We start from the raw sequence: 112,140 nt of genomic DNA, 5'->3' as shown, positions 1-112,140 counted from the left end.
TCGGCCCGGCGAGCACGACGAGGCGCGAGCGCCGGATCGGCGTGTCACTCACGCCCGGCGAACTCCTTCTCGAGCGCCGCGACCTGCTTGGCACCGAGACCACGGACCCGGCGGCTCTCGGCGATGCCGAGCCGCTCCATCAGCTGACGCGCGCGCACCTTGCCCAGGCCCGGCATCGACTGCAGCAGGTCGACGACCTTCATCTTGCCGATGACCTCGTTGCGCTGGCCCTCCTCGATCACGTCGGAGATCGAGGCGCCGGAGTTCTTGAGCCGGTTCTTCACCTCGGCCCGCTCCCTGCGGGAGGCGGCGGCCTTCTCGAGCGCCGCCTGGCGCTGTTCGGGGGTGAGCGGGGGCAGAGCCACGTGCGGGTCCTTGCTGCTGAGGGTGGACAGTGGGCTCACCCTAGTCAGAGTCGCGTCCACCGCGCCATGCGGGCCGTACGACCACTGCGTCGGTGGGGTCTGGCACACGTCGCGGGGGCTGGGTGGTGGGCCGGCTGGCCGGCGGTGCGTGAGCAACCGTTCTCCGGGCCGAAACGGTTGCCAGCCCACCGCCCACCGAGGCCGGGCCGGGCCGGCGGTGCGTCAGCAACCGTTCTCGAGGCCGAAACGGTTGCCAGCTCACCGCCCACCGGGGCTGGGCCGGGCCGGCGGTGCGTCAGCAACCGTTCTCGAGGCCGAAACGGTTGCCAGCTCACCGCCCACCGGGGCTGGGCCGGGCCGGCGGTGCGTCAGCAACCGTTCTCGAGGCCGAAACGGTTGCCAGCTCACCGCCCACCGGGGCTGGGCCGGGCCGGCGGTGCGTCAGCAACCGTTCTCCAGGCCGAAACGGTTGCCAGCTCACCGCCCACCCTGGCCGGGGCCGGGCCGGGCGGTGCCTCAGCAACCGTTCCCCAGGCCGAAACGGTTGCCAGCACACCGCCCACCGAGGCCGGGTCGCACCGGCGGTGCCTCAGCAACCGTTCCCCAGCCCGAAACGGTTGCCAGCACACCGCCCACCCGGGCCGGGTCGCACCGGCGGTGCCTCAGCAACCGTTCCCCAGCCCGAAACGGTTGCCAGCACACCGCCCACCCGGGCCGGGTCGCACCGGCGGTGCCTCAGCAACCGTTCCCCAGCCCGAAACGGTTGCCAGCACACCGCCCACCCGGGCCGGGCCGGGCCGGCTGACCCGTCAGAGCGTGAGCGGGGTCTTGCACACGTCGCGGGCCTGCTGGTCGAGGTCCTGCAGCGCCCGCAGCGTGGTGCCGCTGCCCAGCTCCTTGGCCGCGGCGTCGATGGCGGCCGCCTGCTCGTCGCTCAGCCCGGCGGGCGGGTCGTCGCGGTCGTACGTCGCCGCATCCACGCCCGCGTCGTCCAGGGCGTCCTGGAGCGCCTCGATGCGGCCGACCAGCTGCTGCCACTCGTCGCTGATGTCGTCGGGCGCCCGGTCCTGCAGCTGCTGGAAGACGTCGAGCGCCTGGAGCAGCGCGTCCGGCTCGCCGCTGCCGACGATGTCGCTCAGCTCCTGCTGGCGGTCGGCGACCGCGTCGCAGTAGTCGTCCTGGTCGGACCCGCACCCCGCGAGCAGCGGGAGCAGGAGAGCCGCGACCAGGACTCGCCTCACGCCCGGAGCTCCTCGTTGGTGCGCCGCACGAAGTCGGCCATCGCCTGCCGGTCGGGGCCGAGGCGGAGCACCTCGCGCGACGAGCTCGGCAGGACCGCGGCGGCCGAGCCGAAGAGGCGGCGTACGTCGTCGATCGTGCCGCCCTGGGCGCCGAAGCCGGGCGCGAGCACCGGGCCGTTGAACGCGAGGTCCTCGTCGGTGGACCCGATCGTCGCGCCGACGACCGCGCCGAACGAGCCGAGCGGCTCGGCGTCGGCATTGAGGCGACGCAGGTGGTCGAGCATCCGGCCGGCGACGGTGCCCTCGTCCACACTCGCGTGCTGGACCTCCGGCCCCTCCTTGTTGGAGGTCAGCGCGAGCACGAACACGCCGCCGCCGTGACGGTGCGCGGTGTCGATGATCGGGTCGAGCGAGCCGAACCCGAGGAACGGACTGACCGTGATCGCGTCGGACGCGAGCGGCGAGGTCGGGTCGAGGTACGCGTCGGCGTACGCCTGGCTGGTCGAGCCGATGTCGCCGCGCTTGACGTCGAGCAGCACCAGCGCGCCGGCGGCGCGGGACTCCGCGATCACCCGCTCCAGCACCGCGATCCCCCGGCTGCCGAAGCGCTCGTAGAACGCCGACTGCGGCTTGATCACCGAGACGTACGGCGCCACCGCCTCGACGGTCGTCAGCGCGAACCGCTCCAGTCCGGCGACGTCGTCGTCGAGTCCCCACTCCTGGAGCAGCGCGGCGTGCGGGTCGACGCCGACACAGAACGGGCCGCGGTCCTCGATGGCCGCGTGGAGGCGAGCACCGAAGGCCTTCGTGGGGGAAGGTGTCATTCCTGCACTCCCTTGACGATCCGCCGGGGCCACAGCGGGCCCTCGTAGATGAACGCGGTGTATCCCTGGAGCAGCGTCGCGCCCGCGTCCAGCCTCGCCTGCGCGTCGGCGACCGTGGTGATGCCACCGACACCGATCAGCGTGAGGTCCGGCCCGACCCGGCCGCGCAGCAGCCGGACCACGTCGCAGGAGCGGTCGGTGAGCGGGCGCCCGGACAGGCCGCCGGCGCCGATCTGCTCCACCCGCTCCGCGCAGGTGCGCAGACCCGCCCTCGAGATCGTGGTGTTCGTCGCGATGATGCCGTCCAGGCCGATCGCGAGCGCGAGGTCGGCGACGCCGAGCACGTCGTCGTCGGCGAGGTCCGGCGCGATCTTGACCAGGAGCGGCACGCGCCGGTCACCCTGGGCGGCGATCGCCTGCACCGCGGTCAGGATCGGCTCGAGCTTCTCGACCGCCTGGAGGTTGCGCAGCCCCGGCGTGTTCGGCGAGCTGACGTTGACGACCAGGTAGTCCGCGTGCGGCGCGAGCAGCCGCGCGGACTTCTCGTAGTCGCGGACCGCCTCGTCCTCCGGGACGACCTTGGACTTGCCGATGTTGACCCCGAGGACCGGGCCAGTTCTCGATACGCCCGCTCGACCACCGAAGGACTCGGCGCGGGCCGCGAGACGAGCGGCCACCACCTCGGCGCCGTCGTTGTTGAAGCCCATCCGGTTGACCACCGCGCGGTCGTCGGGCAGCCGGAACAGCCGCGGCTGCGGGTTCCCCGGCTGCGCCTCGCCGGTGACCGTGCCGATCTCCACGTGGCCGAAGCCCAGCGCGCCGAGGCCGTCGATGCCGACCGCGTTCTTGTCGAAGCCGGCGGCCAGCCCCAGCACGTTGGGGAACGTCAGCCCCAGCGCCGCGACCGGGTTCCCGGGCGTACCGCGCAGGCCGGTCACCGGACGCGCCGCGCGGATCGCCCGGAACGCCGTGTGGTGCGCCTTCTCCGGGTCCGTCCGCGTCAGGACCTTGTCGAACAGGAGTCGGTAGGTCACCGGGTCGCCCAGTCCTGCAGCGACCGCACGCCGATCTCGCCCCGCCGGATCGCCTCGATGCCCTGCACCGCGGCGCCGAGCCCCTGCACGGTCGTGATGCACGGGATGTTCGCGACCACCGAGGCCGTGCGGATCTCGTAGCCGTCGGCGCGGGTGGAGCCGCCGCTGGCCGAGCCGTTCGGGGTGTTGATCACCAGGTCGATCTCGCCGTCCAGGATCATCTGCACCGTCGTCGGCTCACCGGCCGGGCCGGAGCCCTCGTAGTGCTTGCGCACGACCGTGGTCTCCACGCCGTTGCGGCGCAGCACCTCGGCGGTGCCCTGGGTCGCGAGGATCTCGAAGCCGTGCTCGGCCAGCACCTTGATCGGGAAGATCATGTGCCGCTTGTCGCGGTTGGCCATGCTCACGAACACCTTGCCGCTGGTGGGCAGCGGGCCGAACGCGCCGGCCTGCGCCTTCGCGAAGGCGGTGCCGAAGTCGGCGTCGAAGCCCATCACCTCGCCGGTCGACTTCATCTCCGGCCCGAGCACCGTGTCGACCTGCTTGCCGTCGGGGGTGCGGAACCGGTTGAACGGCATCACCGCCTCCTTGACCGCGATCGGCTGGTCGGCCGGCAGCAGGCCACCGTCCCCGGTCGCGGGCAGCAGGCCGGCCGCTCGCAGCTCGGCAATCGACTCCCCCATCATCACGCGGGCCGCGGCCTTCGCAAGCGGGGTCGCGGTCGCCTTCGACACGAACGGCACCGTGCGGCTGGCGCGCGGGTTGGCCTCGAGGACGTAGAGCACGTCGGAGCCCAGCGCGAACTGGATGTTCAGCAGGCCGCGCACCCCGACACCGCGGGCGATCGACTCGGTCGCCGTACGGATCCGGGCGATCTCGGCCGCGCCGAGGGTGATCGGGGGCAGCGCGCACGACGAGTCGCCGGAGTGGATGCCGGCCTCCTCGATGTGCTCCATGACGCCGCCGAGGAAGAGCTCCTCGCCGTCGTACAGCGCGTCCACGTCGATCTCGACCGCGTCGTCGATGAACCGGTCGACGAGGACCGGGTGCGACGGGCCGATCTCGGTCGAGCGCGCGATGTAGGACTCCAGCGAGGCGTCGTCGTACACGATCTCCATGCCCCGACCGCCGAGGACGTACGACGGGCGCACCATGACCGGGTAGCCGATCTGGCCGGCGATCCGCTGCGCGTCCGGGTAGCTGGTCGCCATGCCGTACTTCGGCGCCGGCAGCCCGGCGTCGGCGAGCACCGCGCCGAACGCGCCGCGCTCCTCGGCCAGGTGGATCGCCTCGGGCGAGGTGCCGACGACCGTGACGCCGTTGTCCTTGAGCCCCTGCGCGAGCCCCAGCGGGGTCTGCCCACCGAGCTGGCAGATGACCCCTGCGACCGGTCCGGCCTGCTCCTCCGCGTGCACGATCTCGAGCACGTCCTCGAGCGTCAGCGGCTCGAAGTAGAGGCGGTCGGAGGTGTCGTAGTCGGTCGACACGGTCTCCGGGTTGCAGTTGACCATGATCGTCTCGTAGCCGGCCTCGGACAGCGTCAGCGAGGCGTGCACGCACGAGTAGTCGAACTCGATGCCCTGCCCGATCCGGTTCGGCCCGGAGCCGAGGATGATCACCGCGGTCTTCTCGCGGGGCGCGACCTCGGTCTCCTCGTCGTACGACGAGTAGTGGTACGGCGTGGCCGCCGCGAACTCGGCGGCGCACGTGTCGACGGTCTTGAAGACCGGCCGGATCCCCAGCGCGTGCCGGACGCCGCGCACGACGTCGGCGGTCATGCCGCGGATCTTGCCGATCTGCACGTCGGAGAAGCCGTGCCGCTTGGCCTTGCGCAGCAGCTCGGGCGTGAGCTCGGGCGCGGCGGTGACCTCGGCGGCGATCTCGTTGATCAGCATCAGCTGGTCGACGAACCACGGGTCGATGCCGGTCGCGTCGAAGACCTCCTCCGGCGTCGCGCCGGCCCGGATCGCGTCCATGACCTTCTTGAGGCGCCCGTCGTGCGGCGTGCGGATCGCCTCGAGCAGGGCGGGCTTGTCGAGCTCGACCCACTCCTGGTGCCAGTCGAACAGCGCGTCCTTGGACTCCAGCGAGCGCAACGCCTTCTGCAGCGCCTCGGTGAAGTTGCGGCCGATCGCCATCGCCTCGCCGACCGACTTCATGTGGGTGGTCAGCGTCGGGTCGGCGCCCGGGAACTTCTCGAACGCGAAGCGCGGCACCTTCACGACCACGTAGTCGAGCGTGGGCTCGAACGCCGCGGGCGTGCTGGAGCCGTCGGCGCGCATCGTGATGTCGTTGGGGATCTCGTCGAGCGTGTAGCCGATCGCGACCTTGGCCGCGATCTTCGCGATCGGGAAGCCGGTCGCCTTGCTCGCGAGGGCGGAGGACCGGGACACCCGCGGGTTCATCTCGATCACGATGACCCGGCCGTCGACCGGGTTCACGGCGTACTGGATGTTGCAGCCGCCGGTGTCGACGCCGACCTCGCGGATGATGTCGATCGCCAGGTCGCGCAGGTGTTGGTACTCGCGGTCGGTCAGCGTCATCGCCGGCGCGACCGTGATCGAGTCGCCGGTGTGCACGCCCATCGGGTCGAAGTTCTCGATCGAGCAGATGATCACGACGTTGTCGGCCTTGTCGCGCATCACCTCCAGCTCGTACTCCTTCCACCCGATGATCGACTCCTCGATCAGCACCTCGGTGGTCGGGCTCGCGGCCAGGCCGGCGCCGGCGATCCGGGCCAGGTCCGCCTCGTCGTACGCGATGCCGGAGCCGGTGCCGCCCATCGTGAACGAGGGGCGCACGACGACCGGGTAGCCGAGCTCGACGGTGGCCTTCTCGCAGTCCTCGAGCGTGTGGCACACGAAGCTGCGAGCGACCTCGCCGCCGACCTTGTGCACGATCGCGTTGAAGAGCTCGCGGTTCTCGCCACGGTGGATGGCGTCGAAGCTGGCGCCGATCATCTCGACGCCGTACTTCTCGAGCACGCCGTTCTCGTGCAGCGCGATCGCGGCGTTGAGCGCGGTCTGGCCGCCCAGCGTCGGCAGCAGCGCGTCGGGGCGCTCCTTGGCGATCACCTTCTCGACGAAGTCCGGGGTGATCGGCTCGACGTACGTCGCGTCCGCGAACTCCGGGTCGGTCATGATCGTGGCCGGGTTGGAGTTCACCAGGATCACCCGGAGGCCCTCGGCCTTGAGCACGCGGCAGGCCTGGGTGCCGGAGTAGTCGAACTCGCAGGCCTGACCGATGATGATCGGCCCGGAGCCGATCACCATCACGGACTTGATGTCATCACGCTTCGGCATTCATCAGCTCCACAAAACGGTCGAAGAGGTAGGCGGCGTCGTGCGGGCCGGCCGCGGCCTCGGGGTGGTACTGGACGGAGAAGCCCTTGAGCCTGCCGGCGGCGTCGCGCAGCTCGAGGCCCTCGACCACGTCGTCGTTCAGGCACACGTGGCTGACGCTCGCCTCGCCGTACGGCGTGGTGGTGCTGCCCTCGAGGGGCGCGTCGACGGCGAAGCCGTGGTTGTGCGCGGTCACCTCGGTCTTGCCGGTGGTGCGGTCCATCACCGGCTGGTTGATGCCGCGGTGGCCGTACTTCAGCTTGTAGGTGCCGAAGCCGAGCGCGCGGCCGAACAGCTGGTTGCCGAAGCAGATGCCGAAGTACGGGATCTCGTCGGCGAGCGCTCCCTGCAGCACCTCGACCTGGTGCGTGGTCGCGGCGGGGTCGCCCGGGCCGTTCGAGTAGAACAACCCGTCCGGGGCGACCGCCTTGACCTCCTCGAGCGTCGCGGTCGCGGGCAGCACGTGCACCTCGATGCCGCGCTCGGCCATCCGGTGCGGCGTCATCCCCTTGATGCCGAGGTCGAGCGCGGCGACGGTGTACTTCTTCTCGCCGATCGCCGGGACGACGTACGCCTCCTGCGTCGAGACCTCGGACGCGAGCTCGGAGCCGGCCATCTCGCCGGACGCCTTCACCCGCTCCAGCAGCGCAGCCGGGTCGGTCTCGGTCGAGGAGATGCCGACGCGCATCGCGCCACGCTCGCGCAGGTGCCGGGTCAGCGCCCGGGTGTCGATGCCGGAGATGCCGACGACGCCCTGCGCGACCAGCTCCTCGTCGAGGCTGCGCCGCGAGCGCCAGCTCGACGCGCGGCGGGCGGGGTCGCGCACGACGTACCCGGCGACCCAGATCCTGCTGCTCTCCGGGTCCTCGTCGTTGACGCCCGTGTTGCCGATGTGGGGCGCGGTCATCACGACGACCTGACGGTGGTACGACGGGTCGGTGAGTGTCTCCTGGTAGCCGGTCATGCCGGTGTTGAAGACCGCCTCGCCGAACGTCTCGCCCTTCGCGCCGTACGACTCGCCGTGGAAGGTGCGCCCGTCCTCGAGCACCAGGATCGCCATCAGAGGACCTTCCCGTCGAGCACGGTCGCCTTGCCGCGCAGGAACGTCGCGACCACCCGGCCCGGCAGCTCCATGCCGCGGTACGGCGTGTTGCGGCTCAGGCTCGCGGACTCGGCCGGGTCGACGGTGCGGGTCGCGCGGGGGTCGTAGAGCACGACGTTGGCCGGCTCCCCCACCTCCACCGGGCGGCCGTGCTGGTCGGAGATCCGGCCGATCCGCGCCGGGTTGTAGGACATCCGCTCGGCGACACCGGCCCAGTCGAGCAGGCCGGTGTCGACCATCGTCTGCTGCACGATCGAGAGCGCGGTCTCGAGGCCGAGCATGCCGAACGCGGCGGCCGCCCACTCGCAGTCCTTGTCCTCGTGCGGGTGCGGCGCGTGGTCGGTGGCGACGATGTCGATGGTGCCGTCGGCCAGGCCGGCCTTGACCGCCTCCACGTCGGCGGCCGAGCGCAGCGGTGGGTTGACCTTGTAGATCGGGTCGTACGTCGCCGCGAGCTCGTCGGTCAGCAGCAGGTGGTGGGGGCAGGCCTCCGCGGTGACGTCGACGCCCTTCGCCTTGGCCCAGCGCACGATCTCGACCGAGCCGGCGGTGCTCAGGTGGCACACGTGCAGGCGCGAGCCGACGTGCTCGGCGAGCAGCACGTCGCGGGCGATGATCGCCTCCTCGGCGACCGCCGGCCAGCCGGCCAGCCCGAGGCGGCCGGACAGCTCGCCCTCGTTCATCTGCGCGCCCTCGGTGAGCCGCGGCTCCTGGGCGTGCTGGGCGACGACGCCGTCGAACGCCTTGACGTACTCCAGCGCCCGGCGCATCAGCACCGGGTCGTGCACGCACTTGCCGTCGTCCGAGAACACGCGGACCCGCGCAGCGGAGTCGGCCATCGCGCCGAGCTCGGCGAGCTGGGTGCCCTGCAGGCCGACGGTGACGGCACCGACCGGGAAGACGTCGCAGTGGCCGGCCTCGCGGCCGAGCCGCCAGACCTGCTCGACGACGCCCGCGGTGTCCGCGACCGGCTCGGTGTTCGCCATCGCGTGAACGGCGGTGAAGCCGCCGAGCGCGGCGGCCCGGGTGCCGGACTCGACGGTCTCGGCGTCCTCACGGCCCGGTTCGCGCAGGTGCGTGTGCAGGTCGACCAGACCGGGCAGCGCGATCAGCCCGGTCCCGTCGATGACCTCGGCGTCGTCCGGGGCGTCCGCCCCGTCGGCGATCACGCCGTCCTGCAGCAGCAGGTCGGTCGGCGTACCGCCCAGGACCGAGACGTTCTTGATCAGGTAGTTGGTGCTCACTCTTCTCCTCCGACGGCGGGCTCGGAGCCGCCCAGCAGCAGGTACAGGACGGCCATCCGCACGGCGACGCCGTTGGTGACCTGCTCGACGATGACGGACCGGTCGCTGTCGGCGACGTCCGCGGTGATCTCCATGCCGCGGACCATCGGGCCGGGGTGCATGACGATGGTGTGGTCCTGGAGGCTCGCCATCCGGCGGCCGTCGAGACCGTAGCGGCGGGAGTACTCGCGCGCGGTCGGGAAGAACCCGCCGTGCATCCGCTCCCGCTGGACCCGCAGCATCATCACGGCGTCCGCCTTCGGCAGCGCCGAGTCCAGGTCGTACGACGTCTCGACGGGCCAGTTCTCGATGCCGACCGGCAGCAGCGTCGGCGGCGCGACCAGCGTCACCTCGGCGCCCAGCGTGTGCAGCAGCAGCGCGTTCGAGCGGGCGACCCGGCTGTGCAGCACGTCGCCGACGATGACGATCCTGCGTCCGTCGAGCGCGCCGAGGTGGCGCGTCATCGTGAACGCGTCCAGCAGCGCCTGGGTCGGGTGCTCGTGGGTGCCGTCGCCGGCGTTCACGACGTTCGACCGGACCCAGCCGGAGTGCGCCAGCCGGTGCGGGGCACCGCTGGCGCCGTGCCGGACGACGACCGCGTCCGCGCCCATCGCCTCGAGCGTCAGCGCGGTGTCCTTGAGGCTCTCGCCCTTGGAGAGGCTCGAGCCCTTGGCCGCGAAGTTGATGACGTCGGCGCTCAGCCGCTTGGCCGCCGCCTCGAAGCTGATCCGGGTGCGGGTGGAGTCCTCGAAGAACAGGTTGACGACCGTGCGGCCGCGCAGCGCGGGCAGCTTCTTGATCGGCCGGTCCGCCAGCGAGCGCATCTCCTCGGCGGTCGACAGGACCAGCTCGGCGTCGTCGCGGCTCAGGTCGGCCGCGCTCAGCAGGTGCCGCTTCACTGGACAACTCCCTGGATCGTGACGGCGTCGGCGTCGTCGATGCCGGCGAGGGTCACCTTCACCCGCTCGACCAGCGAGGTGGGCAGGTTCTTGCCGACGAAGTCGGCGCGGATCGGCAGCTCGCGGTGGCCCCGGTCGACGAGGACCGCGAGCCGGACCGCCTTCGGGCGGCCGATGTCGTTGAGCGCGTCCAGCGCGGCGCGGATGGTGCGGCCGGAGAACAGCACGTCGTCGACGAGGACGACGACCTTGCCGTCGATGCCGCCGGCCGGGATCTCGGTGTGCAGCAGCGCGCGGGCCGGCTTCAGCCGCAGGTCGTCGCGGTACATCGTCACGTCGAGCGAGCCGACCGGTACGTCGTACCCCTCCACGGAGGCGATCCGCTCGGCGATCCGCTGCGCGAGCGGTACGCCGCGGCTGGGGATCCCGAGGAGGACGAGGTCGTCGGCGCCCTTGTTGCGCTCGAGGATCTCGTGCGAGATGCGGGTCAGAGCCCGGACGATGTCGCGGTCGTCGAGGACCACGCGAGCCCCGTCGGACTCAGGTTGAGGGTGCGTAGGCAACAGCCTCGGACCTCCTTCTCCGCCTCTCAGGACGGCTCGTTAAAGGATGTCGATCGAGGTGAACCCTACCCCGCTCCGGGGGTCGCGACCGAACCGGGAGCGGCTGCTTCCCACTGCGTGGGACGGGTCGTCCGCCTCACCCGGGTCCAGAGGCAGCCGAGGGGCGGACGACCCGCTGCGAGCGGCTGCGGACGGACCGACGTGGACAACCGGCGCTACCTGTGGTCGGCTGCGGGTGCAGGTGCGCTCATCCACCAGGAGGATGAATGTTCTTCGATGACCATCCTGAGTTCAAGGAGACCAGCAACACGGCGAGCACGACCGTGCGGCTGAACTGGCGCCACCACGCGATGATCGAGAGCAACAGCGACCTCCTCGTGGGTGCTCGGGTGCTCGACATCGCGAGTCACGACGGTCGGTGGAGCATGGCCGCGCTCGAGGCCGGCGCCGAGCAGGTGGTCGGGGTCGAGGGACGTCCGGAGTTCGTCGAGCGGGCGTACGAGAACCTCCGGAAGAACGGTGTTCCGGACGACCGGTACCGGTTCATCGGCGGAGACATCTTCGACGTCCTCGCTGGACCCGACGAGCACGAGCTGGGCCGGTTCGACGTCGTCCTGTGCCTCGGGTTCGTCTACCACACGCTGCGGTACTCCGAGCTGCTCGGCGGCATCCGAGGGCTCGGGCCGCGGCACGTCGTCGTCGACACCAAGGTCACCGTCACCGACTCGAAGGTCATCTTCCTCGGCGTCGACCGGGTGGACGTCGAGGGACAGGCGGTGGAGAGCGACCAGGCGTACAACAACCTCATGCTCGTGGGACATCCCTCACCGAGTGCGCTGGCGACGATGTTGGACGTCTACGACTTCGACGTCGTCCGCAGGTTCCCGTGGGCGACGCTCATCGAGGAGCACCCGAGCCTCAAGCGCCGCCGCGCCATGGGCGCCTACCGGAGTGGAGGCCGCGTCACCTGGGTGGCCGAGAACAGGAACGTCGACGGGACCAGCCCCCAGGACCCGGCCGTCATCCGCGCGCGTCGGCGGCGGCACCTGCGTCGCATCCGGGCGGCGGAGGAACCGGCCGCCCCGTGACGGTCGCCACCGCTCAGCGCTGGCGACCGCGGAGTCCCACCCACGCCAGCCCGGCGCCGATGAGGACCACGACCGGCCCGACGATCGCCCAGGTCGTCGAGCCGCTCATCGCGCTGCCCTCGATCACGTCGAACCCCTGCAGGGTCCACACCAGGCCCATCAGCACGAGCACCGCGCCCGCCACGACCCACATCGGCTTCGTCATGGCGCACACTCAACCACTCCGCGTCGGCGCGTGGTTGAGTGAGCTCATGCCTGAGATGCCGTTCCCCGACGACCTCCGCGACCTGCTGGCGAAGCCGAACCCGGCTGTGGTCGCCACCCTACGCACCGACGGCGCACCCGTGTCGGTCGCGACCTGGTACCTGCTCGACGGCGACCGGATCCTGCTGAACATGGACGACACCCGGGTCCGGCTCGGACACCTGCGACGGGATCCGCGGGTCAGCCTGACCGTGCTCGACGACGAGAGCTGGTACACCCATGTGTCACTCGTCGGCCGGATCACGGAGATGTACGCCGACGAGGAGCTCGCCGACATCGATCGGCTGAGCGTGCTGTACTCCGGCAAGGAGTACCCGAACCGGGAGAGCCCGCGCACGAGCGCGTGGATGGAGGTCGAGCGCTGGCACGGATGGGGCGCCGCCCGGAGCTGAGCCGGAGCTGAGCCGGAGCTGAGCCGGAGCTGAGCCGGAGCTGAGCCGAGGCGCTAGCCGGCCAGCGACAGCCCACCGCGATCCGCGGTGAGCGCCTGGGCGGCTGTCTGCTCCCCCATCTCGATCAACGTGGCGGTGTGGCTGAAGTCGAAGACCGGGCCGCAGTCGTAGCGCTCGTCGAGCTTGAGGTGCACCACCTCGACACCGGCCGGCACCGCCATGGTCGGGCGGTTGGTGATCGAGCCCGCCAGGGCCGCCACCACCACGTCGACCGGGGTGCGCAGCCGGCGCAGCTCGCGGGGGCACTTGGTGACGTCGAGGATCCAGACCCGGTCACCCGGAGCGGCCAGTCCCTCGACGCCCGACACCGGCACGTTCTCCGCGACGCCGGCGTCCACGTGCGCACGGCCGCCCCGGAGCCGGACCGGCGGGAGCAGGCCGGGCAGGGCCGCGGAGGCGCACAGCACGTCGGGCAGGTAGCCCGTGTCGTGGTGCGCCGGGAGGCCGGTCAGCAGGTCGGTCGTCGCGATCCGCACCGGGACGGCGAGGTCCTCGAGGCGGTGGCTGGGGACCAGCCGAGCGATCAGCTCCCGCAGCGCCCGGTTCGAGAAGAGGTACGGACGCATCGTGGCCAGGTTCGCCACCATCGACCGACGCGGCCCGGTGAGCGTGGAGGCCCGCATCGAGGCCCAGACCCCGGCGAGCCGCTCGACCTGCGCGGGCGTCGGGTCGGCGGCCAGGTAGCAGCCGTTCAGCGAGCCGACCGAGCCGGCGACGACCTGGTCAGGGACGACACCGGCGGCCAGCAGCGCGCGCAGCATCCCGACCTGTCCGGCGCCACGGGACCCGCCGCCGGACAGCACGAAGATGTCGCGTCGCGTCATGGCAGCCTCCTCGGTCGGTCCGATGTGTCACAGATCGCATCGGCCGGTTCGGCGGCTGCTGAAGGAACCGCGGGTTAAGAGCGCGGGAACCGGCGCTGACCCGGCCCCCGCGCTCCTCGATGGGCGAGGGTCAGCCGGTGAAGGTGGACCTGCTCCACCCGGCCGACTGCCAGTCGAGCTCGTAGTAGGAGTCGTCGAGGTAGACCTCGTCGATCGACACGTAGTCCTGGCGGCCGCCCGGATCGGAGATCGTGACCGAGGTCGAGCAGGTCTTGACCTGTCGTTCCTTCGCGTGGCAGAAGCTGGTGCGGGTCTCCGCCTGGCCGGAGCCCTTCGCGGGGTGCAGGGTGACCCCGTTCTGGATCCCGTAGTACGCGCTGTCGCACCTCGTCGTCCAGGTGACCTTGACGGTCGTGGAGCTCGGCTTGGACCACTTGGCGGTGACGGCGCAGTCACCGCTGGGGCCGTCGATGACGGTCGCGTGGGCGGCGGGTACGACGCCCAGCGCAGCCACCGCAGCGCCCGCACTGAGAAGAGCGGCGAGTTTGATCATGGTGTCCTCCGGAGATTCGGATCCGCCCGAGGGCGGGTGCGGCACGCGCCGCTCCCCTCCAACGACCACCGAGCAGCCGGGATACGCAGCTCACAGGTTCCTGCAGCGATCGACCGCTGCAGGAAGGTTCGCCCGACGCTGACCGGTCAGGGCGGACCGCTCAGAGGGCCGCGGCCATCCCCGCGCACGCCTGGAGCCACTGCCGCCGGGTGTTGGCGGAGAGCTGGGCGTACGGCACCACCGAGCCCGCCACGAGGGCCGGGTCGTAGGGCACCCGGAACACGTCGCGGGTCCGCTGCTGGTAGACGTCGACCAGGTCGTTGGCGAGCTTGGTGTCGACGTTGGCCGACGGGTCGGACAGCACCGTGACCGCCTTGTGCTTGAGGTTCTGGTAGCCGGCGTCCTGCAGCGCGTCGAGCATCCACAGCCCGCTGTAGCCGGTGTCCTCGCGGACCGTGCTGGTCACCACCAGCAGGTCGGCGGCGCCGGCGGCGGCCAGCCAGTTCTCAGCACGCATGTTGTTGCCGGTGTCGATCAGGATCACCCGGTAGAACCGCTCGAGCAGCTTGTGCACGGCGTCGAAGTCCTGCGCCCGGATCGTCCCGGTGACGTCGGGCCGCTCGTCGGAGGCGAGCACGTCGAAGTGGGCGTCGCCCTGGGAGCGCACGAACGCACCGAGGTCGCCGATCCGCGACTGGTAGACGTCGGTGAAGCGCTCGAGGTCCTCCAGCAGCTCGCGGGTGGTGTTGCGGTGGGTGCTCCGGGTGCCGCGGATCCCGAGGGTGCCGCGGGTCTCGTTGTTGTCCCACGCGACCACGCCGCCACCACGGACGGTGCCGAAGGTGTACCCGGCCGCGAGCACGCCGGTGGTCTTGGCCGCCCCGCCCTTGGGGTTGATGAACGCGATCGTCCGCGGCCCGTCGAAGTCGCGCTGGATGGTGCGGCGGTCCTCCTCGTAGCTGCGCTCAGCAGGACCCATCTTCGGCGAGATCAGGCCACCGCTCCAGCGGCGTACCGACCCGCGCCAGCCCCACGTGGCGGGGCCGTGCTCCTGCGAGGCGTCGCGGCGGTCGAGGAAGTCGGTCGCGGTCATGAACCGCCGGACCTCCCCCTCCTCGGTGGCGGGCGCGGGAGAGGCAGGGGGTGCGGCCGGCGCCGACGCCTCGGGCGCGAGCGTGGGTGGCGGTCCGGCGGGCGGCGGGGTAGTCGGGGTGTACGACGGCGGTGGGCCGAGCGGCGCCGCGCTCGGGCGGTACGGCGCGTCCGCCTCGGCCGGTGCGCTGGAGTCGCGGTGGGACGCGGCGTACACCGCCAGCTCATCGGTCGAGTACAGCCGGTCGCTCGTGTCGTCGTGGTCGTGTCGCGAGCCGGCCGAGCTCCATGCTTCCTGCGACATCGATGTCCTCCCTCGGGTGCCGGTGCTGCTGCTGGCTGGGGTCCTTCCCCGAAAGTGCGGGGACCACACACGCGAGTCCTGCCAACATGGGCAGATGCCGCAGTCGACACGACGTGCCCTGATCGGAGCCGGCCTCGCAGGAGGCGCCGCACTCGTCGTCGGCTGCGACGACGCCACGGAGCCGGAGGCCGCACCGACTCCGACGCCGACGCCGACCTCGAGCGCCCCTCCCGAGCTCGATCCCGCCGACTGGGCCTCGGTGCGCGCGCAGTTCCCGCTGGACACCTCGATGGCGCAGTTCGCGGCGTTCGTGCTCTCGCCGCACACCGTCCCGGTCGACGCGGCGATCGACCGCTACCGGTCGCTGCTCGGCGCGGACACCGAGCAGGCGCTCCTCGACGGGTACGACCTCGAGGACAAGGTGCGCGCGGCGGCTGCGCAGTTCGCGGGCGGCGCGGCCGGGCAGTACGCGCTCACCGACAGCACCACGATGGGACTCGGGATCATCTACGGCGGGCTCGCGCTGACGCCACGCGACGAGGTGCTGTCCACGACCCACGACTTCGTGTCGACCGAGGACTCGCTGCGGCTGCTCACGCTGCGCACCGGCGCGAAGGTACGCCGGGTGACGCTGTACGACGACCCCGCGTCGGCGACCGTCGACGAGATGGTCGACCGGCTGGTCGCGGGCGTCACGCCGCGGACCCGGGTCGTGGCGATCACATGGGTGCACTCCAGCACCGGCGTCCGCACGCCGGTGCGCGAGATCGCCGACGCGCTCCCCGACGGTGTGCTGCTGTGCGTCGACGGGGTCCACGGGTTCGCGGCCGTCGACGTCGACCTGCCCGATCTCGGCTGCGACTTCCTGTCCACCGGCACCCACAAGTGGCTGTTCGGTCCGCGCGGGACCGGCATCGTGTGGGGAGCGAACTGGGGTCCGCTGACCGAGATCATCCCCTCGTTCTCGCCCCAGAGCCCGGCCGGCCGGATGACGCCGGGCGGCTACCACTCCTTCGAGCACCGCTGGGCGCTCGCCGACGGCTTCGCCTTCCAGCAGAGCATCGGCCGCTCCGCCGTCGTCGGGCGCACCGTCGAGCAGGCGTCGCGGCTCAAGGAGGGCCTCGCGGGCACCGCGGTCACGGTGATCACCCCGGCCGACCCCGCGGTCTCGGCCGGCATCGTGTGCGTCGACGTACCGGGGATGCCGCCGGCGAACGCCGTGCTCACCCTGCGCGAGCAGGGCATCGTGACCAGCGCGACGCCGTACGCGACGTCCTACCTGCGGCTCGGGCCGAGCATCGTCACGAACCCCGACGAGGTCGACGCCGCCGTCGAGGCGGTCAGATCACTGGTCCAGGTCTGACAGGGCGGTCTCGATCGCGCGGTGGAAGGTCGGGTAGGCGAAGATCATCGACCGCAGGGTCGCGACCGGGACCTCCGCGTGCACGGCGACCGCGAGGAAGCCGAGGATCTCCCCGCCAGCGGGTCCCACGGCGGTCGCGCCGACGAGCACCCCGCGGTCGGCGTCCTCGACGACCTTGATCAGCCCCTGCGCACCGGGCCCGTGCGTGAAGCCGCGCGAGGACTCGGCGAGGTTCGCGGAGCCGGTGCGGACCTTCAGCCCGGCATCGCGTGCCTGCTGCTCGCTCATCCCGACCCCCGCCACCTCCGGATCCGTGAACGTCGCGTGCGGTACGGCGTGGTAGCGCGCCGGCTCGCCGCCCTGCTCGAGGATGTCGCGGAGCGCGACGGCGTTCTGGTACATCGAGACGTGGGTGAAGGCGCCGTGACCGGTGATGTCGCCGATCGCCCAGAGCTTCTCCCCCGCCCGCAGCCACTCGTCGACCTCGACGGTCCGCGCGGCCGGGTCGAGCCCGACCGTCTCCAGTCCGAGGTCGTCGAGGTTGGGCGTGCGCCCGGCGGCGACCAGCAGCTTGTCGGCGGTCAGCTCCTCGCCGGAGTCGAGCGCAAGGGTGAAGCCGCCGTCGGCGTACGACACCCGCGTGAGCTCGACGCCGGTGAGCACCCGGATGCCCTCCTCGGTGAACACCTGCGCGAGGAGCTCCGCGGCCTCCGGCTCGTTGGCGGGAAGGAGCCGGTCGCCGTGCTGGACCACCGTGACGCGCACGCCGAAGCGCGCGAACACCTGGGCGAGCTCGCACCCGATCGGGCCGCCGCCGACCACGACCAGGGAGCCGGGCAGCTCAGTGACCTGGACGGCGTCGCGGTTCGTCCAGTACGGCGTGTCCGCGAGACCCTCGACCGGCGGGACGGCCGGCCTGGTGCCGGTGTTGAGCACCACGCCGCGGCGGGCGGTGTAGCGGTGCTCGTCGACCTCCACCTGTCCGACGCCGGTCAGCCGGGCGACGCCGTGGTGCACGGTGGCGCCGGCGTCCTTCAGGCGGTCGACCGCGATGGTGTCGTCCCAGTGGGTGGTGGCGTCCTCGTCGATGCGCCGGGCGACCGGCGCCCACGACGGCACGATCGACGCGTCGCCCGCGAGGCCGGACGCGCGGCGTACCTCCGCGACGGCGTCACTGGCGCGGACCATCATCTTGGTCGGGATGCACCCGTAGTACGGGCACTCGCCGCCCACGAGGTGCCGGTCGACGACCACCACCTCGAGGCCGGCCTTCGCGGCCCCGCTGGCGAGCGCCTCGCCTCCGGGCCCCGCGCCGATGACGACCAGGTCCACCTCACGCTGAGTCATGGGACCCAGCCTAGGGACTCAGACCAGCGTCGCCTTGTTGCGTTCCACCGCGCCGAGCACGCCGTTGACGAACTGCGGCGACTCGTCGGTCGACAGCTCGGTCACCAGCGCCATCGCCTCGCTGATCGCGACGGCGTCGGGGACGTCCTCGGTCCACAGCAGCTCCCACACCCCGAGCCGCAGCACGTTGCGGTCGACGGCGGGCATCCGCTGCAGGGTCCAGCCCTCGGCGAACTCGGTCAGCACCTCGTCGATGCGGGTCCGGTGCTCCTCCACGCCGCGCACGAGCACGACCGTGTAGTCGTTGGTCGGAGCCTCGCCCTCGGCGATGGCACGGTCCAGCGCCTCGGTCGCCGACTCGCCGCGGAGCTCCGCGGCGAAGAGGACGTCCAGCGCGCGCTTGCGCGCCTTGGTGCGAGCCGACATCAGGACTTGACGCGGCCCATGTAGGAGGAGTCGCGGGTGTCGACCTTGACCTTCTCGCCCTGGTTGATGAACAGCGGGACCTGGATCTCGTGACCGGTCTCGAGGGTCGCCGGCTTGGTGCGGCCGGTGGCGGAGTCGCCGGCCAGGCCGGGCTCGGTGAAGGTGATCTCGAGCTCGACCGAGGCCGGGAGCTCGATGAACAGGACGCGGCCCTCGTTGGTGGCCACGACGGCCTCCTGGTTCTCCAGGAGGAAGTTGGCGGCGTTGCCGACGATCTCCGGGGAGATCTCGATCTGCTCGTAGTCGGTGACGTCCATGAAGACGTACGACGCGCCGTCGTTGTAGAGGTACTGCATCGAGCGACGGTCGACCGTGGCGGTCTCGACCTTGGTGCCGGCGTTGAAGGTCTTGTCGACGGTCTTGTTGGACTCGACGTTCTTCAGCTTGGTGCGCACGAAGGCCGGGCCCTTGCCGGGCTTGACGTGCTGGAACTCCACGACGGCCCAGAGCTGACCGTCGATGTTGAGAACCATGCCGTTCTTGAGGTCGTTCGTGGTTGCCATGCGCGCGTGTCAGCCTTCGTACGTCGGGATCGGAGTGGCTCCTCGGACGGGCCGGGCGCCAGCGCACGAGTCTATCGGCTGGGACGCGCCGACCTGAAAACGCTAGCCGGCCAGCGCCCAGACCACCTGCACCGTCACGGTCCCGGTCTCCTTGCCCGCCCGGATCGGCACGGTCGCCACCGCCTCGTCGCGCGCGAGGTACCCGGCACGGGCGTACGTCGCGGTCGGCACGGGCTTCACCCGCACCTCGCGCAGGGTGAGGACGTCGCCGAGGGCCTGGCCGGAGGCGGCGGCGTACTCCTCGGCCTTCGCGGTCGCCTCGGCCACCGCTGCCTCCCGGGCCCGCTTCATGACCGCGTCGGTGTCACCCACGAGGAGCTTGATGTCGCCGACCCGCACGTCGTTGCCACCGGCGCCGACCGCGGCGGTCACAGCGGCGCCACCTCGCTTCAGGTCGCGGACGATCACGGTCGCGTGCTGAGCGACGCGGTAGCCGGTGATCGTGGGCGGGTCGTACTGGTGGTACTGGTACACCGGGCTCATCGACAGCCCGGTCGTCTGGACGTCGCCCTTCGCGACCTCCTGGTCGGCCAGGGTCGCGAGGACCCGGTCCATGGTGGTGCTGGCGGCAGCCAGCGCGGCCTCGAGATCGTCCCGGACCACGGTCACGCCGAGGTCGAACGACAGCTGGTCAGGTACGGCGCTCGCGTCCCCGCTGCCCGTCATCGTCAGGATCCGCGGCTGCTCGGCGTCCGGCTGGTCGCCGTCGTCGGCCTGCGCCGGAGTGCCACCACCGCCCGCGCCGCCGAGGAGGAAGGCGACCAGCAGCGCCAGGACCACCACGACCGTCACCAGGATGCTGCGCACACTCACCGTCATCTTCGCGTCCATAGGTGCTACGACGCGGGCACGGCCCAGGCGGTTCCCAGGTGCCGGATCAGCCGCGCGCGACGACCTCGAGGGCCATCCGGTAGCCGTCGATGCCGTGCCCGGCGATCACCTCGACGGCGTACGGCGTCACCACGGACGTGTGGCGGAACTCCTCGGGGCGCTGGTGGGGGTCGGAGATGTGGACCTCCACCAGCGGGGCGGTCAGCTGCGCGCAGGCGTCGAAGATCGCGTACGAGTAGTGCGTCCACGCGGCGGCGTTGAGGACGACCGGGTTCGCGTCGTCGGCGGCGGCGTTCAGCCAGTCGAGCATCTCGCCCTCGTGGTTGGTCTGCCGCACCTCGACGTCGAGGCCGAGTGCCCGGCCCCAGTCGACACAGAGCTGCGCGAGCTGGTCGTGCGTCGTGGAGCCGTAGATCTCGGGCTGGCGCCGGCCCAGCCGGCCGAGGTTCGGGCCGTTGAGCACCAGCACCGTGCTCATGCGCGGCCGCCGATCGCGGCGTAGGCGTCACGCAGGTCGGCGAGTGACGGCCCGGCCAGCACGGTCGGGGTCGCGATGTCGGACAGCACGACGAACCGCAGCTGCGAGCCCCGGGACTTCTTGTCGACCTTCATCGCGGCGTGGAGGTCGTCGAAGGACGCCTTCGAGTACGTCGTCGGCAGCCCGACGCGGGAGAACACCTCGTGGTGCCGGTCGACGACGTCGCTGTCGAGGGTGCCGGCCCGCGCGGCCAGCTCGGCGACGTAGACGCAGCCGATCGAGACGGCCTCGCCGTGGCGGATCCGGTAGTTCTCGGTGCGCTCGATGGCGTGGGCCATGGTGTGGCCGTAGTTGAGGACCTCGCGGCCGGGGTGGCCCTTGGCGCCCCCGGTCTCCTTGAGGTCGGCGGCGACGACCTCGGCCTTGACCGCGACGGCCCGCTCGACCAGCTCGCGGAGGACCGCGGAGTCGGGGGTGATCGCACCGGGGTCGTTGCTCTCGACCAGGTCCAGGATCACGGGGTCGGCGATGAAGCCGCACTTGATGACCTCGCCGAGGCCGGCGACCAGCTCGGCGCGCGGCAGCCCGCGCAGCGTGGACAGGTCGCACAGCACGCCGGCCGGCTCGTGGAACGAGCCGACGAGGTTCTTGCCGCTGCGCGTGTTGATGCCGGTCTTGCCGCCGACCGCCGCGTCGACCATGCCGAGCAGCGTGGTCGGGACGTGCACGACCTTGACGCCGCGCAGCCAGGTCGCGGCCACGAAGCCGCCCAGGTCGGTGGTCGCGCCGCCGCCGAAGGTCACCAGCGCGTCGGAGCGGGTGAACCCGGCCTCGCCGAGCGCCTCCCAGCACGACACGGCGACCGCGGCCTTCTTGGCGCGCTCGCCGTCGGGGATCGGCAGGACCATGACGTCGTACGCCGCCGCGAGGGAGTCGAGCACCGGCCGGACGAGCTCGGAGAGGGCGTCGGAGAACACCACGGCGACCCGCTGCACGCCGACTCCCAGCATCTGCGGGAGCCGCTCGGCCAGGTCGTGCCCGATCACCACGTCGTACGGCGACTGCCCGCCGACGCGCAGCACGGTGTCCTTCTTCTTCTTCATCCCGCCCCTCACGACCGATTCCGAGTCAACGTCGCGTCGATCTCGCGGGCGACATCCTCCGGGGTGCGGCCGTCGGTGTCCACGACCAGCGTCGCGACGGCCTCGTAGATCGGGGTGCGCTCGTCGAGCAGCGTCTTGATCTGGCCGCGCACGTTGCCGAGCAGCAGCGGGCGCGCGGTGCCGAGGCCGACCCGCTTCACGGCGTCGGAGAGCCCGACGCGCAGGAACACGACCTCGTGACCGGCCAGCAGCTCGCGGGTCTCGGGGGCGAGCACCGCTCCCCCGCCCAGCGCCAGCACGCCGTCGTGGCCGGCGAGCGCCGTGGCGACCGCCGCGCGCTCGAGGCGCCGGAACTCGGACTCGCCGGAGTCGACGAAGATGTCGGAGATCGTGCGGCCCTCGGACGCCTCGACGTCCTGGTCGGTGTCACGGACCTCGACGCCCCAGGTCTCGGCCAGGATGCCCGCGACCGTGGTCTTGCCGGCTCCCATCGGGCCGACGAGCACCACTCTTGGTCCACGGTGATCGAGGCCGTCGAGGCTCACTTGAACCTCAGGGTGTCCAGGTAGGTCTCGGCGTTGCGGCGCGTCTCGGCCACGGAGTCGCCGCCGAACTTCTCGAGGACGGCGTCGGCGAGCACGAGCGCCACCATCGCCTCGGCGACGATACCGGCGGCGGGTACGGCGCACACGTCGGAGCGCTGGTGGTGCGCGACCGCCTCCTCGCCGGTGGCGACGTCGACGGTGCGCAGCGCGCGCGGGACGGTCGCGATCGGCTTCATCGCGGCGCGGACCCGCAGGATCTCGCCGGTGGTCATGCCGCCCTCGGTGCCGCCGGAGCGGCCGCTGACGCGCCGGATGCCGTCGGCGGTGGGGACGATCTCGTCGTGCGCCAGGGAGCCGGGGGTCGCGGCGAGCTCGAAGCCGTCGCCGACCTCGACGCCCTTGATCGCCTGGATGCCCATCAGGGCGCCGGCCAGCCGCGAGTCGAGGCGGCGGTCCCAGTGCACGTGGGAGCCGAGGCCCGGCGGGAGACCGTGCACGACGACCTCGACGACGCCGCCGAGCGTGTCGCCGTCCTTGTGGGCCTGGTCGATCGCGGCGACCATCTGCTTCGACGCGTCGCCGTCGAGGCAACGGACCTCGTCGGCGTCGAGGCGGCCGACGTCGCCGGGCTCGGGCCACAGGCCGGCCGGGGCACGGACGCCGCCGAGCTCGATCACGTGCGACACGATCCGGGCACCGACGGACTGCTCCAGGAAGTTCGAGGCCACGCGGCCGAGCGCGACCCGCGCCGCGGTCTCACGCGCGGAGGCGCGCTCGAGGATCGGGCGGGCCTCCTCGAAGTCGTACTTCTGCATGCCGGCGAGGTCGGCGTGGCCGGGCCGGGGCCGGGTCAGCGGCGCGTTGCGTGCCAGCGCGTCCAGCTCCTCCTGGGGAACCGGGTCCGCGGACATCACCCGCTCCCACTTCGGCCACTCGGTGTTGCCGACCTGGATGGCGACCGGGCCACCCTGGGTCTCGCCGTGGCGGACGCCGCCGACGAGGGTCACCTCGTCCTGCTCGAACTTCATCCGCGCGCCGCGGCCGTAGCCGAGGCGGCGCCGGGCGAGTGAGTCGGCGATGTCGTCCGACGTCACCTGGACGTGGGCCGGCAGCCCCTCGAGGATCGCGACCAGGGAGGGGCCGTGGGACTCGCCCGCGGTGAGCCAACGCAGCATGGCCCAAGTGTTTCACGGCCGTTCGCCCGTCCGCCGACGGTCACCCGGAGACGAGATAGGACCAGGTCTCGGCGCCGACGGCGATCCCCGCGAGCGCGCCGACCAGCAGGAACGGCCCGAACGGGTACGACGCCTTGAGCGCCTGGCGGTCCCGGCGCACCAGCGCGAGCAGGAAGCCGGACACCGCGAACACCAGGAACGCTCCGTAGATCCCGATCATCAGCTCGCCCCAGCCCAGGTAGCCGAGCGCGAAGCCCAGGACGGCCGACAGCCGGACGTCGCCGTACCCCATGCCGGCGGGCTGGATCCACCAGAGCGCGTGGAACACCAGGAACACGGCGGCCGAGCCGATCCCGGCGCGCACGAGCGCATCCGGGTCGTCGTCGAGCAGCGCGCTCACGGTCGCCAGGGCGAGCACTCCCCCGAACGTCGGCCAGATGATCGCGGTCGGGAGCAGGTGGGTGCGCGCGTCGATCAGCCCGAGCGCGACCCCGACGGGCACCAGCGGCAGCAGGTACAGCAACGGCCAGGCGGCTCCCACCGAGGCGCCGATGACCGCGCCGGCGGCCGCGGCGAGCGGGACGGCGTAGGGCTCGTGCGGGCGGACGGCGGCTGGGACACGGGCGACCAGGAGCGGCACGGCCAGGCCGCCCGCCGCGCAGGCGGTCCCGCTGAGCAGGACCGCCGCCAGCGTCACGCAGTGGCCCGGCGCGCCGCCAGGACCTCCTCGCCGGCCGCGCGCATGGCGTCCAGCGGACCGGGGACTCCGGTGAACAGCTCGAACTGCAGGACCGCCTGGTGCACGAGCAGGTCGAGCCCGCCGACCAGGACCCGGCCCGCGGCGGCGGCCGCGAGCGGCGTCGGCCACGGGTCGTAGACCACCTCGAACACCACGGGTACGTCGGCACAGCGCGCGACCAGGTCGTCGTCCTGGGCCTCGGCCGGGATCGTCGAGACCACGACCTCGCCGACCACGTCGGCGTCGGCGAGTGACAGCACCTCGACACGCGGCTGGCTGGGGTGCTGGGCGATCGCGTGCGCGGTCGCCTCCGCGCGCTCCGGCGTCCGGGCCAGCACGCGGACCGTCCCCGCACCGAGCTCGCACAGCGCCAGCCCGGTCGAGGCCGCGGTCGCGCCGCCGCCCAGCACCGTGCCGGCGGTCACCTGTCCGTCGTACCGCTCACGGATTGCGGCGACGGCACCGGGCAGGTCCGTGTTGTCGGCGAGCAACCCGGCGTCGGTGAAGACCAGCGTGTTGACCCCGCCGGCCAACCGCGCGCGGTCGGTGACGGTGCCGTGCGTGAACGACATCGCGTTCCGCTTGTGGGGCATCGTCAGCGACAGCCCGCGCCACTCGGGCCCGCAGCCGAGCACGAAGCCGGGGAGCTCCTCGGTCGTCACCCGGATGGCGTCGTACTGCCAGTCCAGACCGGCCGCGGCGTACCCCGCCCGGTGCAGCGTCGGCGACAGCGAGTGGGCGATCGGGTCGCCCAGGACGGCACACCTCATCGCGCGGCGATCAGCACCGGTCGGACTCGGTCGCGCAGTACTCGTCCAGCTCGGCCTTGAACTGGAGGAACTCGTCGTAGGACTCGGTGAACTTCGTCTCGCCGGTCTTGAGGTTGACCGTGACGTAGAACAGCCAGTCGCCGTCCGCCGGGTTCGCCGCCGCCTGGATGGCGGCGTCGCCGGGTGCCTCGATCGGGCCCGGCGGGAGACCCACCTGGGTGTAGGTGTTGTACGGCGAGTCGGCGACCGAGTCGATCTCCTCCTGCGTCAGGCGGGTGATCCCCGACCGTCCGAGCGCGTAGTTCACGGCGGCGTCGATCTGGAGCTTGCCGTTGGTGACGCCGTTGTCCGGGTTCTCGATCCGGTTGTAGATCACCCGGGCGATGTTCGGCATGTCGTCGCCGCGCCCCTCGGCCTCGACGAGGCTGGCGATCGTCATCAGCTCGTGCGGGGTGTAGCCCAGCTCGGCGGCGCGCGCCTCGAGGTCGGCGTCCTCGGCCGCCTGCTTCCAGCGGTCGACCATCGCGGTGAGCATCTGCTTCGGGTCGTCGTTCGGGCCGAAGTCGTACGTCGCCGGGAACAGGTACCCCTCCGGGTTGCCCTCGGCGTAGTCCGGCAGCCCGAGCTGGCCCGGGTTCGCCAGGACCTTCTCGAAGTCCTTGGCCTTGTACTCGGTGCCCTTGTCGAGCGCCTGGACGATCTGGTCGACCGAGAGGCCCTCCGGGATCGCGACGGTGTTCTTCACCTGGTTCGCGGGGTCGACGAGGATCGCGACGACGTCGTCGGCGGCCATCTCCTTCTGGAGCTGGTAGAAGCCGAACTGGATCTGGTTGGAGTCCGGGTTGGCGATCGCGGCGTTGGTGAACGCGTCCACCGACTCCACGACGCCCGCGGCCTTGAGGTTGCGGCCCATCTCGGCGACGGTGTCGCCCTGCTCGACCTCGAACATCACCTTGCCGTGGGCATCCGCGCCCGAGTAGTCGGGGGCCGACTCGAACTGGTCGCGCACGGTGTCGATGCCCCACGACACGACGAAGTAGAAGCCGCCGACGATGACGGCCAGCGCGACCAGCACGGCGATGCATCCCGGCACGCTGCGGCGCTTGCGACCGCGGCGGCGACCGCCCGGGTCGTAGGTCTCGTCGTCCGCGTCATCGACCTCGGCGCCGAGCAGGCCGTCGTCCTCCTGGGTGACGTCGTGCTGGTGCTGCTCGTCGGTCATCTACGTCTCCTCGACGATCTCGCCAGGCGCGGCACCCGTCGCGCGTTCCGTGTCCAGTGCTTGCTGCAGGATGAGGACGGCAGCCGCTTGATCCACCACGGCGCGCCGCTTGCCCCCCTTGCGGCCCTGGTCGCGCAGCATAGCCTCCGCGGAAACCGTGGTCATGCGCTCGTCAACGAGCCGCACCGGGACGGGTGACACCCGTCTCGCCAGCGCGGCGGCGAACTCGCGCACCTTCGCGGCTGCCGGTCCCTCACCACCGGAGAGCGACCGCGGCAGGCCCATCACGACCTCGACGGCCTCCTCCTCGGCGAGGATCTTCGCGATCCGGGCCAGGTCGCCCTTGCCGCGGCGTACGGTCTCGACCGGCGTCGCGAGGAACCCGGTCGGGTCGCTGCGCGCGACCCCGATCCGGGCGTCCCCGGGGTCGATGCCGAGGCGTACGCCGTGGCGCATCAGGCGGAGGCCACCCGCCCGACCTCGGCCGAGACCAACGCCACGGCCTCGTCGATGCGCGAGGAGTCGGTGCCGCCGCCCTGGGCGACGTCGGCCTTGCCGCCGCCCTTGCCGCCGACCAGCGGGCCGACCACGCGGACCAGGTCGTTGGCGCTCAGGCCGCGGGCCTGCGCCTCGTCGTTCAGCGCCGCCACGACCGAGACCTTGCCGTCCGCCGCACCGATCACCACGACGACACCGGGCTCGCCCTGGGGCAGCCGGCCGCGGACGTCGAGCGCGAGCGTGCGCACGTCGCCACCGGACGCGCCGTCGGCGCGGTGCGCCACGACGTTGACCGGACCGACCTTGGCCGCACCGGCGGCGAGCTCGCCGCCGGCGGCGAGCAGCTGGCCGACGCGGACCTTCTCGATCTCCTTCTCGGCGGCACGCAGCTTCTCGACGATGTCGTTGACGCGCTCGGGCAGCTGCTCGGGGCGCACCTTGAGCGCCTCGGACAGCTGGTTGACCAGCACGTGCTCGCGGGCGAGGAAGCGGTAGGCGTCGCTGCCGACCAGCGCCTCGACGCGTCGTACGCCGGAGCCGATCGACGACTCGTGGAGCAGCTTGATCACGCCCAGCTTGCCGGAGCTGCCGGCGTGGGTGCCGCCGCAGAGCTCGCGGGCCCAGTCGCCGACGGACACGACGCGCACGCGGTCGCCGTACTTCTCGCCGAACAGCGCCATCGCGCCCGACTTCACGGCCTCCGCCTGGCTCATGATCTCGGCCTCGACGGCGAGGTCGTCGAGCACGATCGCGTTGACGCGCGCCTCGACGTCGTCCATCACCGACGCGGGGACGGCGCCGGTCGCGGAGAAGTCGAAGCGGAAGCGGCCCGGCGCGTTCTCGGAGCCCGCCTGGGTCGCGGTCTCCCCCAGCGCCTCGCGGAACGCCTTGTGCACCATGTGCGTCGCGGTGTGGGCGCGCGAGATCGACCGGCGGCGCTCCAGGTCGACCGCAGCGTGCGCGCCGAGGCCGGTGGTGACCTCGCCGTCGAGGACCTTGACCTTGTGCACGACAAGGCCGGTGACGGGCGACTGCACGTCGTACACCTCGACGCGGGCGCCGTTCGCGAGCTCGATCACGCCCTGGTCGGCGAGCTGACCGCCGCCCTCGGCGTAGAACGGGGTGCGGTCGAGGACCAGCTCGACCTCGTCGCCCGGCCCGGCGGACTGGACGACGCCGCCCGCGGCGACGATGCCGCGCACCGTGCCCTCGTCGGTAGTCACGTCGTAGCCGGTGAACTCGACCGCGCGACCCATCGAGTCGGCGACCTCGCGGTACGCCGACGCGTCGCGGTGCTGGCCCTTCTTGGAGCGGGCGTCGTCCTTGGCGCGCTGGCGCTGCTCGTTCATGAGCCGGCGGAAGCCGTCCTCGTCGACCGAGAGCCCCTGCTCGGCGGCCATCTCGAGGGTGATGTCGATCGGGAAGCCGTAGGTGTCGTGCAGGGCGAACGCCTTGTCGCCCGGCAGCTGCGTGCCGCCGGACTCCTTGAGCTCGGTGGTCGCCAGGTCGAAGATCGACGTGCCCGCGCGGAGCGTCTGGCGGAACGCCTGCTCCTCGGCGTAGGCGACCGTGGAGATGCGCTCCCAGTCCTGGTGCAGCGCGGTGTAGGTCTCGCCCATCTTGTCGCGGCTGATCGGCATCAACTCCGGCAGCGCCGGGTCCTCGTAGCCGAGCAGGCGCATCGAGCGCACCGCGCGGCGCAGCAGCCGGCGCAGCACGTAGCCGCGCGCCTCGTTGCCGGGCGTGACGCCGTCGGAGATCAGCATCATCGAGCTGCGGACGTGGTCGGCGACCACGCGGAAGCGCACGTCGTCGTCGTGGTTCGCGCCGTACCGCTTGCCGGAGAGCTGCTCGGCCATCTGGATGACCGGGAACATCACGTCGATCTCGTACATGTTCTCGACGCCCTGGGTCAGGAACGCGACCCGCTCCAGGCCCATGCCGGTGTCGATGTTCTTCTTGGGCAGCGAGCCCGCGATGTCGAAGTCCTCCTTGGACCGAACCGCGCTGAGCTCGTCCTGCATGAAGACGAGGTTCCAGAACTCGAGGTAGCGGTCCTCGGCGGAGAAGTCGCCGTCGGCGCCGTACGCCGGGCCTCGGTCGATCAGGATCTCGGAGCACGGGCCGCCCGGGCCGGGCACGCCCATCGACCAGTAGTTCTCCTTCTTGCCCAGCCGCGCGATCCGGTCGTCCGGCAGGCCGGTGATCCGCTTCCAGAGCTCGACGGCCTCGTGGTCGTCGACGTACACGCTCGGGTAGAGCTTGGCCTCGTCGAAGCCCCAGCCACCGTCGGCCTGCGACTTGGTGACCAGGTCCCACGCGAGCTCGATCGCGTGCTCCTTGAAGTAGTCACCGAAGGAGAAGTTGCCGCACATCTCGAAGAACGTGCCGTGCCGGCTGGTCTTGCCGACGTCCTCGATGTCGGGCGTGCGCACGCACTTCTGGACGCTGGCCGCGCGGGTGTACGGCGGGGTCTCCTGGCCGAGGAAGTACGGCTTGAACGGCACCATGCCGGCGTTGACGAACAGCAGGTTCGGGTCGTCGAGCAGCAGTGATGCGGACGGCACGGGGGTGTGACCGTCGCGCTCGAAGTGAGCGACGAACCTCCGTCGAATCTCCGCGGTGTCCATCAGTTGCTGCCTTCCTGCTTCTCGGTGGTGGGGATCGCCTTGTGGCGGCCCCCGGTGAGCTCGGGAGTTCCATGAGGCACGAGACCGAGCTTCTCTCGCAACTCCGATTCCTTGGTGGCCTGCCCCTGGGCGACCTCGTCGCGGAACATCCGCGCGCCGACCTCCAGGGCGCCGAGCCGGTCCTTGAGACCGTCGATCGTCAGCACCTCGGCGGCACGCCGGCCCCGCACCATCGCATAGACGGCGGTGCCGGCTCCGGCGGCGAACCAGAGCCCGCGCCTCATGCTGCTCCGCGCCCGACGGGGCCCTCATCGGCGCGCTGCCGGGCCTGCCACTCGCGGCGCGCCTGCCGGGTGTCCACCCGGCGCTGCTTGCGGGCCCGCTTCACCTCGCGGCCCATCTCGTAGCGGATCCGGTGGCGGGTCTCCGGATCGAGCGCCCGACGCAGCCCGTGGGCGAGCGACGCCGCCTTCACGACCGTCTCCCGGAGCACGATGTCGGCGAACAGCGTGTTGTCGATCTTGGGTACCGGCTCCGGGTCCGCCGCGGGCTCGCCGAGGTTCGTGATCACGAACTCCGCCTCGGGCGTGGTACGCGGCTCGGGGCGGCTGAGCCGGGCCTCGAGCGCCTCCAGCTGCGCCTTGATCTCGGCGGTCTCGGCCCGCGCCGCGCCCAGCTCGCGGTCGGTGCGGGACCGGGCGCGCAGCAGCGCGACACCGAGCGCGAGCGCGACCAGCGCCAGCACCCCCGCGACCGCGGCTCCGATCCAGTCCTGCATGGTGACCGACCCTATCGCGGGACCTTCCGAGCCGACGCCTGGCGGCCTCCCGGCGCGGCCCAGCGGCGCGACCCGGCGCGCGGAATGGTCACCAACCGCAGATCCAGAGCGCTCCCACGCGCGGAATGTGACCATTCCGTGCGCAGGCCCCCCGACATCATGCGAGCTGCGCGCGCCGGCCGCCACGTTGTACGAACTCGCGGCGAGCGGTCACGACATCGGCACCCCCGAGGTCCAGCGGCGCGACCCGGCGCGCGGAATGGTCACCAACCGCAGATTCAGAGCGCTCCCACGCGCGGAATGTGACCATTCCGCGCGCGGACCCCGCGGGCGTCATCCGAGCTGGTCGCGCCAGCCGCCACCACCCGGGACAGGAAAAGCGCGCCGCCGAGGTCTGGCGGCAGCGGGACCTGGGCGGCAGTGGAGGTCTTCCGGCATCGGACGCCGGAGAAGCCTCACTGTGGCCCGACCCAGCTGGCTCCGACCGCAGGTCGGCGATCTTCCGGCACCAGATCGTCCGGAGCCGGCACGGTCAAGGGCGGCGAAGCCGCCGAAGGGAGCCCTTGGGACTGTCGGCGGAGGACGAACGATGGCGGCGCCGGAAGGACGCCTACTCGCCGTGGATGATGCGGCGTACCCGCTCCCAGCGCTCCTTGATCGCGGCCTCGGCGCCGAGGGTGGTCGGCTGGTAGTACGCCGCGTCGCCGATGGCGTCGGGGGCGTACTGCTGCTCCGCGATGCCGAAGGGTTCGTCGTGGCTGTACTTGTACGTCGAGCCGTGGCCGATCTTCTTCGCGCCGGCGTAGTGCGCGTCGCGCAGGTGCGAGGGCACCTGGCCGATCTTGCCGGCGCGTACGTCGGCGAGCGCGGCGCCGATCGCGGTGGTGACGGCGTTCGACTTCGGGGCGACCGCGAGGGCGATCGTGGCGTGCGCGAGGGTCAGCTGGGCCTCGGGCATCCCGATCAGCTGGACCACCTGGGCGGCGGCGACCGCGGTCTGGATGGCCGTGGGGTCGGCGAGGCCGATGTCCTCCGAGGCCAGGATCATCAGCCGCCGGGTGATGAAGCGCGGGTCCTCCCCCGCCTCGATCATCCGGGCCAGGTAGTGCAGGGCGGCGTCGGCGTCGGAGCCGCGGATGGACTTGATGAACGCGCTCACCACGTCGTAGTGCTGGTCGCCCTGGCGGTCGTAGCGCACCGCCGCCCGGTCGACCGCCGTCTCGGCGGTCGCAAGGTCCACCGTGCCGAGCCCCTGGGCGGTGGCGGCTCCGGCGGCCGCCTCGAGGTAGGTCAGCGACCGGCGGGCGTCGCCGCCGGCGAGCCGGACCAGGTGCTCGAGCGCGTCCTCGTCGACCTCCACCTGACCGCCCAGGCCCCGCTCGTCGACGATCGCCTGGTCGAGCACCGCCCGCACGTCGTCGTCGGTCAGCGACTCCAGGCGCAGCAGCAGGCTGCGCGAGAGCAGCGGCGAGATCACGCTGAAGAACGGGTTCTCGGTGGTCGCCGCGATCAGCGTCACCCAGCGGTTCTCCACCCCGGGCAGCAGCGCGTCCTGCTGCGCCTTGCTGAACCGGTGCACCTCGTCGACGAACAGCACGGTCTCCCGGCCCCCGGCGACCAGCTCGGAGCGCGCCGCGTCGATCGCCGCGCGCACCTCCTTCACGCCCGCCGACACCGCGGAGACCTCGACGAAGCGCCGGTCGGTCTGCTGGCTCACGATCGCGGCGATCGTGGTCTTGCCGGTGCCCGGAGGACCCCACAGCAGCAGCGACATCGACTGGTCACCCTCGACCAGGCGGCGCAGCGGCGACCCGGGAGCGCGCAGCTGCTCCTGGCCGACCAGCTCCTCCAGGGTGCGCGGCCGCATGCGTACGGCGAGCGGCGCCGACGCGTGCGTGTTGGCGTTCAACGAGCCGCCCCCGGTCCGCGAGGCGGAACCGGGGGCGTCGAAGAGTCCTTCTTCGTCCACGCTCAGAGACTAGGCCTCACGCCGAAGCCATCGTCCTGCGCTCGAGGTCGAACCAGGTGTCGGCGAAGCCGGGCTCGTTGCCGACGTCCACGCTCGGGCTGGCGCCCGGGTCCGGCGTACCGGAGTCGTCGACGCCGAGCAGACCCGCGGTCACCGGCTTGTCCGGGTGCTTGCCGAGCTCGCCCGCGAAGTGGCAGGCGACCTTGTGCCGCTTGCCGATCTGCAGCAGCGGCGGCTCCACGCGAGCGCAGATCTCCTGCGCCAGCGGGCAGCGGGTGCGGAACCGGCAGCCCGACGGCGGGTTGATCGGGCTCGGCACGTCGCCCTCGAGGCGGATCCGCTCCCGGCGGCCGCCGATGGCGGCCTGCTTCACGTCCGGGACCGCGGAGAGCAGCGCCTGCGTGTAGGGGTGGTTCGGCCGGTTGTAGAGCGTCTCGCGGTCGGCGATCTCGACGATCTTGCCGAGGTACATGACCGCGACCTCCGGGCAGAAGTGCCGGACGACGGCGAGGTCGTGCGCCACGAAGAGGAACGCGATCCCGAACTCGTCCTGGAGGTCCTGGAGCAGGTTGATGACCTGCGCCTGGATCGACACGTCGAGCGCCGAGACCGGCTCGTCGGCCACCAGCAGCTTCGGCTGCAGCGTGAGCGCCCGGGCGATGCCGATGCGCTGGCGCTGACCGCCGGAGAACTCGTGCGGGTACCGGTTGTAGTGCTCGGGGTTGAGTCCCACGATCTCGAGCAGCTCCTGGACCCGCGGGAGGATCTGCTTCTTCGGCAGGATGTTGTGGATCTCCAGCGGCGCTCCGATGATCGAGCCGACGCTGTGTCGCGGGTTCAGCGAGGTGTACGGGTCCTGGAAGATCATCTGGATCTCGCGGCGCAGCGGCTTGAGCCCGCGCGCCGAGGTCTTCGAGATGTCCTGGCCGTCGAAGTTGATCGTGCCGGCGGTGGGCTCGTAGAGCCGGGTGATCAGGCGCCCGGTCGTCGACTTGCCGCAGCCGGACTCACCCACGAGACCGAGCGAGCCGCCGGCCGGGACCTGGAACGACACGCCGTCGACGGCCTGCACGTGGCCGATGGTGCGCCGGATGATGCCCGAGGACTTCACCGGGAAGTACATCTTGAGGTCCTTGACCTCGAGGATCGCCTTCGCGTTGGGGTCGCCCATCGTCGCCGCGTGCCGGCTGACCGGGGCGATGTACGACGCAGCGTCGTCCGGCGCGTTCTCCGCGCCGCTCAGCACGTCCTCGTTGGGCATGGCCATGCCCGCGGGAACCTGCTCGTGGCTGGTCTTCGGGTCGTGGCTGCTCATCGTTCCTCCACCAGATCCGGCGCGATCTCCGGCAGGATCTCTCGTTCGTACACAACGTCGGGGTTCGTCAGGTGGCAGCGCTTGAGGTGGCCCTCGGTGCGCGTCCCCGGCAGCAGCTCCGGAAGCACCGTCGTGCACAGGTCCCCGGGGACCTTGTCCCGGTGCGTGCACCGGGGGTGGAACGCACAACCCGACGGCGGGTTGAGCAGGCTGGGCGGGTTGCCCGGGATCGGGATCAGCTGGGCGGAGGTGTCACCGCTGACGTCCGGGATGCTGGAGATCAGGCCCCAGGTGTACGGCATCTCCGGGTGGGTGAGGATCTCCTTGCAGGAGCCGTACTCCACCGCGCGGCCGGCGTACATCACCAGCACGTCGTCGGTCATCTCGGCCACGACTCCCAGGTCGTGGGTGATGATGATGACCGCGGCGTCGAAGTCGCGCTGCAGGTCCTGGAGCAGGTCGAGGATCTGCGCCTGGACGGTCACGTCGAGGGCGGTCGTCGGCTCGTCGGCGATGAGCAGGCTGGGGTTGTTGATCAGCCCCATCGCGATCATCGCGCGCTGGCGCATGCCGCCCGAGAACTGGTGCGGGTAGTCGTCGACGCGCCGGTCGGGCTGCGGGATGCCGACCCGGTCGAGCATCTCGATCGCCCGGGCGCGGGCGACCTTCTTGCTCACGTCGTGGTGGACCCGGTAGGCCTCGCCGATCTGGTTGCCGACCGTGTAGTACGGGTGCATCGCGGACAGCGGGTCCTGGAAGATCATCGCGACGTCCTTGCCGCGGCGGCGACGCATGTCCTCGTCGCTGAGCTTCAGCAGGTCGACGCCGTCGAGCATGATCTCGCCGCTGACCTGGGCGCTGGTGCGCCGGTGCAGGCCGAGGATCGCCGAGCTCGAGACGGACTTGCCGGAGCCGGACTCGCCCACGATGCCGAGGGTCTTGCCGCGCTCCAGGTCGAACGAGAGCCCGTCGGTCGCCTTGACGATGCCGTCGACGGTCGGGAAGTGGACCTTCAGGTCACGGACCGAAAGAAAGCTGGACACAGGTCTCCCCCTCAGCCGACGCGGACGCGCGGGTCAATGACGGCGTACAGCACGTCGACGATGATGTTGGCCACGATCACGAACGTACCCAGCAGGAGCACGAGACCGATGATCGTCGGCAGGTCGTACGTGACTGTCGCGTCGACCGCGAGCTTGCCGAGGCCGTTGTAGTTGAAGACCGTCTCGGTGATGATCGCGCCACCCATGAGGCCGGCGAAGTCGAGACCGATCATCGTGACCAACGGGGTGAGCGCGGCGCGCATGCTGTGCTTGGTCAGCACCTTGCGCGACTTGAGGCCCTTGGCCCGGGCGGTGCGGACGTAGTCCTCCGACATCGACTCGAGCACGAAGGCCCGGGTCATGCGGACGTAGCCGGCCATGTAGAGCAGCGCCAGGGTCAGGCCGGGCAGGAACAACCCCTGCAGCCACAGACCCAGTCCACCCTCGGCGATCGGGGTGTACACGGGAACCGGCACGATCTCCCACTTGATCGCCACGAATTTCAGGAGGAACAGGCCGATGAAGAACGCGGGGAACGCGTAGAAGATCAGGGAGAGCGCGACGATGCCGCGGTCCACGATCGTCCCCTTGCGCACCGCGGCTATCACGCCGAAGAGGACGCCGCCGGTGACCCACATGAGGAGGGCGGCGAGGGCCAGCGACAGCGAGAGCGGGAAGCGCTCCTTGAGCTCTTCGTTGACGGTCACGCTGTTGACGACGGAGTAGCCCAGGCACGGGGCCGGGCACTCCACGACCAGCTGGGGTGCCGCTGCGCGCAGCGCGGGGTCGTCGGGGTACTCACGACCGACGACGACTCCCTTGAGGAAGTCCGTCCACTGCTCGATGACCGGCTTGTCGTAGCCGAGGGCCTTGTTCGTCTGCTCGATCTGCGCCGGCGAGCAGTTCTTGCCGCAGGCGTAGCGGCCCGGGTCGACCGGGGACGCGAAGAAGAGGACGAACGTCACCAGGCTCATCACGATCAGCAGGATCACGCCGATGAAGACGCGGCGGATGACGTACGCGAACATGGGTCGAAACCACCTTGGGAGTGACGGAGACGGCTCGGGGTGTGAGCCGGCACTGGGTCCAGCATGCACCCTGGACGGCGGTGAGGGTGAGGGCCCCTCGACGAGGCCCTCACCCCCGGAGCCGGGCGGCCGCTGTGAGCGGCCGCCCGGCCAGGTGTAGCTGTGTTGCCTGTGTTTCAGGTGAAGCTGTGCTCAGAAGAGCAGGTCAGCTCTCCACACCGATCGCACCGAGGTCCGGGTAACCGTTGGACGCCGGGGTGGTGGTGTAGTTGGTGACCTTCGAGCCGTACAGCATGTAGAACTTCGTGGTGGTCAGCGGGATGTACGCGACATCCTCACCGAGCAGCACGTCGGCCTGCTGCAGAGCGGCGGTCTGAGCGTCGAGGTCGGACGCGTTCTGCGCCTCGTCGACCAGGGCGTTGAACTCGTCGCTGTCGTAGGCGCCGTAGTCCTGACCGTCGGAGTTCTTGGTCAGGTTCGGGCGGCTGTCGAACAGCGGCGCGGTCACGGTGATGGCGGACGGCCAGTCGGCGCCCCAACCACCCCAGATGACGTCCGACTCCTTGGTCGGCTTCTGGATGACGTCGTAGTACGTGTCACCCAGGCCGTCGAGGGTCACCTCGAAACCAGACTGGTCCCAGGTGTCCTTCAGGGCGGCGGCAGCCTTGTCGTTGGTCTCGCTGCTCGGGTAGGTGTAGGTGATCTTCACCGGCATCGAGACACCGGCGTCCTCGAGGATCTGCTTGGCAGCCTCGGGGTCACCCGCGTTGGAGCCCGCGAACGCGGGGTTCTCCTGGTAGCCGACAACGGCCGGGTTCACGATCGACTCCGCAACGCCCGCGGCCTTGTCGCCACCGATGGCGGCGACGTAGGCGTCAGCGTTGGTGGAGACGGCGAGCGCCTGGCGGACAGCCGGGTTCGACATGGCCTCGGTCCGGAAGTGCGGGACCAGGTAGTACGTGTACGGCGAGTCGATGTTGACCGAGCGGTCAGCGACCGGGCCCTCGATCTGGTTGTAGTACGGCGGCGGAACCGACTGGCTCGTGACCGACGTCTGCGCGTCGCCGCTGTCCTGGATCATCTGGTCGTAGATCGTCTCGGTGGTCTGACCGATGTTGAACACGATGCTGTCCGGGAGGGCACGACGCAGGTCCGGCGAGTCGGTGGACTCGTCGTAGTTGTCGTTGCGGACGAACGTGCCGCCGCTGGCCTTGTCCCAGGCGCCGTCGAGCTTGTACGGGCCGTTGGAGAAGATCTGGAAGTTCGACTTGTCGCCGTTGTCCTTGTCCTCGCGGTACGGGTCCATCATGTGGAGACCCGCGATGGCGAGCGGGAAGTCCGGCCACGGCTTGTTGAAGTGGTACGTGATGGTGTTGCCGTCGCAGGTCACAGCCTTGTCGAACAGCTCCTGGCCCTCACCCGTGTAGGGACCCTTGTACGCCGGCAGGCCGGAGTCGTCGGTGGGGATGTCGAGGTAGCTCAGGATGTAGTTCGGACCACCGGTGATGACGTCGGTCGCGAAGGCACGCGAGGCGCCGTACTTGAAGTCCTCACAGGTGACGGGCTCGCCGTCCTCCCACTTGACGCCGTCCTTGACGGTGAAGGACCACGTCTTGCCGCCGTCCTCGTTCGTGCCGGTGTCGGTCGCGAGGTCCGGAACCGGGGTGTTGGCGACCTCCGGGTCGTCCGAGATCGGGAACGCCACCAGGGTCCGGTACACGGTCCGGCTCAGGTTGGTGATGTCACGACCCACGTACACACGCTGCGGGTCGAGGTGCTCGATCGGGGCGAAGATGAGGTAGTTGAGCGTGCCGCCCTTCTCGTCGGAGGTCGGCGCACCGGATGTGCCGTCGCCGTCCGAGGAGTCGCTGCTACCGCCACAGGCGGCAAGGGATGCCGCAAGCGCGACCGCGGCCGAGACCGCGAACACCCGCTTTCGATACTTGAACATTACTTCTCCTTGAGTGTGTGACGCGCCAGGAGCGGCGGCACATTCGGCGACTTTCTGTCGCCGAAGATCGGGGTCAACGCGCGGCCTTCGGGTCGAGCGCGTCGCGGATGCCATCGCCGAGCAGGTTGAAGCTGACGACGATGACCATGATCAGGAACGCCGGCGCGAAGAAGAACAGGAAGTCCGCGCTGGAGTAGAGGATCGAGCTGCGCAAGACGTTGCCCAGCGTCGGCGTCGGCGGCTTGATGCCGACGTTGAGGTAGCTCAGGGCCGCCTCGGCCGAGACGTAGATCGGCATGGTCAGCGTGAACGTGACCAGCAGCGGGGCCCAGAGGTTCGGCAGGATCTCCTTGAAGTAGATCCGCCGCTTGGGAGCACCGATCAGCAGGGCCGCGTCGACGAACTCGCGCTCGCGCACCGAGAGGACCTGGCCGCGCATGAGCCGGGCGATGCCGGGCCAGCCGAACAGTCCGAGGACCACGATCACGTAGAACGCGTTCGCGACGTCACCGGCCGGGATGTGCAGGTCGTCGGTGATGAACTCGATCGCGAGGCTGGAGAGCGCCAGCAGCATCAGGGTCTGCGGGAACGACAGCGTCAGGTCGATGCCCCGGCCGATCAGCGAGTCGAGCCAACCGCCGGAGAAGCCGGCGACGATGCCGAGCACCGTGCCGAGCACGATCGCGATCGCGGTCGCGGAGAGCGCGATGATCAGCGAGAAGGTGATGCCGTACCAGATCCGCGACAGCAGGTCGCGACCCGTGCCGGGCTCGACGCCGAGCGGGTGGTCCCAGCTGATGCCGCCGAACCTGCCGATGGGCAGACCACCGGTGTTCGGGTCGATCAGGTCGTTGTTGAAGCTGAACGGGTCGAGCACGCCGAACTTCACCAGAAAGGGAGCCGCGATCGCCGCGAGCATGTAGCTGCAGACGACGGCGAACGAGATCATCGAGAGCCGGTCCTTGCGGAACCGTCCGATCGCCAGGCGAGTCGGGGACTGGCCGGCGACCTTGCTGAGGTCTCCCTCCGGCGCACCGGTGGGGTCGGGCAGGTGTTCACTCTCCAGGTTGGAAGCCTGAACCGTCATGGCACCTCTGTCTTCTCGGATCTGTTGCTCGTCGTCGGGGGCGGATCGCCCGGATTGCGGGCGGCGCGGGGGCCGGCGACCGCAGTGACTCTATGTGACGCCAGCGCAACATCGGGTCTTGGACGTGTAACGATCTGGTCTCGACGCGTTCACCGACGCGTCCGCCGGATCAGCTCTCCGGCGGGAGGCTCTGCGTCGGCTTCGCGTCCACACCGGCCTCCTTGCGCTGCTCGGCCGTGATCGCCGCAGGTGCTGCGGTGAGCGGGTCGTAACCGCCGCCCGACTTCGGGAACGCGATCACGTCACGGATCGACTCGGTGCGGGCCAGCAGGGAGACGATCCGGTCCCAGCCGAACGCGATCCCGCCGTGCGGCGGCGCGCCGTACTTGAACGCCTCGAGGAGGAAGCCGAACTTCTCGTCGGCCTCCTCCTCGGAGATGCCCATGGTCGCGAACACGCGCTTCTGGATGTCCCCGCGGTGGATACGGATCGACCCGCCGCCGATCTCGTTGCCGTTGCAGACGATGTCGTAGGCCCACGCCAGGGCGTTGCCCGGGTCCTGGTCGAAGCTCTCGAGGTCCTGGGGCGAGGTGAACGCGTGGTGCACCGCGGTCCAGGCGCCGCTGCCGACCGCGACGTCACCGGCGGCCGTCGCGTCGTCGGCGGGCTCGAAGAGCGGGGCGTCGACCACCCAGAGGAAGCTCCACTCGTTCTCGTCGATCAGGCCGCAGCGGCGGCCGATCTCGAGGCGGGCGGCGCCGAGCAGCGCCCGGCTGGGCTTCACCAGGCCGGCGGCGAAGAAGACGCAGTCCCCCGGCTTCGCGCCGACGTGCGCGGCCAGGCCGGCCTTCTCCTCCTCGGAGATGTTCTTCGAGACCGGGCCGGTCAGCTCGCCGTCCTCCTGGACCAGGACGTACGCGAGGCCCTTGGCGCCGCGCTGCTTGGCCCACTCCTGCCAGGCGTCGAGCTGCTTGCGGGGCTGGCTCGCTCCCCCTGGCATCACGACCGCGCCGACGTACTGCGACTGGAAGACGCGGAACGGCGTGTCCTGGAAGTACTCGGTGCAGTCGACGAGCTCCTGACCCATCCGCAGGTCCGGCTTGTCGGAGCCGTAGCGGGCCATCGCGTCGGCGTAGGTCATCCGGGTCAGCGGGGTCGGCACGTCGTGGCCGATCAGCTTCCAGAGCGCGACCAGGATCTCCTCGGCGATCGCGATGACGTCGTCCTGCTCGACGAAGCTCATCTCGATGTCGAGCTGGGTGAACTCCGGCTGCCGGTCGGCGCGGAAGTCCTCGTCGCGGTAGCAGCGCGCGATCTGGAAGTAGCGCTCCATGCCGGCGACCATCAGCAGCTGCTTGAACAGCTGCGGGCTCTGCGGCAGGGCGTACCAGCTGCCGGGGCGCAGCCGCGCCGGCACCAGGAAGTCGCGCGCGCCCTCGGGCGTCGAACGGGTCAGCGTCGGCGTCTCGATCTCGACGAAGTCGTGCTGGTCGAGGACGTCGCGCGCGGCCTTGTTCACCTTGCTGCGCAGGCGGATCGCCTCGTTGGGGGCGGTACGGCGCAGGTCGAGGTAGCGGTGCTTGAGCCGGGCCTCCTCACCGACGTCGATGTGGTCGCTGATCGGGAACGGCAGCGGCGCGGCGGCGCTGAGCACCTCGACCTCGCTCGCGACGAGCTCGATCGCGCCGGTCGCGAGGTTGGGGTTCTCGTTGCCCTCCTTGCGCGCGGTCACCTCACCGGTGACCTTGAGGCAGTACTCGGCGCGCAGGTGGTGGGCGACGGCCTCGTCACGGATGACGACCTGGACGACGCCACTCGCCTCGCGGAGGTCGATGAAGGCGACGCCGCCGTGATCGCGACGGTTGGCCACCCACCCGGCGAGGGTCACGGTCTGGCCGACGTGCTCGGCGCGCAGGGCGCCCGCGTCATGGGTGCGGATCACGTTAAATCTCCTCGGTGGTCGAGCTTGTCGAGACCGTCAGTACCTGCGGTCGCAGGTCCTCGTTGGGTGGGGTCCAGGTCGCCGGGTCCGCGGCCACCTGCTCCCCCGATCGGATGTCCTTGACCTCATGGCCGCCGTCGGCGTTGGTGAACCAGACGAACGGGATGCCCCGGCGCTCCGCGTAGCGGATCTGCTTGCCGAACTTCTGGGCGCTGACCGCGACCTCACACGAGATGCCCCGGCTGCGCAGCGCGCTCGCGATCGCATCGCTCTCGGGACGGCTCTCCTCGTCGACCAGCGCGACCAGCACCGTGCTCGGCACCTTGCGGTCGGCGGCCAGCAGGCCGCGGCTCATCAGCGGCACCAGCGTGCGGGAGATGCCGAAGGAGATGCCGACGCCGGGGTACGTCGACCGCCCGTCGGACGCGAGGGCGTCGTACCGCCCGCCGCCGCCGACGGACTTCAGGAACTCGTAGCCGACCATGTAGATCTCGAAGACCGTGCCGGTGTAGTAGTCGAGCCCGCGGGCGAGGCTGAGGCTGGCCTCGACCTCGAACCGGTCGCTGCGGACCGCGCTACACCCGTCGATGACCGCGGCGAGCTCCTGGAGACCGGTGTCGAGCAGCTCGTGCTGGACGCCCAGCGCGCGCACCCGCTCGACGAACGTGGTGTCCGACGTCGTGATGGTCGCGAGCTGCAGGCACTGCGCGGCCTGCTGCTCGCTCAGGCCGGCGTCGCTGACGAGCAGCGCGGCGACCTGCTCCTCGGGCAGCTTGTCGAGCTTGTCGATGATCGTGATGACGGTCTGGGGGTCGGCGGCGCCGATGCCCCGGTAGAAGCCCTCGATCAGCTTGCGGTTGTTGACCCGCAGCCGCAGCGGCGGCAGCGGCAGTCCGGACAGGCCCTCGGCCATGACCCGCGCGACCTCGACGTCGAAGTGGAAGGGCAGCTCGTCCTTCATCACCACGTCGATGTCGGCCTGGGTGAACTCGCGATAGCGGCCCTCCTGGGGCCGCTCGCCGCGCCACGCCTTCTGGATCTGGTAGCGCCGGAAGGGGAACTCGAGCTTGCCGGCGTTCTCGACGACGTAGCGCGCGAACGGCACGGTGAGGTCGAAGTGCAGCCCGATCCCGGCGTGGCCCTCGGCGGACTCCTCCTGCAGACGGCGCAGGACGTAGACCTCCTTGGAGGTCTCCCCCTTGCGCAGCAGCTGGTCCATCGGCTCGACCGCGCGGGTCTCGATGCCGGCGAAGCCGTGCAGCTCGAAGGTGCGCCGCAGCGTGTCGATCACCTGCTGCTCGACGAACCGCTGCTCGGGCAGGAGCTCAGGGAACCCGCTCAGCGGGGTGGGCTTGGCCATGTCACAGATCCTGCAGGAAGGGGTTGGTGGCGCGCTCGCGGCCGATCGACGTCTGCTCGCCGTGCCCGGGCAGCACCACGATGTCGTCGGCCAGCGGCAGCACCTTGGAGGCGAGGCTGCGCAACATCGTCGGATGGTCGCCGCCGGGCAGGTCGGTGCGGCCGATCGAGCCCGCGAAGAGCAGGTCGCCGGAGAACATGACCTCGGAGATGTCCTCGCGGTCGTACGGCGAGCGGAACGTCACCGAGCCCGCGGTGTGGCCGGGCGTGTGGTCCACGACGAAGCGCAGGCCCGCGAGCTCCAGCTCCTGCAGGTCCTTGAGCTCCTGCACGTCGTCGGGCTCGGCGAACCGGTAGTCCCCGCCCAGGAGCATCTGGCTGGTCTCGCGCGACATCCCGGACATCGGGTCCGCGAGCAGGTGCCGGTCGTCGGGGTGGATCCACGCGGTGGCGTCGTACGTCCCGGCGACCGGGGCGACGGACCACATGTGGTCGATGTGGCCGTGGGTGACGAGCACGGCGACCGGCTTGAGCCGGTGCTCGCGGACGACCTCCGCGACGCCGTCCGCCGCGTCCTTGCCGGGGTCGATGACCACGCACTCGCTCCCGGGGCCGGTGGCGGCGACGTAGCAGTTCGTGCCCCACGGACCTGCGGGGAAACCGGCGATCAACACCCCGGCAGCCTATCGAGCGCAGCCGGGCAGCGCCGCACCGGTGCGACGCTGCCCGACCTCCCCAGCCCCCTGGGACTTCAGCCCGACGGCATCGTCCACCGTCGTCAGGTCTTCGGGGAGCGCTCGCGGCGACCGCTCACGTCGATCGTGCAGGCGGCAGGCGGACACGCGGTATGACCTGCAGGGGTGGTCGGAATGGCAGGTAAAGGCGTTCCGACCGGTGCAACGTCTCGGCGGGCGACCCGCCTCCGTGACTAGCATGGGCACCGCAACGACCTGAGCGAGCGGAGCGCATCCAGTGACAAGCCACGATTGGGGCCGCGTCGACGACGACGGCACCGTCTACGTACGAACCGGTGACGGCGAGCGATCCGTCGGGCAGTACCCCGAGGGCACACCCGAGGAAGCACTGCGCTTCTTCACCGAGCGGTACGACGCGCTCGCCTTCGAGGTCGACCTGCTGGAGCAGCGGATCAAGTCCGGCGTGATGTCGCCCGAGGAGGCCGGCGCATCGGTCCGCACGGTGCGCACCCAGGTGGCCGAGGCCAACGCCGTCGGCGACCTGGCGTCGCTGGTCGCCCGGCTGGACGCGCTGACGCCCGTCCTCGACGAGCAGCGCGAGGCCCGCAAGGCCGAGCGGGCGCAGCGCTCCGCGGAGTCGCGCGAAGGCAAGGAGAAGATCGTCGCCGAGGCGGAGAAGCTCGCCGAGGGCTCCGACTGGCGGCACGGCGCGAACCGGATGCGCGAGCTGCTCGACGAGTGGAAGGCGCTCCCTCGCATCGATCGCGCGTCCGACGACGCGCTGTGGCGCCGGTTCTCGACCGCGCGCACCTCGTACACCCGCCGCCGCAAGGCGCACTTCTCCGAGCAGCACGAGAAGCGCGACGCGGCCCGCGGCGTGAAGGAGCGGCTCGCGACCGAGGCCGAGGAGCTCGCCGGCTCGACCGACTGGGGTCCGACGGCGGCGCGCTACCGCGAGCTGATGCGGCAGTGGAAGGCCGCCGGCCCCGCGCCGCGCGAGGTCGACGACGCGCTCTGGAAGCGCTTCCGCGGCGCGCAGGACACGTTCTTCGGCGCCCGCGAGGCCGCGGCCGCCGAGCAGGACCAGGAGTTCGCCGCGAACGCCGAGGTCAAGGAGAAGCTCCTCGTCGAGGCCGAGGCGCTGCTCCCGGTGACCGACCTCGACGCCGCCAAGCGCGCGTTCCGCGACATCGCCGACCGCTGGGACGCGGCCGGCAAGGTGCCGCGCGACCGGATGAAGGACCTCGAGGGCCGCATCCGCAAGGTCGAGCAGGAGATCCGCGGCCTCGAGGACGAGCAGTGGCGCCGGTCCGACCCGGAGAAGTCGGCGCGCGCCGACGACATGGTCTCGAAGCTCGAGGCCGCGATCGCCCAGGTCGAGGCCGACCTGGAGAAGGCGCGCACAGCTGGGAACGAGAAGAAGGTCAAGGAGCTGGAGGAGAACCTCGCCTCGCGCCAGTCCTTCCTGGAGATGGCGAAGCGGGCCAGCGCGGACTTCTCTTCGTAGTCCGTGGCGAAGGTCGCGCTAGACGCGTCGGGACCGGCTGACCCGCTCCGTCGGCTCTCCCTACTGGACCAGCTGCTGGACCAGCCCCCGCACGTCCTTGCGCACCCGCTTCTCCGAGCAGTCGCAGAGCGGGAACTCGATCACGGGCAGCGTCTCCGCCTCCGACCAGTCCGCCGTGGATCCGGCCAGCTTGTAGACCTGCACCTGGACCCGAGCCGGGATCTGGCAGTCGGCGCCCTCCGAGATCGGGCCGTCGACACACGGGTCTGCACCCAGGGTGATCAGCTGGGGATCGAGCGTGAGTGGTGAGCCGGGCTGCACCGTGACCGAGAACGTCGCGTTGCACATGACGATCAGGTTGATGCAGGAGCGGCTGAGGACGTCCGTGTCGACGCGAACGACGCCTGGGCCCTCTTCCGAGCCCTCGACGAGCGTGATCGGAGTGCCCAGCGTCAGCAGCCCGAGTGAACCGAACAGCCCCTCGAGGTCCGGGCTCTCCACGTCGACGTCGGGGATGGTGCCACCCGCGCGCATCGTCACCACGTAGTTGCCCGGCTCGGTGACGGTGATCGGGGCGTCCCGACCGAGCAGCTCGGCGATCGGGAGCATGCCGTCCGCGAAGACCACGTCGCCGTCGAAGTAGTCCCAGGCGACCAGGCTTCCGCCGGTGGCGTCGTCACCCGGAAGGCCTCGTGGGCCCTGCGAGCCGGCCGGACCAGCGGGACCGGCGGGACCTGCGGGACCGGCCGGCCCGGTGGCTCCCGGCGGCCCTGCGGCGCCGGCCTGGGCCAGACCCTCGATGAGGTCCTTGGTGGCTTGGTCGAGCGACTTCTCCCAGGACACGGCGCCGGCCTGGATGTCCTTGTTGCGAATGGTGTCGTTCTTGATGTCGCGGGACTTGATCGTGTTGTCCTTGATGTCCTTCGACGTGATCAGCGCGCCTGCCACGGCACCGGAGGTCGCGACGACCACGAGGGTCAGCGCGATGGCTCCAGCGGCGAGGACGGCCTTCCCAGAGGGGCGAATCTTCCGCACCCGGGCACGCTAGGGCGGTTGCGACGAGTCCGCAGGAAACCCGCGATGAGGTCCAGACAGGCGTGCAGGGGCGACGAAGTAGCGCTACGAGTGCGCCGGCAACACCGCGGACGCCCGGGAGCGCTACTGGGTCACGCGGTAGGCGTCGAAGACGCCGGGAACACCTCGGACGGCCTTGAGGACGCTGTCGAGGTGCTTGGCCTCGGCCATCTCGAACGTGAAGCGGCTCTTCGCGACCCGGTCGCGAGTGGTGGAGAGGTTCGCGCTGAGGATGTCGACGTGGGCGTCGGAGAGCGCCATCGTGATGTCGGAGAGCAGCCGGGCCCGGTCGAGCGCCTCGACCTGGATGTTCACCAGGAAGCTGGACTGGCCGGTCGGCGCCCACTCGACGTCGAGCAGCCGCTCGGACTGCGCCTGCAGGCTCTTGGCGTTGGTGCAGTTCTGCCGGTGCACCGACACTCCCCCGCCCTTGGTCACGAAACCGAGGATCGGGTCGGGCGGCACCGGCGTACAACACTTGGCGAGCTTCACCCACACGTCGGGCGCGCCCTTGACGATCACGCCCGAGTCGCCGCCGGACTGCACCTTGGAGCGGGTACGACGACTGGTGATCGTCACGCCCTCGGCGAGGTCCTCGGCCGCACCGTCGTCGCCGCCGTGCACGTCGATGACCCGGCGCACGACGGCCTGCGCGGACAGGTTGCCCTCACCGACCGCGGCGTACAGGGCCGAGACGTCGGCGAGCTTGAAGTGGACCGCCGCCAGCATCAGCGACTCGTGGGACATGAGCCGCTTGAGCGGCAGCCCCTCCTTGCGCATCAGCTTGGCGATCTGCTCCTTGCCCTGGTCGATCGCCTCCTCGCGCCGCTCCTTGGTGAACCACTGGCGGATCTTGGAGCGGGCGCGCGGCGACTTCACGAAGCCGAGCCAGTCGCGCGACGGGCCGGCGTTGGGGCCCTTGGACGTGAAGACCTCGACGACGTCGCCGTTCTCGAGCGCCGACTCCAGCGGCACGAGGCGGCCGTTGACGCGGGCGCCGATGGTGCGGTGGCCGACCTCGGTGTGCACGGCGTAGGCGAAGTCGACGGGGGTCGCGCCCGTCGGCAGCGCGATCACGTCGCCGCGCGGGGTGAACACGTAGACCTCGGCGCGGTTGATCTCGAAGCGCAGCGACTCCAGGAACTCGCCCGGGTCCTCGAAGTCGTTCTGCCAGTCCAGGAGCTGGCGGACCCACGTCATGTCGTCGAGGTCGCCGGGGCGGTCGGTGTCGACGCCGGCGCGGCCGTCCTCCTTGTACTTCCAGTGCGCGGCAACGCCGTACTCGGCGCGGCGGTGCATGGCGAAGGTCCGGATCTGCAGCTCGACCGGCTTGCCCTGCGGCCCGATCACCGTCGTGTGCAGCGACTGGTACATGTTGAACTTCGGCATCGCGACGTAGTCCTTGAACCGCCCGAGCACCGGGTTCCACCGCGAGTGCAGGACGCCGAGGACGGTGTAGCAGTCGCGGTCGTCGGTGACGAGCACGCGGATGCCGACCAGGTCGTAGATGTCGGAGAACTCCCGGCCGCCGACGATCATCTTCTGGTAGATCGAGTAGTAGTGCTTCGGCCGCCCGGTCACCGACGCCTTGACCTTCGCCTCGCGCAGGTCGGCCTCGACCTGGGCGATCACCTCGGCCAGGAACTGGTCGCGCGACGGCGCCCGCTCGGCCACCATCCGCACGATCTCGTCGTAGATCTTGGGGTGCAGGGTCGCGAACGCGAGGTCCTCGAGCTCCCACTTGATGGTGTTCATGCCGAGCCGGTGGGCCAGCGGCGCGTAGATGTCGAGGGTCTCGCGGGCGACCCGCTCCTGGGTCTCCTGCCGGACGTAGCGCAGCGTCCGCATGTTGTGGAGCCGGTCGGCGAGCTTGATGACCAGCACCCGGATGTCGCGCGACATCGCGACGATCATCTTGCGGATGGTCTCGGCCTGCGCGGAGTCGCCGTACTTGACCTTGTCGAGCTTGGTCACGCCGTCGACGAGCTGGGCGACCTCGTCGCCGAAGTCCTGCCGGACCTGCTCGAGCGTGTACGGCGTGTCCTCGACCGTGTCGTGCAGCAGCGCTGCGGCCAGGGTCGGCTCGGTCATGCCGATGTCGGCGAGGATCGTGGTGACCGCCAGCGGGTGGGTGATGTACGGGTCACCGCTCTTGCGGGTCTGGGTGCCGTGCATCTTCTCGGCGGTCAGGTACGCCCGCTCGAGCAGCGCGAGGTCCGCCTTGGGGTGGTTCGCGCGCACCGACCGGAACAGCGGCTCGAGGACCGGGTTCGTCGTGGACTGCCCGCGAGCGCCCATCCGCGCCAGCCGGGCCCGCATGCTGCGGGTCGACGGCGGCGGCTCCGAGGGAGTCCGGGGCGCGAGCTGCTCCTCCTCGACGGGGGTGGCGGCTCGTTCCTCGGTCACGCTTGCAGTCTAGAGGGGAACGCGAGCCGTCAGACCGTGAGGAGGCAGGTCAGGGGTACGTCGCCGATGGCGTCGCGGCCCGGCAGGAAGCCGAGCTCCATGAGCATCGCCACCGCATGCACCGAACCGCCGCACTGCCCGACCAGGTCCATCGTGGCCCGAGCGGTACCCCCGGTGGCCAGCACGTCGTCGACGAGCAGCACCCGGTCGCCGGGCTGGAGCGCATCCTGGTGCACCTCGAGCGTCGCCTCGCCGTACTCCAGCGCGTAGGAGACGGCGTACGTCGCCCGCGGCAGCTTGCCGGCCTTGCGGACCGGCACGAAGCCCACGCCGAGCGCGAGCGCCACCGGTGCGCCGAGGATGAAGCCGCGCGACTCCATGCCGAGGACCTTGTCGACCACTGGCCGGCCGGAGTCGTCACGACCCGCCGCGGCGAGGGCGTCGATCACCGCCGTCAGCGCCGTGTGGTCGGCGAGCAGCGGGGTGATGTCCTTGAAGAGGATCCCGGGCTCGGGGAAGTCGGGTACGTCGGCGATGAGCGCCAGCGCGCCGTCGAGCCCCGGCCCGGGGTCGCTCACTTCTTGTCCCGCTTCGACTTCGACTGGCGGGTCGGCTGCTGACGCCCGGACGACGGGCTGTCCTTCACCGGACCCCGCGCCTGCGGGGCGATCCGCCCGCTGCCGGCGGCCGGCGGCGGCGTGGTGCTCCGGGTCGTCGTGACCGTGCGCGCGACGGGTGCGTCGTCGGTCGACTCGCCCTCCTCGCCCACCTCGTCGTGGATCGGCATGTCCTCGGTGAACGCCGGGACCGACGCATAGCGGTCGGCGTCGTGCTTGACCCGGGTCTGCGCGCGCCGGTCGGCGATGATGATGTCCGCCTCGCGCGACTTCAGGTGCACCAGGATGCGCGGCGCGATGAACACCGACGAGAAGACGCCGGCGGCCATGCCGACGAACTGTGCGAGCGCCAGGTCCTTCAGCGAGCTCGAGCCGAGCTGCACGGCGCTGACGTACAGGATCGCGCCGATCGGGATGAGCGCCACGATCGAGGTGTTGATCGAGCGGACCAGGGTCTGGTTGACCGCGAGGTTGGTCGCCTGCGCGTAGGTCTGGCGGCCGGTCTTGAGCTCGTGGGTGTTCTCGCGGATCTTGTCGAACACCACGACGGTGTCGTACATCGAGAACCCGAGGATCGCGAGCAGACCGGTGACCGCGGCCGGCGTCACGGGGAAGCCCGAGAGCGCGTAGACGCCGATCGTCAGCAGGATGTCGTGCGCCAGCGCGGCCACGGCGGCGACCGACATCTTCCACTCGCGGAAGTAGCCCCAGATGAACAGGACCACGAGCAGCAGGAAGATGCAGACGCCGAGGATCGCGCGCTTGGCGACCTCCTGGCCCCAGCTCGCGCCGATCTGGGTCTGGGAGATCTGGTCGGAGTCGCTCGGGACGCCAGTGACGTCCTCGATGATCTGGCGCGCCTGGATGTTCTGCGCCTGCGACAGGTCCTCGGTCTGGATCACGATGCTGGTGTCGCCCGCGGTCGTCACGATCGGCTCGGACGTCATGCCGTCCACGCCGGTGCCGATCTCGTCGCGCAGCTCGTCGACGGTGTCCTGGGTGGCGACCTCGGACGACAGGTCACTGACGGTGTACTGGTTACCGCCGGTGAACTCGATGCCGAAGTTCAGTCCCTTGACCAGGATCACCAGGACGGCGAGGCCGACCAGGGTGCCTGAGATCGCGTACCAGAGTGCGCGGCGGCCGACGAAGTCGTAGGACTTGCGGCCCTGGTAGAGGTCGTTGCCGAGCCTCGAGAACTTGCCCATCAGGCCTTGCCTCCCGCCGGAACGTGGTCGATGCCCAGCGTCGAGGCGCTCAGGCCCGACAGCTCACCGCCACCGTTGAAGAACTTGAAGCGCGCCAGCGTCGACACGAGCGGCTTCGTGAACCAGAACAGGATCGCGAGGTCGATCAGCGTGGAGAGACCCAGCGCGAAACCGAAGCCCTTCACGACGCCGGTGGCGAACAGGTAGAGGACCGCCGCGGAGAGCAGCGAGACCACGTTGGCCGCGAGGCGGGTCTTGCGAGCCCGCTTCCAGCCGGTCTCGACGGCGACGCGCATCGACTTGCCTTCGCGCATCTCGTCTCGGATGCGTTCGAAGAAGATGATGAAGGAGTCCGCTGTGACACCCACGCCGATGATCAGACCGGCGATACCGGGCAGCGTCAGCGTGAAGCCGGCCGTGTTGGCCAGCAGCAGCACCATCGCGTAGGTCACTGCGGCCGCCACCAGGAGCGACAGCAGCACGACGAGACCGAGGCCGCGGTAGTAGACGAGGCAGTAGAGCATCACGAGCACCAGGCCGAGCACCGCGGCCGTGAGGCCCGCCTGGAGCTGGTCACCGGCCAGCGACGGGCCGACGTCCTCCGTGGTCGGGTCGTCCTGGAAGTCGACCGGGAGCGCACCGAACTTGAGGCTGGTCGCGAGGCTCGTGGCGCTGGCCTCGTTGAAGCCACCGCTGATCTGGGCGTCGCCGTTCGTGATCACGCCGCTGAACCCGGGCGAGGAGATGACCTGGCCGTCGAGGACCACCGCGAACTGCTGGTCGGTGTTGACCATGTTCTGCGAGAGCTCCTTGAAGACGTCCTTGCCCTCGCCACCGATGCTCAGGTTGACCTGCCAGGCCACCTGACCGGCGGGGACGCCGGCCGTCGCGTCGGTCAGCTCGGTGCCCTCGATCGCGGCCGGCGAGAGGAGGTACTTCACGCCCGCCTCCTCGTCGACACCACAGGTGACCAGCGGCTTGGCCGGGTCGTCGACGACCGGCTCGGTCGACGGGCAGGTGTACGCGTTGTAGGCGTCGATCGAGGCCTGGTCCGGCGCGGCCATGAACTTCAGCGCCTGGCCGGCCCGGTCGTTGGCGTCCACAGGCGCCGCGGTCGGCGAGTCCGACGGGGCCGGGGTCTCCGACGGAGAGGCGGTCGGCGACTCCGAGGGCGAGGCCGAGGGCGACTGCGACGGCTTGCTCGCCGGCTTGTCGCCCTTCTCGTCGTTCTTCTTCTTGTCGGCCACGAGGCCGTACGCCGGGCGGTTCTTCGGGCTCGGCTTGTCCGAGGCCTTCTCCGACGGCTTCGACGACGGCGACTCCGAGGGCTGCTCGGACGGCTGCTCGGTCGGCTGCTGCGTCGCGTCGGGAGCCAGCGGGTCGTTCGTCTCGGGGGCGGTGGCCGTGCCGCACGGGCCGGGAGCGACGCTGCTGCAGGCCACGGTGCGGAAGCGCAGCTGCGCCGTACGCGACACCGTGTCGACCAGGTCACTGCGGTTCTTGCCGGGGATCTCGACCACGATGAAGCGGTCGCCCTGGACCGTCACCTCGGCCTCGCTGACGCCCTTGCCGTTGACGCGCTGGTCGATGATCTTCTGGGCCTCGTCCATCGACTCCTTGTCGGGGTCACCCTCGGCGATCAGCGTGATCCGGGTGCCGCCCTGGAGGTCGAGGCCGAGAGCCGGCTTCCAGTTGCCCCCGATCGCGACCAAGCCGTAGAGGATCGCCACCCCGAGAAGGAAGACGATGAGGACGCGCCCGGGACGGGCCGACCTGCCTGCCATGTCAGTTCTCCTCCGTGCCGGCGGTCTCGCCGGGCTGGTCCTGGTCCTGCTCGACCTCGTCGGGCCGGTCCGTCCTGGTGACGATCGTGCCCACCGCTCCGCGGGCGACCTTGATGGTCACGCCCTCGGCGATCTCGACGAGGACGCTGTCGTCCTCCACCTGCTGCACGGTCGCGAAGACGCCCGACGTCAGCATGATCTCGTCACCGGTGCTCAACGAGGACTGCATGCCACGAAGTTCCTTCTGGCGCCGCTGCTGCGGCCGGATGATGAAGAGCCAGAAGAGCAGCGCGATGCCGATGAGCGGCAAGAACTCCACGACGAAACCTCTCGAACGATATGCAGGGCGCGGCACAGCCCAGACCGGGCGGCCGACGCGCAAGTGTAACCAGCGGGGTGGTCTGGCTCACCAATCGGCAGGCCCCACCGGGTGGGCCGGCCGGGTGGCCGGCGGGCGGGTCAGTCCTCGAAGAGCGTGGCGTCCCCGGTGGCGTTCACCGGCGGAGCGCTCAGCCCGAGGTGCTCCCAGGCCGCCGGGGTCGCGATCCGGCCGCGCGGCGTGCGCGCGAGGAAGCCGTTGCGGACCAGGAACGGCTCCGCGACCTCCTCGACCGTCTCGCGCTCCTCGCCGACCGCGACGGCGAGGGTGGAGATGCCGACCGGTCCCCCGCCGAAGCGGCGGCAGAGCGCGTCGATGACCGCGCGGTCGAGCCGGTCGAGCCCGAGCTCGTCGACCTCGTAGAGGTCCAGCGCCGCCCGCGCGACCGGGAGCGTGACCACCCCCTCGGCGCGGACCTGAGCATAGTCGCGGACCCGACGCAGCAGCCGGTTCGCGATCCGCGGCGTACCGCGCGAGCGCGAGGCGATCTCCGCGGTGCCGTCGGCCTCGACGTCGACGTCGAGCAGCCGCGCCGAGCGCTGCACGATCTGGTCGAGCTCGTCGGGCTCGTAGAACTCCAGGTGGGCGGTGAAGCCGAACCGGTCGCGCAGCGGCCCGGGCAGCAGCCCCGCGCGCGTTGTGGCGCCCACCAGCGTGAACGGCGGGATCTCGAGCGGGATCGCGGTGGCGCCCGGACCCTTGCCGATGACGACGTCGACCCGGAAGTCCTCCATCGCCATGTAGAGCATCTCCTCGGCCGGCCGCGACATCCGGTGGATCTCGTCGACGAAGAGGACGTCGCCCTCGTTCATGCCCGAGAGGATCGCGGCGAGGTCCCCCGCGTGCGTGATCGCCGGGCCACTGGTCAGCCGCAGCGGCGCCTGCATCTCGGCGGCGATGATCATCGAGAGCGTCGTCTTGCCCAGACCGGGCGGACCGGAGAGCAGCACGTGGTCGGGCGCACGACCGCGGCGGCGGGCCGCCTCGAGCACCAGCCCGAGCTGGTCGCGGACCCGGACCTGGCCGACGACCTCCTCCAACGTGCGCGGGCGCAGCGCCGCCTCGACGGCGCGCTCGTCGCCCTCGGCCTCCGCCGCGGTCAGCGAGCGGAAGTGGGTGGTCTCCGCCTCGTCCAGCTCGTCCTCGTGGAATGGCACTGGCTCACGCCCTGCTCAGGGTGCGGAGCGCGGCGCGCAGCAGCGCCGCCACGTCGGGCGCGTCACCGGCCTCGGGCTCGACCGCGTCGAGGGCCTTCTCGGCGTCCTTCACCGACCAGCCCAGGCCGACGAGTCCCTGCTGGACCTGGTCGCGCCACGGCGCGGCCGCAGCCGGCACCGACGCCGACCGGCCGCCGACGGGGGCGCCGATGCGGTCCTTGAGCTCGAGGATGATCCGCTGGGCGCCCTTCTGGCCGATGCCGGGCACCTTGGTGAGCGTCTTGACGTCGTCGCCGGCGATCGCGCGGCGCAGGTCGTCGGGGCTGAGCACCGCCACCATCGCCTGGGCGACCTTCGGCCCGACCCCGGACGCGGTCTGCACGAGCTCGAACGTCTGCTTCTCGTCGTCGTCGACGAACCCGAAGAGGGTCAGCGAGTCCTCGCGCACCACCATCGACGTGGCGAGCGTGGCCTTGGTCCCCGGCCGCAGCGTGGCCAGGGTCCCGGGGGTACACATCAGCTCGAGACCGACTCCCCCGACCTCCAGCACGGCGCTGGAGAGCGTCAGGGCGGCGACCTCGCCACGGACGAACGCGATCACTGCTTTCTCCCTGCCGCGGCCAGCGCCGCATCGATCCGGGCCTGGGCGCCACCGCGCCAGATGTGGGTGATGGCCAGCGCGAGCGCGTCAGCGGCGTCGGCCGGCTTCGGCATCGCGTCGAGACGGAGGATCCGGGTGACCATCGCGCCGACCTGGGCCTTGTCGGCGCGGCCGTTGCCGGACACCGCTGCCTTGACCTCGCTCGGCGTGTGCAGCGCGATCGGCAGGCCGCGCCGCGCCGCGCACACCATCGCGATGCCGCTGGCCTGAGCGGTGCCCATCACGGTGCTGACGTCGGAGCGGGCGAACACCCGCTCCACCGCCACCGCGTCGGGGTGGTACTCGTCGATCCAGGCGTCGATGCCCTTCTCGATGGTCACCAGCCGCTGCGGAACCGGCAGGTCGCTCGACGTACGCAGCACGTTGACGTCGACCAGGGTCAGCGGCCGGCCGACCGTGCCCTCGACCACGCCCATGCCGCAGCGGGTCAGCCCGGGGTCGATCCCCAGCACGCGCATCCGATGCCCTTCTGTCCGAACAGGTGTTCGGAGGTCACGCTATCCAGCCGCTCCCCCGGATGCCCGGAGGACACGCCCGAGGGGGTAGTCCCTGACCTTTCGGGCCACACAACCCGCTCGAGACCCCGGAAACGTCAGGGACTATCCCAAATCAGGCGTCGATCGCCTCGAGGACCTCGTCGGGGATGTCGGCGTTGCTGAAGACGTTCTGCACGTCGTCGCAGTCGTCGACGGCGTCGACCAGGCGGAACACCTTGCCGGCCACCTCGACCTCACCGACCGGGATGTCCATCGTCGCGACGAACTGGACCTCGGCCGACTCGTAGTCGATGCCGGCGGCCTGCAGCGCCGTACGCACGGCGACGACGTCGCCGGCCTCGGACTGGATCTCGAAGCTGTCACCGAGGTCGTTGACGTCCTCGGCGCCGGCGTCGAGGGTCGCCTCGAGGACGTCGTCCTCGGTGACCTCCCACGGCTGACCGCCGCGCTCCTGGCTCTTCTCGATCACCACGACGCCCTTGCGGGTGAACAGGCGCGAGACCGAGCCGGGGTCGGCCATCGTGCCGCCGTTGCGGGTGACCGCGGTCCGGACCTCCATCGCTGCCCGGTTGCGGTTGTCGGTCAGGCACTCGACCAGCAGGGCCACGCCCTGCGGGCCGTAGACCTCGTACATGATCGTCTCGTAGTTGACGCCGCCGCCGTCGAGGCCGCCGCCGCGCTTGACCGCGGAGTCGATGTTCTTGTTCGGCACCGACTGCTTCTTCGCCTTCTGGATGGCGTCGTACAGCGTCGGGTTGCCGGAGGGGTCGGGGCCACCCATCTTCGCCGCGATCTCGATGTTCTTGATCAGCTTGGCGAACAGCTTGCCGCGCTTGGCGTCGATCGCGGCCTTCTTGTGCTTCGTGGTCGCCCACTTGGAGTGGCCAGACATGCGTCCCTCTTCTTCTCAGCTCCGAACCAGGTCCACGAACAAGCGGTGGACCCGGGCGTCGCCACCCACCTCGGGATGGAACGACGTCGCCATCAGCGAACCCTGACGGACCGCGACGATCCTACCCGCGGCCTCAGCGTGCTCGACACGAGCGAGCACCTCCACCGTGTCCCCCACCGACTCGACCCACGGCGCGCGGATGAAGATCGCGTGCACCTTCTCGTCGAGCCCGGCGAAGTCGACGTCGTCCTCGAACGAGTCGACCTGCCGGCCGAACGCGTTGCGCCGGACCGTGATGTCCAGGCCCCCGAGCGTCTCCTGGTCGCGGGTGCCGCCCTCGATCCGGTCGGCGAGCATGATCATCCCGGCGCAGGTCCCGAACGCCGGCATGCCCTCCTTGAGCCGCTGTCGGATCGGCTCGAACAGGTCGAAGGTGCGGGCCAGCTTGGCCATCGTCGTGGACTCGCCCCCGGGGATCACGAGCCCGTCGCACGCCTCCAGCTCGGAGGTACGACGCACGCGCAGCGCCGAGACTCCGAGCGCCTCGATCGCGCTGACGTGCTCGCGCACGTCGCCCTGGACGGCGAGGACGCCGATCGTCGTGGTCACGACGGTTCATCCTAGGGACCGCTCCCGACTTATCCTCATCGGCGTGAGAGCAGCACTCGTCGCCGCCGCCCTGAGCGTGCTGCTCGCCGTCCCCGCGGCCGCGAACACCGCTGCGACCAGCGCCTCGCAGCGCCGGATCGACGGCTGGCAGACGACCACGCCGGCGAAGGCCGGGTTCCGCGCGGCCCGCCTCGACGAGATCGCGGCCGACGCGAAGGCGAAGGACAGCACCTGCCTCGCGGTGGTCCGCGACGACCGGCTGGTGGCCGACTGGAACTGGGGCACCCGGCGCACCACCCCGCGCGAGGTCTTCTCGGTGACGAAGTCGATCACGAGCGCGCTGGTCGGGATCGCGTTGCGCGACGGCGACCTGGCGCTCGCCGACCCGGTCGCCCGCTACGTCCCCTCCTGGCGGGGCACGGACTCGGCGTCGGTCACGGTCCGCAACCTGCTCAGCAACGACAGCGGCCGGTTCTGGTCGCTCGACAGCGACTACGTCCAGCTCACCCAGGCGGCCGACCGGACGGCGTTCGCCGTCGGGCTGGGCCAGCAGTTCGCGCCCGGGACGGCGTGGGCGTACAACAACGCCGCCATCCAGGTCCTCGACCGCGTGCTGCGGAAGGCGACCGGCGTCCCGACGCACGAGTACGCCGCCGACCGGCTCTTCGGTCCGCTCGGCATGACCCACACCCGGATGACCACGAGCGCCACCGGCACGTCGACCAACACCTACTTCGGCGCCCAGACCACCTGCCTCGACCTCGCCCGGTTCGCCCAGCTCTACCTCCGCCACGGCAAGGCCGGCGGCACGCGGATCCTCGACCGGTCGTACGTCGCCGCCTCCACCGGCCGGTCGTCCACGGAGCTGAACGCCGGCTACGGCTACCTGTGGTGGGTCAACCGGTCCGGGCTGCTGCGCGGCGCGACGGATGCGGTCGACGCCCAGGGCCAGCCGCTCGAGCCGCACGTCGGCCAGCTCGTGCCCGACGCGGACCCGACGCTCTTCTCCGCCATCGGCCTCGGCGGCCAGGTCGCGATGGTCGACCGCACGTCCGGCACGATCGTCGTCCGGATCGGCGCCTGGAAGACCGAGGGCGCGGCGTTCGGCCTGCGCGACGCCGCCCGGGTCGTCACCTGGGCCCTCAGCTGAGCGTGAAGGCGATCGCGGTGGTCGTGACGTTCTGCCAGCTGTCGGTCACGGTGACCGTGAGCGTGTAGGAGCCGACGCCGGAGTTCGGGTAGACGGTCCCCGTCGTCGCAGAGGAGTAGAAGGTCAGCTGGTTGTTGTAGACCGTGGACTGCGCCGGGATCTGGTTGCAGGTCGCGACCCAGTTCGAGCCGTTGAAGCAGGTCACCGTGGCGCCCTGGGTGCGCCGGAGCACGTAGGTGACGCTGGAGATCGTGGAGGCGTCCTCGATCGTCCCGCAGAACGACACGTCGGCGGTGCAACCGGACGCTCCGACGATGTAGGCGCGCTGCGCGGTTGGTGTGCGGGTCACCCCGTCCGGGGCGTGGATGTCGACCACGGCGGGCGTCGCGTCGCCGCAGACCGGCTGAGCGGCCGCGCTGGCTCCCGTGCGGAACTTCCAGGTCGTGCTCGGGCCGGTCCAGGTCGCGGCGGCCTGGAGTCGCGGAGCCGCGGTGACCGTCACGACCTTGTTCTGGTTCGCGGGCGTGCTGGGGTTGTAGCGGACCCGCAGCTCCCAGGTCGTGCCGAGGTCGACGGCGCTCGAGGTCGCGCCGCTCAGGTTGGTCGAGGCGGTGTAGACGAGCCGGGGCAGGTTCGTCGCGTTGTCCGGCCAGGTGAGGTTCACGCCGCGCGAGGAGTTGGTGCCCGGCGAGAGCACGGCGCAGGTGTTGCCGTTGGGTGCCGGCACCGTGTACGCCGCCTGCGTGGTGCCCGAGACGGTCGCCGGGTCGGTGAACGCCGCCAGCGTCGGCTCCGCGGAGCCGGCCACCCAGCCGCCGGCGACGACCGTGGCCGCCGTGATCGGCAGCGCGAGCGCCGGCCGCGTGGACCGGGCACGGCGGGGCGCGGTCTTCCTCCGCCGCCCGCCCGTGCTCCGCGAGGGCACCAGGGCTCGCGCGAGCACGAGGACCGGCGAGCGCCGGCTCCGGCGACGCGGCCCGCCCACGCGGTGCCGGCCGACGACCACCGGGGTGGTCGTCTCCCGGCGGCGCGCGCCCGCGACCCGGTGCCCGGCGGTGGCCGGGCGACGCACGAGGATCGACAGCAGGGCGGCGGCGTACAACCCCAGCGAGAAGAGCCCGAGCGGGCTGGCCAGCCAGCTGAGGACGTACCCGACCTCCGGGACCGAGAACAGGACGACGTCGGCGCCCTCCACGCGGTACGGCGACGCATCGACCGCCTGGTTCGCGTCGCCCTTGAGGAGCAGCGTCGCGGACCCCTGGTCCTGCTGGACCGAGACGATGCGGTGGGTGACCCGTTGGCCGGCCGGGGTCGGCACGGAGACGATGTCCCCGACGCCCAGGTCGGCGGCCGGGACCGTGCGCGCGATCGCGAGCGCCCCGGTGTCGATCGTCGGACTCATCGAGCCCGACAGGAACACCAGCGGCCGGACCCCGAAGGCGAACCCGGCGAGCATGACGGCGAGGCAGAGCACGCCCGCGACGGCGCCGAGCGTGAGGGCGAGCTGTTTCAGGAGCGCAGTGACGCGCCGTGGCCGCTTCCTCACGCGAGCTCCGAGGTCGCGTTGAAGGTGATGACGACGTCGGTCGTGGCGCCTTGGAGCGAGGTCGAGGCGGCGGCGTCCAGGGTGATCTGGACGCAGATCGACTCGCTCGCACCGGCGGCCAGGAGCCGGCCGGTGGAGAGCAGCGACCCGTTGAGCGCGGTCGCGGAGCCCGTGAGGGGCGTACCCCCGCACGTCATCGCGGGCGCGGAGCCGGTCGCGGTCGCCGCCCCGGTGACCTTGACGACCAGGCTGCCGCGCAGGTTCTTGCCGTCGGCGTTGGTGGCGGTCGTGACCGCGGTGTACTTCAGCGGCGCGGTGCCGCCGTTCTTGATGGTGAGCACCCCGGCCATCGAGCTGCCCGGGACCATGGTGGAGAGGTTGAGCGTGGTGTAGCCGGTGACCGTGTCGAGGTTGTTGGCCTTCAGGTCGATCGTCCCGGCCGTGAACTTCGCGCCACTCACCGCGACGGCGTCTGACCAGTAGGCGAAGGTGCCCGAGACGAAGGCGGTGAGCACGACCCCGAGCCCGAGCGCGGCCCGCACGCGGGCGGACGCCAGCCCCCGCCGCAGCCGTGGCTGCAGCGAGCGGCGACGCTGCCCGCGTCGAGTACCCGTGCTCGTCATCGTCTCTACGCCTTCCTCCGGCCTCCGCCGGTGGTGCCGACCGGATGGGTCCGTCGGCGTCGGTCACGCAACGCGCTGCCGAACTGGGTGAGCGCGTAGCTGATCAGCCCCAGCGCCAGCGCGCCGTAGATGAGTCCCCGCTGCTGCTGGCTGACGACCGCGGAGACGTGTCCCAGCATCGGGACGCCGTACCAGAGCCGGCCACGCAGCTGGGCGGGCTGGACCCACAGCTTGTCGGCCGTGGGGTTCGCATCGCCCTGCGTCTGCCAGCGCACCTGGCCGTCGCCGTCGTAGCCGACCGCGACCACCCGGTGCGTCACCACCGTCGGGTCACCCGAGCGCAGCTGGTAGGTGATCACGTCACCGACCCTGACCGCGTTCGCGTCGACCGGCTGGATGGCGACCATCGTGCCCGGGGGCAGGTGCGGCCGCATCGACCCTGTCTCGATCACGTACGTCAAGGCTCCCGCCGCGCGGGGGACGATCAGCGACGCCATCAGCATCGCGCCGATCCCGAACATCACGAACCAGGACACGACCTTCCCCATCCAGGACAGTAAGCCGCGTCGGCGACGGGGCGGCCTGCCCTGGACCGGGGACTCGATCTCAGGGGCGAGAACAGCCAACGGACTACGCGTTGTCGTGGGTCTGCGTGGCGGTCACGACGATGTCGTCGAGGATCGCCTGGAGCGCCGGACCGCCCAGCGGGCTGTTCGAGTCGTTGTCCGTGCCCGTGCCGTACGGGAAGTCCACGCTGATCGCGGCCCGGATGACGTAGGTGCCCGCGGCGGTGATCGGCGCGTAGGCCTGGCCGTCGACGAGGAAGTCCACGTCCGGGACGAGCTCCTCGGTCAGGCCGGTGGCGGAGCCGGCACCCCACTCGGCCGTCTCGAACGCCAGCGTGGCGCCGATGTGGCTGCCGACGAGGTTGAGCGTGATGTCGCAGACCTTGGTGAGCGTGTCGCCCGGGACGACGGTGTCGCTGGCGGGGTTGAAGGTGGCGTTGGTGCCGTCGAACTGCCAGCCGTGCGTGCCCGCGACGACGTCGTCGGCGCAGTCGGGGACGCTCATGTCGAGCGTTCCGGACTCGATGCTGTCGCCGGTGACGGTCGAGTCACCGGTCCAGTACGCGAGCGAGCCGGCGCCACCGAACAGCAGCGACCCACCGGCAACGGCGGCAAGCGCGCCCTTGGTGGTCTTCTTCATGACGATTCCTTCAAGTTCTCAACTGGGGGAAGGCCCACGAAGGGGCCAATTGGGAGAACTCGTCGGCCGCATAGACGAAAACCGAAGGAAATACCGGACGACTCGCCGACGTCCCGCCCATTTGGACGGCAATTGGACGAGAGGTCTAGACAGAAATCGGGTGGACATCCGCCATTCCTGGCGGTTATCCACCCGATCTCGGGAGGTGCGGTTAGCGGCGGTTCACCAGCCGCGCTCGGAGAGGCGGTGCGGCTGCGGGATCTCGTCGACATTGATGCCGACCATCGCCTCGCCCAGGCCGCGGGAGACCTTTGCGACCACGTCGGGGTCGTCGTAGAAAGTCGTCGCCTTCACAATGGCCTCGGCCCGCTGCGCGGGATTTCCGGACTTGAAGATTCCGGAACCCACGAAAACACCTTCCGCGCCCAGCTGCATCATCATCGCGGCGTCCGCAGGGGTGGCAATACCGCCCGCGGTGAACAGCACCACGGGGAGCTTGCCGCGCTCGGCGACCTCCTTGACCAGGTCGTACGGCGCCTGCAGCTCCTTCGCGGCGACGTACAGCTCGTCCCCCTCCAGCGCCCCGAGTCGGCGGATCTCGCGGCGGATCGTGCGCATGTGGGTCACGGCGTTCGACACGTCGCCGGTGCCGGCCTCGCCCTTCGAGCGGATCATCGCCGCACCCTCGGTGATGCGGCGCAGCGCCTCACCCAGGTTGGTCGCACCGCACACGAACGGGACCGTGAAGGCCCACTTGTCGATGTGGTTGGCGTAGTCGGCCGGGGTCAGCACCTCGGACTCGTCGATGTAGTCCACCCCGAGCGACTGCAGCACCTGCGCCTCGGCGAAGTGGCCGATCCGGGCCTTGGCCATCACCGGGATCGAGACCGCCTCGATGATGCCGTCGATCATGTCCGGGTCGCTCATCCGCGACACGCCGCCCTGGGCCCGGATGTCGGCGGGCACCCGCTCCAGCGCCATCACCGCGACCGCCCCGGCGTCCTCGGCGATCTTGGCCTGCTCGGCGTTGACGACGTCCATGATCACGCCGCCCTTGAGCATCTCGGCCATCCCGCGCTTCACGCGGGTGGTGCCGGTGCTGGTCTCGGCGTTCTCGGGGGTCTCGGGGGTGCTGTGCGACATGCTCAGATCGTAGTCCGAGCCTCTGCCAGGGCTTGCTTCCGGACCACCCAAACGCGCTGCCCCACGGTGATCGTGGAGGCGATCGCGAGCGCCCAGAGGGTGATGTAGAGCAGGATCGGGAGGTCCAGGACGTCGCTGAAGAACGTCATCACCAGGATCGCGACCAGCCGGTCGGCCCGCTCGGCGATGCCGACCTTCACGTCGAACCCGAGGGTCTCGCCGCGGGAGCGGGCGTACGACGTCACCGCGCCCATGAGCAGGCAGACCAGCGTCAGCACCAGGTAGAGCTTGCTGGGCTCCTCCCACGCGAAGTACAGCGCCAGGCCGATGAAGATCGCACCGTCTCCGATCCGGTCCAGCGTGGAGTCCCAGAAGGCGCCGAACTTGCTCACCCGGCCGCTGGTGCGGGCCATGTAGCCGTCGAGGAGGTCGCTGAACACGAACGCGGTGATCACGAGGACACCGATCCACAGCTCTCCCTGCGGGAAGAACACCAGGGCGCCGGCAGACACGCCGAGCGTGCCGACGAGCGTGACGGCGTCCGGGCTGACGCCGAGGCGGAGCAGCAGGTGGGCGATCGGCGAGATGACCTTCGTGAAGAAGGCGCGGAAACGTTCCATCATGGCGGCAGCAGAGTACCGGTCAGACCGGCTGCGGGACGGCCTGCGGGTGCTCCAGCACCGGCGCGAACGCCAGCTCGGCGGCCCCGATCAGCGGTGAGTCGCCGCCGAGGCCGGCCGAGCGGATCACGACGTCCTCGCGGGGCGACATCATCGGCCCGCTGTCGATGGCGGCGTCCACGCGCTCCTCCGCGGCCCGCCAGACCTGCGCGAGAGTGCCGCCGAGCACCACGATCTCGGGGTTGAAGAGGTTCACGATGGCGCGGATCCCGACCCCGCACCACTCGGCGACGTCGTTGACCGCCGCCTCGGCGCGGGCCTCCCCCGCCTTGGCCGCGCTGATCACCTCGGCGACCGCCGGGGGTCCGCCGCCTGCCAACCGGCCGGCGTGCCGCAGGAGCACGTTCTCGCCGACCTTGGTCTCCCAGCAGCCGACCGCGCCGCAGCGGCAGACCGGCCCGGCGCTGTCGACGGGCATGTGGCCGACCTCGCCGGCGTACCCGCTCGCGCCGCCCAGCGGGCGGCCGCCGAGCAGGAAGCCGCCGCCGATACCGACGCTGGCGTTGAGGTAGGCGACGTCGGCGTACCCGACCGCCACGCCCCGCAGGTGCTCGGCGAGCACGCCGAGGTTGGCGTCGTTCCCGGTCACGACCGGCCGTCCGAGCCGCTGCGCAAGGAGGTCCGTGAACGGCTCGTCGACCCACCCGAGGTTCGGGGCGAACCTGACCACCCCGTCGCTCGCCCGAACCGCGCCCGGCACGGCCACCCCGATGCCGAGGCACCGGACCCCGGGAGCGGCGCCGAGCACGTCCTCGACCATCTGGGCCACGGCGTCGACCACGTGGGCGACGTCGTGCTCCCCGCGCTGGTGGCCGCGGGTACGCCGGGCGAGGACCTCGCCGCCGAGGCCCACCAGGGCCACGGCGATCCGGTCCACGCCGACGTCCGCGGCCACCACCACGTTGTCCTCGCGAGGGACCACGAGGTGGGAAGGGCGCCCGGAGCGCCCTGCCACCGCCGCGGTCTGCTCGGAGACCAGCGCGAGGCTCTGCAGCTCACCGGTGAGCGCACCGATGGTGCTCCGGTTGAGTCCGAGCTGCTTGGTGAGCACCGCGCGGGTGGTCGGGCCGTGCGTGTGCACCGTCTGGAGGATGGCGCGCAGGTTCGCGCGCCGGAGCTCCTCGGTGCCGACGCCGGTCGGGGTGGGCATGTCTGCTCCTGTCAGATCCGCCCGCTTGCAGCGGCTCGGCGACGGCTGATGGCGTCGACGCTGGCCGCCACGAGCAGCACCAGACCGGTCACGATGTACTTCCGGCTGTCGGGCTGGTTCATCAGGCCCATGCCGTTGGCGATGACCGCGATGACGGTGCCACCGATGACGGCGTCGACGACGCGCCCCTTGCCACCGAAGAGGCTCGTGCCACCGATGACGGCCGCGCCGACGGCGTAGAGCAGGGTCGGGCCGCCACCGGAGACGTTGTTCACGCCACCGCTGAAGCTCGCGAGCATCAGTCCGCCCACCGCCGCGACGGTGGAGCAGATCATGAAGCAGCTGAGCTGGACGAACTTGACGTTGATGCCGGCGCGGCGCGCCGCCTCCATGTTGCCGCCGACGGCGTAGACGTGGCTACCCCACCGGGTGCGGCCCAGCAGCACGCTGAGCACGATCGCGAGACCGATGATGATGATGAGCGCGATCGGCACACCTGAGATCGACCTGATCTGCGGGTTCGGGCTGCGCTCGATCGACAGGTAGAACACCACCAGGAAGGCCACGACTGCGAGGCTTCCCGACTTCAGCGCCCAGAGCAGGTCCGGCTCGCTCGTCAGTCCGTTGGCCCGACGCCGCCTGTTGCTCACGAACGTCAGCACCGCGTAGGCGCCGACGAGCACCGCCGCGATGACCCAGCCGAGCCAGACCGGGAGGGTGTCGCTGTTGAGCTTCGCGATGAAGTCGCCCGAGTTGACCGATCCCCGCTCGCCGACGAGCGTCAGCACGACGCCCTGCAGCGCGAGGAACGTGGACAGGGTCACGATGAACGACGGGATCCCGAGCCGGGAGACGATCACGCCATGGAAGGCCCCCACCGCCGTGCCGGCGAGGAGTCCCGCCACGATGGCCAAGGCGGTGTTCCAGTCGTGGTTGGTGAGCAGGACGGACGTCACGGCCGCGGCCATGCCGGCGGTGACCCCGGCCGCGAGGTCGATCTCGCCGAGCAGGAGCACGAAGACGAGCCCCATCGCGATGATCGTGACGCCGGCCGACTGCTGGATCAGGTTCTCGAAGTTGAAGGCCGTGGTGAAGCTCTCGGGTCGCAGGATCGAGAAGCCGGCGACGAGCGCGACCAGCCCGAGGATCGCGGGCAGCGAACCGACGTCGCCACCCCGGATCTTGGCGACGTAGTCCTTCCAGAGGGTGCTCGCGGAGTCCTCAGGACTCACGTCATGGATGTCGTCGGTGGTGGTGACACTCATGCCGCGTCCCCCCTGTTCAGCTCACCGGTCGTGATCGCGGTGACGATCCGGTCCCGGGTGGTGGAGGCGACCTCGATCTGGGCGACCATCTGGCCGAGGTAGAGGACCGCGACGTCGTCGGCGACCTCGAAGACGTCGTTGAGGTTGTGACTGATCAGCACGACCCCGAGGCCGCGATCCGCGAGGCGACGGACCAGCTTCAGGACCTGCTCGGTCTGGGCGACGCCCAGGGCCGCGGTCGGCTCGTCGAGGATGACGATCTTGGAGTTCCAGAGAACGGCGCGCGCGATGGCGACCGTCTGCCGCTGGCCACCCGAGAGCGAGGCGACGCGCGTCCGCACCGACTTCAGCGTGCGAACCGAGAGGCCGTCGAGCGTCTCGCGGGCCTTGGCCTCCATGGCGTCCTCGTCCACGAAGCCGTTCTTCGTGATCTCACGGCCGAGGTACATGTTGTGGACGACGTCCAGGTTGTCGCACAGCGCGAGGTCCTGGTAGACGACCTCGATGCCCAGCCCGTTGGAGTCGCGGGGGCTCTTCACGTGGACGGCGCTGCCCTCGAACGTGTAGTCGCCGTCGTCGAACGGGTGGATGCCGGCGATCCCCTTGATCAGGGTGCTCTTCCCCGCTCCGTTGTCGCCGACCAGCGCGGTCACGCGACCGGGCCGGACGGTCAGGTCGACGCCGCGCAGCACGTGCACGGCGCCGAAGGTCTTATGCACGCCGCGCAGCTCCAGCAGCGGCTCTTCACTCGACATTTTGCATAGCCCTTCTGGGTCTGGAAGGTGAGAGCGGGGGCCCGCCCAGAAGGACGGGCCCCCGCTCGTGAAGCTGTCAGGCAACCGCTAACGGTCAGCCGACACCGTACTCAGAGCACAGGTCCTCGATGCCCTTGCAGATCTCGGCAGCGTCGGCCTGGCCGGCGTCGACGACGGACTGCACCGAGTCGGCCGTGACCCAGACCGGGTCGGCGAGCACCGACGGGACGTCGACGCCGAGCTCCGAGTCGTTGACCGAGCCGGTCGCGATCGACGAGGTGTCGTCCCCGTTGATGATCGCGATGGCGAGGTCGGCGGCGGCCTTCGCCTCGACCGAGGTGTCCTTGAAGACCGTGCCGCACTGGTAGCCCTGCAGGACGTTGGCCAGACCCTCGGCCGTCGCGTCCTGACCGGTCACCGGGATCTCACCCTCGACGCCGGCGGCCTTCTGACGAGCGATCACACCGCCCGCCATGCCGTCGTTCGCCGTGACCAGACCGACGAGGTCCGGGTTGGCGGAGTACATCTGGTCGAAGACCTGACCTGCGACGTTCGGGTCCCACTCGCCGGTCTGGTCGGCGACGACCGTGAAGCTGCCGTCGTCGGTGATGACCTGCTCGTAGCCCTGCTTGAAGAGCGTCGCGTTGTTGTCGGTCGCGGCGCCGTTGATGAAGGCGATGTTCCCGCTCGTGACGTCCTTGGCGTTGAGGCAGTCGATCAGACCCTGGCCCTGGAGCTCGCCGACCACCACGTTGTCGAACGACACGTAGTAGTCCGCGCCGCCACCCAGCGTGAGCCGGTCGTAGTCGATGACTGCGACGCCGGCGTCCTTGGCCTTGTCGATGCACGCCTTCCCCGAGTCCGGGTCGAGGTTGGTCGCGATGAGGACGTTGACGCCCTCGGTGATCATCTGGTCGCAGAGCTGACCGTACGTGTCGGGCGAAGCCTCCGCGTTCTGGATGATCGACTCGAGCCCGGCGGCCTCGAACGCGGCCTCCAGGTTCGGGCGGTCCTGCGTCTCCCAGCGGACCGAGCTCTTCGAGTCGGGCAGGATCACGCCGACCTTGCCCGTGGTCTCGCTGCTGCCGTCGCCGCTGCTGCCCTCACTGCCCTCGCTGCCGCCGTCGCTGTCGCTCCCGCACGCCGTCAGCGCACCGAAAGCGAGAACACCCGCTGCGACCAGGGACGCGTACCGCGCACCCTTGTTCCTGACCATTCCCTCGACCTCCATGGCTCGGACCGGTGAGCGGCTCGTCATTTCGAAAAGGACCGAGACTTCTTGTGACGGCCATCACCGGATATGTTGTGGCGGACAACTTACTGAGGGTGACTCAGCGCGGCAAGCAGTTCTGGATGCGTGTTTTGTTGCACGTTCCAACCAAGCGTGCGTCCGCCTGAGCGTGACCAAATCGTGATGAGATCGAGGACCCGATGAGTGCCGACGACCGCTACACCCCCACCCGTGACGACCGCTTCTCCTTCGGCCTGTGGACCGTCGGCTGGCAGGGCGTCGACGTCTTCGGCGGCGCGGTCCGCCCCGAGCTGGACCCGGCGGAGGCGATCCACCGCCTGAGCGACCTCGGCGCCTACGGCATCACGTTCCACGACAACGACGTGTTCCCGTTCGACGCCACCGCCGCCGAGAAGGAGCAGCACCTGGCGCCGTTCCGCAAGGCGCTCGAGGAGACCGGCCTGGTGGTGCCGATGGTGACCACCAACCTGTTCTCCCACCCGGTCTTCCGCGACGGCGGCTTCACGAACAACGACCGCGACGTACGCCGCTTCGCGATCCGCAAGGCCGCCGAGCAGATCGACCTGGCCGCCGAGCTGGGCGCGGAGATCTTCGTCGCGTGGGGCGGGCGCGAGGGCGCAGAGTCGGGCGCCGCGAAGGACATCAAGGACGCGCTGGCGCGCTACAAGGAGGCGTTCGACGTCCTCGGCGCCTACTCCGAGGAGCAGGGCTACGGCCTGCGGTTCGCCATCGAGCCGAAGCCGAACGAGCCGCGCGGCGACATCCTGCTGCCGACCGTCGGGCACGCGCTGGCGTTCATCAACGAGCTCGAGAACCCCGACCTCGTCGGCCTCAACCCCGAGGTCGGCCACGAGGAGATGGCCTCGCTCAACTATGCGCACGGCCTCGCCCAGGCGCTCTGGCACGGCAAGCTCTTCCACATCGACCTCAACGGCCAGACCGGCCCCCGCTACGACCAGGACCTGCGCTTCGGCGCCGGCAACGCGCGCGGCGCGTTCTGGACCGTCGACATCGTCGAGAACGGCGGGTACGAGGGTCCGCGGCACTTCGACTACAAGCCCCCGCGCACCGAGGACATGGACGGCGTGTGGGAGTCCGCGCGCGGCTGCATGCGCAACTACCTGATCCTGCGCGACAAGGTGCGGGCCTTCCGCGCCGACCCCGAGGTCCAGGAGGCGCTGAAGGCGGCGCGCGTCGACCAGCTCGCCGTACCGTCCCTGGCCGCCGGTGAGACGGTCGCCGACCTGCGAGCCGAGACGTTCGACCCCGACGCCGCCGCCGCGCGCGGCATGGGCTTCGAGCGCCTCGACCAGCTCGCGCTGGAGCACCTCTACGGGGTGCGCTGACGTGTAGTCCCTGACGTTCGGGTCGCCAGGAGGGGTCAAACCCGACCCGGACGTCAGGGACTACGCCCATCTCCGGGGCGCCTCGGGGCGCCTTTCGGGCCCATTCCCGCCCGGGGCACCCCCACCACTGTGGATACTGAGGGCACCGACGAGGACCGGGAGGGCCCTGGGTGGAGCGGCACGTCGACGAGCGGCAGCTGCTCGACGCCCTGAGCCTGTCCGTGCTCGCCACCGACGAGTCGAGCCTCGTCGTCTTCGCCAACGGCGCGGCCACCGAGCTGTTCCGGACGAGTACGGCGGACCTGGTCGGCCGTCGGCTCGGCAGCCTGATCGAGCCCGAGCAGGTCGCCGCGGAGCAGGCGCTGAGTGACGTGCTCAGCGGGAGCCGCTGGCAGGGCGACCTCACGATCCTCCGCAGCGACGGCGAGACGGTGCTCGCGGCCGTCACGATCACCCCGATCCCCGGACCCGGCGGCGGCGTGGTCGGGTCGATCATCGCCCTCGAGGACATCACCGAGGTCCGGCAGGCGGCCGCCGAGGCCGCGGAGAGCGAGCAACGGCTGCGGCTGGCCCACGCGGCCGCCGAGCTCGGGACCTGGCACTGGAACGCCGCGGACGGCTCCAACGTCTGGGACGCCCAGATGTACCGCATCTACGGCCTCGCCCCGGGTGGGTTCGACGGCACCTGGGAGGCGTGGGTCAACAGCATCCACCCCGACGACCGGGCCGAGACGATCGCGACGGTCGCCGCGGCCATGGAAGCGTGCTCGCCCTACGTCCTGCGGCACCGGATCGTCCGGCCGGACGGCAAGCCGAGCTGGATCGAGGCGCACGGCAAGGTGCTCGTCGGTCCCGACGGCAGCGCCTCGGGCACCATCGGCTGCGTCCAGGACGTCACCGAGCGGATCCTGCTGCAGCAGCTCCGGGAGGACGCCGCCGCGCGGGCGCTGCTGCTCCAGGAGGTGACCGCGGACTTCTCGCGGGCCACGACCCCCGACCAGGTCGCCGCCGTGTACGAGGCGGGCCTGGAGCGGGTGCGCGCGATCGTCGGCGCCGACCAGCCCCCGACCGAGCTGGACGAGCAGCTCCTGAGCACGCTCACGCTCCAGCGGGCGATCGCCGACGAGCGCGCCGAGCTGTTCCGCCACACCACCGCGATCTCCGAGGAGCTCCAGCGCAGCCTGGCGGCGAGCCCGCTGCCTCAGCTCGAGCGGTTCGAGATCGAGGCCTACTACGCCCCGGGCGGCGACGACCTGGAGCACGTAGGCGGTGACTGGTACGACGTCGTCAGCACCTGGGGCGGCGGGCTGGCCCTGGTGGTCGGCGACGTGATGGGCCGCGGGGTCCGGGCCGCGACCGGGATGATCCACGTCCGGGCCGGCATCCGCGGGCTGCTGACGATCGAGCCGGACCCGGCCGCGCTGCTCGAGGCGGCCGACGAGCTGATCGCCCGCGACGCCCCGGAGCAGTTCGTGACCGCGGCCGCGGTCCTGATCGACCCGGACGGCGGCACGCTCGCCGTGTGCAACGCCGGCCACGTGCCGCTGGTGCTGGTCCGGCCCGACGGCACCGCCGAGCTGATCGAGGTCGGCTCCGCGGCGCCCCTGGGCGTGCTGACGCGGCTGCACCGGGAGGCCGAGCACTTCGCGATCGAGCCGGGCTGCGTGGTCGTCCTGGTCACCGACGGGGTCGTCGAGTCCCGCGACCACGACATCGACGAGGGCGTCGAGCGGCTCCGCAGCCGGATGGCCGAGCTCGCCGGCCGTCCGCTCACCGAGCTGGTCGCCGCGGCCGCGGCACTGGCCGACGACCGGCACGCCGACGACGTCACCGTCGTCGCAGCGCGCCTTCGGTGAGCGCGGCGCACGCCTCGTCGACAGCCGTCGGCGCTCCCCCGACGTACCACTCGACGCCGGCGGCGCGGACCCGGCGGGTCGCTCCCCCGGCGCCGCAGATGATCGCCGCGCCGGGCAGCGCGTCCCACGACGGCACCGAGTGCTGGCCGAGCACGTGCAGGCGCCCCTCAGCGACGGCGGTCGCGTCCATCGAGCCCGAGCCCAGCATCCGCATCGTCGCCGCGCGGCCGGCCATCCGGCCGAACGCCGCGCCGATCTCGTGGTCGAGGAACGGCGGGTGCAGGTAGGTCGCGAGGCACGACTCGGCCAGCGGCCGGTCGGCGATCGGATCGAGGGGTACGCCGTTCACGGTGCTCGGCAGGTCCGGGCCACCCACGAACGTGCGGCCGGTCGCCGGGTGGTGGATCGCCCCGAGCACGAGCTCGTCGCCGTCGGTCAGCGCGATGGCCGAGCACCACCAGTCCAGCCCGGCGAGGAAGTTGTAGGTGCCGTCGACGGGGTCGATGACCCAGATCCGGCCGCTGGTGCCGGCGCGGTTCGCGCCCTCCTCGCCGAGCACGCCGTCCTCGGCACGCTCGACCGCGAGCGTGTCGATGACCTGCTTCTCGGCGGCGTGGTCGGCCGCGGTGACGACGTCCGAGATCGAGGTCTTCGCCCGGGCCTCGAGCCCCTCCGCCCGCATCCGTCCCGCGAGCGTCCCCGCCTCGCGCACGAGGCGGACGGCGAGCTCGGCGTCGCTCATGCCCGCCATGCGTCCGCGAGCAGCCGTCGGGTGTCGGAGAGCAGCTGCGGGAGGGTCATGGTCCCGGCCAGCACGGTGATGAAGTTGGCGTCGCCGGACCAGCGGGGCACGACGTGCTGGTGGAGGTGCTGCGACAGCGACCCGCCGGCCACGCCACCGAGGTTCAGCCCGATGTTGAACGCGTGCGGTCCGCTGACCTCCCGGATCACGCGCACCGCCTGCTGCGTCGTCGCCATCAGCTCGGTCGCCTCCTCCGTGGTGAGGTCCTCGAGCTCGGCGACGTGCCGGTGCGGGAGCACCATCAGGTGGCCGGGGTTGTAGGGGTGCAGGTTCAGCACCGTGAAGCAGGTCTCGCCCCGGTGCACGACTAGGCTCTCCTCCGGCGAGAGGTGCTCCATGGCGCAGAACGGGCACCCGTCGCCCGCGGGCTGGGGCGGCGCGACGTACGCCATCCGGTGAGGTGTCCAGAGGCGGTCGAACCCCTCGAAGCCGTCGCGCTCCTGTCCCACGGGGTCGCTCATGGAGGTAACCCTAAAGTGAGGCCCATGACGCTGCGCCCGGCACGCCCGGAGGACATGGCGACCGTCGCGGACATCTGGCACCGCGCGTGGCACGTCGCCCACCCCGGCCACGTTCCGGACGGGCTCACCGCGGGCCGCACGCGGGCGGCGTTCCACGAGCGCACGCCGGCCCGGGTCGCCGACACGACGGTCGCCGAGGTCGACGGCCGGGTCGTCGGCTTCACGATGGTCGACGGCGACGAGCTCGAGCAGCTGTTCGTCGACCCGGACCTGCACGGCGGTGGCGTCGCGGCGCCGCTGCTCGCCGCCGGCGAACGGCGGATCGCCGCCGCCGGGCACCACGTGGCGTGGCTGGCCGTCGTGGTGGGCAACGCCCGGGCTCGGCGGTTCTACGAGAAGCACGGCTGGTACGACGCCGGCGACCTACCCTACGAGGTCACCGCGGGCGGCGCGACGTACATCTCGCCGTGCCGTCGCTACGAGAAGCAGCTGTCGTAGATGCGCTCACCGGGTCTCGACACGCCGGTCGCCTCGCTCGACCACCATCAGCGGGTCCGCTGACGCGGCCCCGCTAGACCTGCTCGCGCGACGCGACCGCGTCCAGGACCCGCTGGATCGCCTCCTCGATCGGCACGCCGTTGTCCTGGCGGCCGTCGCGGTAGCGGAACGACACGGCGTTCGCCGCCACGTCGTCCGCGCCGGCGATCATCATGAACGGGACCTTCTGCAGCTGCGCGTTGCGGATCTTCTTCTGCATCCGGTCGTCGGAGTCGTCGACCTCGACGCGCAGCCCCTGCGCCTGCATCTTCCGGGCGACGTCGTAGAGGTAGTCGGCGAAGGTGTCGGCGACCGGGATCGCCTGGACCTGGACCGGGGCGAGCCACGGAGGGAACGCACCGGCGTAGTGCTCGACCAGCACGCCGAAGAACCGCTCCAGCGAGCCGAACTTCGCCGAGTGGATCATCACCGGCTGGTGCTTGGCGCCGTCGGAGCCGACGTATTCGAGCTCGAAGCCCTTGGGCTGGTTGAAGTCGTACTGGATCGTCGACATCTGCCAGGTCCGGCCGATCGCGTCCTTGGCCTGGACCGAGATCTTGGGGCCGTAGAACGCCGCGCCGCCCGGGTCGGCCACCAGCTCGAGGCCGGACTCGACCGCGACGTCCTCGAGCACCTTGGTCGCGACCGCCCAGTCCTCGTCCGACCCGACGAACTTGTCGGGCTTGGAGTCGTCGCGGGTGGACAGCTCGAGGTAGAAGTCGTCGATCCCGAAGTCGCGCAGCAGGCCGAGCACGAAGTTCAGCAGGTGCTTGATCTCGCCGGGCGCCTGCTCGGGGGTGACGTACGAGTGCGAGTCGTCCTGGGTCAGCCCGCGGACGCGGGTGAGGCCGTGGATGACGCCCGACTTCTCGTAGCGGTAGACCGAGCCGAACTCGAACAGCCGCAGCGGGAGCTCACGGTACGACCGACCGCGCGAGCGGTAGATCAGGTTGTGCATCGGGCAGTTCATCGGCTTGATCATGTAGTTCGATCCCTCGAACTCCATGGGCGGGAACATCGTGTCCGCGTAGTACGGCAGGTGCCCCGAGGTGAAGAAGAGCTGGTCCTTGGTGATGTGCGGGGTGCCGACGTAGGAGAAGCCCTCCTCGATGTGCCGCCGGCGGACGTAGTCCTCCATCTCGCGCTTGATCACACCGCCCTTGGGATGGAAGACCGCGAGGCCCGAGCCGATCTCGTCGGGGAAGCTGAACAGGTCGAGGTCGCGCCCGAGCTTGCGGTGGTCGCGGCGCTCGGCCTCCTCGATCCGGTGCAGGTGCTCGTCGAGCGCCTCCTTCGACTCCCAGGCGGTGCCGTAGATGCGCTGCAGCATCTTGTTCTTCTCGTCGCCACGCCAGTACGCCGCCGCGGAGCGCATCAGCTTGAACGCCGGGATCCGCTTGGTGGTGGGCAGGTGCGGGCCGCGGCACAGGTCGCTCCAGGCGACCTCGCCCTTGCGGTTCACGTTGTCGTAGATCGTCAGCTCGCCGGCGCCGACCTCGACGCTCGCGCCCTCGGCGGCGTCCTCGGACTTGCCCGATCCCTTGAGGCCGATCAGCTCGATCTTGTACGGCTCGTCCTGGAGCTCGTGGATCGCGTCGTGGTCGGTGGTCACCCGGCGCTCGAAGCGCTGGCCCTCCTTGATGATCTTCCGCATCGCGGTCTCGATCTTCGCGAGGTCCTCGGGGACGAACGGGGTCTCGACGTCGAAGTCGTAGTAGAAGCCGTTCTCGACCGGCGGGCCGATGCCGAGCCTGGCCTCCGGGAACAGCTGCTGCACCGCCTGCGCCATCACGTGCGCGGTGGAGTGCCGCAGGATGTCGCGACCGTCCTTGCTGTCGATCGCGACCCCCTCGACGACGTCGCCGTCGGCCAGGACGTACGCGAGGTCCTTGAGCTCGTCGTTGACCCGGGCCGCGATCACCGAGGCGTCCTCGGCGTACAGCTCCCACGCCTTGGTGCCCGTCGTGACCGTCCGGTCCTCACGCGCGTCGGCGTGGGCGAGGACGATCTTCAAGTCGGACACGATGGCTCCTTGCGATGGGGAACGGACCGGTCGATCGTATCGACCGGTCCGTCCGCGTCGCGCGGCGGTTTCGCCGTCGTCACATGTCGCGGTAGCGCTTCGCCTTCCCGAGCTGCTCGACGAGGAACGCCTCGTCGACCCGGCGGTGCTGCTGCGGCGGCCACGTGCCCGGCGGGTCGGCGCTGTAGAGCTGGGCGTACGCCGGGAGGTCGCGCTGGTACCGCCAGCCCTCGCTCAGCGGGCCGACGTCGTAGGCGTCGTAGCCGAGGTCGTCGTACACCTGCGCGACCGTCGCCTTGGCGTCGGCGTCGTCACCGGCCAGGGCGAGGACGCTGCGCTCGGGGTCGCCGTGCGGTCGGGCGAGCTCGCGCAGCGCGCCGTAGTTGATGTTGTTGAAGCCCTTCACGACCTTCGACTCCGGCAGGTGCGCCTGCAGCAGCTCCGCGGTGGTCGTGGACTCGTCGTCCAGCGCGGCGATCTGGCCGTCGCGCTGCGGGTAGTAGTTGTTGGTGTCGATGACGACCTTGCCGCGCAGCGGCTCGACCGGCACCTGGTCGATGGCCTTCAACGGGATGGTCACGACCACCACGTCGCCGGCCTCCGCGGCCTCCTGCGGGGTCGCGGCCCGAGCGCGGTCGCCGAGCTCGTCGACGAGGTCGGCCAGCGTCTCGGGTCCCCGACTGTTGCTCAGCACGACGTCGTAGCCCGCCTCCACAGCGAGACGCGCGACGGTGCTGCCGATGTTGCCTGCTCCGATGAGTCCGATCGTTGTCATGCCGGCGCAACGGTCTGGAGCCTCGCGGCATTCCAGGCGTCACTTCGCGTCGATGCGCACCTTCCCGATGCGGCCGATGGGCGAGGCGCAGGCCGCGCCCCACGTCGGGACCACGCCGCCGTTGCACGCGCGGAAGCCGGTCTCGTAGGCGCTGCCGCCGTTGAACTTCAGGTAGCAGTCGTCCTCGCAGGTCAGCCCGGTGACCTTGAAGACGCCGCGCCGGTTCGTGACGTCGCTGCCCTCGATCGCGGAGATGTCCGTGGAGCTGCGACTGGTCACCTTCACGCCCGGCACCGGGTCGTGGGTGACGCTGTCGATCAGCACACCGCGGATGAACGCCGGGTTCGCCCGGATCGTGCCGATGTGGGCATCCGCGGACCAGGTGAGCGCCCCTCCGGCGGTCGGCTGGACGAAGCGCGGCGTACCGCCGCCGACGTACCCGCCCTGGTACTCGCCCGGCACGACCTGGACGTAGTACTCGTCCTCGGGGCTCGGTCCGGCGTCGAGCGCGAAGCTGCCGGCACTGCTGGTCGTGTCGGTGTCGACGATCGCGCCGGGGCCGGAGCCGGTGACCAGGCGCAGCCGCACCGTCGCGCCGGCGACCGGCGGATGCGTGCCGGTCGCGTCGACGAGCTTGCCGGTGAGCGGGCCCGCGGCGTGTGCGGTCGGCACGAGGGACAGTCCGAAGAGGGCGAGGCCGACGCAGATCAGGAGGGCCAGGAGACGTCGCATGACTCAGGTTAGGCACGGCTCGCCACATCGCAAGACCCGTCCGCAATCTCCGTACGGCGGTGGCGAACGGCTGCGACCATCGTCGGCATGAGCGATGCGGCCACCGAGCAGAAGCTGGAACTCCTCACCGACCCGGTCACCGGCAAGATCGCGCCGAAGGTGCTGTGGCGGCCGCTGCGGCGCCTGGCGGGCAGCGTGGACCGCGTGACGTCGGCGGTCGCCACCTGCCTCCAGGACGGTGACCGCACCGAGTGGGCGGTCGTCCTGGTCACGAACAGGGCGCTGGTCCACGGGCGAGCGTCCAAGGCCCTCCCGGGTGAGATCTGGTCCTCGGAGTCCGCCGACCAGTCCTGTGACGACGTCAGCGTGTGGTCCCGCGGGCTCGACCACATCCAGAGCATCGACACCGCGCAGCTGGCGGTGCAGCACCACCGCCCCGGGAGCGGCGACGAGAGCCTGACGTGGACCGAGGCGTACCAGGTCGGCTTCCTCGACGGGACCGTCCTCGACCTGCCGCTCTTCAACAGCCAGGCCGGCGGTGGCGAGGTGGCGAAGCCCGCGCTCGCGGTCCTCGACACGCTCGTGGCGCAGCTCGACGCCCGTTCGACGGGGGGCTGAGGGAAAGCAGAGAGCCGCACGCTGATGCGTGCGGCTCTTGGCTGTTTCCGGTGGGCGATACTGGGTTCGAACCAGTGACCTCTTCGGTGTGAACGAAGCGCGCTACCACTGCGCCAATCGCCCGGGAACTGCGGTCGCAGACTCTAGCCTACGAGCTCGGCGAGATCACATTCGAGGGTCGCGTCACGGAACGCCTGCTCGTCCGTCTCCACCACGTGAACCAGCAGCCGAAGGCCCACGTCCTGTCCCAGGAGCTCGTGCTCCAGTGCCTGGACGCGCGTGGGCGCAGCGTGGACCTCCCCGCGTCGTTCGGGTACGACCCGGCCGACCCGTGGGCGGTGTGCATCACCTTCCGCGGCCCCAAGGAGGAGGTCAGCTGGCTGGTCGCGCGCGAGCTGCTGGTCCGCGGTCTCACCGACCCGGCCGGCGAGGGCGACATCCAGCTGTGGCCGAGCATCGACGACGGCGGCCGGGCCGCGGTCGTGATGGAGCTGCGCTCCCCCGACGGCCACCTGGTCACCGAGCTGCGCACCCACGAGCTCTACCGGTTCCTCACCCGCACGCAGGCGCTGGTGCCGTCCGGGACCGAGGCCATGGACCTCGACCAGCTGGTCGAGGCGATCACGCGGCAGTCAGAGCCCCAGTAGCTCCGGCTCACGACGCCGCCACACGTCCTGCACCTCCGCGGTCACCGGGCCGGGCACGGGCAGCTCCCGGTCGTCCCAGCGCGAGACCGGCTGCACGTCGCGTGTCGTCGACGCCAGGAACACCTCGCTGGCCCGTTCGACGACCTCGATCGGCTCGTCGACCTCGCGACCGCCGTACCACTCCAGGATCAGCGCCCGGGTGACACCGGCGAGGCAGCCGCTGGCGAGGGTCGGGGTCCGCAGCTCCCCGTCGACGACGTAGAACACGTTCGAGCCGGTGCCCTCGCAGAGGTGCCCGGCGAGGTTCGCGAAGATCGCCTCGGTCGCCCCGCGCGACTTCGCCTCGGCGAGCGCGACGACGTTCTCGGCGTACGACGTGGTCTTCAGCCCGGCCAGCGCTCCACGCTCGTTGCGGGGCCACGGGACGGTCGCGACCGGGGTGGAGTCGGCCCACGGCTGCATCACGTCCGCGACCACGATCAGCGTCGGCGCCGCGTCGCCGCGACCCGACCCCAGGGGTGCGGGACCGCCCGTGAACGTGATCCGGATCCGCCCGAGCTCCAGCGGCTCGCCATCGAGCACCGCGGCCAGCCCACGTCGTACGGCGTCCTCGTCGACCTCCGGCAGGCCGAGGCCGGCCGCCGAGCGGCTGAGCCGCGCCAGGTGCCGGTCGAGGGCGAACGGCAGACCGTCGACGACCTTGATCGCCTCGAACACCCCGTCCCCCACCGTGAGGCCGTGGTCGGTCACCGGGACCGCCGCAGCACTCGCATCGGACAGGAGCTCTCCGTTGATCCACGCACGCATGCGGTCACTCTAGAAGTGCGCTGGGAGGCGGGGCGACGCGCCTTCCGGGGGTCGATTTTGCATGGTCTGGGGCATCGGCTACTGTTCTCACGCACGCCGACCGGGACACCGGACGGAGCGCAGGCGGACATAGCTCAGTTGGTAGAGCGCAACCTTGCCAAGGTTGAGGTCGCGAGTTCGAGTCTCGTTGTCCGCTCGGAGAGGTCTCTCCCTGGTTTGGCCTCCGTTGGTGGGTTGGCCGAGAGGCGAGGCAACGGACTGCAAATCCGTGTACACGGGTTCAAATCCCGTACCCACCTCTCAATAAATCAAGACCCGGGCGATTGGCGCAGTGGTAGCGCGCTTCCTTGACACGGAAGAGGTCACTGGTTCAAACCCAGTATCGCCCACCAGCATCTGCAACAAGACAGAGCCGCTCTCCTCCGGAGGGCGGCTCTTTCGCTTGCTACCACCGTGACAGCGCGGCTCTGCCTTCGCACGGAAGTGGTCGCAGGTTCACACCCAGTATCGCCCACCAGCAGAGCCGCTCTCCTCCGGAGGGCGGCTCTTTGGCTTGCTACCACCGTGGCAGCGCGGCTCTGCCCTCGCACGGACGAGGTCACTGGTTCACCCCCAGGATCGCCCACCAGCATCTGCAACAAGACGGGGCCGCCCTCTCCCGGAGGGCGGCTCCTCCAGTCGCGTCAGGGCCGACGAGCGATCACCCGGCACAGGACCGGGTCCTCGTCGCCCCACGGCGCCAGGCCGGCCGACTCGACGTCGTAGTCGATCTCCCAGCCTCGCCCGCGCAGATCGGCCAGGAACTCGGCGGCGTTCTGGTACCGGCGGAAGTGCTGGGGGTGCGCCTTCACCAGCTCCTCGTCCTTGTCGGTGCGGAACTCGGCGACGAACAGGTCGCCGGACCGCACCTGAGCGCCGATCGAGTCCAGGAGCGCGTCCTGGGTCCGCGCGTCGATGGCGTGCAGCACGAAGCGGCTGTAGAAGACCCGGGGACGCCCGTCGTCCTCGCTGAGCACCGCGGCGAGCCTGGCCCCGTCGGAGAGGTCGCACACCTCGAAACGCGCCTGGGCGAGGTCCGCCTGATCCGCCTTCTCGCGGGCGTGCTCGATCGCGACGCCCGCACGGTCCAGGCCCAGGACCTGCCGCCCGCGCGTCGCGAAGAAGATCGAGTCCCGACCGTCGCCACAACCGATGTCGACCACGGTGACCGAGTCCGGGCCCAGGCGGTCGTGCACGAAGTGCGCGAACGACGACGCCTCGGCGTGGCCGTGGTGAGCGTAGTAGTCGGCCCAGTAGACGTCGGTGATCCGCGGCGGGGTCATCACGCCGGTCCGGTCGTTGCCGCGCTTCTCGACGTTCCACTGGAAGCCCGTCTTCGGTCGACGCCAGTCGTCGCCGTAGAAGGTGGCCAGCAGCTCTTCTGCGCAGACCGGTACCAACGCCGTACGCCCCACGAACTCGATCTCGCGCGTGCCCTTCCAGTCCGCGGTGGTGATCTGCGACTCACCGGCATAGCCGAACGGGTGCTGCAGCACGCCGTCGGCGTCGAAGTAGACGTGGAAGATGTCGATGCGATGGTCGGGCCGAGCCGGGTCGACCACGTGCAGCCCGCCGCCCATCGCTCCCACGCGGTACCCCTCGGCGATCAGCATCTTCGCGATCTTCACCAGCTCGTCGGCTGCCTCGGGCCCGGTGGTCGCCGAGCTCACGAAGCTCGCGTCGTAGTCGTTGTCGTGCGCGAGGAAGCCGCCTTCGCGAACCGCTCCCAACAAGGTCCCGTAGGTGATGAACAGGTCGTAGCCGAACGTGTCGGCGAGCAGGGCACGTGTCGACTCGTAGAGCGAGCCGACCGCGGACTGCCACTCCTCGTCGAGGCCCTTGGAGACCTGCACGAGGCCCGTGCGCCCCAGGAGATGACCCTCGTCGAAGCGCTTCTGCAGGTCCTGTGGCGTCTGGCTCCCGGACCTGGGGGCTCGCAGGAACATGCCGTGCCCGTGGATGGGGAGGACCTGCGAGTCGGTCACGACCCGCAGCGGCGTCCCCTTGGGTGCGTAGTCCCACAGCTGGGAGATCACGAAGGTGAACGTACGGATCTGCTGCCTGCTGTGTCTCCGGTCCCCCTTCGGCGGCGGCAACGAGGGCGTCGGTGAGCCCTTGGCCTTCCCGCTGGCAGACATGGCGCCATCCGGAGTCGCCGTCGTCGTGCTCACGGTCATCGAGCCCAACCGCAGCTCGACCTCGGTGGGCGGGCTGTCGGCCGGGACCGACACCCACCCGCGTACGTCGTGCTCGGTGAACGCCTCGACCATCCCGCTGACGCGGACCCGGGGCGAGGGTCCGGTCCGAGGTGACCTGCGACGACGAGCTCGACTGAACAATCTCTACTCCCGAATCAGAGGAACCTGGTGGCCATGTCAGCGCAACGCTGGGGACACCCGGCATTCACCGGACAGCACACCCCAGCAAACCCCGAGGGGCAAGCGAGCGCTCGGCGAGCCGCACCGCCAATCGCTCCGGCGACCCGAGCCAGGGCGGCTCCTGTGCTTGTATCCCTTCATGGCGCGCGCGGCCGGACTCGTTCTCGTCCTGGCTCTCCTCGCGCCCACGACCCCGGCCGCGGCGAGTGATCCTGCGCCGGTCGGCAGCCTCACGCTCCACCGGTGCGACCTGGCACCGCGCGCCCTGTGCGGGTCGATCCGCCGCGAGTGGGAGCCGGGTCGCCCCGAGGAGGGGACGGTCAAGGTCGGGTTCGTGCTCGTACCGCCGCGCGACGCGGATCGGCCGGCGCTGGGCACGCTGGTCCCGCACGAGGGCGGGCCGGGTTACAGCACGACCGGGTCGGTGGACTACTTCATGGGGATGTACGGCGGCCTCCTCGACCGGCGCAACCTGCTGCTGGTCGACCAGCGCGGGACCGGGCGCTCGCAGCCGATCGACTGCCCGGCGCTGCAGGACCTGCGGACCGAGTACCACCGCGCGGCCGGCCGGTGCGGACGCAGCCTCGGCGAGCGAGCCGACGACTACACGACCGCGCTCTCGGCGGACGACCTCGCGGCGGTCGCCGAGGCGCTCGAGCTCGGTCCGCTGGACGTGTACGGCGACTCCTACGGCACGTTCTTCCAGCAGGTCTTCGTCGGACGACACCCGGGCCTGGTCCGCAGCGTGGTGCTCGACGGCGCGTACCCGACGTACGGCGAGGACGGGTGGTACGCGACCCAGGGGCCGGCGATGCGGCACGCGTTCACGGTCGTGTGCGAGCGCTCGCCGCAGTGCCGCGACGCGGGCGCGCCGTGGCGGGCGACGATCCGGCGCGTGCTGGACCGGGTCCGGGAGCGACCCTGGGGAGGCACGTCGTACGACGCCGACGGCCGCCGGACGCGGGTCGCGGTCGACGCCGAGAGCCTGGCGGCGGTCGCCTTCGGCGCGACGTACGGCCCGGCGTTCTACCGGGAGATGACGGCCGCGCTCCGCTCCGGGTTGCGCGGGGACCGCGCTCCCCTGCTCCGCCTGGTCGCGGAGGCGCTCGGCGGCGGCACCGACGCCGGCAGCCCGCGCGCCTACAGCGAGGGGCTCGACGCCGCGGTCGCGTGCCACGACTACCCGCAGCTCTACGACATGACCGCAGTCCCCCGGGATCGCGAGCAGGAGTACGCCGCCGCCCTGGCCCGCCGCACTCGCACCCACCCCGGCACCTACGCGCCGTTCACGGTCCGTGAGTACGCCGCCTCCGACTGGCAGATGCTGGACTGGTGCACCCGCTGGCCGGTGGCTCCGGACGACAACCCGGCCGGCCCGGTGCTCCCGCCCGGCGGCTCGTACCCCGACGTGCCCGTGCTGGTGCTCAGTGGCGAGCTGGACTCGATCACGACACCGGCGGAGGGCGCGCTGATCGTGGGGCAGTTCCCGGACGCCGAGCAGGTCGTGGTGCCGAACAGCTTCCACGTGACCGCGCTCGGCGACACCGACGGCTGCGCCAGTGAGCTGGTACGCCGGTTCGTCCGTCATCCCGCGCAGGACGCGGGCACCTGCGCGGGCCGGGTTCCTCCGGTCGCTGCGCTGGGCGTGTTCCCGCGGCGGGTCGCCGACCTGGGCCGAGCCAGGACCGTCGAGGCCACCGTCGCCGACGTGATCGACCGCTGGTGGAACAACTACTCCGGCCACGGTGTCGGCCTGCGCGGCGGGACCTGGCGCTACTCCGGCGGCGACGTGGTGCGGTTCCGGCTGCGCGACGTACGACTGGTGGACGACCTCGCGGTCAGCGGCCGGGTCGTCTGGGACCGCTACGCCGGGACCGTGACCAGCCACGTCACGAGCCGCTAGCCTCACAGGATGGATGCGGAAGTCCTGCCGCCGTTCCCGCCCGACGCCTTCCAGCGCGTGCTGTGCGTGGTCGCCCATCCGGACGACGTCGAGTACGGCACGTCGTCGGCCGTCGCGGCGTGGACGAGCCAGGGCGTCGAGGTGGCCTACCTGCTGCTGACGCACGGCGAGGCCGGGATGGACGCCCTCTCCCCCGCGGAGACCGCGGAGCTGCGGGTGCGCGAGCAGGTCGCGGGGTCGCACGCGGTCGGGGTGTCGCAGGTGGACTTCCTCGACCACCCCGACGGCGTGCTCGTCTACTCGCTCGAGATGCGGCGCGACATCGCCCGGGCGATCCGCCGGTTCCGGCCGGACGCCGTGGTGGTGGGGTCGTGGGAGGTCGAGTTCGTCGCGGGCCTGAACCAGGCCGACCACCGGGCCGCGGGTATCGCGGCGGTGGACGCGGTTCGCGACGCCGGCAACCGGTGGGTGTTCACCGAGCTGCTCGAGGAGGGGCTGGACCCCTGGTCGCCGCGGTGGCTGCTGGTCGGCGGCGACGACCGGCCGACCCACGGCGTGGACGTGACCGGCGAGCCGCTCCAGCGCGGCATCGCGTCCCTGGAGGCGCACCGCGAGTACCTCGCCGGGATCCCGGGACACCCGCCGCCGCGGATGATGATCACCGGCATCACGGCGCTCAACGGCCGGCGGATGGGCGTGCAGCACGCCGTGCTCTTCCGGGCGTTCGACTTCCACGCGCCGCCCGCGATCGCGATGGAGGCCATGCAGGCGGCCGCCCAGGTCCTGGCCGCCGACGAATAAGGACGTTGGTCCTCCGAATACAGGACGCAACACCCTGGGCGCCGGAGGCGCCGCCGCCGATGCTGGAGGCATGCTCGTCCACGACCTGATGACACCCGCTCCCGCCACGCTGCACCCGGGGACCCATCTCGACGACGCGCTCTCCGCGCTCGCGCGCCTCGGCGTCACGTCGATGCCCGTGGTCGACGACCAGGGCTGGCTCCTGGGGATCGTCAGCGAGGTCGACCTGATCCGCGGCGCCGTGGCCCACGACCCTGACGACCAGCACCCCGGCGTGGTGATCGACCCGCAGTTCCAGTCGCGCATCGTCGGCGACGTCTACACGCGCGACGCGGTCTGCGCCCGCGCCTGCGACGACATCGCGACCGCGGTCGAGGCGATGGTCGCCGCCTCCGCGACCTGCCTGCCCGTGTTGAACGAGGTGGGTCAGCTCGTCGGCGTGATCAGCCGCCGCGACGTCGTGAAGGCCCTGGTCAAGCAGGACGAGGCGATGGCCTCCGAGCTCGACGGCCTGATCGGCGAGGAGTGCCTGTCAGCCCGCAAGTCCTGAGACCCGCGCGGCCATAGCCTCGACGTCGGCCGGCCCGGTGCCGCAGCAGCCGCCGACGAGGCGCGCTCCGGCCGAGACCCAGCCGTCGACCAGGTCGAGGTCGACCGGGTCGCCGTACGCCCAGGCCTTCGCGTCGGCGTCCCAGCTGCCACCCCGGTTCGGGTACGCGACGGCGGGGCGGCCGGTGGCGGCGACGGCGGCGGTCACCGCGCCGAGCACGTCGTCCTGCTCCGAGCAGTTCACGCCGGCCGCGACGACCGTCCGGGAGCCGGCGAGCACGGCGTAGGCGTCCGCGAGCGGCTGCCCGGCACAGGTGGTGTCACCACGGACGGAGTAGCTGAGCCAGGCGGGCACGCCGAGGTCGTCGAGCAGCCCGACGAGCACCTCGGCCTCCTCGGCGTCCGGGATCGTCTCCACCGCGAGCAGGTCCGGGCCGGCGGCGGCGAGCAGCTCGAGGCGCGGGGCGTGGAAGTCGCGCAGCCGGGAGCCAGGGACGCCGTAGCGGCCGCGGTACTCCGACCCGTCGGCCAGGAACGCGCCGTACGGTCCGACCGAGGCCGCCACGAGCAGCGCCGGGTCGTCGAACGAGTCGCGGACCTCCCGGGCGATCGCGACGCTGCGCGTGATGAGGCCGGCGGGGTCGGCGTGCGCGGCGAAGCCCTCCAGGCTGGCCTGGTAGCTCGCGGTCGTCGCCACCTGGGCCCCGGCGCGGTAGTAGGCGCGGTGAGCAGCCGCGATCCGCTCGGGCTCGTCGGCGAGGAGCCGCGCGGTCCAGAGCTCGCCGGAGAGATCGGCGCCCTGCTGCTCGAGCGCGGTCGAGAGCCCGCCGTCGAGGAGGATCGGTCGGGTCAGCGCTGCGAGGTCCACGGAGCCATCATGGCGTCCGCATGGTGCGGCGAGGACAGGGAGGGCCCGAGGGCAGCGACGACCTCGGGCCACCTCCCCGTCAACGTTACGTCCCCCGGGTTTCCGTGGTCCCGGAGAAGAACCGCGCCGGGGTTCTCAGGCTCCCGACGTGGTCTACCACGACTGTAAGCACGAGACGGCTCGCGCGGGTCGGGTTGCAAGAAACTGCAGGAAGCGCACTAAATCGCGATCCCGCACGACGCCGAGTGGTGCCCGGCGGCCGCATCATCGTCCCGGCCCCCGTGGACGGGGCGGACGCGGCCGCTCGGGCATTGCCAGCGTGCGCTCCGGGCAGCGCGACGGGGCTCACCCTTTGGGATGAGCACCGGCGTGCGCGGCGACCTGCGCGGCGGCTTCGTCGTACGCCGGCAGCGTGAACTCGAACAGCGTGCCGCGGCCCGCGGGGTTGGCCCGGGCGACGATCGTGCCGTCGTGACGGGTGACGATCCGGCGCACGATCGACAGCCCGAGGCCACTGCCCTCGTAGTCGCGGTAGTGCGCCCGGTGGAACTCGTCGAAGACCCGCTCGCGCTCTGTGGCCGGGATCCCGATCCCGTTGTCGGCGACGTGGATCGTGACGAGGCGAGAGCCGGACCGCCGGCCGCGCACCGAGATCTCGGGCACCACGTCCGGGGCGACGTACTTCAGGGCGTTGCCGATCAGGTTGTCGACGACCTGCCGGATCAGCACCGGGTCGGCGAGCACTGCCGGGACCGGCCCGCAGGTGATGCGGTCCTCGGCGTGCCGGGCCGCGGCGATCTCGGCGACGAGGGCACCGACGTCGACGGGACGGACGTCGAGGTCGCGCGAGCCGCTGGTGGCATGGGCGAGCAGGTCGCGGATCAGCTCGCGCATCCGGCGCGATGACGACCGCACCCGGGACACGAACTCGCGGGCGGTCTGCGGGTCCAGCTCCCCCGCGTCGAGCTCGTCGGCGATCATCTCGGTCCAGCCGTCGATCGCGGCGAGCGGGTTGCGCAGGTCGTGGGCGACGACGCCGGCGAAGGACGCCAGCTCCTTGCGGTGGGCGTGCTCCTCGGTCACGTCACGGAAGATCATCAGCGCGCGGGCCCGGCGCCGGATCTCGTCGCGCGGCAGCGGGATGCCCGAGATGCTCAGCACCCGCTCCGGCAGGCCCTCGACCCTGATCACGACCTCGGCGCCGTGGACCGTCTCGCCGCGCAGCGCCCGCGCCGTCGGGCGCTGGCTCTCGTCGAGCTCGGCGCCGTCGACCGACCAGCTGCTCATCACCAGCCGGGACTCGGTGGTCAGCGGGGCGGCGCCGTCGCCGAGCAGGGCGCTCGCGGCGCCGTTCTGGATCAGCAGCTCGCCGGTCTCGTCGACGACGATCAGGCCCTCGGTGATCGAGCCGATCACCGCGTCGCGGACGCTGGCCTCGTACAGCGCGTCCTCCTGGCTGCGGCGCAGCTGGGCGGACAACGCCTGCCGCTCGTCGCGGCCGGTCGCGAGGATCAGCCCGGTGACCGAGATCGCCACCACGTAGAACTGCGCGACCAGGTAGCCGAGGTCCGCCCGCTCGACGACCGCGAACGGACCGACGCCGTTCGCCGTCAGCGACAGCGTGGCGAGGCCGATCACGAAGGAGTGCAGCGCGCTGAGCAGGGTCGAGAAGCGCAGCCCGAACCACACCGTGGCAGCCAGCAGCACGAACGCCAGCGGCACGTCCTCGAGGGTGAAGGCGACGCCGTACGACGCGACCGTGAAGACGGTCGCCGCGAGGAGCTCCAGCACCCCGGCGTCACCCAGCAGGCGCGGGCGCGGCCGGGGCGCGGACAGCCGCTGGCCCAGGAGCAGCCCGACCGTGACCAGGATGAGCCCGCTGCACAGGTTGCGACCGAACCAGAGCAGTCCCTCGGGCGCCAGGTGCCCGCCCTCGATCGCGGTGACCCCGACGGTCGCGAGGACGGCGCCCGCTCCGAGCGCCAGCGTCAGGGCGGCGACGTACGGCGCCAGCGCGCGCGGCCGGTCCAGCGGCCGGGTGCCGCCGCAGCCCCACACCGCGGGACACCAGCGGCGCAGGAGCACCACCGCGAGGACGGACTGCACGACGTTGGTCGCGGTGAGCAGCGCCGCGATCTCGGGGTCGGCTCCGGTGACGCTGTTGGCGGCGTACGCCACCACGGTGAGCAGCACGGTGTCGATCCCGACGATGCCGGGCTGGCGCAGCAGCAGCCAGAGGACGGCGATCCCGCCGGCCGGGCGCGCGACCGAGTCGAAGCCCGCTCCAGGTGCCTCACGGCTCAGCAGGGCGAACGCGAGATAGAGCGCGGCGAAGCCCACCGTCGCGGCTGGATGCAGCCGCCCACGCATTGCTGCCCGGTCTCCCGGCATCCCCAACTCCGTTCAGGCCCCCACCCGATGGCAGCAGGCTAGTGCCCGACCGGCCCGCAGCCGCGCAACACGGCCGCTACGCGTCGTCGGTCGACAGCTGCTCGTCGTGGGTGCCGGGGCGCGGTGCCCACGGCAGCTCCTTGGCGGGGCGTACGACGATCAGCCGGTCGCCGCGCGCGAGCTGGGTGACCACCGGGTCGAAGTAGCGGTACACGCGCTCGTCGCGCACCACCGCGATCACCTGGTCGGGCAGCGTCTGGGGCTGCTTGCCCACCTCGGTGACCAGCAGGTCGCGCTCGGCCACCTCGAGGCCCTCGCCGTACGTCAGCAGGTCCTCCATCACCGACCCGAGCGTCGGCGAGAGCGACGACAGGCCGAGCAGCCGGCCGACGGCGTCGGAGGAGGTGATCACGGAGTTCGCGCCGGACTGGCGCATCAGCGCGACGTTCTCCTGCTCGCGGACCGCGGCGACGATCCAGACGTCGGGGTTGAGCTGGCGCACGGTCAGCGTCGCGAGCACGTTCGTGTCGTCGCGGTCGGTGGTGATGATGACCTGGCGCGCATCGGCGACCCCGGCGCGGCGGAGCACGTCACGACGGGTCGCGTCGCCGGTGACGACCGCCAGCCCGTCGGCGTGCGCCTCCTGGAGCGCCGAGCCGCCGGGGTCGACGACGACGATGTGCTCCCGGTCGTGCCCGTTGTTGACGAGGGTGTCGACGGCGGCACGGCCCTTGGTGCCGTAGCCGATGACGACCACGTGGGATGTCATGTTCTTCCTCCATCGGGCGTTCCGGAACATCTCGCGGCCCTGCGAGGCGAGTACCTCGAGGGTGGTGCCGATCAGGAGCACCAGGAACGCGATGCGCAGCGGCGTGATGATGAACGCGTTGATCATGCGGGCGTGCGCCTCGACGGGCGCGATGTCGCCGTAGCCGGTCGTGCTCAGCGTGACCGTCGTGTAGTAGATCGAGTCGATCAGCCCCACCTGGCCGGTGGGGTCGTTGTTGTCGGCGTACGCGTCGCGGTCGAGGAAGACGATCATGACGGTCGCCGCCAGGATGCCGAACGCGAGCAGCAGGCGACGGCCGAGCTGCCACCATGGCGAGACGGTGCTCTCCGGCAGTGCGAGCTGCCCACGCACCTGCCTCTGGCTGAGGTCGCTCGACTGGTCCGGCACGGTGGTGAATCTAGTGGTTGTCCGGGCGGACGCCGATGCGACGCAGCCGCTGCACGAGCTCGAGTCTTGCCAGCATGGTCCGCTGCTGCGGGAACACCGTGTCGAACGCGGCGTTCACGGCGGCGCCGATCAGCACCGCGATCGAGACGAGATAGAGCCACAGCAGCACCGCGATCGGCGCGGCGAGCGGCCCGTAGATCGAGCGCGAGTCGGTCGAGGTGACGGTGAGGAACCACCGGAGGACGTACGACCCGACGATCCAGCAGAAGAGGGAGAACGTCGCGCCCGGGAGGTTGAAGCTCCAGTTCGTCTTCACCGGCACCGACACGTGGTAGAGCGTCGCGAGGAAGCAGATGCAGACCGCGACGACGATCGGCCAGTAGAACGCCATCAGGAAGTCGAGCCGCTCGGGCAGCCAGTCCTCGACGAGGCTCGGTCCGGCGACCACGAGCGGCACCGAGATCACGCCGCACACCATCGCCAGGAGGTAGAGCGAGAACGACAGGGCCCGCGTCTTGACGATCCCGCGGTGCCCGCCGAGCCCGTGCATGATCGTGATGGTGTCGACGAAGACGTTGAGCGCCCGGGAGCCCGACCACAGGGCCAGGACGAAACCGAGCGAGACGATGTCGAAGCGGCCGCCCTCGAGCACGTCGTCGATCGTCGGCGTGATGATCCGGTTGACGGCGTTCTCGGTCAGGGCGCGGCCGGACAGGTCGATCACCGCGGTCCGGACGTCCTCGACCTGGGCGGCGGAGAACTGGTCGGAGACGTAGCCGATCGCGCCGGCCATCGCGAAGATCAGCGGCGGCACCGAGAGCACCGCGAAGAACGCCGCCTCGGCGGCGAGGCCGGTGACGCGGTACTTCAGGCAGGAGCCGACGGTCGTGACGATCAGCCGCCAGATCAGCTCGCGCGCGTTGCGCAGCCAGGCGACGAACGGGGAGTCGGAGGACTCGTGCGCCCTCTCCACTCCGTCCGCCTCGGCCATGGATCTACCGTAGGCGCATGGGTTCAGACATCCGGGTAGCCACGAACCAGGCACCGCTCCTCGTTGGTCACAACATCGTCACGGGCGACCGGGCGCTGGTCGAGGCCGTGACCCGGCACGCGTCGGAGTCGGTGGTCGAGGACCTGGCCGGCATCGGCGCCGAGGCCGGCAGCGCGGAGGCCCGTGAGCACGGGATGCTCGCCAACGAGCACCACCCGCGCCTGGTGAGCTACGACCGGTACGGCAACCGCGTCGACGAGGTCGAGTTCCACCCCTCGTGGCACTGGCTGATGCAGCGCGCCGTCGGGCACGGCCTCGCCGCGGCGCCGTGGGAGTCGGACGCCGCGCACGCGCACGTACGCCGCGCCGCGGGCTTCATGGCCTGGTCGCACACCGAGCCGGGGCACGGCTGCCCGATCTCGATGACGTACGCCGCGGTGCCCGCGCTGCGCGTCGACGACGCGCTGGCCAAGGAGTGGACGCCGCTGCTCGCCTCGACGACGTACGACCCGGGACTGCGGGTCGCCTCCGGCAAGCTCGGCGCGCTCGCCGGGATGGGCATGACCGAGAAGCAGGGCGGCTCCGACGTCCGCGCCAACGTCACCGAGGCGCGGCCGACCTCCGTCGACGGCGAGTACACGCTGCACGGGCACAAGTGGTTCACGTCGGCGCCGATGAACGACGTCTTCCTGGTGCTGGCCCAGGCCGCGGGCGGGGTGACCTGCTTCGTGGTGCCGCGGGTGCTCCCCGACGGCAGCCGCAACCGGCTCGACGTCGTCCGCCTCAAGGACAAGCTCGGCAACCGGTCCAACGCGTCGTCGGAGCTCGAGTTCGACGGCACCGTCGCGCACCGGCTCGGCGACGAGGGCCGCGGCGTGCGCACGATCATCGAGATGGTCGCCGCGACCCGGCTCGACTGCGTGCTCGGCTCGACCTCGCTGATGCGGCGCGCGGTCAACGAGGCGACCTGGCACACCGCCCACCGCTCCGCGTTCGGCTCCCTGCTCGCCGACAAGCCGCTGATGCAGAACGTGCTGGCCGACCTCGCCGTCGAGGCCGAGGCCGCGACCGCCCTCGCGATCCGGCTCGCCGCCGCCGTCGACAACAGCACGGACCCCCACGAGGCCGCGCTGCGCCGGATCGCGCTGCCGCTGGCGAAGTTCTGGGTGTGCAAGCGGACGCCGGGCCACGTGGCCGAGGCGCTCGAGTGCCTCGGCGGCAACGGCTACGTCGAGGAGTCCGGCATGCCGCTGCTCTACCGCGAGGCGCCGCTGAACTCGGTGTGGGAGGGCTCGGGCAACGTCAACGCGCTCGACGTGCTGCGTGCGCTCGGCCGCGAGCCGGAGGTGCTGGACGCCTGGATCACCGAGGTCGGCCAGGCGCGCGGCGGCGACGTACGCCTCGACCGCGCGATCGAGGACACCCTCGGGCTGATCGGGTCGCTGCTGGGCGACCCGGCCGCGATGGAGGTCAACGCCCGGCGGCTGGCCGGCCGGATGGCCGCGTGCCTCCAGGGCTCGCTGCTGGTCCGCTTCGGCCCGCCCGAGGTGGCCGACGTCTTCTGCGCCTCCCGGCTCGGCACGTCGTACGACGGCGTGTACGGCGCCCTCGACGGCGGCGACCTCCACGCGATCGTCGAGCGCGCCACCCCCGTCGTCGCCTGACGGGTCGTCCGCCTCTCAACTGGCAATACGCAGCCCTCAGGCGGACGACCCGTCTCCTAGGGTCGTCGCGTGACCGGAACACGTGAGTGGGACGCCGCGTCGTACGACGCCCTGAAGCTCCCCCATGTCGAGTGGGGCCGACGAGTGCTGGACCGGATGGGGCTGAGCGGCGACGAGCTGGTGCTCGACGCGGGCTGCGGCACCGGCCGGGACGCCGCCGCGCTGCTCGAGCGGTGGCCCGGTGTGCGGATGATCGGCATCGACGGGTCGCAGCAGATGCTCGACCAGGCGCGTGACCGGCTCGGCGACCGCGCGACCCTGCTCCACGCCGACCTCCTGCGGCCGCTGCCGGTCCCGGAGCCGGTCGACGCGGTGATGAGCGTGGCGGCGTTCCACTGGATCCAGGACCACACGCTCCTGTTCTCGAACCTGCGCGCCGCGATGAAGCCCGGTGCGACGCTCACCACCGACTGCGGCGGCCGGGGCAACGTCGCGATCGTGAACGACGCGCTCGCCCGCGTGAGCGGCAACGAGCACGACGGCTGGGAGTTCGCGGACGAGGACGACACCCGCGCGCGGCTCGAGGCCACCGGCTTCGAGGTGCGCTCGGTCGTGCTCCGTGACGACCCGTTCCGCCCCGAGGACGACGCGGTTCTGGAGCGCTACCTCGCGACGGTGGTCCTCGGCTCGAAGCTGGACGCCATGCCCGAGGCCGACCGCGGCGCCTTCGTCACCGAGGTGCGGCTCGCCATGACCGAGCCGGTGGTCGACTACGTGCGGCTGGAGATCGACGCCGTCGCGCTCTGAGGCTCCTCCACCGGCTCGCCGGCGGGCTCGTCGAGCATCGTGGTCTCGTCGAACGGCAGGTCGCCGGCGAGCACCTTGTCCATCCGCTCCCGGTCGACACCGTCGGTCCAGGTGCCGATGAGGACGGTGGCGACGGAGTTGCCGGCGAAGTTGGTGAGAGCACGCGCCTCTGACATGAACCGGTCGATTCCGACGATCAGGCCGACGCCGTCGACCAGCTCGGGGCGGTGCGACTGCAGGCCGCCGGCGAGGGTGGCCAGGCCGGCACCGGTGACGCCGGCCGCGCCCTTGGACGCGATCACCATGAACACCAGCAGCGAGATCTGCGAGCCGATCGAGAGCGGGTCGCCCATCGCCTCGGCGATGAACAGCGTGGCCATCGTCAGGTAGATCGCGGTGCCGTCGAGGTTGAACGAGTAGCCGGTCGGTACGACGATCCCGACGGTCGTCCGGTCCACGCCGGCGTGCTCCATCTTGGCGATCAGCCGCGGCAGCGCGGACTCCGACGACGAGGTCGCGAGGATCAGCAGGAACTCGCGAGCGAGGTAGCGGAACAGCGCGAAGATGTTGATGCCGGTGAACACGCGCAGCACCGTGCCGAGCACGACGAACACGAACAGCGCACAGGTGATGTAGAAGGCCAGCATCAGCATCGCCAGGCTCTGCAGGGCGTCCACCCCGGTCTCCCCCACGACTGCCGAGATGGCGCCGAAGGCCCCGATCGGCGCGACCCACATGATCATCGCGAGGACGCGGAACACCAGCCGCTGCGCGTACTCCACCACCGTGAGGATCGGCTTCCCGGACGCCCCCATCTGCTGGAGCGCGAAGCCGATCAGCAGCGCGACCAGCAGGGTCTGCAGGACGTCTCCGGAGGTCAGCGACGAGAACAGCGAGTCCGGGATGATCCCGAGCAGGAAGTCCGTGGTGCTGGCGTGGCCCTCCTCTGCCTGTGCCGCCCCGGCGGCCGTGACCTCGTCACTGAGCTCGAGACCCTCACCCGGCTTCACGATGTTGCCGACGACGAGCCCGATCGTCAGCGCGAAGGTCGACATCACCAGGAAGTAGATCAGCGCGCCGAGCCCGACCTTGCCGACCTTGGCCGCGCTCGTCACCGACCCGACGCCCAGGATGATCGTGCAGAAGATGACCGGCTGGATCATCATCGTGATCAGCCCGACGAACGCCTCCCCCAGCGGCTTCAGCTCGACGGCGAAGTCAGGGAACAGCAGCCCCACCAGGATGCCCAGACCGACGGCGATGATCACCGCGATGTAGAGCCAGTGGGTGCGGTTCTTCCGAGGCGGCGGTGCGGCGGCGTCCTTGCGGTCAGCGACGGCGGTCATGGTTCCTCCCGGGAGTGAGACCGTGCGGCCAGTACCCGGCACCCGCCGGAAGTAACCGCCGCACGCTCCGCCCCGGGTGCCCGGCGGCGCCGCCTGCTCAGGCCAGGTCGAGACCCGGGTAGAGCGGGTGCTTGTCGAGCATCTCGCCCGAGGCGTCGCGGACCTTGTCGGCCACGCCGTCGGCCAGGGAGTACGACGCCTTCGACGGCCCGCCCGCCTTCGTGGTGCCCGGCTGGGTGTTCTGCAGGACGTGCACGATCAGCTCGGCGACGCGGTCGAACTCGCCGTGGCCGAAGCCACGGGTGGTGAGCGCCGGGGTGCCGAGGCGGATGCCGGAGGTGTACCAGGCGCCGTTGGGGTCCTGGGGCACCGAGTTGCGGTTGGTGACCACACCGGCGTCGAGGAGCGCCGACTCCGCCTGGCGGCCGGTGAGACCGAACGACGAGACGTCGAGCAGCACGAGGTGGTTGTCGGTACCGCCGGTGACGAGCTTCGCATCCCGGGACAGGAAGCCGTCGGCGAGCGACTTGGCGTTGTCGGCGATCCGCTGGGCGTAGTCCTGGAAGGACGGCTGCCGGGCCTCGGCGAAGGCGACCGCCTTGGCGGCCATCACGTGGGACAGCGGCCCGCCGAGGACCATGGGGCACCCGCGGTCGACGCTCGGGGCGTACTCCTCGGTCGCGAGGATGAAGCCACCGCGCGGGCCGCGCAGCGACTTGTGCGAGGTGCTGGTCACCACGTGGGCGTGCGGGATCGGGTCCTCGTCGCCCGTGAACACCTTGCCGGCCACCAGCCCGGCGAAGTGCGCCATGTCGACCATCAGCGTGGCGCCGACCTCGTCGGCGATCTCGCGCATCTTCGCGAAGTTCACCCGTCGCGGGTACGCCGAGTAGCCGGCGACCAGGATCAGCGGCTTGAACTCGCGCGCCTTGGCGAGCAGCGCGTCGTAGTCGAGCAGCCCGGTCTCCGGGTCGGTGCCGTACTGCTGCTGGTGGAACATCTTGCCGCTGATGTTGGGGCGGAAGCCGTGCGTGAGGTGACCGCCGGCGTCGAGCGACATCCCCAGCAGGCGCTGGTTGCCGAGCTCGTGGCGCAGCTTCTCCCAGTCGGCCTCGGAGAGGTCGTTCATGTTCTTCACGCCGGCCTTCTCGATCCAGGGGCCCTCGACGCGGTGGGCCAGGATCGCCCAGTACGCCGTGAGGTTGGCGTCGATGCCGGAGTGCGGCTGGACGTAGGCGTACTCGGCGCCGAACAGCTCGCGGGCGTGCTCGGCGGCCAGCGCCTCGACGGTGTCGACGTTCTGGCAGCCGGCGTAGAAGCGGTGCCCGACCGTGCCCTCGGCGTACTTGTCGCTGAACCAGGTGCCCATGGTGAGCAGCACGGCGGGCGAGGCGTAGTTCTCGCTGGCGATGAGCTTGAGCGAACCTCGCTGGTCGGCGAGCTCCTGGCGGGTGGCCTCCGCGATCCGCGGCTCGACCGAGGCGATCACCTCGAGAGCCTGCTGGTAGGCGCTGCTGGTCAGGGAGTCGATGCGCTGGTCGCTCATGCCGCTCATGCTATTGCCGCGGAACCGCTCGCACCGCACTGGGAATGTGACCTGGGCCGCAGGCGTTCCGCTCCTGAGCGCGGGCATGCGGCTCCTCGTCTCAAATATTGAATAGGCATCTCACATCATGGTATTTCGCCTTGTGGGAATGCCGTCCGACCCGTGAGACTCCTTGACATGATCAGCGCTGCAACGACGACGTACCTCGTGGCCCGACGCCACGTGGACTTCGGTCGTACCCGCAGCATGATGTGTTGGCATTCCTGACCAGCAGCCCCTGCTCCTGGCCGTAGACCTCCCGGCAACGTCGCCGGTCGAGCGTCACGAGCCCCGCCGTCTCGTCAAGGAATCGACGCACATGTCCGACCTTCGTTTCTCCGCCAAGCGTGCCGAGCGCACCGAGATCCCCCGCCCCAAGCGCGGCGAGGGCCAGTGGGCGCTCGGGTACACCGAACCGCTGAACAAGAACGAGCAGTCCAAGAAGGACGACAGCCCGCTCAACGTGCGCGACCGGATCCTCTACACGTACTCCAAGCGTGGCTTCGACTCGATCGACCCCGCCGACCTGCGCGGCCGGTTCCGCTGGATGGGTCTCTACACGCAGCGCAAGCCCGGCATCGACGGCGGCAAGACCGCGATCCTCGAGGAAGAGGAGCTCGACGACCGCTACTTCATGCTGCGGGTCCGCTCCGACGGCAAGCTGCTCTCCCCCGCGACCGTGCGGGCGCTCGGCCAGATCGGCGTCGACTTCGCCCGGGACACCGCGGACGTGACCGACCGCGAGAACATCCAGTACCACTGGATCCGGATCGAGGACGTCCCCACCATCTGGGAGCGGCTCGACGAGGCCGGGCTGCACAGCCTCGAGGCGTGCGGCGACTCGCCGCGACCGTTCCTCGGCTCGCCGGTCGCCGGCGTCGCCGTGGACGAGATCATCGACGGCACCTCGGCGCTCGCCGAGATCGAGCGCCGCTACATCGGCAACCCGGACTTCGCGAACTTCCCGCGCAAGTTCAAGACCGCGCTGACCGGCCACCCGTCGCACGACGTCGCGCCGGAGATCAACGACATCGCGTTCGTCGGCACCGTGCACCCCGAGCACGGCCCGGGCTTCGACCTCTGGGTCGGCGGCGGCCTGTCGACCAACCCGATGCTCGCCCAGAAGATGGGCGTCTGGATCCCGCTCGACGAGGTCCCGGACGCGTGGGAGGCGGTCGCCTCGATCTTCCGCGACTACGGCTACCGCCGGCTGCGCTCGCGTGCCCGCCTCAAGTTCCTCGTCGCCGACTGGGGCGTGGAGAAGTTCCGCGAGGTCATGGAGAACGAGTACCTCGACCGCAAGCTGGTGACGAACCCGTCGCCGGAGTCGCCGGTCGGTCACCGCGACCACATCGGGGTGCACGACCAGAAGGACGGCAAGAAGTACGTCGGCATCGCGCCGTCGGTCGGCCGGGTCTCGGGCACGCTCCTGGTGCAGCTCGCCGACCTGCTCGACAAGCACGGCGTGGCGGGCGCCCGGCTGACGCCGTACCAGAAGATCGTGCTGATCGGGGTCGAGCCGGCGGTCGTCGACGCGCTGCTCGACGACCTGGACGCCATCGGCCTGTCCGCGCGGCCGTCGAACTGGCGGCGGAACACGATGGCCTGCACCGGCATCGAGTTCTGCAAGCTCGCCATCGTCGACACCAAGGAGCGCGCCCGCGCCCTGGTCGCCGAGCTCGAGAAGCGCTTCCCCGACCTGGACTCCCCGATCACCGTCAACGTCAACGGCTGCCCGAACGCCTGCGCCCGGACCCAGGTCGCCGACATCGGCCTCAAGGGCCAGCTCGTCCTGCAGGACGGCGAGCAGGTCGAGGGCTTCCAGGTGCACCTCGGCGGCGCCACGGGCCTGCAGGCCAACTTCGGCCGCAAGCTGCGCGCCCACAAGGTCACCAGTGCCGGCCTCGACGACTACGTCAGCTCGCTGGTGATCAACTACCTGGCCGACCGCGAGGACGGCGAGTCCTTCACCACCTGGGTGCTGCGCGCCGACGAGGACCTGGTCCGCGGCGACAAGACCCTGGCGCCGGCCCTGGTAGGTGGCGGAGCGTCATGAGCGAGCGCGCTGTCCCCTTCCACTGCCCGTACTGCGGGGAGGAGGACCTGCGCCCGCACGAGGTCGTCTCGGACTCCGGCGACGTCACATCCCCGCACGGCAGCTGGGAATGCCGCGGCTGCCTGCGCGCCTTCAGTCTGAAGCTGATCGGCCTCATCCGACCTTCAGGAGCTGGTTCTTCATGACCGCCGCCACCACCCGGTCCGCCCGCGCCAACCGCGGGATCGAGACCGACGGCCGTTCGCCCGAGGAGCTGCGCGAGCTCGTGTCCCACTGGGGCGCCGAGCTGGAGCTGGCCCCCGCCGAGCACATCATCGAGTGGGCCGTCGCGACGTTCGGCGAGCGGTTCTGCGTGACGTCGTCGATGGGCGACGCCGTGCTGGCCGACCTGGCCTCCAAGGTCGCGCCCGGGCTCGACGTGGTCTTCCTCGACACCGGCTACCACTTCGTCGAGACCATCGGCACCCGCGACGCGGTCGAGGCGACGATGCCGGTCAACCTGATCACGATCACGCCCGTGCAGTCCGTCGCCGAGCAGGACGCGGCGTACGGCAAGGACCTGTACAAGACCGACCCGGACCTGTGCTGCAAGCTGCGCAAGGTCCAGCCGCTGGCGGACTCGCTGGACAAGTACGACGCCTGGGCCACCGGCCTGCGCCGCGCCGAGACCCACAACCGGGTGATCGCGCCGGTGATCGGCTGGGACGCCAAGAAGGGCAAGGTCAAGGTCTCCCCGCTGGCCCGCTGGAGCGACGAGCAGGTCGAGCGCTACATCGCCGAGAACGGCGTGCTGGTGAACCCGCTCGTGTACGACGGCTACCCGTCGATCGGCTGCTGGCCGTGCACGCGACGCGTGGCCCCCGGCGAGGACCCGCGCAGCGGGCGCTGGGCCGGCACCAACAAGACCGAGTGCGGGATCCACTCATGATCCGGCACTTCGAGCAGACCGGCAGCGTGGCCGGCCTGTCCCAAGAGATGGGCACCGCCCACGAAGGAACACGCACCGCAAAGGAGGCAGTGTGATGGCTGCTCCTGCCCTGGTGGCCCTGGCTCACGGATCCCGTGACCCCCGGTCCGCCGCGACCATCAAGGCCCTCGTCGACGAGGTCCGGCGCATGCGTCCGGACCTCCGCGTCGAGCAGGCGTTCCTCGAGCTGTCGAAGCCGTCGTTCACGACGGTCGTCGACAAGCTGGTCAAGGCCGGATTCGACGAGATCGTCGTCGTACCGCTGCTGCTGACCGACGCCTACCACGCGAAGGTCGACGTGCCGCAGGCCGTCGCCGACGCGCAGACGCGGCACCCGGGCCTCAAGGTCCGGGCGACGTCGATCCTCGGCCTCGAGCCGCAGTTCCTCGAGATCCTCGACGTGCGGATGCGCGAGGCGCTCAAGAACGCGCGGGTCCGCGAGCTGGACGCGCTCGTCCTGGCCGCGGCCGGCTCGAGCGACCCGCTCGCGAACCAGTCGGTCGCCCGGCTGGCCCGGGTCTGGTCCGCGCGGCACAAGCTGCCCGTCACCGCGGCGTTCGCGTCGTCGTCCCCGCCGGCCACCGGCGAGGCGGTGCGCGCGTTCCGCGCCGAGGGCCGTCGTAACATCGCGGTCGCGTCGCTCTTCCTGGCGCCCGGGTTCCTCCCGGACCGCGCGGCGGAGCTGGCCGTCGAGGCCGGCGCCATCGCGGTGTCCGAGCCCCTGGGCGCGCACCCGGAGCTGGCCCGCACGGTGCTGGCGCGGTACGCCGTGGGCGCGGTGGAGCTCGTCCCCGTCTGATACCTGAGGACAGCCGCCCGGCACCTGAGGTGGAGGTGCGGGAGGGGTCGCCGTTCCTAGCGTGGACGGCATGACGATCCTCCTCTCCGACGCCCGGGTCCGGGCGCTGCCCGTGGTCGAGTGCGGGGAGCCGCTGGTGCGGCTCCCCGCCCACCTCTCCCCTGCCGGCGCGCTCGTGCGCGCCGCTCTCGGGGACCGGCTGCTGGCCGCCGACGCCCTGCTCCCGGCCGGGATCGCCCTGCGCGTCGTCGAGGGCCACCGGCCGGTCGCGCACCAGCGCGCGATCATCGCGACGTACGCCGCCGAGCTCTGCGCGCTGCACCCCGGCATCGGGGCCGTCGAGCTGGAGCGGCTGACCAGCCGGTTCGTGTCGCCGCTCGACGTCGCACCGCACGTGGCCGGCGCGGCCGTCGACCTCACCCTGGTCGACGCCTGTGGCGAGGAGCTCGACCTGGGCACGCCGATCGACGCGACGCCCGAGGACAGCGACGGACGCTGCTGGTTCGCGGCGGACGGCATCGGGGCCGATGCCCGCGCCCACCGCACCCTGCTCGCCGAGGTGCTGGAGGCGCAGGGCCTCGTGAACTACCCGACCGAGTGGTGGCACTGGAGCTTCGGGGACCGGTACTGGGCGATCGTCACCGGGGCCGAGCACGCCCTCTACGGCCCGCTCGACGTGGCGGTCGCAGCATGAGCGCCCTGCTCGCCACCCGGCCGCGCACGGGAGCCGGCCCCCGCCTCGACGTCGACCTCGGCGCGGTCGCCGACAACACCCGCCTGCTCGCCGGCCGCGCGACGGGTGAGCTGATGGCCGTCGTCAAGGCCGACGGCTTCGGGCACGGTGCCGTCGACGTCGCTCGTACGGCGCTCGCGCACGGCGCGACCCGTCTCGGCGTCACCTCGCTGGAGGAGGCCTGGCCGTTGCTCGACCTGGGTGTCCCGGTCCTCTCGTGGCTCAACCACGTCGACGCCGACTGGGCGGCGGCCACCGCGCACGGGGTCGAGGTCGCGGTGCCGTCCCTGCAGCATCTCGCCGCGGTCGCGGCGGCAGCCGGTCGCACCCGCGTGCACCTCCACGTCGACGCCGGCATGGCCCGCGACGGCGCGGACCCGTCGAGCTGGGCGCTGCTGTGCCGCACCGCCCGTCGCGCCGAGCAGCGCGGCGAGGTCGACGTCGTCGGCGTCATGGGGCACCTCGGCTGCGCTGACCGCCCTGGCGACGACTGCAACGCGCTCGGTCGCACCCGCTTCGCCTGGGCGCTGGAGCACGCTCGCGCGGCCGGCCTGCGGCCCCGCGACCGGCACCTCGCCGCCACCGCCGCGACCCTGACCGACCCGCGCACCCACCACACGATGAGCCGCGTGGGCGCCGGCCTGGTCGGCATCGACCCGTCCGGGTCGACCGTGCTGCGACCCGCCATGAGGCTGACCGCGCCGGTGATCTCGGTCCGCCGCGTGCGGGCCGGGACACCGGTCGGCTACGGCCACGCTCACCGCACGGCGACCGCGACGCACCTCGGGCTGGTGCCGGTGGGGTACGCCGACGGGCTGCCGCGGGCAGCGTCCGGCCGGGCCGAGGTGCTGGTGCGCGGCGTACGCCGACCGGTGGTCGGCCTGGTCTCCATGGACCAGCTCGTCGTCGACCTGGGCGTGCGTGGCGTCGACCTCGGCGAGACGGTGACCGTCTTCGGCCCGGGTGACGCCGGAGAGCCGACCGTCGCCGAGTGGGCGGCCGCCGCCGGCACCATCGAGCACGAGATCGTGACCGGGCTGGGCGCCCGGGTCGAGCGCCGAGTGCGCAGCGCCGCCCACCTGCGGAGCCTGTCGTGAGGTCCCGGGTGGCCGTGATCGGCGGCGGACAGAACTGCGAGCACGACGTGTCCATCGCCTCTGCGGCGTCCGTCGCGGCGGGGCTCGACGCGGCGGCGTACGACGTCGTACCCCTCACCATCGGCCGGGACGGCACCTGGCGGGACCGCGAGCTGCGGCCGATCGGGCTCGACGGCGCAGCACAGGTGCTGCGCGGTTGTGACGTCGTGTTCCCCGTCGTGCACGGCCCGCGCGGCGAGGACGGGGCGCTGGCCGCGCTGTGCGAGCTCGCCGGGCTCCCCTACGTCGGCTCCGGCATCCGGCCGGGCGCGATCGCCATGGACAAGTGGGCGACCAAGCTGGTCGCGCAGGCCATCGGCATCGCCACCGCTCCCGGCGGCCTCGTGACCGCCGCGACCGCCGCGCACCTGCGCTGGACCCGTCCCGTGGTCGTGAAACCGGTCGCGGCCGGCTCGAGCCTCGGCGTCAGCCTGGTGGCCACGCCCGAGGCACTCCGGCCGGCCCTCGACGCGGCGCTCGCGCTCGACGACCGGGTGCTGGTGGAGGACGTGGTCGAGGGTCGCGAGATCGACGTGGCCGTGCTCCGTTGCGCCGACGGCGGCCTGGTCGCCGCGCCGGCGCTCGAGATCGTGGCCGACGGACTGTTCGACTTCGACGCGAAGTACGGCGGCCACGCCGACTTCCGCGTGCCCGCAGCGCTCGACGAGGTCGACGCCAAGGCACTGGAGGACGCCGCGCTGGCGGCGTACGACGCCCTCGGCTGCGCCGGCGTCGCGCGCGTCGACTTCTTCCTGACCGAGGACGGGCCGGTGCTCAACGAGGTCAACACCACGCCGGGGATGACCGAGCACTCGCAGGTCCCGCGGATGTTCGCCGCGGCAGGGCTGTCGTACGCCGACCTCCTCGACGAGCTCGTGCGAGGAGCGCATCGCTGAATGTGGAACGCTGATCCCATGACCGACTGGCGCCGATGGGTCCCCGACGCCATCGCCGCCGGCTTCGTGCTCGTCATCGGCCTGCTCGAGGTCCAGCGGAACTGGTACGTCGAGCTCGACCCCGCGTCGGCGACGATCATCGTCGCGCTGGCCGGCGCCGTCGGCCTGTGCCGCGCGCTGCCGTCGGCGGCGCTCGCGCTCGCCTGGGTGATCGCCGCGGTCCAGGTCGCCAGCGACACCTACGTGCTGACCGTCGAGCTGGCTCTCGCCGTGGTGGCGTTCGGGTGCGCCCGCTGGGGGTCGACGCTCGTCGTCTGGTCGAGTGGGATCTCCATCCCGCTCGGCGCGATCATCGTGGTCCGCTGGCTCGACTCCGACCTCGTGCTCCGGCTGGTGGACCGGGCGGGGCTCAAGACGCTCGCAGACGCGGCGTACCGCGGCGGCGACTGGCGGCTGACGATCGGCGTGATGCTGCTGGCGATCCTGATGGCACCGTGGCTGCTCGGGCTCGCGCTGCGCTTCTCGACCCGCGCCGACCAGTCGCGGGCGTCGCAGCAGGCGGCCGAGGCCGAGCGGGACCAGGCCGAGCAGATCGCGCGGCTGCGCGAGGAGCAGGCCCAGCTCGCGCGCGACGTCCACGACGTCGTCGGTCACTCACTGGCGGTGATCCTCGCGCAGGCCGAGTCCGCGCAGTACCTCGACGAGGTCGACACCCAGGGGCTCAAGCGCACGATGGCGAACATCGCCACCGCGGCGCGATCCTCGCTCGACGACGTCCGGCAGGTGCTGTCCTCGACGTCCGGCGCTGCCGTGGCCCCGGCCCGGCACGCCGACCTCGACAGCCTGATCGAGGGGGTGCGGGCCAGCGGCCACGAGGTCGTCGCGACCGAGGTCGGCACGCCGCACCCGCTGCCCCCGGACCTCGAGGTCGTGGCGTTCCGCGTGCTGCAGGAGATGCTCACCAACGCGATCAAGCACGGCCGCCGCGACCAGCCGGTGCGGGTCGAGCGGCACTGGGAGGGTGACTTGCGGATCGAGGTCGAGAACACCGTCGACGCCCTGTCACCACGGGCCGCGGAGGAGACCCAGCCCATCCAGGCGGTGCCGGGCGGCCAGGGTCTGGATGGCATGCGCGGGCGGCTGGAGGCGGTCGGCGGCCGGCTCGACGTACGACGTCGCATCGAGCCCCCGACCTTCACCGCGACGGCGTGGGTGCCGCTGAGGAGCAAGCCGTGATCACGCCGGAGCGGATCTCGGTGCTCCTCGTCGACGACCAGGACCTCTTCCGCGAGGGCGTCCGCGTGATCGTCGACGCCCAGGAGGGCATGGGGGTCGTCGGCACCGCGACCGACGGGCTCCAGGCCGTCGAGATGGTCGACGACCTCGAGCCGGACGTCGTGCTCATGGACATCCGGATGCCCGAGATGGACGGCGTCGAGGCGACCCGGCAGATCTTCCTGCCCGACCGGGCCGCCCGCCGCTCGAAGCCGGTGCGGGTCATCGTGCTCACCACGTTCAACCTCGACGACCGGGCGGCGACCGCGATCAGGTACGGCGCGAGCGGGTTCCTCCTCAAGAGCACGACGCCGGTGATGCTGCGCGACGCGATCCGCACGGTGCACGCGGGCAACGCCGTCCTCGCCCCCAGCGACCTGTCCACGCTGCTGGAGGGACAGTTCCGCAACCGGACACCGGCGCCGGCGGCGTACCTCGGCCTGACGGACAAGGAGCGCGAGGTGTTCGGCGCGGTCGCGCGGGGGCTGTCGAACACCGAGATCGGCGCGCAGATCTTCTCCAGCGAGTCCACGGTGAAGACCCACGTGGGCGCCATCTTGCGCAAGCTCGGCCTGCGCGACCGCGTCCAGATCGTGGTGTTCGCCCACGAGCACGGGCTCGCTAGCTGACCAGCTTCTCCACCAGGTGCTGGAGCTGACGGGCCGGGTCGGCCGTGACACCACCGTGGACGGGACCGGGCTGCAGAACAGTGCTGCGCGGCGCCTTGAGGAACCCGAAGCGCTGGCTCAAGGGCGCCTGCGCCGCCGCTCCCCCGCGCTCGTCGCCGGAGCACACGCCCTCGACGAACGCCAGCGCCTCGCACACCTGGTCGAGGTCCAGACGCGGGTCGAACGCCCGGAGGCGCTCGCGGTCGACGTGCCAGCCGACGTCGAGGTAGTCGCTGGCCTGGCAGTAGACGACCACGCCGACGTTCACGAACTCCTCGCGGTCCACGCGCGGGACGCAGCGCAGCACGACGTACTGGTAGGCGAGCTTGGTCACGACGCCGCGACCTCCGGCAACCACTGCCGCGTCGCCAGGCGGGCCGTGAGGAACCGGACGTACGCAGCGCGGACGGCGTCAGGGCCCTCCGCGCCGGGCACCGGCTCCAGCCACTCGTCGGGCACCAGGGCGAGGATCTCGGCGAACGCGTCCGCGCCGAGCAGCGGCGCGACCTCCGCCTCGACGTCCGCGAACCCGGCCGCGTGGGAGGCGAAGACGTGGTCCTCGGGGCTCCACGGCTGGTTGGCGAAGCGGGTCGGGTCCGTGACCCCGCCGCCCCACGCGTGGTGGAAGTACAGCGCGGCGCCGTGGTCGATCACCCACAGGTCGCCGTGCCAGACCAGGAGGTTCGGGTTGCGCCAGGAGCGGTCGACGTTCGCGGTGAACGCGTCGAGCCACAGCACCTTCGCCGCGACTCCGGCCGCAGTGGTCGAGTTGCTGTCGAAGCCGAAGGCCCCGGGCAGGAAGTCGATGCCGAGGTTCAGTCCGGAGCTGCGGTTCAGCAGGTCCTGCACCTCCTCGTCGGCCTCGTAGCGCGCGATCTCCGGGTCCAGCTCGAGGGCCACCAACCGCGGCGTGTGCAGCCCGATCCGGCGGGCGATCTCGCCGACGATCACCTCGGCGACGAGGACACGCAGGCCCTGACCGGCGCCGCGGAACTTGCAGACGTAGGTGCCCAGGTCGTCGCCCTCGACGATGCCCGGCAGGCTGCCGCCCTCGCGCAACGGAGTGACGTAGCGGGTCACCGCGACGGACGGAATCACCGGCTCACCCTAGTGGCTGCGGAATCACCCGCGACAACACCCGTCCCACTGGTTTCCCCAGCCCTGCAGTCGGGTAGTCGGCACCTGGGCACTCGGGGGCCCACTCACTCGGACAAGCCAGACAGGAACCTGCCCATGCGCCTTCGTCGCATCCTCGCCGCCGTCGTGGTCACCACCCTCGCCACGCCGGCTGCCCTCCTCACCTCGACCACCACCTCCGCGTCAGCGGCCACCGCCACCCAGATCGTCGGCGGCACCGACGGCAAGGGGTGGATCTACCGGACCAGCAGCTACGCCACCCAGCCGGGCGCGCCGGTCTTCGGTGAGAGCTTCTCCCTGTCCATCAACGTGGTCGCCGGCTCGACCCAGGTCTACGACGGCACCCTGACCGTCCAGCGCCAGCTGCCCGGCAAGGACTGGACCACGATCAAGACCTCGAGCTCGGCGTACCTCTACGACAGCATCAAGGCCGTCGGCAACGCGAACTACCGCGTGCTCTACAGCGGTAGCGGCGACTACGCGCCCTCGTCGGACGGCGTCAGCTCGAAGGTCCAGCGCAAGCTGGACTACCAGGACGTCGGCGGCCGCACGGTCGTGCTCGCCGGCAAGGTGAGCCCGAGCTTCAAGGGCAAGGTCGTCGTGCTCAAGCAGCAGGGCAAGAAGTGGAAGAAGTTCAAGACGCTCAAGACGGACAAGAAGGGCAAGTTCCGTACGCCGCTGCCGGCCCCGCGCAGCGGTCGCTACTACTTCCGTCTCGAGATCCCGGCCAGCCGGGCGTTCACCAAGACCCAGAGCGGGAAGTTCTACACCTACTCGTCCTGAGCATCCGCTGACTGGAGCCTGGCCCGCTCGCCGTCGACGTCGAAGTCGGCGGCGGGCCAGGTCAGGCCGAGGTCGCGCAGCGCGGTCAGCAGCAGCTGACCGACGGCCAGGTTCCGGTACCACTTCTTGTCGCTCGGGACGACGTACCACGGCGCGTGCTCGGTGTTGGTGCGCTGGAGCGCGAGCTCGTAGGCCGTGCGGTACTCGTCCCACCTCGCCCGGACGTCGAGGTCGCCGGGGTTGTACTTCCAGTGCTTGGTGGGGTCGTCCAGGCGCGCCAGCAGGCGCTCCTTCTGCTCCTCCCGCGAGATGTGCAGCAGGCACTTGACCAGCACCGTGCCGTCCTCGGCGAGCTCGCGCTCGAAGTCGTTGATCCGGCCGTAGCGGTCCGCGATCTCGTCGGGCGAGGCGAGGCCCTCGACGCGCGCGACCAGCACGTCCTCGTAGTGCGAGCGGTCGAAGACGCCGAGGTAGCCCGGCTGGGGCAGGGCCTGGCGGATCCGCCACAGGAAGTCGTGCTCGAGCTCCTCGGCCGTCGGCTTCTTGAACGAGGTGATCTTCACGCCCTGCGGGTCGACCAGGCCGACCGCGTGCCGGATCACGCCACCCTTGCCGGAGGTGTCCAGGCCCTGGAGCACGAGCAGCACCCGCCGGTCCGACGTCTCGGTGCGACCGGCGGCGTACAACCGCTCCTGGAGGTCGGCGAGCTCGGGCCCGTGCTCCGCCATCGCGAGCAGACCGGCCTTCTTGCCCCGGGTCCAGCCCGGGGTCGAGTCGGTCGCGATCGCGGTCAGGTCGACCGGTCCGGGCGGGAGCAGCAGCGGGTGCGAGGTCACCGGCCGATCATCCCAGCACCCGCGTCACGTCGAGGGTGCAGCCGACCACGGTGTCGACGCTGCCGTCCTCCTGCGGCTCGTCGAACCACAGCCCCTCGGTGAAGCCCGCCTTCGCCAGCATCCGGAGGGACGCGGCGTTGCGGTGGTCCGGCGCAGCGAAGTACGTCGTCGCCGCGGGGAACCGGTGCCGCGCCCGCACCATCCACGCCCACAGCACCTGGGCGCCGAAGCCGCGCCCGCTCCACTCCTCGCACAGCGCGTAGTCGATCCCGATCGCGTCGGGGTCGGGTCCGAGCACGGTGTAGTCGGGGTAGTCGCCGATCCGGTAGTCCTGCACGAAGCCCACCGACCGGCCGTTGATCTCAGCGACCCACATGCGGGTCGGGCTCATCCCGTCGATGCGCGGGCCGTAGGTCTCCGCGATCCGCTCCGCGGTGGGCTCTCCCTCGGACGCCCACCAGCGCCGGAGGTGCTCGCTCTGCCGCCAGCGGGTCAGGTCGGGCAGGTCCCCGCGGCCCATCGCGCGCACCGTCACCCGGTTGTCGTGGTCGATCAGGAACTGCTTCACCTCGCCCGACAGGTCGACCGGCACGGGATCCGCGTGCATGCTGGCGGCGGTACGCCGCGCCGCGGCCGCCCAGGCCTCGCCGTCACGCACGACGCCGTTCAGGTCCCGGCCCCGGTCGTGCACGACGACCCGCAGGCCGGTCATCCCGCCGTCGCGGAGCCGGCCCGGTTGCGTCGTACCAGCGGCGGCGCCGCCGACCAGGGGAAGTCGATCCAGGCCTCGGTGTGCCGCCACACGTAGTCGGGGCGGACGACGGTCCAGGGCTTCTCGTAGATCACCGCGACCCGTGCTTCGGCGACGTGGTCGGCGCAGAAGTCACGGACGATCTCCAGGGTCCTCCCGGTGTCAGCCACGTCGTCGGCGATCAGCACCTTGAGGCCGGCGAGGTCGACGGCGGCCGGGGTCGGCGGCAGCATGATCGGGACGTCGAGGCGCTCGTCGATGCCGGTGTAGAACTCGACGTTGACCGCGGACAGGTTCTTCACGTCCAGCGCGTAGCCGAGCCCCATCCCGAGGCCGAGCCCGCCGCGGGCGATCGACAGGATCAGATCCGGCTCGTAGCCGTCGTCGACCACCTGCTGGGCCAGCTCCTGCACCGCCGTGCCGAAGTTCTCGTAGGTCAGGATCTCGCGCTCGTCGGCAGCCACGTGTGCATTCTGGCGCGCGACAGCGCGCACCGCACGTGTTCGGTCCGAGCACCTCGGCGCCCGCGCCTCAACGGACGCCGATCCGGTCGGCGATCAGGGCCCTGGCGGCGCGGGCGTCGTCGACCCACAGCCCGAGCCGGCCGGCGACCAGCTCGCCCTTCGAGGTCGCGAGCGCGGTGGGGGCGGCGAGCTCGAGCTCGAGGTTGCATCGGCCACTGACTCCGACGAGGACCAGCTCGTCGGCCTGGTGCAGGCTCCAGATGGTGCTCGGCAGCTCCTGCTCGACGGCACGCACCGCGACCACCGTAGCGAGCGGCACCTCGACCCAGACCCGCAGCCCGGCGCGCACCACCAGCCGGTCCTCGGTGAGCAGGTGCGGCCGGACGCGGTGGGCGGCGAGCAGGCCGAGCATCCACAGCAGCCCCCACAGGCCGACCACCAGCGCCGGCAGTCGGATGGCCTCTGCCCACCCTGCCTCGAGGTGACGGAGCACGACCTCGAGCACGACCACCTCGACCGCCGAGCCGAAGATCCACAGCCAGAGCATGGGCGTCACCAGCTGGCCGTAGCCGATCGGCACCGCGCCGAGCGGAACGTCCGGACGCCGCGCCACCATGCGGGCCAGCGCCCGGTAGACCGCCAGCTCGAGGAGCAGTGCCTCCTTGCCGAACGCGAGCACCTGCCGGAGGGTCATGCCTGTTCCTCCATCAGCCGCTCGAAGATCGCGACCGTCTCCTCGAGCGTGGCGACGAACGCGGCCAGTCGACGTGGCGGGACACCCCCGAAGAGCTGGCGCGCCAGGTCCTCGTGGTCGCGCTGGAGGTCACGCACGGTCTCCGCGCCGGCATCGGTGAGCGTCACCCGGGTGGCGCGCCGATCGGTCGGGTGCGGCTGTCGGGTCACGTGCCCCGAGGCGGACAGCCCGTCGACCAGGCCGGTCACGTTGCGCGGCGTGACGTCGAGGGCCTCGGCGAGCGCCTGCTGGGTGGTGGGCCCGGTGATCCCGAGCGTCCAGAGCAGCCGGATGCGCGACCCGCTCAGGCCGGACTCGCGCTCGAACCGCGCCAGGTCGGCCGACATCAGCTCGCTCAGGCGCAGGAGGGTGTCCAGCGCGGTGGAGTGCTCGTCGGCCATATCGTGAATCTACTTCACAATGATGTCGACTCACCAATTCTCGTCGGCGTCCACCGTCCCCCGAGCAGCCCTCGCCAGCTCGTCCTTCACGACCGCGAAGGACATGCCCGAGCCGTAGCCCTTGCGCGCCAGCATGCCGACCAGCCGACGCGTCGCGGTGACGTCGTCGACGCGCGAGAGCGACCGCAGCTTCTTGCGGACCAGCGCCCGGGCGGCCTCCTCCTCGTCGGCCGGGTCGACCTCGTCGAGCACCTCGCGGGCGACCTCGTCGTCGATGCCCTTGCGACGCAGCTCCTGCGCGAGCGCCCGGCGGGCCAGGCCCTTGCCCGGCTGGCGGGACTGCACCCACGAGCGGGCGAACGCCTCGTCGTCGACCAGCCCGACCTCCTCGAACCGGTCGAGCAGGCGGGTGGCGACGTCGTCGGGCACCAGCTTCTTGGCCAGCTTGTCGCTGAGCTCCTTGCGACTCCGGGCCTGGCCGGTCAGCTGGTCGAGCAGGATCTTGCGGGCCACGGCCTCGGCGTCGGCCTCGGGGACCTGGACGGCGGTGTCCTCAGGGGGCGGCTGCCGCTTGCGGCCGCGAGCTTTCGATCCCGGACGTCGCTGCTCCTCGGCGGCCGGCTGGGCCGGGGCGGCGCGCTTGGTCCACGCGTCCACCCCGGCCGAGACGTCCCCGAGCCAGTCGGGGGCCGGGCGGTCCTCGTTGAAGGTCATGGCTCATCTCCCGTGGTCTCGATACGCTCGCTGGCGCTCGCTACTCGACCACCGATGTCGGCGTCGAGTGCCTGGCGCTCGCTTCTCCACCACCGATGTCGGCGGCCAGCCGTCGCGAGGCTCCACCACCGATGTCGATGGCCGAGTGCCGTCGCGAAGAGCTCCACCACCGATGTCGGCAGTCGAGTGCCGTCGCGAGGAACTCCACCACCGATGTCGGCAGTCGAGTGCCGTCCCGAGGAACTCCACCACCGATGTCGATGGCCGAGTGCCGTCCCGAGGAACTCCACCACCGATGTCGATGGCCGAGTGCCGTCCCGAGGAACTCCACCACCGATGTCGATGGCCGAGTGCCGTCCCGAGGAACTCCACCACCGATGTCGGCAGTCGAGTGTCGTCGCGAGGAACTCGACCACCGATGTCGGCAGTCGAGTGCCGTCGCGAGGAGCTCCACCACCGATGTCGGCAGTCGAGTGCCGTCGCGAGGAACTCCACCACCGATGTCGGCAGTCGAGTGCCGTCGCGACGAACGCGACCACCGATGTCGGCAGTCGAGTGTCGTCGCGAGGAACTCGACCACCGATGTCGATGGTCGAGTGCCGTCGCGAGGAACGAGCGACGGCGTATCGAGACCGGAGCTCAGAACGAGTCGACGCCGATCGGCTCGTCGGAGAGCTCGTCGTTGTCGACGGTCGGGCCGACGCCGAGCTTCTCGAGGATCTTCTTCTCGAGCTCGTTGGCGAGGTCGGGGTTGTCGCGCAGGAAGTTCCGCGCGTTCTCCTTGCCCTGGCCGAGCTGATCGCCCTCGTAGGTGTACCAAGCGCCCGCCTTGCGGACCAGGCCGGCCTCGACGCCCACGTCGATCAGGCTGCCCTCGCGGCTGATGCCCTTGCCGTACATGATGTCGAACTCGGCCTGCTTGAACGGCGGCGCGACCTTGTTCTTGACGACCTTGACGCGGGTGCGGTTGCCGACCATGTCGGTGCCGTCCTTGAGCGTCTCGATGCGGCGCACGTCGAGGCGGACCGAGGCGTAGAACTTCAGCGCCTTGCCACCGGTGGTGGTCTCGGGCGAGCCGAACATCACGCCGATCTTCTCGCGGAGCTGGTTGATGAAGATCGCGGTGGTCTTGGAGTTGTTCAGCGCACCGGTCATCTTGCGCAGCGCCTGGCTCATCAGCCGGGCCTGGAGGCCGACGTGGCTGTCGCCCATCTCGCCCTCGATCTCGGCGCGCGGCACGAGCGCGGCCACCGAGTCGATGACGATCAGCGACAGCGCGCCGGAGCGGACCAGCATGTCCGCGATCTCGAGCGCCTGCTCACCGGAGTCCGGCTGGGAGACCAGCAGGGCGTCGGTGTCGACGCCGAGGGCCTTGGCGTACTCCGGGTCGAGCGCGTGCTCGGCGTCGATGAACGCCACCAGGCCACCGGCACGCTGGGCGTTGGCCACCGCGTGCAGGGCGACCGTCGTCTTGCCCGAGGACTCCGGGCCGTAGATCTCCACCACCCGGCCGCGCGGCAGGCCGCCGAGGCCGAGGGCGACGTCGAGGGCGATCGACCCCGTGGGGATCACCTCGAGCGGGGCGCGGACCTCGTCGCCGAGGCGCATGATCGAGCCCTTGCCGAACTGCTTCTCGATGTTCGCGAGGGCGGCATCCAGTGCCTTGTCGCGGTCTCCTCCAGCCATCTGCTGCTTCCTTTGCTGTCGTCGGGTGTCAGGCACATCGACGACGCTAGAGCGAGCCACCGACAGTGCCTGATCAGCACCACCGACACCTGTGGACAACCTCGTTCCGCGCCATGCCTGTGGAGAGAACCTAGCCCACGATCGAACAGATGTTCGGGAAGATGTCAGGGCGTGTCGCCCGGGATCGAGTAGGTCAGATCGATGCCGTCCGCCCAGCTCGAGCAGGTGCAGCCGGTGGGGTCCGGCAGGCCGGCCACGGCGGTCGACAGCAGCCCGGTGAGCCGGTCGAGGTTCGCCCGGAACCGCGCGAAGACCTCCTCCTGGCCGACCCCGTGGCCGGACTCCGCGCCCGCGTCCATGTCGGTGACCAGGGCGATCGCCGCGTAGCACATCCGCATCTCGCGGGCGAGCGCCGCCTCGGGAGCCCCGGTCATGTTGATCAGCCGCCACCCGGACTCGGCGTACGCCCTCGACTCGGCACGGGTGGAGAACCGCGGTCCCTCGATCACGACCATCGCTCCCCCGGACCTCACCTCCGGATCGGCGGCGAGCACGGCGCCGGAGACACCGGGGCAGTAGGGGTCGGCGAACGGCAGGTGCACCGCGCCGCTCTCGACGTACGACGGGATCCGCCGGAACGTGCGGTCGACGAGCTGGTCGGGCACCACGACGTCCCCGGGGGCGACGGTCTCGCTCAGCCCGCCGACCGCGCACGGCGCGAGCACCTGGCGGACGCCGAGCGAGCGCAGCGCCCAGAGGTTGGCGCGGTACGGGATCGCGTGCGGCGGGTGCTCGTGGTGCGGGCCGTGCCGCGGGAGGAACGCCACCCGGCGGCCGGCCACGACGCCGACGGAGATCGGCGCGGAGGGAGCGCCGTACGGCGTCTCGACGACGTGCTCCTCGGGGTCCTCGATGAACGTGTAGAAGCCCGAGCCGCCGATGACGGCGACGTCTGCGATCGTCATGCGGCCACCCTGCCAGTCGCGCGGGCGCCGAACCCCGCGATCGCGACGAGGGCGACCAGGCCGGTCGCGCAGATCGCGAGCTCCGGGTAGCCCCAGGCGCCGACCACGACGCCCGCCAGGCCGCCGGCGCCGGCCGCGGTCAGGCCCATGACGAGGTCGGCCGCGCCCTGGACGTCGGTGCGCGACTCGAGCGGCGCGTGCTGGGCGATCAGGGTGGAGGCGGCGACGGTCGCGAACGACCAGCCGAGCCCGAGCAGGAACAGCCCGGCGAAGATCTCCCACGACGTGCCCGCCGGCGCGAGCGCGCACAGCACCATCGCCGCGAGCAGGATCGCGGCGCCCTCGACGAGCACGGCGGCGCGGCTGGTGCGGTCCGCGAGGATGCCGACCAGCGGCGAGAACGCGAACATGCCCAGCACGTGCAGGCTGATCACGAACCCGATGACGCGCAGCTCCGCGTGCCCGTGCTCCATGTGCAGCGGCGTCATCACCATGATCCCGACCATCGCGGCGTGCGCGCAGGCCATGCCGAGCACGGCGAACGCCAGCACCGGCCGCTCCTTGGCGGCGGCGACGGCGCGGCCCCAGGCGGTCCCGTGCGGCGGTTCCGGTACGACGCCCGCCGCCTCGCGCGCGAGCAGCAGCGGGTCGGGCCGCAGGAGCACGCCGATCACGATCGCCGCGGCGACCATGCCGATGCTGCCGAGCGCGAACGGCCCGGTGAGCTCGGGGATCCCGAGCGCGTCGGCGAGCGCGCCGGCCGGCCCGGTGAGGTTGGGGCCGAGCACCGCGCCGATGGTCGTGGCCCACACGACCGTCGACAGCGCCCGGCCCTTGTGCTCGTCCTCGGCGAGGTCGGTGGCGGCGTACCGCGCGCTGCTGTTGGCGGCGGTGGTCGCGCCGAGGAGCACGGCGCCGAGCAGCAGCACCGCCATCGACTCCCACACCCCGGCGAGCACCGCGAGGACGGCACCGGAGGCGCCGAGGAGGTACCCGGCGACGAGGCCGATCCGGCGGCCGCGGGCGTTCATCACGCGCGCCAGGAGGTACGCCGCGATCGCGGCGCCGAGGACCTGGAACGTCTGGGCCAGCCCCGCCTGGCTCTCGGAGCCGGAGATGTCGCGCGCCAGCAGCGACGCGGTCGCGATCCCGATCGTGATGCCGACGGCGCCGACCGCCTGCGCGATGACGAGGGTGCGGACGGTCCGGCGCTGGACCGCCGCCAGGCTCACCGCTTGTTCGGAGGAAGGCCGAGTGCTCGCCATACGGAGGCCCACACCTCCTTCGGGGACACGCCGGCCGCCAGCGCCTCGTCGACGGTCCGGCCGCCGAGGTCGGCGAGCACGAACATGCTCGCCCACGACCGGGCGTAGGAGGCGCCGAGCGCGTCGTCCATCCGGATCCAGAACTCCGTGTGCTTCACCGGCGTACCGCCGACACGTCGAGCCAGGGCTGGCCCGCGGGACGGGTGCCCTGCTTGTGCTGCACCTCGACGACCTCCCACCCGGCGGCGTCGAGCGCCTCGCGCAGCGGCTGCTCGCGCCAGTAGACGAAGTGCCGCGGCGCCCCGACGAAGCCGTGCGTGGACCAGCCCTCGCCGTCGCCCTCCTTCAGCCACAGGCCGAGTGCTCCCCCGGCCCGGGTCGCCTCCGCGAGCCGCGCCAGGACGACGGGCAGGTCGGTGCGCGCCACGTGCAGCAGGCTGGCACTGGCCCAGACGCCGTCGTACGGCGTGCCCGGGCGGGCCGGGTCGTCGAGGTCGTCGCTCAGCGGGTCCAGCACGTCGGCGGCGTGGCCGCGCTCGCGGAGCCCTTCGACGAAGGCCGGGGTGATGTCGGTGCGACGCACGTCCACGCCGGCGGCCTCGAGGCGCTCCGCGTCGCGGCCGGAGCCACTGCCGATCTCGAGCACCCGCGCGCCCGCGCCGACCCGCTCGGCGAACGCGCCCGGCAGGTCGTCGTCGGGGAAGTCACCGGCGCGGACACCGTCCGAGTACGCCGCGGCATGGGCGTCGTACGCCGCCACCGTGGCACGGGCGACGGCGGCGCGGACGTCCCAGGCGTGGTGGACGAGGTCGTGGAGGTGGTAGCGCCCGATGCTGTCGACGGTGAACTCGCTGCCGTTGCTGCGGAAGCCGCGGCGCTCCCAGGCGTCACCGGGCACCGCCTCGTAGCGCGCGGCGACCGACTCCGCGGCCGCGAGCAGCTCGGCCGACACGGTCGCGGGGTCCTGCTCGCCGTACTTCTCGGCGATCGCGGTCTCGTCCTGGTCCCAGTTCACGAACGTCGGGTCGTCCTCGTCGAGCATCAGCCCGACCCGGAGGTCGAAGA

At 71.2% G+C, this 112,140-nt stretch carries 109 protein-coding genes and 4 tRNA genes (2 of these 113 running past the window's edge); 27 read left to right on the top strand and 86 right to left on the bottom strand.

The genetic code is table 11. The features are described 5' to 3' along the window. From gmk to pyrR, 10 genes are all read right to left on the bottom strand, one after another. A protein-coding gene (gene gmk / locus MJ604_RS17890) for a guanylate kinase (protein ID WP_308194156.1) crosses the window boundary here: on the bottom strand, positions 1-37 show its start. The gene continues 533 nt to the left of window position 1, outside the view; 37 of the gene's 570 nt are visible here — the first part of the coding sequence; the start codon lies at positions 35-37; its stop codon lies off the left edge, out of view. 7 nt (positions 38-44) lie between these two features. Then, positions 45-365 (bottom strand): integration host factor, actinobacterial type, encoded by a 321-nt coding sequence (gene mihF, locus MJ604_RS17885; protein WP_243059933.1) that lies wholly within the window; start codon positions 363-365, stop codon positions 45-47. Positions 366-1,174: 809 nt separating this feature from the next. Further along, entirely contained in the window at positions 1,175-1,606 is a 432-nt protein-coding gene (locus MJ604_RS17880) for a hypothetical protein (protein ID WP_243059931.1), read from the bottom strand. Beyond that, positions 1,603-2,430, bottom strand: coding sequence for an orotidine-5'-phosphate decarboxylase (gene pyrF, locus MJ604_RS17875; RefSeq protein ID WP_243059930.1), 828 nt, complete (start codon positions 2,428-2,430; stop codon positions 1,603-1,605). Before pyrF ends, MJ604_RS17880 begins: the two co-directional genes overlap by 4 nt. Next, a complete protein-coding gene (locus MJ604_RS17870; protein ID WP_374458359.1) occupies positions 2,427-3,449 on the bottom strand; it encodes a quinone-dependent dihydroorotate dehydrogenase in 1,023 nt (340 codons plus the stop codon). Before MJ604_RS17870 ends, pyrF begins: the two co-directional genes overlap by 4 nt. 11 nt (positions 3,450-3,460) lie before the next feature. Beyond that, a complete protein-coding gene (carB, locus tag MJ604_RS17865) occupies positions 3,461-6,766 on the bottom strand; it encodes a carbamoyl-phosphate synthase large subunit (protein ID WP_243059927.1) in 3,306 nt (1,101 codons plus the stop codon). Next, positions 6,753-7,865, bottom strand: a complete 1,113-nt coding sequence (gene carA, locus MJ604_RS17860) for a glutamine-hydrolyzing carbamoyl-phosphate synthase small subunit (protein ID WP_243059926.1) — start codon at positions 7,863-7,865, stop codon at positions 6,753-6,755. The genes carB and carA overlap by 14 nt, the downstream gene beginning before the upstream one ends. Beyond that, complete coding sequence (locus tag MJ604_RS17855) at positions 7,865-9,151, bottom strand: dihydroorotase (RefSeq protein WP_243059924.1); 1,287 nt, start codon at positions 9,149-9,151, stop codon at positions 7,865-7,867. Before MJ604_RS17855 ends, carA begins: the two co-directional genes overlap by 1 nt. Further along, complete coding sequence (locus tag MJ604_RS17850; protein ID WP_243059923.1) at positions 9,148-10,089, bottom strand: aspartate carbamoyltransferase catalytic subunit; 942 nt, start codon at positions 10,087-10,089, stop codon at positions 9,148-9,150. The genes MJ604_RS17855 and MJ604_RS17850 overlap by 4 nt, the downstream gene beginning before the upstream one ends. Beyond that, a complete protein-coding gene (gene pyrR, locus MJ604_RS17845) occupies positions 10,086-10,652 on the bottom strand; it encodes a bifunctional pyr operon transcriptional regulator/uracil phosphoribosyltransferase PyrR (protein ID WP_243059920.1) in 567 nt (188 codons plus the stop codon). The genes MJ604_RS17850 and pyrR overlap by 4 nt, the downstream gene beginning before the upstream one ends. Before the next feature lie 266 nt (positions 10,653-10,918). On the opposite strand from pyrR, the gene MJ604_RS17840 reads away from it, so the two are divergent. After that, positions 10,919-11,740 carry a methyltransferase domain-containing protein gene (locus MJ604_RS17840; protein WP_243059918.1) on the top strand — a complete coding sequence of 274 codons (822 nt, stop codon included), beginning with the start codon at positions 10,919-10,921 and terminating at the stop codon, positions 11,738-11,740. Positions 11,741-11,753: 13 nt separating this feature from the next. On the opposite strand, the gene MJ604_RS17835 is transcribed toward MJ604_RS17840, so the two are convergent. Continuing rightward, entirely contained in the window at positions 11,754-11,945 is a 192-nt protein-coding gene (locus MJ604_RS17835; RefSeq protein WP_243059916.1) for a hypothetical protein, read from the bottom strand. Positions 11,946-11,991: 46 nt separating this feature from the next. On the opposite strand from MJ604_RS17835, the gene MJ604_RS17830 reads away from it, so the two are divergent. Then, positions 11,992-12,396 carry a PPOX class F420-dependent oxidoreductase gene (locus MJ604_RS17830; RefSeq protein WP_243059915.1) on the top strand — a complete coding sequence of 135 codons (405 nt, stop codon included), beginning with the start codon at positions 11,992-11,994 and terminating at the stop codon, positions 12,394-12,396. Between the two features lie 53 nt (positions 12,397-12,449). Here the strand turns inward: MJ604_RS17830 and MJ604_RS17825 are convergent, their stop codons facing one another. The 3 genes from MJ604_RS17825 to MJ604_RS17815 all read right to left on the bottom strand — a co-directional run bounded on the left by MJ604_RS17825 (position 12,450) and on the right by MJ604_RS17815 (position 15,229). Continuing rightward, positions 12,450-13,280, bottom strand: a complete 831-nt coding sequence (locus MJ604_RS17825) for a patatin-like phospholipase family protein (protein WP_243059914.1) — start codon at positions 13,278-13,280, stop codon at positions 12,450-12,452. 130 nt (positions 13,281-13,410) lie between these two features. After that, complete coding sequence (locus tag MJ604_RS17820) at positions 13,411-13,833, bottom strand: hypothetical protein (protein WP_243059913.1); 423 nt, start codon at positions 13,831-13,833, stop codon at positions 13,411-13,413. Between the two features lie 160 nt (positions 13,834-13,993). Further along, positions 13,994-15,229 carry a hypothetical protein gene (locus MJ604_RS17815; protein ID WP_243059912.1) on the bottom strand — a complete coding sequence of 412 codons (1,236 nt, stop codon included), beginning with the start codon at positions 15,227-15,229 and terminating at the stop codon, positions 13,994-13,996. 94 nt (positions 15,230-15,323) lie between these two features. Here MJ604_RS17815 and MJ604_RS17810 point away from each other — a divergent pair, with 94 nt between their 5' ends. After that, on the top strand, positions 15,324-16,592 hold the full coding sequence (locus tag MJ604_RS17810) for an aminotransferase class V-fold PLP-dependent enzyme (RefSeq protein WP_243059911.1): 1,269 nt from the start codon (positions 15,324-15,326) through the stop codon (positions 16,590-16,592). Here MJ604_RS17810 and MJ604_RS17805 read toward each other — a convergent pair. From MJ604_RS17805 to MJ604_RS17690, 24 genes are all read right to left on the bottom strand, one after another. After that, complete coding sequence (locus MJ604_RS17805) at positions 16,575-17,939, bottom strand: NAD(P)/FAD-dependent oxidoreductase (protein WP_243059908.1); 1,365 nt, start codon at positions 17,937-17,939, stop codon at positions 16,575-16,577. The genes MJ604_RS17810 and MJ604_RS17805 overlap by 18 nt on opposite strands. An 18-nt stretch (positions 17,940-17,957) precedes the next feature. Continuing rightward, positions 17,958-18,365: a transcription antitermination factor NusB gene (gene nusB / locus MJ604_RS17800; protein ID WP_243059906.1), complete on the bottom strand. Its 408-nt coding sequence runs from the start codon at positions 18,363-18,365 to the stop codon at positions 17,958-17,960. After that, positions 18,365-18,928 (bottom strand): elongation factor P, encoded by a 564-nt coding sequence (gene efp / locus MJ604_RS17795; RefSeq protein WP_243059905.1) that lies wholly within the window; start codon positions 18,926-18,928, stop codon positions 18,365-18,367. The genes nusB and efp overlap by 1 nt, the downstream gene beginning before the upstream one ends. 102 nt (positions 18,929-19,030) lie before the next feature. Further along, positions 19,031-19,807 (bottom strand): SIMPL domain-containing protein, encoded by a 777-nt coding sequence (locus MJ604_RS17790; RefSeq protein ID WP_243059904.1) that lies wholly within the window; start codon positions 19,805-19,807, stop codon positions 19,031-19,033. A gap of 58 nt (positions 19,808-19,865) precedes the next feature. Then, complete coding sequence (locus MJ604_RS17785; RefSeq protein ID WP_243059903.1) at positions 19,866-20,297, bottom strand: type II 3-dehydroquinate dehydratase; 432 nt, start codon at positions 20,295-20,297, stop codon at positions 19,866-19,868. Further along, on the bottom strand, positions 20,294-21,400 hold the full coding sequence (gene aroB, locus MJ604_RS17780; protein WP_243059901.1) for a 3-dehydroquinate synthase: 1,107 nt from the start codon (positions 21,398-21,400) through the stop codon (positions 20,294-20,296). The genes MJ604_RS17785 and aroB overlap by 4 nt, the downstream gene beginning before the upstream one ends. Before the next feature lie 8 nt (positions 21,401-21,408). Beyond that, positions 21,409-21,909, bottom strand: a complete 501-nt coding sequence (locus MJ604_RS17775; RefSeq protein WP_374458358.1) for a shikimate kinase — start codon at positions 21,907-21,909, stop codon at positions 21,409-21,411. Between the two features lie 32 nt (positions 21,910-21,941). Then, a complete protein-coding gene (gene aroC, locus MJ604_RS17770; protein ID WP_243059899.1) occupies positions 21,942-23,120 on the bottom strand; it encodes a chorismate synthase in 1,179 nt (392 codons plus the stop codon). Positions 23,121-23,160: 40 nt separating this feature from the next. After that, positions 23,161-23,817 (bottom strand): A24 family peptidase, encoded by a 657-nt coding sequence (locus MJ604_RS17765; RefSeq protein WP_243059897.1) that lies wholly within the window; start codon positions 23,815-23,817, stop codon positions 23,161-23,163. Next, entirely contained in the window at positions 23,814-24,629 is an 816-nt protein-coding gene (locus tag MJ604_RS17760; protein WP_243059895.1) for a shikimate dehydrogenase, read from the bottom strand. The genes MJ604_RS17765 and MJ604_RS17760 overlap by 4 nt, the downstream gene beginning before the upstream one ends. A 10-nt stretch (positions 24,630-24,639) precedes the next feature. Further along, on the bottom strand, positions 24,640-25,851 hold the full coding sequence (mltG, locus tag MJ604_RS17755) for an endolytic transglycosylase MltG (protein WP_243059893.1): 1,212 nt from the start codon (positions 25,849-25,851) through the stop codon (positions 24,640-24,642). Next, a complete protein-coding gene (ruvX, locus tag MJ604_RS17750) occupies positions 25,852-26,307 on the bottom strand; it encodes a Holliday junction resolvase RuvX (protein ID WP_243059891.1) in 456 nt (151 codons plus the stop codon). It abuts the gene before it with no gap. Beyond that, entirely contained in the window at positions 26,307-28,979 is a 2,673-nt protein-coding gene (gene alaS, locus MJ604_RS17745) for an alanine--tRNA ligase (RefSeq protein ID WP_243059890.1), read from the bottom strand. The genes ruvX and alaS overlap by 1 nt, the downstream gene beginning before the upstream one ends. Next, on the bottom strand, positions 28,979-29,263 hold the full coding sequence (locus MJ604_RS17740; protein WP_243059889.1) for a DUF6167 family protein: 285 nt from the start codon (positions 29,261-29,263) through the stop codon (positions 28,979-28,981). The genes alaS and MJ604_RS17740 overlap by 1 nt, the downstream gene beginning before the upstream one ends. Next, a complete protein-coding gene (locus MJ604_RS17735) occupies positions 29,260-29,757 on the bottom strand; it encodes a hypothetical protein (protein ID WP_243059888.1) in 498 nt (165 codons plus the stop codon). Before MJ604_RS17735 ends, MJ604_RS17740 begins: the two co-directional genes overlap by 4 nt. A gap of 610 nt (positions 29,758-30,367) precedes the next feature. Then, complete coding sequence (locus MJ604_RS17730; RefSeq protein WP_243059886.1) at positions 30,368-31,726, bottom strand: replication-associated recombination protein A; 1,359 nt, start codon at positions 31,724-31,726, stop codon at positions 30,368-30,370. Between the two features lie 16 nt (positions 31,727-31,742). Then, on the bottom strand, positions 31,743-32,897 hold the full coding sequence (locus MJ604_RS17725; RefSeq protein ID WP_243059993.1) for an ABC transporter ATP-binding protein: 1,155 nt from the start codon (positions 32,895-32,897) through the stop codon (positions 31,743-31,745). 140 nt (positions 32,898-33,037) lie between these two features. After that, positions 33,038-34,084 carry an ABC transporter ATP-binding protein gene (locus tag MJ604_RS17720; protein WP_243059884.1) on the bottom strand — a complete coding sequence of 349 codons (1,047 nt, stop codon included), beginning with the start codon at positions 34,082-34,084 and terminating at the stop codon, positions 33,038-33,040. An 11-nt stretch (positions 34,085-34,095) separates the two neighbouring features. Continuing rightward, on the bottom strand, positions 34,096-35,112 hold the full coding sequence (locus MJ604_RS17715) for an ABC transporter permease (protein WP_243059882.1): 1,017 nt from the start codon (positions 35,110-35,112) through the stop codon (positions 34,096-34,098). Between the two features lie 205 nt (positions 35,113-35,317). Next, entirely contained in the window at positions 35,318-37,063 is a 1,746-nt protein-coding gene (locus MJ604_RS17710) for an ABC transporter substrate-binding protein (protein WP_243059880.1), read from the bottom strand. A 73-nt stretch (positions 37,064-37,136) separates the two neighbouring features. Beyond that, positions 37,137-38,150: an ABC transporter permease gene (locus MJ604_RS17705; RefSeq protein ID WP_243059879.1), complete on the bottom strand. Its 1,014-nt coding sequence runs from the start codon at positions 38,148-38,150 to the stop codon at positions 37,137-37,139. 169 nt (positions 38,151-38,319) lie between these two features. Further along, positions 38,320-40,092 (bottom strand): aspartate--tRNA ligase, encoded by a 1,773-nt coding sequence (gene aspS / locus MJ604_RS17700; protein WP_243059877.1) that lies wholly within the window; start codon positions 40,090-40,092, stop codon positions 38,320-38,322. 1 nt (position 40,093) lies between these two features. After that, positions 40,094-41,452: a histidine--tRNA ligase gene (gene hisS, locus MJ604_RS17695; protein ID WP_243059875.1), complete on the bottom strand. Its 1,359-nt coding sequence runs from the start codon at positions 41,450-41,452 to the stop codon at positions 40,094-40,096. 1 nt (position 41,453) lies between these two features. After that, positions 41,454-42,125 (bottom strand): MBL fold metallo-hydrolase, encoded by a 672-nt coding sequence (locus MJ604_RS17690; RefSeq protein ID WP_243059873.1) that lies wholly within the window; start codon positions 42,123-42,125, stop codon positions 41,454-41,456. A gap of 298 nt (positions 42,126-42,423) precedes the next feature. Here MJ604_RS17690 and MJ604_RS17685 point away from each other — a divergent pair, with 298 nt between their 5' ends. Next, entirely contained in the window at positions 42,424-43,653 is a 1,230-nt protein-coding gene (locus tag MJ604_RS17685; protein ID WP_243059871.1) for a DUF349 domain-containing protein, read from the top strand. Positions 43,654-43,713: 60 nt separating this feature from the next. On the opposite strand, the gene MJ604_RS17680 is transcribed toward MJ604_RS17685, so the two are convergent. The 11 genes from MJ604_RS17680 to pdxT all read right to left on the bottom strand — a co-directional run bounded on the left by MJ604_RS17680 (position 43,714) and on the right by pdxT (position 54,937). Next, positions 43,714-44,688, bottom strand: a complete 975-nt coding sequence (locus MJ604_RS17680; protein WP_243059869.1) for a hypothetical protein — start codon at positions 44,686-44,688, stop codon at positions 43,714-43,716. Positions 44,689-44,811: 123 nt separating this feature from the next. Then, positions 44,812-47,046, bottom strand: coding sequence for a bifunctional (p)ppGpp synthetase/guanosine-3',5'-bis(diphosphate) 3'-pyrophosphohydrolase (locus MJ604_RS17675; RefSeq protein WP_243059992.1), 2,235 nt, complete (start codon positions 47,044-47,046; stop codon positions 44,812-44,814). Between the two features lie 116 nt (positions 47,047-47,162). Then, positions 47,163-47,711, bottom strand: a complete 549-nt coding sequence (locus MJ604_RS17670; RefSeq protein WP_243059868.1) for an adenine phosphoribosyltransferase — start codon at positions 47,709-47,711, stop codon at positions 47,163-47,165. Further along, positions 47,708-48,958: a protein translocase subunit SecF gene (secF, locus tag MJ604_RS17665; protein ID WP_243059866.1), complete on the bottom strand. Its 1,251-nt coding sequence runs from the start codon at positions 48,956-48,958 to the stop codon at positions 47,708-47,710. The genes MJ604_RS17670 and secF overlap by 4 nt, the downstream gene beginning before the upstream one ends. Next, positions 48,958-50,742, bottom strand: coding sequence for a protein translocase subunit SecD (gene secD, locus MJ604_RS17660; RefSeq protein WP_243059864.1), 1,785 nt, complete (start codon positions 50,740-50,742; stop codon positions 48,958-48,960). The genes secF and secD overlap by 1 nt, the downstream gene beginning before the upstream one ends. A gap of 1 nt (position 50,743) precedes the next feature. Then, a complete protein-coding gene (yajC, locus tag MJ604_RS17655) occupies positions 50,744-51,061 on the bottom strand; it encodes a preprotein translocase subunit YajC (protein ID WP_243059863.1) in 318 nt (105 codons plus the stop codon). Between the two features lie 140 nt (positions 51,062-51,201). Then, positions 51,202-52,278, bottom strand: coding sequence for a Holliday junction branch migration DNA helicase RuvB (gene ruvB, locus MJ604_RS17650; protein WP_243059862.1), 1,077 nt, complete (start codon positions 52,276-52,278; stop codon positions 51,202-51,204). A 4-nt stretch (positions 52,279-52,282) separates the two neighbouring features. Next, entirely contained in the window at positions 52,283-52,879 is a 597-nt protein-coding gene (gene ruvA / locus MJ604_RS17645) for a Holliday junction branch migration protein RuvA (RefSeq protein WP_243059861.1), read from the bottom strand. After that, positions 52,876-53,397, bottom strand: a complete 522-nt coding sequence (ruvC, locus tag MJ604_RS17640; protein ID WP_243059859.1) for a crossover junction endodeoxyribonuclease RuvC — start codon at positions 53,395-53,397, stop codon at positions 52,876-52,878. The genes ruvA and ruvC overlap by 4 nt, the downstream gene beginning before the upstream one ends. Before the next feature lie 151 nt (positions 53,398-53,548). Then, positions 53,549-54,328: a YebC/PmpR family DNA-binding transcriptional regulator gene (locus MJ604_RS17635; protein ID WP_243059858.1), complete on the bottom strand. Its 780-nt coding sequence runs from the start codon at positions 54,326-54,328 to the stop codon at positions 53,549-53,551. Between the two features lie 15 nt (positions 54,329-54,343). Continuing rightward, entirely contained in the window at positions 54,344-54,937 is a 594-nt protein-coding gene (pdxT, locus tag MJ604_RS17630; protein WP_243059856.1) for a pyridoxal 5'-phosphate synthase glutaminase subunit PdxT, read from the bottom strand. Positions 54,938-54,980: 43 nt separating this feature from the next. On the opposite strand from pdxT, the gene MJ604_RS17625 reads away from it, so the two are divergent. Beyond that, positions 54,981-56,087, top strand: a complete 1,107-nt coding sequence (locus tag MJ604_RS17625; protein ID WP_243059855.1) for a serine hydrolase — start codon at positions 54,981-54,983, stop codon at positions 56,085-56,087. Here MJ604_RS17625 and MJ604_RS17620 read toward each other — a convergent pair. The 10 genes from MJ604_RS17620 to MJ604_RS17575 form a co-directional block, all read right to left on the bottom strand. Beyond that, positions 56,080-57,633 carry a signal peptidase I gene (locus tag MJ604_RS17620; protein ID WP_243059853.1) on the bottom strand — a complete coding sequence of 518 codons (1,554 nt, stop codon included), beginning with the start codon at positions 57,631-57,633 and terminating at the stop codon, positions 56,080-56,082. The genes MJ604_RS17625 and MJ604_RS17620 overlap by 8 nt on opposite strands. Then, positions 57,630-58,256, bottom strand: a complete 627-nt coding sequence (locus MJ604_RS17615) for a TasA family protein (RefSeq protein ID WP_243059851.1) — start codon at positions 58,254-58,256, stop codon at positions 57,630-57,632. The genes MJ604_RS17620 and MJ604_RS17615 overlap by 4 nt, the downstream gene beginning before the upstream one ends. 5 nt (positions 58,257-58,261) lie before the next feature. Continuing rightward, positions 58,262-58,804, bottom strand: coding sequence for a signal peptidase I (locus MJ604_RS17610; protein WP_243059849.1), 543 nt, complete (start codon positions 58,802-58,804; stop codon positions 58,262-58,264). 82 nt (positions 58,805-58,886) lie between these two features. After that, positions 58,887-59,462, bottom strand: a complete 576-nt coding sequence (locus MJ604_RS17605) for an alternate-type signal peptide domain-containing protein (RefSeq protein WP_243059848.1) — start codon at positions 59,460-59,462, stop codon at positions 58,887-58,889. Between the two features lie 222 nt (positions 59,463-59,684). Then, positions 59,685-60,605 carry a pyridoxal 5'-phosphate synthase lyase subunit PdxS gene (gene pdxS, locus MJ604_RS17600; RefSeq protein ID WP_243059846.1) on the bottom strand — a complete coding sequence of 307 codons (921 nt, stop codon included), beginning with the start codon at positions 60,603-60,605 and terminating at the stop codon, positions 59,685-59,687. 2 nt (positions 60,606-60,607) lie between these two features. Continuing rightward, entirely contained in the window at positions 60,608-61,228 is a 621-nt protein-coding gene (gene pgsA, locus MJ604_RS17595) for a phosphatidylinositol phosphate synthase (RefSeq protein WP_243059843.1), read from the bottom strand. Positions 61,229-61,247: 19 nt separating this feature from the next. Then, on the bottom strand, positions 61,248-62,435 hold the full coding sequence (locus MJ604_RS17590; protein ID WP_243059841.1) for an ROK family protein: 1,188 nt from the start codon (positions 62,433-62,435) through the stop codon (positions 61,248-61,250). An 11-nt stretch (positions 62,436-62,446) separates the two neighbouring features. Next, positions 62,447-63,700: a sugar ABC transporter permease gene (locus MJ604_RS17585; RefSeq protein WP_243059840.1), complete on the bottom strand. Its 1,254-nt coding sequence runs from the start codon at positions 63,698-63,700 to the stop codon at positions 62,447-62,449. Then, entirely contained in the window at positions 63,697-64,455 is a 759-nt protein-coding gene (locus MJ604_RS17580; RefSeq protein WP_243059839.1) for an ATP-binding cassette domain-containing protein, read from the bottom strand. Before MJ604_RS17580 ends, MJ604_RS17585 begins: the two co-directional genes overlap by 4 nt. A gap of 94 nt (positions 64,456-64,549) precedes the next feature. Further along, positions 64,550-65,671: a sugar ABC transporter substrate-binding protein gene (locus tag MJ604_RS17575; protein WP_243059838.1), complete on the bottom strand. Its 1,122-nt coding sequence runs from the start codon at positions 65,669-65,671 to the stop codon at positions 64,550-64,552. Positions 65,672-65,886: 215 nt separating this feature from the next. Between MJ604_RS17575 and xylA the strand changes: the two genes are divergently transcribed. Beyond that, entirely contained in the window at positions 65,887-67,053 is a 1,167-nt protein-coding gene (gene xylA, locus MJ604_RS17570; RefSeq protein WP_243059837.1) for a xylose isomerase, read from the top strand. Positions 67,054-67,223: 170 nt separating this feature from the next. Continuing rightward, a complete protein-coding gene (locus MJ604_RS17565; RefSeq protein WP_243059835.1) occupies positions 67,224-68,909 on the top strand; it encodes a PP2C family protein-serine/threonine phosphatase in 1,686 nt (561 codons plus the stop codon). On the opposite strand, the gene MJ604_RS17560 is transcribed toward MJ604_RS17565, so the two are convergent. Then, positions 68,881-69,651, bottom strand: a complete 771-nt coding sequence (locus MJ604_RS17560; protein ID WP_243059833.1) for an inositol monophosphatase family protein — start codon at positions 69,649-69,651, stop codon at positions 68,881-68,883. The two genes, MJ604_RS17565 and MJ604_RS17560, sit on opposite strands and share 29 nt — an antisense overlap. Next, the gene (locus tag MJ604_RS17555; RefSeq protein ID WP_243059832.1) at positions 69,648-70,172 is read right to left on the bottom strand and encodes an HIT domain-containing protein; all 525 of its coding nucleotides are present in this window, start codon (positions 70,170-70,172) and stop codon (positions 69,648-69,650) included. The genes MJ604_RS17560 and MJ604_RS17555 overlap by 4 nt, the downstream gene beginning before the upstream one ends. A gap of 24 nt (positions 70,173-70,196) precedes the next feature. Here MJ604_RS17555 and MJ604_RS17550 point away from each other — a divergent pair, with 24 nt between their 5' ends. Continuing rightward, positions 70,197-70,670 carry a GNAT family N-acetyltransferase gene (locus MJ604_RS17550; protein ID WP_243059830.1) on the top strand — a complete coding sequence of 158 codons (474 nt, stop codon included), beginning with the start codon at positions 70,197-70,199 and terminating at the stop codon, positions 70,668-70,670. A 73-nt stretch (positions 70,671-70,743) separates the two neighbouring features. Here the strand turns inward: MJ604_RS17550 and thrS are convergent, their stop codons facing one another. From thrS to MJ604_RS17535, 3 genes are all read right to left on the bottom strand, one after another. Further along, positions 70,744-72,732 (bottom strand): threonine--tRNA ligase, encoded by a 1,989-nt coding sequence (thrS, locus tag MJ604_RS17545; protein ID WP_243059829.1) that lies wholly within the window; start codon positions 72,730-72,732, stop codon positions 70,744-70,746. Positions 72,733-72,811: 79 nt separating this feature from the next. Continuing rightward, on the bottom strand, positions 72,812-73,507 hold the full coding sequence (locus MJ604_RS17540; RefSeq protein ID WP_243059827.1) for an NADPH-dependent F420 reductase: 696 nt from the start codon (positions 73,505-73,507) through the stop codon (positions 72,812-72,814). A 39-nt stretch (positions 73,508-73,546) separates the two neighbouring features. Then, on the bottom strand, positions 73,547-74,239 hold the full coding sequence (locus MJ604_RS17535; RefSeq protein WP_243059826.1) for a hypothetical protein: 693 nt from the start codon (positions 74,237-74,239) through the stop codon (positions 73,547-73,549). 87 nt (positions 74,240-74,326) lie between these two features. Here MJ604_RS17535 and MJ604_RS17530 point away from each other — a divergent pair, with 87 nt between their 5' ends. After that, positions 74,327-74,857 (top strand): hypothetical protein, encoded by a 531-nt coding sequence (locus MJ604_RS17530; protein WP_243059825.1) that lies wholly within the window; start codon positions 74,327-74,329, stop codon positions 74,855-74,857. A 51-nt stretch (positions 74,858-74,908) separates the two neighbouring features. Here the strand turns inward: MJ604_RS17530 and MJ604_RS17525 are convergent. Continuing rightward, positions 74,909-74,980 (bottom strand) — tRNA-Val (locus MJ604_RS17525). Between the two features lie 92 nt (positions 74,981-75,072). Between MJ604_RS17525 and MJ604_RS17520 the strand changes: the two genes are divergently transcribed. Then, the gene (locus tag MJ604_RS17520) at positions 75,073-75,504 is read left to right on the top strand and encodes an SsgA family sporulation/cell division regulator (protein WP_243059824.1); all 432 of its coding nucleotides are present in this window, start codon (positions 75,073-75,075) and stop codon (positions 75,502-75,504) included. Here MJ604_RS17520 and MJ604_RS17515 read toward each other — a convergent pair. Continuing rightward, entirely contained in the window at positions 75,490-76,311 is an 822-nt protein-coding gene (locus MJ604_RS17515) for an aminotransferase class IV (protein WP_243059823.1), read from the bottom strand. The genes MJ604_RS17520 and MJ604_RS17515 overlap by 15 nt on opposite strands. Before the next feature lie 123 nt (positions 76,312-76,434). On the opposite strand from MJ604_RS17515, the gene MJ604_RS17510 reads away from it, so the two are divergent. From MJ604_RS17510 to MJ604_RS17500, 3 genes are all read left to right on the top strand, one after another. Next, a tRNA-Gly gene (locus MJ604_RS17510) sits at positions 76,435-76,507 on the top strand. Positions 76,508-76,539: 32 nt separating this feature from the next. Then, a tRNA-Cys gene (locus MJ604_RS17505) sits at positions 76,540-76,610 on the top strand. Between the two features lie 18 nt (positions 76,611-76,628). Beyond that, a tRNA-Val gene (locus MJ604_RS17500) sits at positions 76,629-76,703 on the top strand. Positions 76,704-76,994: 291 nt separating this feature from the next. Here the strand turns inward: MJ604_RS17500 and MJ604_RS24340 are convergent. Further along, positions 76,995-78,386 carry a class I SAM-dependent methyltransferase gene (locus MJ604_RS24340; RefSeq protein ID WP_243059822.1) on the bottom strand — a complete coding sequence of 464 codons (1,392 nt, stop codon included), beginning with the start codon at positions 78,384-78,386 and terminating at the stop codon, positions 76,995-76,997. Positions 78,387-78,867: 481 nt separating this feature from the next. Between MJ604_RS24340 and MJ604_RS17490 the strand changes: the two genes are divergently transcribed. The 3 genes from MJ604_RS17490 (at position 78,868) to MJ604_RS17480 (ending at position 81,982) form a co-directional block, all read left to right on the top strand. After that, entirely contained in the window at positions 78,868-80,631 is a 1,764-nt protein-coding gene (locus tag MJ604_RS17490; protein ID WP_243059820.1) for an alpha/beta fold hydrolase, read from the top strand. Between the two features lie 9 nt (positions 80,632-80,640). Beyond that, positions 80,641-81,432: a PIG-L deacetylase family protein gene (locus tag MJ604_RS17485; RefSeq protein WP_243059818.1), complete on the top strand. Its 792-nt coding sequence runs from the start codon at positions 80,641-80,643 to the stop codon at positions 81,430-81,432. Positions 81,433-81,502: 70 nt separating this feature from the next. After that, positions 81,503-81,982, top strand: a complete 480-nt coding sequence (locus MJ604_RS17480; protein WP_243059816.1) for an HPP family protein — start codon at positions 81,503-81,505, stop codon at positions 81,980-81,982. On the opposite strand, the gene mmuM is transcribed toward MJ604_RS17480, so the two are convergent. From mmuM to MJ604_RS17460, 4 genes are all read right to left on the bottom strand, one after another. After that, a complete protein-coding gene (gene mmuM, locus MJ604_RS17475) occupies positions 81,965-82,849 on the bottom strand; it encodes a homocysteine S-methyltransferase (RefSeq protein WP_243059814.1) in 885 nt (294 codons plus the stop codon). The two genes, MJ604_RS17480 and mmuM, sit on opposite strands and share 18 nt — an antisense overlap. Positions 82,850-83,194: 345 nt before the next feature. Then, entirely contained in the window at positions 83,195-85,219 is a 2,025-nt protein-coding gene (locus tag MJ604_RS17470) for an ATP-binding protein (RefSeq protein WP_243059812.1), read from the bottom strand. 97 nt (positions 85,220-85,316) lie between these two features. Then, positions 85,317-86,417, bottom strand: a complete 1,101-nt coding sequence (locus tag MJ604_RS17465; protein ID WP_243059810.1) for a TrkA family potassium uptake protein — start codon at positions 86,415-86,417, stop codon at positions 85,317-85,319. 10 nt (positions 86,418-86,427) lie between these two features. Continuing rightward, entirely contained in the window at positions 86,428-87,408 is a 981-nt protein-coding gene (locus MJ604_RS17460) for a YihY/virulence factor BrkB family protein (RefSeq protein WP_243059809.1), read from the bottom strand. 17 nt (positions 87,409-87,425) lie between these two features. Between MJ604_RS17460 and MJ604_RS17455 the strand changes: the two genes are divergently transcribed. Together MJ604_RS17455 and MJ604_RS17450 are read left to right on the top strand one after the other, a co-directional pair. Beyond that, entirely contained in the window at positions 87,426-89,072 is a 1,647-nt protein-coding gene (locus MJ604_RS17455; RefSeq protein ID WP_243059807.1) for an acyl-CoA dehydrogenase family protein, read from the top strand. A 69-nt stretch (positions 89,073-89,141) separates the two neighbouring features. Beyond that, on the top strand, positions 89,142-89,879 hold the full coding sequence (locus tag MJ604_RS17450) for a trans-aconitate 2-methyltransferase (protein WP_243059805.1): 738 nt from the start codon (positions 89,142-89,144) through the stop codon (positions 89,877-89,879). On the opposite strand, the gene MJ604_RS17445 is transcribed toward MJ604_RS17450, so the two are convergent. Both MJ604_RS17445 and MJ604_RS17440 read right to left on the bottom strand, forming a co-directional pair. Continuing rightward, complete coding sequence (locus MJ604_RS17445) at positions 89,843-91,225, bottom strand: cation:dicarboxylate symporter family transporter (protein WP_243059802.1); 1,383 nt, start codon at positions 91,223-91,225, stop codon at positions 89,843-89,845. The genes MJ604_RS17450 and MJ604_RS17445 overlap by 37 nt on opposite strands. 97 nt (positions 91,226-91,322) lie before the next feature. Further along, positions 91,323-92,771, bottom strand: coding sequence for a glycine hydroxymethyltransferase (locus MJ604_RS17440; protein ID WP_243059801.1), 1,449 nt, complete (start codon positions 92,769-92,771; stop codon positions 91,323-91,325). Positions 92,772-93,129: 358 nt separating this feature from the next. Here MJ604_RS17440 and MJ604_RS17435 point away from each other — a divergent pair, with 358 nt between their 5' ends. The 8 genes from MJ604_RS17435 to MJ604_RS17400 all read left to right on the top strand — a co-directional run bounded on the left by MJ604_RS17435 (position 93,130) and on the right by MJ604_RS17400 (position 101,301). Continuing rightward, positions 93,130-94,866: a nitrite/sulfite reductase gene (locus MJ604_RS17435; RefSeq protein WP_243059799.1), complete on the top strand. Its 1,737-nt coding sequence runs from the start codon at positions 93,130-93,132 to the stop codon at positions 94,864-94,866. A 181-nt stretch (positions 94,867-95,047) separates the two neighbouring features. After that, positions 95,048-95,794, top strand: coding sequence for a phosphoadenylyl-sulfate reductase (locus MJ604_RS17430; RefSeq protein ID WP_243059797.1), 747 nt, complete (start codon positions 95,048-95,050; stop codon positions 95,792-95,794). Between the two features lie 94 nt (positions 95,795-95,888). Then, positions 95,889-96,632, top strand: a complete 744-nt coding sequence (locus MJ604_RS17425) for a sirohydrochlorin chelatase (protein ID WP_243059795.1) — start codon at positions 95,889-95,891, stop codon at positions 96,630-96,632. A gap of 70 nt (positions 96,633-96,702) precedes the next feature. Then, on the top strand, positions 96,703-97,326 hold the full coding sequence (locus MJ604_RS17420; protein WP_243059793.1) for a M15 family metallopeptidase: 624 nt from the start codon (positions 96,703-96,705) through the stop codon (positions 97,324-97,326). Continuing rightward, the gene (gene alr, locus MJ604_RS17415; protein WP_243059791.1) at positions 97,323-98,462 is read left to right on the top strand and encodes an alanine racemase; all 1,140 of its coding nucleotides are present in this window, start codon (positions 97,323-97,325) and stop codon (positions 98,460-98,462) included. The genes MJ604_RS17420 and alr overlap by 4 nt, the downstream gene beginning before the upstream one ends. Further along, positions 98,459-99,397 (top strand): D-alanine--D-alanine ligase, encoded by a 939-nt coding sequence (locus MJ604_RS17410; protein ID WP_243059789.1) that lies wholly within the window; start codon positions 98,459-98,461, stop codon positions 99,395-99,397. Before alr ends, MJ604_RS17410 begins: the two co-directional genes overlap by 4 nt. A gap of 18 nt (positions 99,398-99,415) precedes the next feature. Then, entirely contained in the window at positions 99,416-100,633 is a 1,218-nt protein-coding gene (locus MJ604_RS17405) for a sensor histidine kinase (RefSeq protein WP_243059788.1), read from the top strand. Beyond that, positions 100,630-101,301, top strand: coding sequence for a response regulator transcription factor (locus MJ604_RS17400; RefSeq protein ID WP_243059787.1), 672 nt, complete (start codon positions 100,630-100,632; stop codon positions 101,299-101,301). Before MJ604_RS17405 ends, MJ604_RS17400 begins: the two co-directional genes overlap by 4 nt. Here the strand turns inward: MJ604_RS17400 and MJ604_RS17395 are convergent. Further along, entirely contained in the window at positions 101,294-101,674 is a 381-nt protein-coding gene (locus MJ604_RS17395; RefSeq protein ID WP_243059786.1) for a DUF3037 domain-containing protein, read from the bottom strand. The genes MJ604_RS17400 and MJ604_RS17395 overlap by 8 nt on opposite strands. Beyond that, positions 101,671-102,438, bottom strand: coding sequence for a HipA family kinase (locus MJ604_RS17390; RefSeq protein WP_243059785.1), 768 nt, complete (start codon positions 102,436-102,438; stop codon positions 101,671-101,673). The genes MJ604_RS17395 and MJ604_RS17390 overlap by 4 nt, the downstream gene beginning before the upstream one ends. A gap of 135 nt (positions 102,439-102,573) precedes the next feature. Here MJ604_RS17390 and MJ604_RS17385 point away from each other — a divergent pair, with 135 nt between their 5' ends. After that, complete coding sequence (locus MJ604_RS17385) at positions 102,574-103,260, top strand: hypothetical protein (RefSeq protein WP_243059784.1); 687 nt, start codon at positions 102,574-102,576, stop codon at positions 103,258-103,260. Here the strand turns inward: MJ604_RS17385 and MJ604_RS17380 are convergent. From MJ604_RS17380 to MJ604_RS17330, 11 genes are all read right to left on the bottom strand, one after another. After that, entirely contained in the window at positions 103,248-104,096 is an 849-nt protein-coding gene (locus MJ604_RS17380; protein WP_243059783.1) for a PPK2 family polyphosphate kinase, read from the bottom strand. The genes MJ604_RS17385 and MJ604_RS17380 overlap by 13 nt on opposite strands. 7 nt (positions 104,097-104,103) lie before the next feature. Beyond that, on the bottom strand, positions 104,104-104,808 hold the full coding sequence (locus MJ604_RS17375) for a GNAT family N-acetyltransferase (protein WP_243059781.1): 705 nt from the start codon (positions 104,806-104,808) through the stop codon (positions 104,104-104,106). After that, a complete protein-coding gene (locus MJ604_RS17370) occupies positions 104,805-105,311 on the bottom strand; it encodes a phosphoribosyltransferase (protein ID WP_243059778.1) in 507 nt (168 codons plus the stop codon). The genes MJ604_RS17375 and MJ604_RS17370 overlap by 4 nt, the downstream gene beginning before the upstream one ends. 67 nt (positions 105,312-105,378) lie before the next feature. Continuing rightward, positions 105,379-106,005: a hypothetical protein gene (locus MJ604_RS17365; RefSeq protein ID WP_243059777.1), complete on the bottom strand. Its 627-nt coding sequence runs from the start codon at positions 106,003-106,005 to the stop codon at positions 105,379-105,381. Next, positions 106,002-106,445 (bottom strand): MarR family winged helix-turn-helix transcriptional regulator, encoded by a 444-nt coding sequence (locus MJ604_RS17360; protein WP_243059775.1) that lies wholly within the window; start codon positions 106,443-106,445, stop codon positions 106,002-106,004. Before MJ604_RS17360 ends, MJ604_RS17365 begins: the two co-directional genes overlap by 4 nt. A gap of 30 nt (positions 106,446-106,475) precedes the next feature. Further along, complete coding sequence (locus MJ604_RS17355) at positions 106,476-107,159, bottom strand: regulatory protein RecX (RefSeq protein ID WP_243059774.1); 684 nt, start codon at positions 107,157-107,159, stop codon at positions 106,476-106,478. A 639-nt stretch (positions 107,160-107,798) separates the two neighbouring features. Next, entirely contained in the window at positions 107,799-108,845 is a 1,047-nt protein-coding gene (gene recA, locus MJ604_RS17350) for a recombinase RecA (protein WP_243059772.1), read from the bottom strand. A 164-nt stretch (positions 108,846-109,009) separates the two neighbouring features. After that, the gene (locus MJ604_RS17345; protein ID WP_243059770.1) at positions 109,010-109,810 is read right to left on the bottom strand and encodes an S-methyl-5'-thioadenosine phosphorylase; all 801 of its coding nucleotides are present in this window, start codon (positions 109,808-109,810) and stop codon (positions 109,010-109,012) included. Then, positions 109,807-111,042: an MFS transporter gene (locus tag MJ604_RS17340; protein WP_243059768.1), complete on the bottom strand. Its 1,236-nt coding sequence runs from the start codon at positions 111,040-111,042 to the stop codon at positions 109,807-109,809. Before MJ604_RS17340 ends, MJ604_RS17345 begins: the two co-directional genes overlap by 4 nt. Beyond that, complete coding sequence (locus tag MJ604_RS17335; RefSeq protein WP_243059767.1) at positions 111,039-111,233, bottom strand: DUF3046 domain-containing protein; 195 nt, start codon at positions 111,231-111,233, stop codon at positions 111,039-111,041. Before MJ604_RS17335 ends, MJ604_RS17340 begins: the two co-directional genes overlap by 4 nt. After that, a protein-coding gene (locus tag MJ604_RS17330; RefSeq protein ID WP_243059766.1) for a methyltransferase domain-containing protein crosses the window boundary here: on the bottom strand, positions 111,230-112,140 show its 3' portion. Its footprint extends 241 nt past the window's final position; only the last 911 of its 1,152 coding nucleotides appear in the window; the start codon falls outside the window, past its right edge; it ends in the stop codon at positions 111,230-111,232. Before MJ604_RS17330 ends, MJ604_RS17335 begins: the two co-directional genes overlap by 4 nt.

This window comes from Nocardioides sp. SR21, from assembly GCF_022761125.1.
In the GTDB taxonomy this organism is placed as follows: Bacteria; Actinomycetota; Actinomycetes; order Propionibacteriales; family Nocardioidaceae; genus Nocardioides.
Note: the sequence above shows the minus strand (reverse complement) of the source record. Positions and strands in the feature narration are given on the sequence as shown.

What these genes read in the sequence shown, in the direction of transcription:
- alr (WP_243059791.1), top strand. Translation starts at nt 97,323, where the DNA reads ATGAGCGCCCTGCTCGCCACCCGGCCGCGCACGGGAGCCGGCCCCCGC.
- MJ604_RS17365 (WP_243059777.1), bottom strand. Translation starts at nt 106,005, where the DNA reads ATGACCCTCCGGCAGGTGCTCGCGTTCGGCAAGGAGGCACTGCTCCTC.
- pdxS (WP_243059846.1), bottom strand. Translation starts at nt 60,605, where the DNA reads ATGTCGCACAGCACCCCCGAGACCCCCGAGAACGCCGAGACCAGCACC.
- MJ604_RS17810 (WP_243059911.1), top strand. Translation starts at nt 15,324, where the DNA reads ATGCCGCAGTCGACACGACGTGCCCTGATCGGAGCCGGCCTCGCAGGA.
- ruvX (WP_243059891.1), bottom strand. Translation starts at nt 26,307, where the DNA reads ATGCGCCACGGCGTACGCCTCGGCATCGACCCCGGGGACGCCCGGATC.
- secD (WP_243059864.1), bottom strand. Translation starts at nt 50,742, where the DNA reads ATGGCAGGCAGGTCGGCCCGTCCCGGGCGCGTCCTCATCGTCTTCCTT.
- xylA (WP_243059837.1), top strand. Translation starts at nt 65,887, where the DNA reads ATGAGTGCCGACGACCGCTACACCCCCACCCGTGACGACCGCTTCTCC.
- aroB (WP_243059901.1), bottom strand. Translation starts at nt 21,400, where the DNA reads ATGAAGAAGAAGAAGGACACCGTGCTGCGCGTCGGCGGGCAGTCGCCG.
- MJ604_RS17360 (WP_243059775.1), bottom strand. Translation starts at nt 106,445, where the DNA reads ATGGCCGACGAGCACTCCACCGCGCTGGACACCCTCCTGCGCCTGAGC.
- MJ604_RS17480 (WP_243059816.1), top strand. Translation starts at nt 81,503, where the DNA reads ATGCTCGTCCACGACCTGATGACACCCGCTCCCGCCACGCTGCACCCG.
- MJ604_RS17605 (WP_243059848.1), bottom strand. Translation starts at nt 59,462, where the DNA reads ATGAAGAAGACCACCAAGGGCGCGCTTGCCGCCGTTGCCGGTGGGTCG.
- MJ604_RS17805 (WP_243059908.1), bottom strand. Translation starts at nt 17,939, where the DNA reads ATGACTCAGCGTGAGGTGGACCTGGTCGTCATCGGCGCGGGGCCCGGA.
- MJ604_RS17440 (WP_243059801.1), bottom strand. Translation starts at nt 92,771, where the DNA reads ATGAGCGACCAGCGCATCGACTCCCTGACCAGCAGCGCCTACCAGCAG.
- MJ604_RS17430 (WP_243059797.1), top strand. Translation starts at nt 95,048, where the DNA reads ATGACCGCCGCCACCACCCGGTCCGCCCGCGCCAACCGCGGGATCGAG.
- recA (WP_243059772.1), bottom strand. Translation starts at nt 108,845, where the DNA reads ATGGCTGGAGGAGACCGCGACAAGGCACTGGATGCCGCCCTCGCGAAC.
- MJ604_RS17735 (WP_243059888.1), bottom strand. Translation starts at nt 29,757, where the DNA reads ATGCAGGACTGGATCGGAGCCGCGGTCGCGGGGGTGCTGGCGCTGGTC.
- MJ604_RS17375 (WP_243059781.1), bottom strand. Translation starts at nt 104,808, where the DNA reads ATGACCGGCCTGCGGGTCGTCGTGCACGACCGGGGCCGGGACCTGAAC.
- MJ604_RS17385 (WP_243059784.1), top strand. Translation starts at nt 102,574, where the DNA reads ATGCGCCTTCGTCGCATCCTCGCCGCCGTCGTGGTCACCACCCTCGCC.
- pyrF (WP_243059930.1), bottom strand. Translation starts at nt 2,430, where the DNA reads ATGACACCTTCCCCCACGAAGGCCTTCGGTGCTCGCCTCCACGCGGCC.
- pgsA (WP_243059843.1), bottom strand. Translation starts at nt 61,228, where the DNA reads ATGATGGAACGTTTCCGCGCCTTCTTCACGAAGGTCATCTCGCCGATC.
- MJ604_RS17825 (WP_243059914.1), bottom strand. Translation starts at nt 13,280, where the DNA reads ATGACGCGACGCGACATCTTCGTGCTGTCCGGCGGCGGGTCCCGTGGC.
- efp (WP_243059905.1), bottom strand. Translation starts at nt 18,928, where the DNA reads ATGGCAACCACGAACGACCTCAAGAACGGCATGGTTCTCAACATCGAC.
- mltG (WP_243059893.1), bottom strand. Translation starts at nt 25,851, where the DNA reads ATGACCGACGAGCAGCACCAGCACGACGTCACCCAGGAGGACGACGGC.
- MJ604_RS17710 (WP_243059880.1), bottom strand. Translation starts at nt 37,063, where the DNA reads ATGTTCAAGTATCGAAAGCGGGTGTTCGCGGTCTCGGCCGCGGTCGCG.
- MJ604_RS17445 (WP_243059802.1), bottom strand. Translation starts at nt 91,225, where the DNA reads ATGACCGCCGTCGCTGACCGCAAGGACGCCGCCGCACCGCCGCCTCGG.
- MJ604_RS17840 (WP_243059918.1), top strand. Translation starts at nt 10,919, where the DNA reads ATGTTCTTCGATGACCATCCTGAGTTCAAGGAGACCAGCAACACGGCG.
- MJ604_RS17715 (WP_243059882.1), bottom strand. Translation starts at nt 35,112, where the DNA reads ATGTTCGCGTACGTCATCCGCCGCGTCTTCATCGGCGTGATCCTGCTG.
- carB (WP_243059927.1), bottom strand. Translation starts at nt 6,766, where the DNA reads ATGCCGAAGCGTGATGACATCAAGTCCGTGATGGTGATCGGCTCCGGG.
- ruvC (WP_243059859.1), bottom strand. Translation starts at nt 53,397, where the DNA reads ATGCGCGTGCTGGGGATCGACCCCGGGCTGACCCGCTGCGGCATGGGC.
- MJ604_RS17675 (WP_243059992.1), bottom strand. Translation starts at nt 47,046, where the DNA reads ATGCGGGCCCGGCTGGCGCGGATGGGCGCTCGCGGGCAGTCCACGACG.
- MJ604_RS17615 (WP_243059851.1), bottom strand. Translation starts at nt 58,256, where the DNA reads ATGACGAGCACGGGTACTCGACGCGGGCAGCGTCGCCGCTCGCTGCAG.
- MJ604_RS17740 (WP_243059889.1), bottom strand. Translation starts at nt 29,263, where the DNA reads ATGAGGCGCGGGCTCTGGTTCGCCGCCGGAGCCGGCACCGCCGTCTAT.
- MJ604_RS17555 (WP_243059832.1), bottom strand. Translation starts at nt 70,172, where the DNA reads ATGAGCGACCCCGTGGGACAGGAGCGCGACGGCTTCGAGGGGTTCGAC.
- carA (WP_243059926.1), bottom strand. Translation starts at nt 7,865, where the DNA reads ATGGCGATCCTGGTGCTCGAGGACGGGCGCACCTTCCACGGCGAGTCG.
- MJ604_RS17535 (WP_243059826.1), bottom strand. Translation starts at nt 74,239, where the DNA reads ATGCGACGTCTCCTGGCCCTCCTGATCTGCGTCGGCCTCGCCCTCTTC.
- MJ604_RS17705 (WP_243059879.1), bottom strand. Translation starts at nt 38,150, where the DNA reads ATGACGGTTCAGGCTTCCAACCTGGAGAGTGAACACCTGCCCGACCCC.
- alaS (WP_243059890.1), bottom strand. Translation starts at nt 28,979, where the DNA reads ATGGACACCGCGGAGATTCGACGGAGGTTCGTCGCTCACTTCGAGCGC.
- MJ604_RS17490 (WP_243059820.1), top strand. Translation starts at nt 78,868, where the DNA reads ATGGCGCGCGCGGCCGGACTCGTTCTCGTCCTGGCTCTCCTCGCGCCC.
- MJ604_RS17460 (WP_243059809.1), bottom strand. Translation starts at nt 87,408, where the DNA reads ATGGCCGAGGCGGACGGAGTGGAGAGGGCGCACGAGTCCTCCGACTCC.
- MJ604_RS17485 (WP_243059818.1), top strand. Translation starts at nt 80,641, where the DNA reads ATGGATGCGGAAGTCCTGCCGCCGTTCCCGCCCGACGCCTTCCAGCGC.
- MJ604_RS17790 (WP_243059904.1), bottom strand. Translation starts at nt 19,807, where the DNA reads ATGACGGTGAGTGTGCGCAGCATCCTGGTGACGGTCGTGGTGGTCCTG.
- MJ604_RS17760 (WP_243059895.1), bottom strand. Translation starts at nt 24,629, where the DNA reads ATGAGGTGTGCCGTCCTGGGCGACCCGATCGCCCACTCGCTGTCGCCG.
- secF (WP_243059866.1), bottom strand. Translation starts at nt 48,958, where the DNA reads ATGGGCAAGTTCTCGAGGCTCGGCAACGACCTCTACCAGGGCCGCAAG.
- aroC (WP_243059899.1), bottom strand. Translation starts at nt 23,120, where the DNA reads ATGCTGCGTTGGCTCACCGCGGGCGAGTCCCACGGCCCCTCCCTGGTC.
- MJ604_RS17835 (WP_243059916.1), bottom strand. Translation starts at nt 11,945, where the DNA reads ATGACGAAGCCGATGTGGGTCGTGGCGGGCGCGGTGCTCGTGCTGATG.
- MJ604_RS17590 (WP_243059841.1), bottom strand. Translation starts at nt 62,435, where the DNA reads ATGCCCACCCCGACCGGCGTCGGCACCGAGGAGCTCCGGCGCGCGAAC.
- MJ604_RS17785 (WP_243059903.1), bottom strand. Translation starts at nt 20,297, where the DNA reads ATGAGCACGGTGCTGGTGCTCAACGGCCCGAACCTCGGCCGGCTGGGC.
- MJ604_RS17815 (WP_243059912.1), bottom strand. Translation starts at nt 15,229, where the DNA reads ATGTCGCAGGAAGCATGGAGCTCGGCCGGCTCGCGACACGACCACGAC.
- MJ604_RS17830 (WP_243059915.1), top strand. Translation starts at nt 11,992, where the DNA reads ATGCCTGAGATGCCGTTCCCCGACGACCTCCGCGACCTGCTGGCGAAG.
- MJ604_RS17530 (WP_243059825.1), top strand. Translation starts at nt 74,327, where the DNA reads ATGAGCGATGCGGCCACCGAGCAGAAGCTGGAACTCCTCACCGACCCG.
- MJ604_RS17575 (WP_243059838.1), bottom strand. Translation starts at nt 65,671, where the DNA reads ATGGTCAGGAACAAGGGTGCGCGGTACGCGTCCCTGGTCGCAGCGGGT.
- MJ604_RS17580 (WP_243059839.1), bottom strand. Translation starts at nt 64,455, where the DNA reads ATGTCGAGTGAAGAGCCGCTGCTGGAGCTGCGCGGCGTGCATAAGACC.
- MJ604_RS17405 (WP_243059788.1), top strand. Translation starts at nt 99,416, where the DNA reads ATGACCGACTGGCGCCGATGGGTCCCCGACGCCATCGCCGCCGGCTTC.
- MJ604_RS17355 (WP_243059774.1), bottom strand. Translation starts at nt 107,159, where the DNA reads ATGACCTTCAACGAGGACCGCCCGGCCCCCGACTGGCTCGGGGACGTC.
- MJ604_RS17425 (WP_243059795.1), top strand. Translation starts at nt 95,889, where the DNA reads ATGGCTGCTCCTGCCCTGGTGGCCCTGGCTCACGGATCCCGTGACCCC.
- MJ604_RS17820 (WP_243059913.1), bottom strand. Translation starts at nt 13,833, where the DNA reads ATGATCAAACTCGCCGCTCTTCTCAGTGCGGGCGCTGCGGTGGCTGCG.
- MJ604_RS17470 (WP_243059812.1), bottom strand. Translation starts at nt 85,219, where the DNA reads ATGCGTGGGCGGCTGCATCCAGCCGCGACGGTGGGCTTCGCCGCGCTC.
- MJ604_RS17560 (WP_243059833.1), bottom strand. Translation starts at nt 69,651, where the DNA reads ATGAGCGACGCCGAGCTCGCCGTCCGCCTCGTGCGCGAGGCGGGGACG.
- MJ604_RS17455 (WP_243059807.1), top strand. Translation starts at nt 87,426, where the DNA reads ATGGGTTCAGACATCCGGGTAGCCACGAACCAGGCACCGCTCCTCGTT.
- MJ604_RS17610 (WP_243059849.1), bottom strand. Translation starts at nt 58,804, where the DNA reads ATGGGGAAGGTCGTGTCCTGGTTCGTGATGTTCGGGATCGGCGCGATG.
- hisS (WP_243059875.1), bottom strand. Translation starts at nt 41,452, where the DNA reads ATGGCCAAGCCCACCCCGCTGAGCGGGTTCCCTGAGCTCCTGCCCGAG.
- MJ604_RS17550 (WP_243059830.1), top strand. Translation starts at nt 70,197, where the DNA reads ATGACGCTGCGCCCGGCACGCCCGGAGGACATGGCGACCGTCGCGGAC.
- MJ604_RS17420 (WP_243059793.1), top strand. Translation starts at nt 96,703, where the DNA reads ATGACGATCCTCCTCTCCGACGCCCGGGTCCGGGCGCTGCCCGTGGTC.
- MJ604_RS17540 (WP_243059827.1), bottom strand. Translation starts at nt 73,507, where the DNA reads ATGACAACGATCGGACTCATCGGAGCAGGCAACATCGGCAGCACCGTC.
- MJ604_RS17515 (WP_243059823.1), bottom strand. Translation starts at nt 76,311, where the DNA reads ATGCGTGCGTGGATCAACGGAGAGCTCCTGTCCGATGCGAGTGCTGCG.
- nusB (WP_243059906.1), bottom strand. Translation starts at nt 18,365, where the DNA reads ATGTCGGCTCGCACCAAGGCGCGCAAGCGCGCGCTGGACGTCCTCTTC.
- MJ604_RS17635 (WP_243059858.1), bottom strand. Translation starts at nt 54,328, where the DNA reads ATGTCTGGCCACTCCAAGTGGGCGACCACGAAGCACAAGAAGGCCGCG.
- MJ604_RS17345 (WP_243059770.1), bottom strand. Translation starts at nt 109,810, where the DNA reads ATGACGATCGCAGACGTCGCCGTCATCGGCGGCTCGGGCTTCTACACG.
- MJ604_RS17725 (WP_243059993.1), bottom strand. Translation starts at nt 32,897, where the DNA reads ATGGGCGACCCCAACGCGAAGGCGATCCTCGAGGTCAAGGACCTCAAG.
- MJ604_RS17435 (WP_243059799.1), top strand. Translation starts at nt 93,130, where the DNA reads ATGTCCGACCTTCGTTTCTCCGCCAAGCGTGCCGAGCGCACCGAGATC.
- MJ604_RS17585 (WP_243059840.1), bottom strand. Translation starts at nt 63,700, where the DNA reads ATGAGTGTCACCACCACCGACGACATCCATGACGTGAGTCCTGAGGAC.